The 115,343-nt window shown below is 54.9% G+C and carries 102 protein-coding genes (1 of these 102 running past the window's edge); 42 read left to right on the forward strand and 60 right to left on the reverse strand.

Annotated features, from left to right (window positions below; all coding sequences use genetic code 11):
- Positions 1-419 precede the first annotated feature (419 nt).
- Entirely contained in the window at positions 420-986 is a 567-nt protein-coding gene (gene gmhB, locus F153LOC_RS09770) for a D-glycero-beta-D-manno-heptose 1,7-bisphosphate 7-phosphatase (protein ID WP_102104641.1), read from the reverse strand.
- A gap of 188 nt (positions 987-1,174) precedes the next feature.
- Here gmhB and metN point away from each other — a divergent pair, with 188 nt between their 5' ends.
- The 6 genes from metN to proS all read left to right on the forward strand — a co-directional run bounded on the left by metN (position 1,175) and on the right by proS (position 6,754).
- Positions 1,175-2,206 carry a methionine ABC transporter ATP-binding protein MetN gene (gene metN / locus F153LOC_RS09775; RefSeq protein WP_102104640.1) on the forward strand — a complete coding sequence of 344 codons (1,032 nt, stop codon included), beginning with the start codon at positions 1,175-1,177 and terminating at the stop codon, positions 2,204-2,206.
- Positions 2,199-2,852, forward strand: a complete 654-nt coding sequence (locus F153LOC_RS09780) for a methionine ABC transporter permease MetI (RefSeq protein ID WP_003856130.1) — start codon at positions 2,199-2,201, stop codon at positions 2,850-2,852. The genes metN and F153LOC_RS09780 overlap by 8 nt, the downstream gene beginning before the upstream one ends.
- A gap of 38 nt (positions 2,853-2,890) precedes the next feature.
- Positions 2,891-3,706, forward strand: coding sequence for a methionine ABC transporter substrate-binding lipoprotein MetQ (metQ, locus tag F153LOC_RS09785; protein WP_100777535.1), 816 nt, complete (start codon positions 2,891-2,893; stop codon positions 3,704-3,706).
- A 107-nt stretch (positions 3,707-3,813) separates the two neighbouring features.
- Positions 3,814-4,218 (forward strand): Rcs stress response system protein RcsF, encoded by a 405-nt coding sequence (gene rcsF, locus F153LOC_RS09790; protein WP_100777536.1) that lies wholly within the window; start codon positions 3,814-3,816, stop codon positions 4,216-4,218.
- Entirely contained in the window at positions 4,215-4,922 is a 708-nt protein-coding gene (gene tsaA / locus F153LOC_RS09795) for a tRNA (N6-threonylcarbamoyladenosine(37)-N6)-methyltransferase TrmO (RefSeq protein WP_102104639.1), read from the forward strand. The genes rcsF and tsaA overlap by 4 nt, the downstream gene beginning before the upstream one ends.
- Positions 4,923-5,035: 113 nt before the next feature.
- The gene (gene proS, locus F153LOC_RS09800) at positions 5,036-6,754 is read left to right on the forward strand and encodes a proline--tRNA ligase (protein ID WP_102104638.1); all 1,719 of its coding nucleotides are present in this window, start codon (positions 5,036-5,038) and stop codon (positions 6,752-6,754) included.
- Positions 6,755-6,805: 51 nt separating this feature from the next.
- Here the strand turns inward: proS and nlpE are convergent, their stop codons facing one another.
- The 3 genes from nlpE to F153LOC_RS09815 are packed head-to-tail and all read right to left on the reverse strand — an operon-like array spanning position 6,806 to position 8,503.
- Complete coding sequence (gene nlpE, locus F153LOC_RS09805; protein WP_100777539.1) at positions 6,806-7,504, reverse strand: envelope stress response activation lipoprotein NlpE; 699 nt, start codon at positions 7,502-7,504, stop codon at positions 6,806-6,808.
- A gap of 34 nt (positions 7,505-7,538) precedes the next feature.
- The gene (arfB, locus tag F153LOC_RS09810) at positions 7,539-7,961 is read right to left on the reverse strand and encodes an alternative ribosome rescue aminoacyl-tRNA hydrolase ArfB (RefSeq protein WP_100777540.1); all 423 of its coding nucleotides are present in this window, start codon (positions 7,959-7,961) and stop codon (positions 7,539-7,541) included.
- Entirely contained in the window at positions 7,958-8,503 is a 546-nt protein-coding gene (locus F153LOC_RS09815) for a YaeQ family protein (protein WP_100777541.1), read from the reverse strand. The genes arfB and F153LOC_RS09815 overlap by 4 nt, the downstream gene beginning before the upstream one ends.
- Positions 8,504-8,701: 198 nt before the next feature.
- Between F153LOC_RS09815 and F153LOC_RS09820 the strand changes: the two genes are divergently transcribed.
- Both F153LOC_RS09820 and rof read left to right on the forward strand, forming a co-directional pair.
- Entirely contained in the window at positions 8,702-8,902 is a 201-nt protein-coding gene (locus tag F153LOC_RS09820) for a YaeP family protein (RefSeq protein ID WP_095280858.1), read from the forward strand.
- Entirely contained in the window at positions 8,889-9,149 is a 261-nt protein-coding gene (gene rof / locus F153LOC_RS09825) for a Rho-binding antiterminator (protein WP_100777542.1), read from the forward strand. The genes F153LOC_RS09820 and rof overlap by 14 nt, the downstream gene beginning before the upstream one ends.
- A gap of 28 nt (positions 9,150-9,177) precedes the next feature.
- Here the strand turns inward: rof and tilS are convergent, their stop codons facing one another.
- The 20 genes from tilS to rpsB form a co-directional block, all read right to left on the reverse strand.
- Entirely contained in the window at positions 9,178-10,464 is a 1,287-nt protein-coding gene (gene tilS, locus F153LOC_RS09830; RefSeq protein WP_102104637.1) for a tRNA lysidine(34) synthetase TilS, read from the reverse strand.
- A 62-nt stretch (positions 10,465-10,526) separates the two neighbouring features.
- The gene (locus tag F153LOC_RS09835; RefSeq protein ID WP_100777544.1) at positions 10,527-10,916 is read right to left on the reverse strand and encodes a VOC family protein; all 390 of its coding nucleotides are present in this window, start codon (positions 10,914-10,916) and stop codon (positions 10,527-10,529) included.
- A gap of 58 nt (positions 10,917-10,974) precedes the next feature.
- Positions 10,975-13,113 (reverse strand): lysine decarboxylase LdcC, encoded by a 2,139-nt coding sequence (locus tag F153LOC_RS09840; protein WP_102104636.1) that lies wholly within the window; start codon positions 13,111-13,113, stop codon positions 10,975-10,977.
- A 102-nt stretch (positions 13,114-13,215) separates the two neighbouring features.
- The gene (gene accA, locus F153LOC_RS09845; protein WP_100777546.1) at positions 13,216-14,175 is read right to left on the reverse strand and encodes an acetyl-CoA carboxylase carboxyl transferase subunit alpha; all 960 of its coding nucleotides are present in this window, start codon (positions 14,173-14,175) and stop codon (positions 13,216-13,218) included.
- 12 nt (positions 14,176-14,187) lie between these two features.
- A complete protein-coding gene (dnaE, locus tag F153LOC_RS09850; RefSeq protein ID WP_102104635.1) occupies positions 14,188-17,670 on the reverse strand; it encodes a DNA polymerase III subunit alpha in 3,483 nt (1,160 codons plus the stop codon).
- A gap of 38 nt (positions 17,671-17,708) precedes the next feature.
- On the reverse strand, positions 17,709-18,305 hold the full coding sequence (gene rnhB / locus F153LOC_RS09855; protein WP_102104634.1) for a ribonuclease HII: 597 nt from the start codon (positions 18,303-18,305) through the stop codon (positions 17,709-17,711).
- Positions 18,302-19,450, reverse strand: coding sequence for a lipid-A-disaccharide synthase (gene lpxB / locus F153LOC_RS09860; RefSeq protein ID WP_102104633.1), 1,149 nt, complete (start codon positions 19,448-19,450; stop codon positions 18,302-18,304). The genes rnhB and lpxB overlap by 4 nt, the downstream gene beginning before the upstream one ends.
- A complete protein-coding gene (gene lpxA / locus F153LOC_RS09865) occupies positions 19,450-20,238 on the reverse strand; it encodes an acyl-ACP--UDP-N-acetylglucosamine O-acyltransferase (protein ID WP_100777550.1) in 789 nt (262 codons plus the stop codon). Before lpxA ends, lpxB begins: the two co-directional genes overlap by 1 nt.
- Before the next feature lie 3 nt (positions 20,239-20,241).
- The gene (fabZ, locus tag F153LOC_RS09870) at positions 20,242-20,697 is read right to left on the reverse strand and encodes a 3-hydroxyacyl-ACP dehydratase FabZ (protein WP_007373234.1); all 456 of its coding nucleotides are present in this window, start codon (positions 20,695-20,697) and stop codon (positions 20,242-20,244) included.
- Between the two features lie 104 nt (positions 20,698-20,801).
- Positions 20,802-21,827: a UDP-3-O-(3-hydroxymyristoyl)glucosamine N-acyltransferase gene (gene lpxD / locus F153LOC_RS09875; RefSeq protein ID WP_100777551.1), complete on the reverse strand. Its 1,026-nt coding sequence runs from the start codon at positions 21,825-21,827 to the stop codon at positions 20,802-20,804.
- Positions 21,828-21,830: 3 nt separating this feature from the next.
- Complete coding sequence (gene skp, locus F153LOC_RS09880) at positions 21,831-22,325, reverse strand: molecular chaperone Skp (protein WP_100777552.1); 495 nt, start codon at positions 22,323-22,325, stop codon at positions 21,831-21,833.
- A gap of 122 nt (positions 22,326-22,447) precedes the next feature.
- Positions 22,448-24,865 (reverse strand): outer membrane protein assembly factor BamA, encoded by a 2,418-nt coding sequence (gene bamA / locus F153LOC_RS09885; protein ID WP_102104632.1) that lies wholly within the window; start codon positions 24,863-24,865, stop codon positions 22,448-22,450.
- Between the two features lie 31 nt (positions 24,866-24,896).
- On the reverse strand, positions 24,897-26,249 hold the full coding sequence (rseP, locus tag F153LOC_RS09890; RefSeq protein WP_102104631.1) for a sigma E protease regulator RseP: 1,353 nt from the start codon (positions 26,247-26,249) through the stop codon (positions 24,897-24,899).
- Between the two features lie 11 nt (positions 26,250-26,260).
- Positions 26,261-27,118: a phosphatidate cytidylyltransferase gene (gene cdsA, locus F153LOC_RS09895; RefSeq protein WP_100777555.1), complete on the reverse strand. Its 858-nt coding sequence runs from the start codon at positions 27,116-27,118 to the stop codon at positions 26,261-26,263.
- 12 nt (positions 27,119-27,130) lie between these two features.
- The gene (ispU, locus tag F153LOC_RS09900; RefSeq protein ID WP_100777556.1) at positions 27,131-27,889 is read right to left on the reverse strand and encodes a (2E,6E)-farnesyl-diphosphate-specific ditrans,polycis-undecaprenyl-diphosphate synthase; all 759 of its coding nucleotides are present in this window, start codon (positions 27,887-27,889) and stop codon (positions 27,131-27,133) included.
- A gap of 181 nt (positions 27,890-28,070) precedes the next feature.
- A complete protein-coding gene (ispC, locus tag F153LOC_RS09905) occupies positions 28,071-29,273 on the reverse strand; it encodes a 1-deoxy-D-xylulose-5-phosphate reductoisomerase (RefSeq protein ID WP_102104630.1) in 1,203 nt (400 codons plus the stop codon).
- Between the two features lie 98 nt (positions 29,274-29,371).
- Complete coding sequence (frr, locus tag F153LOC_RS09910) at positions 29,372-29,929, reverse strand: ribosome recycling factor (RefSeq protein WP_095280841.1); 558 nt, start codon at positions 29,927-29,929, stop codon at positions 29,372-29,374.
- Between the two features lie 170 nt (positions 29,930-30,099).
- Positions 30,100-30,825 carry a UMP kinase gene (gene pyrH / locus F153LOC_RS09915; protein WP_100777558.1) on the reverse strand — a complete coding sequence of 242 codons (726 nt, stop codon included), beginning with the start codon at positions 30,823-30,825 and terminating at the stop codon, positions 30,100-30,102.
- Between the two features lie 149 nt (positions 30,826-30,974).
- Positions 30,975-31,826, reverse strand: coding sequence for a translation elongation factor Ts (tsf, locus tag F153LOC_RS09920; RefSeq protein ID WP_100777559.1), 852 nt, complete (start codon positions 31,824-31,826; stop codon positions 30,975-30,977).
- 121 nt (positions 31,827-31,947) lie between these two features.
- Complete coding sequence (gene rpsB, locus F153LOC_RS09925) at positions 31,948-32,673, reverse strand: 30S ribosomal protein S2 (protein ID WP_100777560.1); 726 nt, start codon at positions 32,671-32,673, stop codon at positions 31,948-31,950.
- A gap of 322 nt (positions 32,674-32,995) precedes the next feature.
- Between rpsB and map the strand changes: the two genes are divergently transcribed.
- From map to F153LOC_RS09945, 4 genes are all read left to right on the forward strand, one after another.
- Complete coding sequence (map, locus tag F153LOC_RS09930; RefSeq protein ID WP_102104629.1) at positions 32,996-33,790, forward strand: type I methionyl aminopeptidase; 795 nt, start codon at positions 32,996-32,998, stop codon at positions 33,788-33,790.
- Between the two features lie 64 nt (positions 33,791-33,854).
- Positions 33,855-36,530, forward strand: coding sequence for a bifunctional uridylyltransferase/uridylyl-removing protein GlnD (gene glnD / locus F153LOC_RS09935; protein ID WP_102104628.1), 2,676 nt, complete (start codon positions 33,855-33,857; stop codon positions 36,528-36,530).
- Between the two features lie 34 nt (positions 36,531-36,564).
- Complete coding sequence (gene dapD / locus F153LOC_RS09940; RefSeq protein WP_008501915.1) at positions 36,565-37,389, forward strand: 2,3,4,5-tetrahydropyridine-2,6-dicarboxylate N-succinyltransferase; 825 nt, start codon at positions 36,565-36,567, stop codon at positions 37,387-37,389.
- Positions 37,390-37,499: 110 nt separating this feature from the next.
- The gene (locus F153LOC_RS09945; protein ID WP_023480393.1) at positions 37,500-37,889 is read left to right on the forward strand and encodes a DUF3461 family protein; all 390 of its coding nucleotides are present in this window, start codon (positions 37,500-37,502) and stop codon (positions 37,887-37,889) included.
- An 84-nt stretch (positions 37,890-37,973) separates the two neighbouring features.
- On the opposite strand, the gene cdaR is transcribed toward F153LOC_RS09945, so the two are convergent.
- The 3 genes from cdaR to dgt form a co-directional block, all read right to left on the reverse strand.
- On the reverse strand, positions 37,974-39,131 hold the full coding sequence (gene cdaR, locus F153LOC_RS09950) for a DNA-binding transcriptional regulator CdaR (protein WP_100777564.1): 1,158 nt from the start codon (positions 39,129-39,131) through the stop codon (positions 37,974-37,976).
- A gap of 154 nt (positions 39,132-39,285) precedes the next feature.
- Positions 39,286-40,734: a serine endoprotease DegP gene (degP, locus tag F153LOC_RS09955; protein WP_100777565.1), complete on the reverse strand. Its 1,449-nt coding sequence runs from the start codon at positions 40,732-40,734 to the stop codon at positions 39,286-39,288.
- Positions 40,735-40,864: 130 nt separating this feature from the next.
- Positions 40,865-42,379, reverse strand: a complete 1,515-nt coding sequence (dgt, locus tag F153LOC_RS09960; protein ID WP_102104627.1) for a dGTPase — start codon at positions 42,377-42,379, stop codon at positions 40,865-40,867.
- An 82-nt stretch (positions 42,380-42,461) separates the two neighbouring features.
- Between dgt and mtnN the strand changes: the two genes are divergently transcribed.
- From mtnN to F153LOC_RS09975, 3 genes are read left to right on the forward strand one after another with little or no spacing between them, the layout of a single operon-like run.
- A complete protein-coding gene (gene mtnN / locus F153LOC_RS09965; RefSeq protein ID WP_100777567.1) occupies positions 42,462-43,160 on the forward strand; it encodes a 5'-methylthioadenosine/S-adenosylhomocysteine nucleosidase in 699 nt (232 codons plus the stop codon).
- Complete coding sequence (btuF, locus tag F153LOC_RS09970) at positions 43,153-43,950, forward strand: vitamin B12 ABC transporter substrate-binding protein BtuF (RefSeq protein WP_102104626.1); 798 nt, start codon at positions 43,153-43,155, stop codon at positions 43,948-43,950. Before mtnN ends, btuF begins: the two co-directional genes overlap by 8 nt.
- A gap of 29 nt (positions 43,951-43,979) precedes the next feature.
- Entirely contained in the window at positions 43,980-44,603 is a 624-nt protein-coding gene (locus tag F153LOC_RS09975; RefSeq protein ID WP_100777569.1) for a TRIC cation channel family protein, read from the forward strand.
- Between the two features lie 74 nt (positions 44,604-44,677).
- Here F153LOC_RS09975 and erpA read toward each other — a convergent pair whose 3' ends face one another.
- A complete protein-coding gene (gene erpA / locus F153LOC_RS09980) occupies positions 44,678-45,022 on the reverse strand; it encodes an iron-sulfur cluster insertion protein ErpA (protein ID WP_100777570.1) in 345 nt (114 codons plus the stop codon).
- 85 nt (positions 45,023-45,107) lie between these two features.
- The gene (gene clcA, locus F153LOC_RS09985; RefSeq protein WP_102104625.1) at positions 45,108-46,508 is read right to left on the reverse strand and encodes a H(+)/Cl(-) exchange transporter ClcA; all 1,401 of its coding nucleotides are present in this window, start codon (positions 46,506-46,508) and stop codon (positions 45,108-45,110) included.
- 178 nt (positions 46,509-46,686) lie between these two features.
- On the opposite strand from clcA, the gene hemL reads away from it, so the two are divergent.
- Entirely contained in the window at positions 46,687-47,967 is a 1,281-nt protein-coding gene (hemL, locus tag F153LOC_RS09990) for a glutamate-1-semialdehyde 2,1-aminomutase (protein ID WP_100777572.1), read from the forward strand.
- Between the two features lie 56 nt (positions 47,968-48,023).
- Here hemL and fhuB read toward each other — a convergent pair whose 3' ends face one another.
- From fhuB to hrpB, 6 genes are all read right to left on the reverse strand, one after another.
- Positions 48,024-50,006 carry a Fe(3+)-hydroxamate ABC transporter permease FhuB gene (fhuB, locus tag F153LOC_RS09995; protein WP_102104624.1) on the reverse strand — a complete coding sequence of 661 codons (1,983 nt, stop codon included), beginning with the start codon at positions 50,004-50,006 and terminating at the stop codon, positions 48,024-48,026.
- Complete coding sequence (gene fhuD / locus F153LOC_RS10000) at positions 50,003-50,893, reverse strand: Fe(3+)-hydroxamate ABC transporter substrate-binding protein FhuD (protein ID WP_100777574.1); 891 nt, start codon at positions 50,891-50,893, stop codon at positions 50,003-50,005. Before fhuD ends, fhuB begins: the two co-directional genes overlap by 4 nt.
- Positions 50,893-51,690 carry a Fe3+-hydroxamate ABC transporter ATP-binding protein FhuC gene (gene fhuC / locus F153LOC_RS10005; RefSeq protein WP_102104623.1) on the reverse strand — a complete coding sequence of 266 codons (798 nt, stop codon included), beginning with the start codon at positions 51,688-51,690 and terminating at the stop codon, positions 50,893-50,895. The genes fhuD and fhuC overlap by 1 nt, the downstream gene beginning before the upstream one ends.
- A gap of 47 nt (positions 51,691-51,737) precedes the next feature.
- The gene (fhuA, locus tag F153LOC_RS10010) at positions 51,738-53,984 is read right to left on the reverse strand and encodes a ferrichrome porin FhuA (protein WP_102104622.1); all 2,247 of its coding nucleotides are present in this window, start codon (positions 53,982-53,984) and stop codon (positions 51,738-51,740) included.
- Between the two features lie 238 nt (positions 53,985-54,222).
- Positions 54,223-56,748, reverse strand: coding sequence for a bifunctional glycosyl transferase/transpeptidase (gene mrcB / locus F153LOC_RS10015; RefSeq protein ID WP_102104621.1), 2,526 nt, complete (start codon positions 56,746-56,748; stop codon positions 54,223-54,225).
- A gap of 83 nt (positions 56,749-56,831) precedes the next feature.
- Positions 56,832-59,261 carry an ATP-dependent helicase HrpB gene (hrpB, locus tag F153LOC_RS10020; protein WP_102104620.1) on the reverse strand — a complete coding sequence of 810 codons (2,430 nt, stop codon included), beginning with the start codon at positions 59,259-59,261 and terminating at the stop codon, positions 56,832-56,834.
- A gap of 72 nt (positions 59,262-59,333) precedes the next feature.
- Here hrpB and thpR point away from each other — a divergent pair, with 72 nt between their 5' ends.
- The 9 genes from thpR to panD all read left to right on the forward strand — a co-directional run bounded on the left by thpR (position 59,334) and on the right by panD (position 66,498).
- Positions 59,334-59,864, forward strand: a complete 531-nt coding sequence (gene thpR / locus F153LOC_RS10025; protein ID WP_102104619.1) for an RNA 2',3'-cyclic phosphodiesterase — start codon at positions 59,334-59,336, stop codon at positions 59,862-59,864.
- A gap of 13 nt (positions 59,865-59,877) precedes the next feature.
- Positions 59,878-60,582 carry a DNA/RNA nuclease SfsA gene (gene sfsA / locus F153LOC_RS10030; protein WP_100777580.1) on the forward strand — a complete coding sequence of 235 codons (705 nt, stop codon included), beginning with the start codon at positions 59,878-59,880 and terminating at the stop codon, positions 60,580-60,582.
- Positions 60,583-60,756: 174 nt separating this feature from the next.
- Positions 60,757-61,212: an RNA polymerase-binding protein DksA gene (gene dksA, locus F153LOC_RS10035; protein WP_001155232.1), complete on the forward strand. Its 456-nt coding sequence runs from the start codon at positions 60,757-60,759 to the stop codon at positions 61,210-61,212.
- A gap of 71 nt (positions 61,213-61,283) precedes the next feature.
- Positions 61,284-62,174 (forward strand): tRNA glutamyl-Q(34) synthetase GluQRS, encoded by an 891-nt coding sequence (gene gluQRS, locus F153LOC_RS10040; RefSeq protein WP_102104647.1) that lies wholly within the window; start codon positions 61,284-61,286, stop codon positions 62,172-62,174.
- A 175-nt stretch (positions 62,175-62,349) separates the two neighbouring features.
- Positions 62,350-63,750, forward strand: a complete 1,401-nt coding sequence (gene pcnB, locus F153LOC_RS10045; protein WP_100777582.1) for a polynucleotide adenylyltransferase PcnB — start codon at positions 62,350-62,352, stop codon at positions 63,748-63,750.
- Positions 63,747-64,226, forward strand: coding sequence for a 2-amino-4-hydroxy-6-hydroxymethyldihydropteridine diphosphokinase (gene folK, locus F153LOC_RS10050; protein ID WP_102104618.1), 480 nt, complete (start codon positions 63,747-63,749; stop codon positions 64,224-64,226). Before pcnB ends, folK begins: the two co-directional genes overlap by 4 nt.
- 122 nt (positions 64,227-64,348) lie before the next feature.
- Positions 64,349-65,140: a 3-methyl-2-oxobutanoate hydroxymethyltransferase gene (gene panB, locus F153LOC_RS10055; protein WP_102104617.1), complete on the forward strand. Its 792-nt coding sequence runs from the start codon at positions 64,349-64,351 to the stop codon at positions 65,138-65,140.
- Between the two features lie 11 nt (positions 65,141-65,151).
- Positions 65,152-66,006, forward strand: a complete 855-nt coding sequence (gene panC / locus F153LOC_RS10060; RefSeq protein WP_100777585.1) for a pantoate--beta-alanine ligase — start codon at positions 65,152-65,154, stop codon at positions 66,004-66,006.
- 111 nt (positions 66,007-66,117) lie between these two features.
- Positions 66,118-66,498 carry an aspartate 1-decarboxylase gene (panD, locus tag F153LOC_RS10065; protein ID WP_095284178.1) on the forward strand — a complete coding sequence of 127 codons (381 nt, stop codon included), beginning with the start codon at positions 66,118-66,120 and terminating at the stop codon, positions 66,496-66,498.
- 2 nt (positions 66,499-66,500) lie between these two features.
- Here panD and F153LOC_RS10070 read toward each other — a convergent pair whose 3' ends face one another.
- From F153LOC_RS10070 to F153LOC_RS10085, 4 genes are all read right to left on the reverse strand, one after another.
- Positions 66,501-67,748, reverse strand: a complete 1,248-nt coding sequence (locus F153LOC_RS10070; protein ID WP_100777586.1) for a polysaccharide deacetylase family protein — start codon at positions 67,746-67,748, stop codon at positions 66,501-66,503.
- 63 nt (positions 67,749-67,811) lie between these two features.
- Complete coding sequence (locus F153LOC_RS10075) at positions 67,812-68,252, reverse strand: PTS sugar transporter subunit IIA (protein WP_102104616.1); 441 nt, start codon at positions 68,250-68,252, stop codon at positions 67,812-67,814.
- A gap of 107 nt (positions 68,253-68,359) precedes the next feature.
- Positions 68,360-69,130: an ABC transporter permease gene (locus F153LOC_RS10080; RefSeq protein WP_100777588.1), complete on the reverse strand. Its 771-nt coding sequence runs from the start codon at positions 69,128-69,130 to the stop codon at positions 68,360-68,362.
- A complete protein-coding gene (locus F153LOC_RS10085) occupies positions 69,127-70,053 on the reverse strand; it encodes an ABC transporter ATP-binding protein (protein WP_100777589.1) in 927 nt (308 codons plus the stop codon). Before F153LOC_RS10085 ends, F153LOC_RS10080 begins: the two co-directional genes overlap by 4 nt.
- A gap of 107 nt (positions 70,054-70,160) precedes the next feature.
- On the opposite strand from F153LOC_RS10085, the gene can reads away from it, so the two are divergent.
- The gene (gene can / locus F153LOC_RS10090) at positions 70,161-70,823 is read left to right on the forward strand and encodes a carbonate dehydratase (protein WP_095280808.1); all 663 of its coding nucleotides are present in this window, start codon (positions 70,161-70,163) and stop codon (positions 70,821-70,823) included.
- Positions 70,824-70,929: 106 nt separating this feature from the next.
- Here can and hpt read toward each other — a convergent pair whose 3' ends face one another.
- On the reverse strand, positions 70,930-71,466 hold the full coding sequence (gene hpt, locus F153LOC_RS10095) for a hypoxanthine phosphoribosyltransferase (protein ID WP_100777590.1): 537 nt from the start codon (positions 71,464-71,466) through the stop codon (positions 70,930-70,932).
- A gap of 204 nt (positions 71,467-71,670) precedes the next feature.
- On the opposite strand from hpt, the gene F153LOC_RS10100 reads away from it, so the two are divergent.
- Positions 71,671-74,061 (forward strand): glucose/quinate/shikimate family membrane-bound PQQ-dependent dehydrogenase, encoded by a 2,391-nt coding sequence (locus tag F153LOC_RS10100; protein ID WP_102104615.1) that lies wholly within the window; start codon positions 71,671-71,673, stop codon positions 74,059-74,061.
- Between the two features lie 85 nt (positions 74,062-74,146).
- On the opposite strand, the gene cueO is transcribed toward F153LOC_RS10100, so the two are convergent.
- A complete protein-coding gene (gene cueO / locus F153LOC_RS10105; protein WP_102104614.1) occupies positions 74,147-75,718 on the reverse strand; it encodes a multicopper oxidase CueO in 1,572 nt (523 codons plus the stop codon).
- Between the two features lie 145 nt (positions 75,719-75,863).
- Here cueO and F153LOC_RS10110 point away from each other — a divergent pair, with 145 nt between their 5' ends.
- The 3 genes from F153LOC_RS10110 to speD all read left to right on the forward strand — a co-directional run bounded on the left by F153LOC_RS10110 (position 75,864) and on the right by speD (position 77,994).
- Entirely contained in the window at positions 75,864-76,211 is a 348-nt protein-coding gene (locus F153LOC_RS10110; protein WP_100780766.1) for a YacC family pilotin-like protein, read from the forward strand.
- Positions 76,212-76,328: 117 nt separating this feature from the next.
- Positions 76,329-77,198: a polyamine aminopropyltransferase gene (speE, locus tag F153LOC_RS10115; protein WP_102104613.1), complete on the forward strand. Its 870-nt coding sequence runs from the start codon at positions 76,329-76,331 to the stop codon at positions 77,196-77,198.
- 1 nt (position 77,199) lies between these two features.
- Positions 77,200-77,994 (forward strand): adenosylmethionine decarboxylase, encoded by a 795-nt coding sequence (speD, locus tag F153LOC_RS10120; RefSeq protein WP_100777594.1) that lies wholly within the window; start codon positions 77,200-77,202, stop codon positions 77,992-77,994.
- Positions 77,995-78,025: 31 nt separating this feature from the next.
- Here speD and yacL read toward each other — a convergent pair whose 3' ends face one another.
- Together yacL and acnB are read right to left on the reverse strand one after the other, a co-directional pair.
- On the reverse strand, positions 78,026-78,388 hold the full coding sequence (gene yacL / locus F153LOC_RS10125) for a protein YacL (protein ID WP_100777595.1): 363 nt from the start codon (positions 78,386-78,388) through the stop codon (positions 78,026-78,028).
- Positions 78,389-78,547: 159 nt separating this feature from the next.
- Positions 78,548-81,145, reverse strand: a complete 2,598-nt coding sequence (gene acnB, locus F153LOC_RS10130) for a bifunctional aconitate hydratase 2/2-methylisocitrate dehydratase (protein WP_100777596.1) — start codon at positions 81,143-81,145, stop codon at positions 78,548-78,550.
- Between the two features lie 438 nt (positions 81,146-81,583).
- Here acnB and F153LOC_RS10140 point away from each other — a divergent pair, with 438 nt between their 5' ends.
- On the forward strand, positions 81,584-83,149 hold the full coding sequence (locus tag F153LOC_RS10140; protein WP_102104612.1) for a DUF3300 domain-containing protein: 1,566 nt from the start codon (positions 81,584-81,586) through the stop codon (positions 83,147-83,149).
- Positions 83,150-83,159: 10 nt separating this feature from the next.
- Positions 83,160-83,954, forward strand: a complete 795-nt coding sequence (locus F153LOC_RS10145) for a DUF2950 family protein (protein ID WP_102104611.1) — start codon at positions 83,160-83,162, stop codon at positions 83,952-83,954.
- Positions 83,955-83,999: 45 nt separating this feature from the next.
- Here the strand turns inward: F153LOC_RS10145 and lpdA are convergent, their stop codons facing one another.
- The 4 genes from lpdA to pdhR form a co-directional block, all read right to left on the reverse strand.
- On the reverse strand, positions 84,000-85,424 hold the full coding sequence (gene lpdA / locus F153LOC_RS10150) for a dihydrolipoyl dehydrogenase (RefSeq protein ID WP_100777599.1): 1,425 nt from the start codon (positions 85,422-85,424) through the stop codon (positions 84,000-84,002).
- Between the two features lie 199 nt (positions 85,425-85,623).
- The gene (gene aceF / locus F153LOC_RS10155) at positions 85,624-87,510 is read right to left on the reverse strand and encodes a pyruvate dehydrogenase complex dihydrolipoyllysine-residue acetyltransferase (protein ID WP_102104610.1); all 1,887 of its coding nucleotides are present in this window, start codon (positions 87,508-87,510) and stop codon (positions 85,624-85,626) included.
- 14 nt (positions 87,511-87,524) lie between these two features.
- Complete coding sequence (aceE, locus tag F153LOC_RS10160) at positions 87,525-90,188, reverse strand: pyruvate dehydrogenase (acetyl-transferring), homodimeric type (RefSeq protein WP_100777601.1); 2,664 nt, start codon at positions 90,186-90,188, stop codon at positions 87,525-87,527.
- 124 nt (positions 90,189-90,312) lie between these two features.
- Positions 90,313-91,077, reverse strand: coding sequence for a pyruvate dehydrogenase complex transcriptional repressor PdhR (gene pdhR / locus F153LOC_RS10165; protein WP_100777602.1), 765 nt, complete (start codon positions 91,075-91,077; stop codon positions 90,313-90,315).
- Between the two features lie 537 nt (positions 91,078-91,614).
- Here pdhR and aroP point away from each other — a divergent pair.
- From aroP to F153LOC_RS10180, 3 genes are all read left to right on the forward strand, one after another.
- Positions 91,615-92,985, forward strand: coding sequence for an aromatic amino acid transporter AroP (gene aroP / locus F153LOC_RS10170; RefSeq protein ID WP_102104609.1), 1,371 nt, complete (start codon positions 91,615-91,617; stop codon positions 92,983-92,985).
- Positions 92,986-93,145: 160 nt separating this feature from the next.
- Complete coding sequence (locus F153LOC_RS10175) at positions 93,146-94,543, forward strand: glycoside-pentoside-hexuronide (GPH):cation symporter (RefSeq protein ID WP_100777604.1); 1,398 nt, start codon at positions 93,146-93,148, stop codon at positions 94,541-94,543.
- A 10-nt stretch (positions 94,544-94,553) separates the two neighbouring features.
- Positions 94,554-95,504, forward strand: a complete 951-nt coding sequence (locus tag F153LOC_RS10180) for a family 43 glycosylhydrolase (protein ID WP_102104608.1) — start codon at positions 94,554-94,556, stop codon at positions 95,502-95,504.
- Between the two features lie 18 nt (positions 95,505-95,522).
- On the opposite strand, the gene ampE is transcribed toward F153LOC_RS10180, so the two are convergent.
- Both ampE and ampD read right to left on the reverse strand, forming a co-directional pair.
- Positions 95,523-96,377 (reverse strand): beta-lactamase regulator AmpE, encoded by an 855-nt coding sequence (ampE, locus tag F153LOC_RS10185; RefSeq protein ID WP_100777606.1) that lies wholly within the window; start codon positions 96,375-96,377, stop codon positions 95,523-95,525.
- Complete coding sequence (gene ampD / locus F153LOC_RS10190) at positions 96,374-96,937, reverse strand: 1,6-anhydro-N-acetylmuramyl-L-alanine amidase AmpD (protein WP_102104607.1); 564 nt, start codon at positions 96,935-96,937, stop codon at positions 96,374-96,376. The genes ampE and ampD overlap by 4 nt, the downstream gene beginning before the upstream one ends.
- 87 nt (positions 96,938-97,024) lie before the next feature.
- Here ampD and nadC point away from each other — a divergent pair, with 87 nt between their 5' ends.
- The 4 genes from nadC (at position 97,025) to hofC (ending at position 101,134) form a co-directional block, all read left to right on the forward strand.
- On the forward strand, positions 97,025-97,918 hold the full coding sequence (gene nadC / locus F153LOC_RS10195) for a carboxylating nicotinate-nucleotide diphosphorylase (RefSeq protein WP_100777608.1): 894 nt from the start codon (positions 97,025-97,027) through the stop codon (positions 97,916-97,918).
- A 193-nt stretch (positions 97,919-98,111) separates the two neighbouring features.
- Positions 98,112-98,549, forward strand: a complete 438-nt coding sequence (gene ppdD / locus F153LOC_RS10200) for a prepilin peptidase-dependent pilin (RefSeq protein ID WP_102104606.1) — start codon at positions 98,112-98,114, stop codon at positions 98,547-98,549.
- 13 nt (positions 98,550-98,562) lie between these two features.
- Positions 98,563-99,948 carry a type II secretion system protein GspE gene (gene gspE / locus F153LOC_RS10205; RefSeq protein ID WP_102104605.1) on the forward strand — a complete coding sequence of 462 codons (1,386 nt, stop codon included), beginning with the start codon at positions 98,563-98,565 and terminating at the stop codon, positions 99,946-99,948.
- Complete coding sequence (gene hofC, locus F153LOC_RS10210; protein WP_102104604.1) at positions 99,938-101,134, forward strand: protein transport protein HofC; 1,197 nt, start codon at positions 99,938-99,940, stop codon at positions 101,132-101,134. The genes gspE and hofC overlap by 11 nt, the downstream gene beginning before the upstream one ends.
- 35 nt (positions 101,135-101,169) lie before the next feature.
- Here the strand turns inward: hofC and F153LOC_RS10215 are convergent, their stop codons facing one another.
- Complete coding sequence (locus tag F153LOC_RS10215; protein WP_102104603.1) at positions 101,170-102,213, reverse strand: GMP reductase; 1,044 nt, start codon at positions 102,211-102,213, stop codon at positions 101,170-101,172.
- A gap of 228 nt (positions 102,214-102,441) precedes the next feature.
- On the opposite strand from F153LOC_RS10215, the gene coaE reads away from it, so the two are divergent.
- The 3 genes from coaE to yacG are packed head-to-tail and all read left to right on the forward strand — an operon-like array spanning position 102,442 to position 104,009.
- On the forward strand, positions 102,442-103,062 hold the full coding sequence (coaE, locus tag F153LOC_RS10220) for a dephospho-CoA kinase (protein WP_102104602.1): 621 nt from the start codon (positions 102,442-102,444) through the stop codon (positions 103,060-103,062).
- Positions 103,062-103,805, forward strand: a complete 744-nt coding sequence (zapD, locus tag F153LOC_RS10225; RefSeq protein WP_102104601.1) for a cell division protein ZapD — start codon at positions 103,062-103,064, stop codon at positions 103,803-103,805. Before coaE ends, zapD begins: the two co-directional genes overlap by 1 nt.
- A gap of 9 nt (positions 103,806-103,814) precedes the next feature.
- Entirely contained in the window at positions 103,815-104,009 is a 195-nt protein-coding gene (yacG, locus tag F153LOC_RS10230) for a DNA gyrase inhibitor YacG (protein WP_100777615.1), read from the forward strand.
- Between the two features lie 32 nt (positions 104,010-104,041).
- Here yacG and mutT read toward each other — a convergent pair whose 3' ends face one another.
- From mutT to murG, 10 genes are all read right to left on the reverse strand, one after another.
- The gene (gene mutT / locus F153LOC_RS10235) at positions 104,042-104,443 is read right to left on the reverse strand and encodes an 8-oxo-dGTP diphosphatase MutT (protein WP_102104600.1); all 402 of its coding nucleotides are present in this window, start codon (positions 104,441-104,443) and stop codon (positions 104,042-104,044) included.
- 59 nt (positions 104,444-104,502) lie between these two features.
- The gene (gene secA, locus F153LOC_RS10240) at positions 104,503-107,208 is read right to left on the reverse strand and encodes a preprotein translocase subunit SecA (protein WP_102104599.1); all 2,706 of its coding nucleotides are present in this window, start codon (positions 107,206-107,208) and stop codon (positions 104,503-104,505) included.
- A gap of 60 nt (positions 107,209-107,268) precedes the next feature.
- Positions 107,269-107,772, reverse strand: a complete 504-nt coding sequence (gene secM / locus F153LOC_RS10245) for a secA translation cis-regulator SecM (protein ID WP_100777618.1) — start codon at positions 107,770-107,772, stop codon at positions 107,269-107,271.
- A 275-nt stretch (positions 107,773-108,047) separates the two neighbouring features.
- Positions 108,048-108,965 carry a UDP-3-O-acyl-N-acetylglucosamine deacetylase gene (gene lpxC / locus F153LOC_RS10250; protein ID WP_100777619.1) on the reverse strand — a complete coding sequence of 306 codons (918 nt, stop codon included), beginning with the start codon at positions 108,963-108,965 and terminating at the stop codon, positions 108,048-108,050.
- Between the two features lie 101 nt (positions 108,966-109,066).
- Positions 109,067-110,218: a cell division protein FtsZ gene (gene ftsZ, locus F153LOC_RS10255; protein WP_006173842.1), complete on the reverse strand. Its 1,152-nt coding sequence runs from the start codon at positions 110,216-110,218 to the stop codon at positions 109,067-109,069.
- 111 nt (positions 110,219-110,329) lie between these two features.
- Positions 110,330-111,586, reverse strand: a complete 1,257-nt coding sequence (gene ftsA / locus F153LOC_RS10260) for a cell division protein FtsA (protein WP_095280777.1) — start codon at positions 111,584-111,586, stop codon at positions 110,330-110,332.
- Positions 111,583-112,425, reverse strand: a complete 843-nt coding sequence (ftsQ, locus tag F153LOC_RS10265) for a cell division protein FtsQ (RefSeq protein WP_102104598.1) — start codon at positions 112,423-112,425, stop codon at positions 111,583-111,585. Before ftsQ ends, ftsA begins: the two co-directional genes overlap by 4 nt.
- A 1-nt stretch (position 112,426) precedes the next feature.
- Complete coding sequence (locus F153LOC_RS10270) at positions 112,427-113,347, reverse strand: D-alanine--D-alanine ligase (protein WP_100777621.1); 921 nt, start codon at positions 113,345-113,347, stop codon at positions 112,427-112,429.
- Positions 113,340-114,815, reverse strand: a complete 1,476-nt coding sequence (gene murC, locus F153LOC_RS10275; protein ID WP_102104597.1) for a UDP-N-acetylmuramate--L-alanine ligase — start codon at positions 114,813-114,815, stop codon at positions 113,340-113,342. Before murC ends, F153LOC_RS10270 begins: the two co-directional genes overlap by 8 nt.
- Positions 114,816-114,873: 58 nt before the next feature.
- On the reverse strand, positions 114,874-115,343 hold the 3' end of the coding sequence (gene murG, locus F153LOC_RS10280; protein ID WP_102104596.1) for an undecaprenyldiphospho-muramoylpentapeptide beta-N-acetylglucosaminyltransferase. Its footprint extends 595 nt past the window's final position; only the last 470 of its 1,065 coding nucleotides appear in the window; its start codon lies beyond the right edge, outside the window; its stop codon occupies positions 114,874-114,876.

Below are 115,343 nucleotides of genomic sequence, written 5' to 3' on the forward strand. Positions count from 1 at the left end.
GGCCTGCCGCCAGCGTTCAATCTGAGCCATGATCAAACTCTTCAATTTAAGTTTGATGCTCGTGAATTAAACTTCGTAATGAATTACGTATGTTCACTCAGAGACTTTGGTATTCATTTAGCGTCTTGCGACGTTTAGAATCCATGTCACTTTGAGTGCCCACACAGATTGTCTGATAAATTGTTAAAGAGCAGTGCAACGCGGCTTTCGCTCACCGTTGCGAGGTGGCGTATATTACGCTTTCCTCTTTCAGAGTCAACCCTGAAATTCAGGATTTTTTCTCTTCAACCGAACCGGCTGTTTGTGTGAAGTGATTCACATCTGCCGTGTCGATGGAGGCGCATTATAGGGAGCTTCCGAGGAATGACAAGCGGAAAAATACATTTTTATTTCAACCGCTCATTTTTTCAACGCGACGCCTATTTTTGCTGCATTTTGAGCGCTTTTGGCAGCTCAGCAAGGCTATTCAGTACCAGATCTGCCGCGCTTTCAGCTTCTGGGGTAACCGGCTTACCGGTGCGAACTAATACTTTAGTGCCCACGCCTGCTGCCGTTGCCGCCTGCATATCTTCCAGTTTGTCGCCCACCATATAAGAAGAGGCCATATCAATGTGCAGGAATTCCTGCGCAGAGATAAACATCCCAGGATGAGGTTTACGGCAATCACATGTCTGGCGGTATTCTTCGACGGTCCCTTGCGGGTGATGCGGACAATAATAGATACCGTCCAGCTCGACATCCCTATCGGCCAGTGACCAGTCCATCCACTCGGTCAGCGTTTCGAATTGCGCTTCGGTAAATTTACCCCGGGCGATCCCCGACTGATTGGTCACCACCACCAGCGCATAACCCATCGCTTTAAGTTCGCGCATGGCGTCAATAACGCCGTCGATGAATTCGAACTCATCAATCTCATGCACATAACCGTGATCGACATTAATGGTGCCGTCACGATCGAGAAAAATTGCGGGTACTGATTTTGCCACGGGTTTGCTCCTGAAAAAGGCATGTGCCGCTATTATCTCATGTTTCACCGCGCAAGAAAGTGCTCATCGCGCACTGTTGGATTGATTTAGACGTCTGGATGCCTTAACATCCATTTTGTTTACGGTTGAACCCCGTATCTGGCAGAACAAAATGCCACGGCTAACTTACATACGATAAAAATAATCTAATGATTAAACTTTCCAATATCACCAAAGTGTTCCAGCAAGGAACCCGAACCATTCAGGCGCTGAACAATGTCAGCCTGCATGTTCCGGCTGGACAGATTTATGGCGTCATTGGCGCATCGGGTGCCGGTAAAAGTACGCTCATCCGTTGCGTTAACCTGCTCGAGCGTCCGACCGAAGGTAGCGTCCAGGTTGGCGGCCAGGAGCTCACCAAACTTTCCGAAAAAGAATTAACTCAGGCCCGTCGACAGATAGGCATGATCTTCCAGCACTTTAACCTGCTGGCATCACGCACTGTTTTTGGTAACGTCGCGCTTCCGCTGGAGCTGGACAACACGCCAAAAGAAGAAGTGAAACTCCGGGTAACCGAGCTGCTGGAGTTGGTTGGCCTGTCTGATAAGCATGACAGCTACCCGGCTAATCTTTCCGGTGGCCAGAAACAGCGCGTGGCGATTGCCCGTGCGCTGGCAAGCAACCCTAAAGTGCTGCTCTGCGATGAAGCCACCAGCGCACTGGATCCGGCAACCACCCGCTCTATTCTGGAATTATTGAAAGACATTAACCGTCGCCTCGGGCTGACCATCCTTCTTATTACTCATGAGATGGATGTCGTTAAGCGCATCTGCGACTGCGTTGCGGTAATCAGCAACGGTGAACTGATCGAGCAGGACACCGTCAGCGAAGTGTTCTCGCATCCGAAAACGCCCCTTGCCCAGCAGTTCATTCAGTCCACTCTACACCTGGATATTCCGGAAGATTATCTGGCGCGTTTAAAAGTGGAATCGGCTCCTGACAGCGTTCCAATGCTGCGCATGGAATTCACCGGTCAGTCCGTTGATGCCCCTCTGCTTTCCGAAACAGCACGTCGCTTTAATGTGAATAACAACATTATTAGCGCTCAGATGGATTACGCCGGTGGCGTGAAGTTCGGCATCATGCTGACGGAAATGCACGGAACACAAGAAGAGACGCAAGCCGCAATTGCCTGGCTGCAGGAACACCATGTAAAAGTAGAGGTACTGGGTTATGTCTGAGCCGATGATGTGGCTGCTGGTTCGCGGCGTTTGGGAAACGCTGGCAATGACCTTCGTATCAGGATTCTTTGGTTTTGTGATTGGCCTGCCGGTTGGCGTGCTGCTGTACGTCACGCGTCCAGGGCAAATTATCGAAAACGCAAAGCTTTACCGCACGCTCTCTGCGCTGGTAAACATCTTCCGTTCGATTCCTTTTATTATCCTGCTGGTGTGGATGATTCCTTTTACTCGTGTCATCGTGGGAACATCGATTGGTCTGCAGGCCGCTATTGTGCCGCTGACCGTGGGCGCCGCGCCGTTTATCGCGCGTATGGTTGAAAATGCCCTGCTGGAAATTCCAACCGGTCTGATCGAAGCCTCTCGTGCCATGGGCGCGACGCCAATGCAGATCGTACGCAAAGTGCTGTTACCCGAAGCGCTGCCAGGTCTGGTGAATGCGGCAACGATTACCCTTATCACGCTGGTCGGGTATTCCGCCATGGGCGGTGCTGTCGGGGCGGGCGGTCTGGGTCAGATCGGCTATCAATATGGTTATATTGGTTATAACGCTACCGTAATGAACACCGTTCTGGTATTGCTGGTTGTGCTGGTTTATCTCATTCAATTCTCTGGCGATCGCATCGTCCGGGCTGTTACTCACAAATAACGTTACACAACGCAAACTCGACGAATTAAGGATATAACATGACGTTTAAATTGAAGACCTTTGCTGCGGTAGGCGCACTGATCGGCTCCCTGGCTCTGGTGGGTTGCGGTCAGGATGAAAAAGATCCAAACCATATCAAAGTGGGCGTCATTGTTGGCGCTGAGCAGCAGGTTGCAGAAGTTGCGCAGAAAGTCGCAAAAGAGAAGTATGGCCTGGACGTTGAGCTGGTAACCTTTAACGACTACGTTCTGCCGAACGAAGCGCTGAGCAAAGGCGACATCGACGCTAACGCCTTCCAGCACAAACCATACCTGGATCAGCAGATTAAAGATCGTGGCTACAAACTGGTTGCCGTAGCGAACACCTTCGTTTACCCAATTGCTGGCTACTCTAAAAAAATCAAATCTCTGGAAGAACTGCAGCCAGGTTCTCAGGTCGCGATTCCTAACGACCCAACCAACCTGGGCCGTTCCCTGCTGCTGCTGCAGAAAGTGGGTCTGATCAAACTGAAAGATGGCGTGGGCTTGCTGCCAACCGTGCTGGATGTGACTGAAAACCCGAAAAACCTGAAGTTGGTTGAGCTGGAAGCACCACAGCTGCCACGCTCTCTGGACGATGCGCAGATTGCGCTGGCCGTGATCAACACCACTTACGCCAGCCAGATTGGCCTGACGCCGGCAAAAGACGGCATCTTTGTTGAAGACAAAGACTCCCCGTACGTTAACCTGATCGTGAGCCGCGAAGATAACAAAGACGCGGAAAACGTGAAAAAATTCGTTCAGGCATACCAGTCTGAAGAAGTTTACCAGGAAGCCAACAAAGTGTTTAACGGCGGCGCTGTTAAAGGCTGGTAATCTGACCTTTCTGTAATATCATTCAAGACGGGCGAAAGCCCGTCTTGTCATTTATGCAGGCAACTGATTCAATAACTGACGATTTGATTATTCATTGAGGAAATATTATGCGTGCTTTACCGATCTGTCTTTTAGCACTCATGCTGAGCGGCTGTTCAATGCTAAGCAGATCTCCTGTTGAACCTGTTAAAAGCACTGCAACCCCACCGAAGGTGGAGCCAGCAAAACCAAAACCGCCGCGTCCTGCGCCGGTAAGAATCTACACTAAAGCTGAAGATCTGATTGGCAAGCCATTCCGCGATCTGGGTGAAGTCACCGGCGAATCCTGCCAGGCCAGCAATCAGGACTCTCCGCCAAACATCCCAACGGCGCGTAAACGCCTGCAGATTAATGCCGCCAAAATGAAAGCCAACGCCGTCTTGCTGCACAGCTGTGAAGTTACCAGCGGTACGCCAGGCTGCTATCGTCAGGCTGTGTGTATGGGCAACGCCCTTAACGTCACGGCTAAATGAGTGCATTTCAGTTTGAGCAGATAGGTGTTATCCGCTCGCCTTATAAAGAGAAGTTTGCCGTGCCACGCCAGCCTGGTCTGGTCAAAAGCTGCGGCGGCGAACTTCACTTAATTGCCCCTTTTAACCAGGCCGATGCGGTGCGTGGCCTGGAGGCATTCAGCCATCTGTGGGTGCTGTTTATCTTTCATCAAACGATGGACGGTGGCTGGCGCCCGACGGTACGCCCTCCCCGACTGGGCGGGAATGCCAGAATGGGGGTGTTTGCCACGCGTTCGACCTTCCGCCCAAATCCTGTAGGCATGTCGCTCGTTGAGCTACAAGGCATTCGCTGCCAGAAGGATCAGGTGATTCTGCAGTTAGGCAGTCTGGATCTGGTCGACGGCACGCCCGTGGTGGATATCAAACCCTATCTGCCCTTTGCCGAAGCGCTGCCCGACGCTCGCGCGAGCTATGCCCAGCAGGCCCCATCGGCAGATATGCCCGTTGGATTCACGGCAGAGGTCTGCGCACAGCTCCTGAATCTGGAAAAGCGTTACCCTCGCCTGAAAGATTTTATTGTCGACGTTCTGGCGCAAGATCCGCGACCCGCCTACAGAAAAGAGGAAGAGGCAGGCAAAACATACGCCGTCCTGTTGCTCGATTTTAACGTACGCTGGCGCGTCACCGAGGCAGGTTTTGAAGTCTTTGCGCTGGAAGAGCGCTAATTTTATTTTTCCTCTCTTTTGGCATCTTTGCCACACTGGTAAACTAAACCACTTTTTTTGTGTCAGTCTGACGTTTCAGCCTGGTCCAATCGTCGAAATGGAACCGTAACAACATGCGTACTAGCCAATATCTGCTCTCCACACTGAAGGAGACACCTGCCGACGCTGAAGTCATCAGCCACCAGCTGATGCTGCGCGCCGGGATGATCCGCAAGCTGGCCTCCGGGTTGTACACCTGGTTGCCGACCGGCCTGCGCGTCCTGAAAAAAGTCGAAAACATCGTGCGTGAAGAGATGAACAACGCCGGTGCTATCGAGGTGTCCATGCCTGTGGTTCAGCCCGCTGACCTGTGGATGGAAAGTGGTCGCTGGGAGCAGTACGGCCCGGAACTGCTGCGCTTTGTTGATCGCGGCGAGCGTCCGTTTGTGCTCGGCCCAACGCATGAAGAAGTGATCACTGACCTGATCCGTAACGAGCTGAACTCGTACAAACAGCTGCCGCTGAACTTCTTCCAGATCCAGACCAAGTTCCGTGACGAAGTTCGCCCGCGTTTCGGCGTGATGCGTTCCCGCGAATTCCTGATGAAAGATGCCTACTCTTTCCATACCTCACAGGAATCCCTGCAGGAAACTTACGACGTGATGTACGGTGCCTACAGCAAAATCTTCTCCCGTATGGGTCTGGATTTCCGCGCTGTACAGGCTGATACCGGTTCAATCGGCGGTAGCGCCTCCCACGAATTCCAGGTGCTGGCTCAGAGCGGCGAAGATGATGTGATCTTCTCCGATGCCTCTGACTACGCGGCGAACATCGAATTTGCCGAAGCGCTGGCACCTGCCACTCCGCGCGCAGCGGCGACCGAAGAGATGAAACTGGTCGACACGCCAAACGCGAAAACCATCGCCGAGCTGGTTGAGCAGTTCAATTTGCCGATTGAGAAAACGGTGAAAACGCTGCTGGTGAAATCCGTTGAAGGTAGCGCGTATCCGCTGGTTGCCCTGCTGGTTCGTGGCGATCACGAGCTGAACGAAGTGAAAGCCGAAAAACTGCCGCAGGTCGCAAGCCCGCTAACATTTGCTACCGAAGCGGAAATCCGCGCGGTGATTAATGCAGGTCCAGGTTCACTGGGTCCGGTTAATCTGCCGGTTCCAGTCGTTATCGACCGTACCGTTGCCGCCATGAGCGATTTCTCTGCTGGCGCGAACATCGACGGTAAGCACTACTTTGGCATCAACTGGGATCGCGACACCGCGACGCCAGAAGTGGCGGATATCCGTAACGTGGTTGCCGGCGATCCAAGCCCGGACGGCCAGGGTCATCTTCAGATCAAACGCGGTATCGAAGTGGGCCATATCTTCCAGCTGGGGACCAAGTACTCCCAGGCGCTGAATGCAGCCGTTCAGGGTGAAGACGGTCGCAACCAGACCCTGACCATGGGTTGCTACGGTATCGGTGTGACACGCGTTGTGGCTGCTGCCATTGAGCAGAACCACGACGAGCGCGGGATAGTCTGGCCAGACAATATCGCGCCGTTCCAGGTCGCGATTTTGCCAATGAACATGCACAAGTCTTACCGTGTTCAGGAACTGGCTGAGAAACTGTACAGCGAACTGCGCGCGCAGGGCATCGAAGTGCTGATGGACGACCGTAAAGAGCGTCCGGGCGTGATGTTTGCGGATATGGAACTGATCGGTATCCCACACACAGTCGTCATCGGCGACCGTAACCTCGACAGCGACGAGATTGAATACAAATACCGACGCAGCGGCGAGAAGCAGATGATCAAGACTGGCGACATTCTTGATTACCTGGTGAAAGCCATCAAAGGTTAAGACATAAAAAACCCCGCCTCGGCGGGGTTTTCTTTTACGTATGATTCAGTTCTACTTGCTGTCGCAGTCTTTACCCGCCACAAACTTTGCATTCTTATCCGTTACCAGCGTTTTGACCATCTCACCGCTGTCCGGGTTCGGCTCCAGCGTGAAGTGACCGTCCACCGTCAACAGTACCGGCTTGCTGTCATTCCCGCGCGCCACGGCATAATCACGTTCCAGCTGGGCATTATTCGCGACACTCACTTTTTTGCCTGTTACACAGTCGGTGAAGACCGCTGCATCCGCCATGTAGAAATACATGCCGCGCATTGCCATTGGGGTGGACGGCAGCGCCGCTTTAACTGGCGCAAGGGTGTAATTAAACTGGGACTCGATTGGATTCCCTTCTCGATCCAGCATCTCCATGCCTTCGCCTTTGGCACGGAAATAAGTTTTCTCGCCTTCAGCATCCGTCAGCACCAGCTTCTCAGCCGTGCGTGCCCATTTGCCATAAGACGCAAAGGAAGAGGGCTCTTTCGCGCCCTGATAGCGCTGGTTCATGACCCATGAACCGTCCTTTTCCAGGAACAGAGTCGTTTCAATACCTTCACAGTCTGCGCACGGCAGAACGCCGCGCCAGCTCTGCTGCATCGGCTTCAACTCTTCCGAATGCGTCGGTTGCAGAGTCTGCATCTCGGCGCGGTTGTTACACCCTATTAATGCAAACAGTGTGGACGCGGCCAACACTGACAATATCGCTTTATTCACGATGAATTCCTTATAACAATGTAATCCTGGTACTTTATTCCTGGGGCCGACGTACTTTTCCACGCAGTGATTTTACGGTGGATTTCTGCGCTTTTGATGACAATCGGCGCTCTTTCGACGCCCGCGTCGGTCGTGTGGCCCGGCGGCTTTTCTGCACCGCCGTAAGCTCCTGTATGACCGCCACCAGCCGGGAAAGTGCGGCTTCGCGATTCAAATCCTGGCTGCGGTACTCTTGCGCCTTAATAATGATGACGCCATCGCTGGTAATCAGATGATGGCTAGCGGCCAGCAGGGCTTCTTTATAGGACTCTGGCAGGCTGGAGGCCCGAATGTCAAAGCGCAGATGAATCGCCGTTGAGGCTTTATTTACATGCTGGCCGCCCGCCCCCTGAGCCCGGATCGCGGTAATTTCCAGCTCATTATCAGGAATGGTAACGGTTCGGGACACCACAATCATGACGGGGATTGCCACGCAGTCAGATGAATTTCCAGATTATTCTGAGCATCAGACAGCCAGATTGCCCCATCCTGAATCGTCGCCTGCAGTGCCATCGTACGGGTGGCAAACGCGGTCAGTTGTGCCAGCTGTTCGTCATCCAGATACCACACCGAAAGGTGCGAATACTGCGCGCATTTACGCTGGTTTTGCTGCCACCAGATCTCCGCAGCACGCTGATTATAGGCGAAAATCGCGACTTCAGCCGCCTGAGTGCAGGCCTTTTTGATACGACGCTCGTCCGGCAGACCCAGTTCGATCCACAAATCGATACCCATATGATCGTTACGCAGCCAGGCTTCCGGCTCTTCTTCAGCGCTCAAACCACGCGTAAATTGCAGGCGTTCATTGGCGTACTTAATCCACGCCAGCAGGCGCAGCATCATGCGCTCCTGCGTTTCGGACGGGTGACGGGCCAGCGTTAACGACGCATCGAGAAACTGGTTGCGGTCAAGGTCAGCTACGTTGACTACCGCTTTATAAATTGTCGCTTTCAGCGCCATGAGAGAACTCCATTCGAATCAGGTGCCCATTGTAGCGAAATTCCGGCCAAAAGGCTGTTACGCAGCGGCGAATCTCAGCAATATCAAGGCGCTGATATTGCTTGAATGAGTATGGTATAGTCACCTTGCTAAACCGAGTTTATCTTCGTAGGCTTAAGTGTATCTCACAGTAACGTCAGTGCGCTGGCAGGAGGGGATGTGGAAAATTATTGTGAGTTAATTCGCAAAAGGTATGCGGAAATTGCCAGCGGAGATCTGGGGTATATCCCGGATGCGTTGGGCTGTGTATTGAAAGTGCTGAATGAAGTGGCGTCGGACGCCAGCCTTTCAGAATCGGTCAGGGAAAAAGCGGCGTATGCTGCTGCGAATTTACTGGTGAGCGATTATGTCAATGAATGATACCTATCAACCCATCAACTGTGATGACTACGATAACCTCGAGCTTGCCTGCCAGAATCACCTGATTCTGGCGCTGGCCTTAAAAGACGGCGAGGAGCTGAAAGCAAAAGCGAGTGACCTTGTATCACGTAAGAACGTTGAATATCTGGTCGTCGAAGACGCAGGTGCAACACGTGAACTTCGTCTCGATAAAATTGCCAGCTTTAGTCATCCGGATATCGGCACCGTCGTGGTGAGCGAATCCTAATTCCTTTTAACGGGCAGCTCACTGCCCGTTACGCTTTCCGCTCGAAACTCACACCCTGTTCCGCCCAGCCTTCCTGCGTGATAAACACGCCCGCCGCCGCAATCAAGTTTTCGCCATAAAAAAGCAGAGGCGTGGAATCACGTAGCCAGGGCGGGATATGGCACTCCTGCCAGATTTTTTTCAGCTTGCGCCCGCCGTTGCGACCCACAATGTGTAAATTCCCGCTGGCCTTAAAGCGGATCGTCACCTTTTCACCCGCTTCCGGCAGCCGTACATTCCCGGCACCTTCAAGACAAACCTGGCCCGCGCCCTGCGGCAGTTCCAGTGGCTCACGGATATTACTCCACGGAAGGATTTCATCGGCCAGGGACGGCTGATGCTTGATCCACCAAAGCTGCTCTTTGTAGCGTCTCAGTTCAAAATCGTTAAAGCGTAAGCACGGATTGGCATCTTCGCGCGCCTGCACGACCTCTTCCCAGATGCGGGTAAGCATGTCGCGCGAGGGCATCTGGGCATTATGACCGGCCAGCCAGCGTCGCAGCAGCGCTCTACGGCGCACCGCGCTCATCGCCTGCAGCGGCGCAATGCGCAGCGCTCGCTCTTGCGACATCAGGCTCTCCAGCTCTTCGCTGAGGAGTTCATCCAGCAAGCTCTCCTGCTCTGCGCATAATTTCGCACTCCTTGCCGTCGCCTCGGCAAAATGCGGCCAACGCTGAGAAAGTTCGGGCAAAATGCGCAGGCGCATGAAATTCCGGTCGTAGGCGTCATCCTGATTGCTTTCATCTTCAATCCAACGAAGATTATGTTCCTGCGCCCAGCGCTCCAGTGAAGCGCGGGTTTCCCCCAGCAATGGGCGTAATAAGTGCGTACCGGCAAATTCACTGCACTCAGCCATCGCGGATAATCCTGCCGGGCCGCTGCCACGTTTGAGCGCTAATAAGAAGGTTTCACACTGATCGTCGAGATGCTGCGCCGTGACAATCGCTTCGCCGGGCAGAAGTGATTTCTCAAAGGCAGCATAGCGCGCTTTCCGTGCCTGAGCTTCAGTCCCGAGACCTTCCTCCAACAGCGTCACGCGTTCAATCAAAAGCGGGATATTCCAGGCCAGGCAAAGCGACGCGCAGTGAGCGACCCACTCATCGGCAAAGGGACTCAGCCCGTGATGAATATGAATCGCGCGAATTTGCACGTCCGCTTCCTGTTCGCGCCATAGCATCAGCCGGTGCAGCAGGACGGTTGAATCCAGGCCACCGCTAAAGCCCACCAGCAGCTGGCGGTAAGGAGAAACTGACTGGGCAATCGCAGGTTGGGTCATAGCGGAATTCACAGAGAGACAATGCCCGGAAAATTACCGAGCATTGTCATGGATGGCAAGCATTACTGCTGATAAAGCTCCAGCGGCAAACCGTCCGGATCGTTGAAGAACGTAAAGCGCTTGTCGGTAAAGGGATCGATGCGAATGGCTTCGCACTTCACGCCATGCGCGTCGAGATGCTGCACCGCCTGCTCAATATCCCCTACGCTGAAGGCCAGATGGCGAAGCCCACAGGCTTCAGGGCGCGACGGGCGTGCTGGCGGGAAAGGAAAAGAGAACAGCTCAATCACATATTGCCCGTTCAACGCCAGGTCACCTTTCCACGAATCACGCTCGGCGCGATACGCTTCGCTCATCAGCGTGAACCCGAGAATGTCGCAATAAAATGCCTTACTTTTGGCATAGTCAGTCGCAATGATCGCAATATGGTGAACCTGTTTTAAACCCAGCATAGCCTCTCCTTTTTATGAGGAGTAAACGTTACAACCGAGCCCCCTGGCACGCAAGGGCTCAGCTATTTTTTAAGACTCGCACCCAGTAGCCGCCGTTTTCATCGCGTTTCGCCCCGTGAATGTCGGTCTCAAAACCGGGATAGTGTCGCCCCACCGAGCACAGCATCAGCAGGAAATCGAGCACAGCCCGGCTTTGTTCGGTAATCATCTCCCCCGGCATCAACAGCGGAACGCCTGGCGGATAAGGCAGGATCATATTCGCCGATATGCGCCCCACCAGATTTTCCAGCTCGATAGTTTCCACTTCCCCTTTCACCTGACGTTGCCAGGCTTTGTGCGGCGTCAGTTTCATTTCAGGTAAAACGTCAAACGCCTGCAGCATCAACCGGGGCAGATCGTGCTGGCGGATCAGCTTGTGGATCCCCTGAGCCAGATCCTGGATCCGCATATTGCGGTAGAAATCTGGATCCTCGGCATACAGATCCGGCAGCATATTTTTTACCCGCAGATTGAGATCGTAGGCACGTTTGAACTCCATCAGTCCCCGTAATAGCCCCATTGCGCGGGTTTTATCGATGCCAATACTGAACAAAAATAGCAGATTGTACGGCCCGGTTTTCTCCACCACTACGCCGCGCTCATCGAGGAATTTCGCCACCAGCGCAGCGGGAATGCCGTCATCGCTCATCGTCCCCTGCTCATCCATTCCCGGCGTCAGAATGGTGACTTTTACCGGATCGAGGAACATATGATCCGCATCAGCATCGCGGAATCCATGCCAGCTCTCACCTGGCGCGACGGACCAGCACTCCGCTTCATCAATCTCGTCCGGCTGCCAGATATCAAAGAACCAGCCCTCGGCTTCGTCTTTGAGTCGCTGGACCTCTTTGCGGAAATGGAGCGCTCGCTCTACCGAACGATTGATCAAGCGTTTGCCCGGATTCCCCCGCAGCATCGCGGCTGCCGTTTCAATCGAGGCCACCAGCGGATAGCTCGGCGATGTGGTAGTGTGCATCATAAAGGCTTCGTTGAAGGTCTCTTCGTCGTATTCGCCCTTAATATGGATCAACGATGCCTGCGAGAACGCCGCCAGCATTTTGTGCGTCGACTGGGTTTCGAAGAACACTTTGCCCGGCACCCGCTCACCGCTCATTCCGCTTTTGCCCGCATAGATCGGGTGGAAATTCGTGTAAGGAACCCAGGCGGAATCAAAGTGGATCGAGGGGACATCCAGCGTCTGTTTGATCCAGTTAGTGTTGTATAGCAGCCCGTCGTAGGTCGAGTTGGTGATCACGGCGTGAATGGGCCAGCTCGCCCCCTCAACAGATGCGACTTTTTGTTCTATGGCGGCGTGGGAAAACTCCCTGCGTGGAATGCCCCCCAGGATGCCTAACGCATTTCGCGTCGGCGACAGCCAGAGCGGGACGACATCGCTCATCATCAGCAGATGGGCCAGCGATTTGTGGCAGTTGCGATCAATCAGCAGCGTACTTCCGGCCGGTGCGGCGTACATCCCGACAATCTTATTGGAAGTCGACGTGCCGTTCGTCACCATATAACTCTGCTCGGCGCCGAAGGTGCGGGCAATATACTCTTCCGCCTCCAGATGCGGGCCGGTGTGATCCAGCAGCGATCCCAGCTCTGTGACCGAAATCGAGACATCCGCTTTCAACGTGTTGCCGCCAAAGAAATCGTAGAACAGGCAGCCCACCGGGCTTTTCTGATACGCCGTACCCGCCATATGGCCCGGCGTGCAGAAGGTGTATTTGCCCTCTTTTACGTAATTGAACAGCGCGCGGGTAAAAGGAGGCGTGATGTTATCGAGATACTCGTGCGTGTATTGCTCGATGCGCGTCGCAATATCGTCGGCAGCGCCGAGGGCATACTCAAAAAACCACAGCGCCATGCGCATATCGTGAGCGCTAACGTCCATCGTCGAATGAGTATTGATAAAGGCGTAGAGCGGCAGATATTCATTCAGTTGATTGATATCGCTGCACAGCTCCAGATCGTACTCATCCCAGTCGAAAACGACGCCACAGATGCGCGGATTGTGTTCGATAACCTTCAGCAGATCGGCGCTGTTGTTCGGCCAGATAAGCTGAAATCCGCGGGACTGCAGTGATTTCTCCAGCTCCTTGATGGGCTCGTCTTTATAAAAGACGCCATGTGGACCCATGATGGCAATGATGTTCATGGTCTACCTCCTTGAAAAACATTAGATAAGCATAGCCGAGGTAAACGGCAGGTATAAAAAAAGCCGCAACAGTGTGCGGCTTTTAAGATTTATGTGTGCAACTTACGCGTAACCGTAGCTCATCAGGCGCTGATAGCGACGGTTGAGCAGGTCTTCTTTGCTCAGCACATCGAGATCGGCCAGGTCAGCCAGCAGCTGCGCCTTAAGGGAAGCGGCCATCACCTCCGGCTTACGGTGCGCACCACCCAGTGGTTCTGGGATCACGGTATCGATCAGTTTCAGCTCTTTCAGGCGTGGTGCGATGATACCCATTGCTTCCGCTGCCAGCGGCGCTTTGTCTGCACTCTTCCACAGAATGGAGGCACAGCCTTCAGGGGAGATAACGGAATAGGTGCTGTACTGCAGCATATTCACTTTATCGCCCACGCCGATAGCCAGTGCGCCACCGGAGCCGCCTTCACCGATCACGGTACAAATCACCGGAACGGACAGACGCGACATTTCACGCAGGTTACGTGCGATAGCTTCAGACTGACCGCGCTCTTCTGCACCAACACCTGGGTATGCACCTGGGGTGTCGATAAAGGTCACGATAGGCATGTTAAAGCGCTCTGCCATTTCCATCAGGCGCAGGGCCTTACGGTAGCCTTCCGGCGCTGGCATCCCAAAGTTACGACGGATTTTCTCTTTGGTTTCACGTCCTTTCTGATGACCAATGATCATCACCGGGCGACCATCCAGACGAGCGATACCGCCAACAATGGCTTTGTCGTCAGCATAAGCGCGATCGCCTGCCAGTTCGTCAAATTCATCAAACGCCAGGCGGACATAATCCAGGGTGTACGGGCGCTGTGGATGACGAGCCAGCTGGGCAATCTGCCATGCGCCGAGATCGGCAAAGATTTTGCGCGTCAGTTCTACGCTTTTTTCACGCAGACGATGCACTTCTTCGTCGATGTTAATATCCAGTTTTTCATCCTGACGGCTTACCGCTGTCAAAGAATCGATTTTCGCTTCCAGCTCTGCAATCGGCTGTTCGAAATCAAGGAAATTCAGACTCATAGTATTCCTGTATTAGTCAAACTCCAGTTCCACCTGCTCCGAACCAATGAGGCCACGGAGATCGTTAAGTAAACGATCGCTCGGAGAGACACGCCACGTTGCACCAAAGCGCAACCGCGCGCGTGCATCCGCCCTCTGATAGTAGAGATGTACTGGAATGGTCCCCGATCGATGGGGTTCCAGAGACTGACGGAGTCGGTTTAAAAGCTGGTCATCAATTTGCCTGTCCGTCAGCGAGATAGCAAGCCCGCGAGCATATTTTTCCCGGGCTTCGTCAATATCCATCACTTCACGGGCCATCATTTTAAGCCCGCCGCTGAAGTCATCAAAGCTGACCTGTCCGCTGACGATAAGTATGCGGTCGTTTTCCAGCAAATGCTGGTATTTTTCCAGCGCTTCGGTGAATAACATCACCTCCAGCCGCCCGGAACGGTCATCCAGCGTACAGATGCCGATGCGATTACCGCGCTTGGTGACCATAACCCGCGCAGCAATGACGAGCCCCGCCGCCGTGGTCATTTTACCACGTTCTGTCGGATGCATGTCTTTTAGCCTGTAGCCTCCGACATAGCGCTCAATTTCTTTCAGATACTGGTTAATCGGGTGCCCCGTCAGGTACAACCCTAACGTCTCACGCTCCCCTTCCAGCACCGTATGTTCCGGCCACGGCTGGCAGTTGGCATATGATTGCTCAATTTGCTCAGGCTCTTCTGCCAGCACGCCAAACATATCCGCCTGACCGATCGCTTCCGCTTTTGCGTGCTGATCGGCGGCTTTCAACGCATCGCCGAGGGAATTCATCAGCGCTGCGCGATGCGGCCCGAGGCGGTCAAACGCCCCGGACATAATCAGTTTTTCCAGCACCCGGCGGTTCAACTTTTTGGTATCGGTACGGGCACAGAGATCGAAAAGCTCGCGGAAGTAACCGCCATTATTACGCGCTTCGATAATGGCTTCGATTGGGCCTTCGCCTACGCCTTTGATGGCGCCAATCCCGTAGACAATTTCGCCGTCGTCGTTGACGTGGAAATGGTACATCCCGGCGTTAATATCCGGAGGCAGGATTTTCAGCCCCATGCGCCAGCATTCATCGACCAGGCCGACCACTTTCTCGGTGTTATCCATATCGGCGGTCATGACGGCCGCCATAAATTCTGCCGGGTAGTGCGCTTTCAGCCACAGGGTTTGATACGAAACCAGCGCATAAGCAGCAGAGTGCGATTTGTTAAATCCGTAACCGGCGAATTTCTCTACCAGGTCGAAGATTTTTATCGCCAGCTCACCGTCAACGCCACGGCTTTTCGCCCCCTCTTCAAAGGTGCCGCGCTGCTTGGCCATCTCTTCCGGCTTTTTCTTACCCATTGCACGACGCAGCATATCCGCGCCGCCAAGGGTGTAGCCGGAAAGCTCCTGAGCAATCTGCATCACCTGTTCCTGGTACAGGATAATGCCGTAGGTTGGCTCAAGAACGGGTTTCAGACACTCGTGCTGCCACTGGACGTCAGGGTAAGAGATCTCTTCGCGACCATGCTTACGGTCGATAAAGTTATCTACCATCCCTGACTGCAACGGCCCCGGACGGAACAGGGCCACCAGTGCGATCATATCTTCGAAGCAGTCAGGCTGAAGACGTTTAATCAGATCTTTCATGCCGCGCGATTCAAGCTGGAATACCGCTGTGGTTTCCGAGCGCTGCAGCATGTCGAAGCTTTTCTTGTCATCGAGCGGGATGGCGGCGATATCAATCGGCTCCAGACCCTGTTTGGCCCGGCGCGGGTTGATCATCTTCAGCGCCCAGTCGATGATAGTGAGCGTTCGCAAACCAAGGAAGTCGAACTTCACCAGGCCCGCGTACTCTACGTCGTTCTTATCAAACTGGGTGACCGGATGTTGCCCTGATTCATCGCAATACAGCGGGGCAAAATCAGTGATTTTAGTCGGCGCGATGACCACGCCACCGGCGTGTTTACCGGCGTTACGCGTGACACCTTCCAGCTTGCGCGCCATGTCGATCAGCGCTTTTACCTCTTCGTCAGCTTCGTAGATTTCCGGCAGCTGAGGTTCCGCTTCAAAGGCTTTCGCCAGCGTCATACCTGGATCAGGTGGCACCAGTTTGGAGATGCGATCGACAAAACCGTATGGATGGCCGAGCACGCGGCCCACGTCGCGGATAACCGCTTTCGCCGCCATCGTACCGAAGGTAATAATCTGCGATACCGCGTCACGACCGTACATGTCCGCAACGTGTTCAATCACCTGGTCGCGTTTCTCCATGCAGAAGTCAACGTCGAAGTCAGGCATCGAAACACGTTCCGGGTTAAGGAAACGTTCAAACAGCAGGTCGAATTCCAGCGGATCGAGGTCGGTGATTTTGAGCGCGTAGGCAACAAGTGAACCCGCACCGGAACCACGCCCAGGGCCTACCGGCACGCCGTTATCCTTCGACCACTGGATAAACTCCATAACGATCAGGAAGTAGCCGGGGAACCCCATCTGGTTAATCACCTGGAGTTCAATATCCAGGCGCTCATCGTAGGCCGGGCGTTTTTCGGCGCGTTCGGCCGGATCCGGGAACAGGAATTCGAGACGCTCTTCCAGACCCTCTTTCGATTTCACCACGAGGAAATCTTCGGTGGTCATATCACCGGTCGGGAATTGCGGCAGGAAGTATTCGCCTAAACGAACAGTGACGTTACAACGGCGGGCAATTTCGACGCTGTTTTCCAGCGCTTCCGGAATGTCGGCAAACAGCTCACACATTTCGTCTTCGTTGCGCATGTACTGCTGCGACGAATAGTTACGCGGACGCTTGGGGTCGTCGAGAGTAAAACCATCGTGGATGGCCACGCGGATCTCGTGCGCATCAAAGTCGTCAGGCTCAAGGAAACGCACGTCGTTGGTCGCGACGACGGGCAGACCGCGTTCTTCCGCAAGGGCCACCGCCGCATGCAGATAGCTCTCTTCATCAGGACGACCGGTGCGGATCAGCTCAAGATAGAAACGATCCGCGAAGTGTTCTTCATAAAATGCAACGCACTGATCCACCAACGCGCTGTTGCCGCGCAGCAGGCTTTTGCCCACATCGCCCAGGCGACCACCGGAGATCAGCAGTAAGCCTTCGTTCAGCTCTGCCAGCCACTCGCGATCGATCCACGGACCCGCCGCGCCGTAGCCGCGCTGGTAGGCGCGGGAAATCAGCAGCGTCAGGTTCTGGTAGCCGGAGTTATTCATGGCTAACACGGAAATCTGCGTCAGCTCATCGCCGATCAGATCGCACTGGACGTGAAAATCCGCGCCGACAATCGGCTTCAGGCCGGAGCCGTGCGCCGTTCCGTAGAACTTCACCAGACCGCATAAGTTGGTGAAATCGGTGATCGCCAGCGCAGGCATGCCAAGAGAGGCCGCCTTTTTTACCAGCGGCCCGGTCTTCGCCAGCCCATCAATCATGGAGTAGTCGCTATGCACCCGCAGGTGTACGAAACGTGGTTCAGCCATCTTCAGATTCCGCGTTACTTAATTACTTGCGTATTGATTCAGGACACCAGTCCCAGTGCGCGTTTCACCGGACCAAAACTGCGCCGATGATGTTCAGTTGCGCCGTGTTCAGCCAGTCTTTCCAGATGGAAAGCGGTTGGATATCCCTTGTGCTGGGCAAAGCCATACTGGGGAAAGGTGAGGTCCAGCGCGGCCATTTCGGCATCGCGCGTGACTTTGGCAATGATAGACGCTGCGCTGATTTCAGCCACACGGCTATCGCCCTTCACCACCGCCATCGACGGCATAGGCAGCGCAGGACAGCGGTTTCCGTCGATCAGCACATATTCAGGGACAATATTCAGCCCGGCAACGGCACGCTGCATTGCCAGCATCGTGGCATGCAAAATGTTCAGCGTATCGATCTCTTCTGGCTCGGCGCGGCCTAAGCTCCACGCCAGCGCTTTTTCTTTGATCTCATCGAACAGCGCCAGGCGGCGTTTTTCAGACAGCTTTTTTGAGTCGTTCAGCCCGACAATCGGGCGAGCCGGATCGAGGATCACGGCAGCGGTTACTACCGCACCCACCAGCGGACCGCGTCCGACTTCGTCCACACCCGCAACCAGGTGCGTGTGAGGGTAAACAAATTCCATCATTTTGCTAACTCCAGCACCGCATCAGCCGCCTGCTCATCGGCATTACAGCGGATCTGCTGATGCAACTCCCGGAAAGTGTCATGCATCTGGTGGCTGGTTTTGCCGTCTGCCAGCAAGGGCAGCAGCGCATCAGCTAATGCCTGAGGCTGACACTCATCCTGCAGTAACTCTTTCACCAGCTCGCGCCCGGCAAGCAGGTTAGGTAATGAGACATAATCCGTCTTCACCAGACGTTTCGCCAGCCAGAAGGTGAACGGCTTCATGCGATAACCCACTACCATCGGACATTTCGCGAGCATGCATTCCAGCGCCGCAGTTCCCGAGGCCAGCAGCGCAGCGTCGCTGGCGAACATCGCCTCGCGGCCTTTGCCATCCAGAAGGTGGATGTGCAGATCAGGGGCCACTTCGGCTTTGATACGCTCGAACTGCTCGCGGCGTTTGGCATTTACCAGCGGCACAACGACTTCAAGATCGGGGTAAGTCTGGCGAAGGATTTGCGCCGTTTTCAGGAAATCGGCGCTGAGCATTTCCACTTCAGCACCGCGGCTCCCTGGCAACAGGGCCAGACAGTGGGCGTCGTGCGGAATGCCAAGAATATCGCGCGCCGCATTTTTATCCGGATCCAGCGGCATGGCGTCTGCCATGGTATGGCCGATAAAGCGGCAAGGAACATTGAATCTATCGTAAAACGCTTTTTCGAAAGGCAGAAAAGCAAGCACCAGATCGGTCGATCTGCCTATTTTGAAAACACGTTTCTGTCGCCACGCCCAGACGGACGGACTGACGTAATGGATCGTTTTGATACCCTGCTTTTTCAGGTTCCCTTCGAGGGTAATATTGAAATCAGGGGCATCGATCCCGACGAACACATCGGGTTTGAGATCGGTAAAACGACGGGTGAGATCGGCGCGGATGTGCAGCAGGCGGCGCAAACGGCCTAGCACTTCAACAATGCCCATTACCGCCAACTCTTCCATTTCGTACCAGGCTTCACAGCCTTCGGCCTGCATCAGCGGGCCTGCCACGCCGACAAAGCGGGCATTAGGTACGCGAGCCTTGAGTACGCGGATAAGACCTGCACCAAGAATATCGCCGGAGGTTTCTCCGGCGACCAGGGCTATCGTTAATGGACGATTGTCGACCATTAACGGATCAGACCGCGAGTTGAGCGTTCAAAGAACTCGGTGAACGCTTTCACTTCAGGGTGCTGTTCTGCCAGCTCTGCAACTTCTGGCTTGGCCTCTTCCAGCGTTTTGCCGCTACGGTACAACAGTTTGTACGCGTTGCGGATCGCAGTAATCGCTTCGCGGCTAAAGCCACGACGCTTGAGACCTTCAATGTTGACGCCAAACGGCGTCGCATGGTTGCCCTGCGCAATCACATACGGTGGGACATCCTGCGCCACACCGGAGCAACCGCCGACCATCACGTGTGCACCAATGATGCAGAATTGATGGACTGCGGTCATGCCGCCAATGATTGCGAAATCGTCAACCGATACGTGTCCTGCCAGCGTTGCGTTGTTGGCGAGGATACAGCGGCTGCCCACAGTACAGTCGTGCGCGATATGCGCGTTGACCATAAAGAGGTTGTCGCTGCCCACCTTCGTCAATCCACCACCCTGTACTGTGCCACGATGAATGGTGACGCTTTCGCGAATGCGGTTGCGATCGCCGATTTCCACACGGGTCGGTTCGCCAGCATATTTCAGATCCTGGTTCACTTCGCCAATGGAGGCAAACTGATAGATCTCATTATCGCGGCCAATGGTCGTATGACCATTCACCACCACGTGAGATTTCAGTACGGTACCCTCGCCAATAACGACATGGGGTCCGACAATACAAAAAGGACCAATGTGGGCGTTAGCACCAATTACGGCGCCCTCTTCCACAATGGCGGTTGGATGAATAAAGGCGGATTTATCAATCACGTATCAGGCCTCCCGGCTACGCGCACACATCATGGTCGCTTCGCAAACAACTTTGCCGTCAACCAGCGCAACGCCTTTGAAGCGCGTCAGGCCACGGCGCGTTTTTTCAAAAGTCACTTCCATGATCATCTGATCACCAGGCACGACTGGGCGCTTAAAGCGCGCTTCATCAATACCCGCGAAGTAATACAGTTCACCTGGCTCCAGTTTACCGACGCTTTTAAACGCCAGAATACCGGTAGCCTGTGCCATCGCTTCCAGGATCAACACACCCGGGAAGATAGGTTTACCAGGGAAATGCCCCTGGAAGAATGGCTCATTTACAGAGACATTTTTCACTGCGCGCAGAAAACGACCTTCTTCAAAATCCAGCACACGATCTACCAGCAAAAACGGGTAGCGGTGCGGCAGAAGCTCTAAAATCTCTTCAATATGCAGAGTATGAGTGTCGGTAGTCAAAATACTCTTCCTGTCAAAATTTACTGAATAGCAATAATAACACGGCCTGCCGGTTTATAAGAAAGCCGACAGGCCGGGAAATTTAGCGTTATAGGGATGAACGTTTAGTCTTGTTGATCGATTTTGCGCTCAATCGCTTTGAGACGCTTGCTCATATCATCAATGTTCATCACCAGAGCTGCGGTTTTACGCCACACTTTGTTCGGTTGCAGCGGAATGCCGGAGGAGTAGACACCAGGCTCAGTGATAGGACGCATCACCATACCCATGCCTGTCACCGTGACCTTGTCGCATATTTCCATATGCCCGTTGATCACGCTGGCACCACCGATCATGCAGTAACGGCCAATTTTCAGACTGCCTGCCATGATCACGCCACCTGCAACAGCTGTATTGTCGCCAATCACAACGTTATGCGCAATCTGACATTGGTTATCAATGATAACACCATTACCAATGATGGTGTCGTCGAGGGCACCGCGGTCAATCGTTGTGCATGCGCCGATCTCAACGCGATCGCCGATAATTACCCGGCCGAGCTGAGGGATCTTAATCCAGTTACCACGATCGTTGGCATAACCAAACCCGTCCGAACCGATCACGGTACTGGACTGGATCAGGCAATTTTCGCCGATTTCGATCTCATGATAGACGGTCACATTGGCCCACAAACGGGAGCCTGCACCAATTTTAGTCTGTTTACCCACGAAACAACCCGCGCCAATGACCACGTTATCACCGAGAACAACATCGGATTCGATAACGGCATTCGGGCCAATTGCAACGTTATTACCCAGCTTCGCCGTCGGATCAATGACTGCACTGGCAGCAATGTTCTGCGCCGGCTGCGGCGTGGTATCAAGAATTTGAGCCATACGCGCGTAAGTCAGGTAGGGATTTTTTACTACCAGTGCGCTTGTCGTGGCAAACGGAAGGTCGTCCTGCGTCAGAACGACAGCAGACGCCTGGCATTGAGCCAGGTGCTCACGGTACTTCGGGCTTACCATGAACGTTATTGTGCCTGCTTTAGCAGATTGCATGGACGCAACAGCGGTGATGACGATATCGCCATCACCGTGTAATTCTGCATCCAACTGCTGAGCGAGATCAGCCAGTCGAATTGAAGGCATTACTTATTTAACCTGTTTCAGTACATCAGCAGTGATGTCTTTCACATCGCTACTGTTGAAAGCAACGGCATTCGCATCAACAACCAGATCGATGTTCTGATCGGCTGCAACAGCTTTCACAGCAGACTGAATACGAGTTACCAGTTTGCCACGCTCTTCGTTAGAACGACGCTGACGATCCTGCTCGAAAGCCTGTGCTTTCTGAGAGAAAGTCTGACGCTGTGCCATTACGTCTTTTTCCAGCTTGCTACGGTCGCTCGCTTTCATGGTAGAACCATCACGCTGCAGACGCTGCATTTTGGACTGAAGATCGTTTTCCATACCTTGCAGTTCACCAGCACGGCCTTTGAATTCGTTTTCCAGAGTCGCAGAAACACCCGTTTTCTGGGCTACCTGCTGGAAAAGATTACCCATGTTGACGATTGCAATTTTGTCCGCTGCCTGAGCAGAAGTCACCATTGCCAAACCCAGACCTGCAGCTAATAACCACTTTTTCACAATAAACTCCTTACCATCCCATTGGTACCCGAAGGTACCGTTCTTTGCGTGGCAAGGCGATCGTCTATGCGATCGCCGGTTGTCAGCGCTACACTGCCAACGCATTCCATTGCAACGGATAATTACCAGGTTTTACCAATGTTAAACTGGAACTGTTCCGCTTTGTCTCCATCGTATTTCTTAAACGGCTGGGCGTAGGAGAAGACCAACGGCCCCAACGGTGACATCCATTGTAATGCGATACCTGCAGACATGCGAATGTTGCTCGGATCGCTGTAATCCGGCACACCTTCTGCTTTCATCTGAGCAGTGTTATCCCAGTTGGTATCCCACACGGTACCCGCATCCCAGAAGAACGAGGTACGCACAGAGTTCGCATACTTATCGCTGATGAACGGCGTAGGCGTAATGATCTCCAGGCTGGCGACGCCCATGGCGTTACCGCCCACCGCGTCATCAGAGCTACAGACTTCTGACGAAGACTTCTTATCACAGTTATCAGAGTCGTTACCGCCGTAGTACACCGCTTTCGGACCAATGTTATTGGACTGGAAGCCACGTACTGTGCTGGAACCACCGGCATAGAAGTTCTCATAGAATGGCAGCTCTTTGCCACCTAAGCCATCACCGTAACCCCAACGTGTACGACCCAGCACAACCCACTTGTGATCCTCATCAATTGGGAAGTAAGACGCCGTGTCCAGCGTAACTTTGTAGAACTCGTTATCAGAACCCGGAACGGTCACTTTACCGTTCAGGTTGACGCGAGAACCCGCTGTCGGGAAGAAACCACGGTCAAGGCGGTTATACGTCCAACCGTAGTTGAAGGTGAAGTCATCTGCAGCGAAACCGTTGTTGTCGCTGGAGGTGCTCGCCGACTGACCGATAGAGTCCAGATAACGCCACATAGCCACCTGCGGTTGCATATTGGACAGGTCGTTATGCACGTAACCTAAACCAGCACGCAGGGTGTTGTATTCGTTAATCGGGAAGCCAAGCGTGCCATCCACACCGTAACTTTTGTTGGTGTACGAGGACAGGTCCGCATCGTCTGCTTTAAAGTCGTTATAGAAAATACGACCGCCCAGGCTCACACCGTCAACGGTGAAGTATGGGTTAGTGACAGAGAACTCGGAATAGGTCTGGTAGTCGTTCTTGGTACCGTTGATGCCAACGGAATAGCCCGTACCTAACCAGTTATCCTGCTGAACGCCGACCTGGAAGCTCACGCCACTTTCGGTGCCGTAACCCACACCGAAGTTAAAGCTACCGGTGTTACGCTCTTTCACCTTGTAAACCACGTCTACCTGATCCGGGCTGCCTGATACGCGCTGTGTATCGGTATCGACCGTTTCGAAGTAACCCAGACGGTTCAGACGCTCTTTACCCTGGTCAACGAGGTCGCTGCCCAACCATGCGCCTTCCATCTGGCGCATTTCGCGACGCAGTACGGAATCTTTGGAGGTATCGTTACCTTCAAAGCGAATTTTACGCACATAGAAACGGTTACCCGCATCCACGTTAACGTGGAGCTTAACGGTTTTATCCGTGTCGTTGATTTCTGGCTGAGTCTGTACGCGCGGGTAGGCATAACCATAACGGCCGAGCAGCTTTTTAATGCCGTCTTCCATTTTGGTCACTTTCGCGCCGCTATACAGTTCACCCGGTGCAAGCTTGGTCAGACTCTCGATCTCAGCGGAATGACCCGCCAGGTTTCCGCTTACTTCAACACCGGAAAGCTTGTACTGATCGCCTTCAGTGATGTTAACCGTAATGTAGATACCTTTCTTGTCCGGAGTCAGACTGACCTGAGTAGAGTCAATGTTGAAACGGGCATAACCGCGGTCCAGATAGTAGCTACGCAGGGTTTCGAGATCGCCCGCCAGCTTCTGTTTCTGGTATTTACGATCGCCGACTACGTTCCACCACGGCACTTCATCGCGCAGCTGGAAGGTAGAGATCAGCTCGTCCGTACTGAACGCGTGGTTGCCCACGATGTTGATCTGCTGGATCTTCGCAGAAACGCCTTCCTGGAAGACGAGTTTCAGATCGACGCGGTTACGCGGCAGCGGAGTGACAACGGCTTTGACGCTCGCGCTGTACTTACCGACGCTGTAGTAGAAATCTTCCAGTCCTTTTTCGATGTCGGACAGGGTGGTGCGGTCCAGAGATTCACCCACACGAACACCAGATGCTTCAAGGTTTTGCTTGAGCATATCGTCTTTCACCGATTTGTTACCGGAGAAAGTGATACTGGCAATCGTCGGGCGTTCTTTCACCTGAACCAGCAGCGTATCACCATCGCGCAAGACGCGAACGTCCTCAAAGTTGCCAGTGGCAAACAGTGCACGAATGGTGTTACTGATATCTTCATCATTAACCGTGTCGCCCTGGCGAACTGGCATACTGAGGAGGGCCGCACCGACGGCGACACGCTGAAGACCTTCGAAATGAATATCCTTCACTACGAAACCTTCAGCACCGTATACGGTTGCGCTGCTAAACAGCAGCGACGCTATGAGCAACTTTTTCATCGCCATCGTTATTATGCATTCTTCCTAACTATCTCTCTTACAACCGAGAGAAATCATTGAAAAGCGCAAGCCCCATTAACAGCACTAGCAGTATCGAGCCAATGCGATAACTAAAGTCTTGAACTCGCTCGGATACCGGTCCACCTTTTAGCTTTTCGATCGCTAAAAACAGCAGATGCCCCCCGTCTAATACGGGAAGCGGGAACAGGTTGATTATCCCGAGGTTCACGCTAATGAGCGCGAGAAACATGAGATAGTAAATCACCCCGAATTCCGCTGACATCCCAGCCCCTTGAGCGATAGAAATCGGCCCACTGAGGTTGTTCAGTTTTACGTCACCGGTAATCAATTTCCCCAACATGTTGACCGTCAGCTTCATCAGTTGCCATGTTTTATCCGTGGCTTCAAGGATGGCGCTGAACGGCCCATACTGGCGTATTGTCTTGTACTCATCTGGCAGCGGAATCACTTTGGGCACTACGCCCGCAAATCCTTCTGCCTTACCACCACCCGGCTTGGTGTCCGGGATTAGCGTCAAGGAGAGCGGACTCCCCTGTCGTTCGATCTCAACTGCCAGCGGTGTGCCAGGATTATCGCGCACCAGAATAACAAACGTCATCCATTGTGTTAACGGTTGACCATCGACTTTAACGATCCTGTCGCCCGCTTGCAAACCTGCTTTACTCGCCGCCGAATCAGCCTGCACTTCAGCTAACACCGGTTCGATCTGCGCACCGCGTGGGCGAATGCCCAATGCCGCAACTGGATCTTCCTTATCTGGCTCAAACGCCCAGTGACGCAAATCGAGGACTTTGTCCTGACGCTGACTGGCACCAAAGGGTGAAACAGTGATGGTGGTCTGATCATCGCCGATTTTAGAAACCAATTGCAGCCTGACAGCTTCCCAATCAGGGGTTTCGATACCATCGATCGCTTTAAGTTCCATGCCCGGTGCAATTTGCGCCGTCGCGGCGATGGAGTTGGCGGTTATTTCACCAACAACCGGACGAACACCAGGGACACCGATGATAAACACCAGCCAATAGGCGAAAATGGCGAAGATGAAGTTCGCTACCGGACCGGCAGCAATGATGGCGGCGCGCTGGCCGACGGTTTTGTTGTTGAAGGCGTAGTGTCGCATCTCAGGCGCAACAGGCTCTACACGCTCATCCAGCATTTTTACGTAGCCGCCGAGCGGGATCAGCGCGATGACAAACTCAGTACCATGGCGATCTGTGCGACGCCAAAGCGCTTTACCGAAGCCAATCGAAAAACGCTCGACCCGCACACCGCAACGCCGCGCAACCCAGAAATGGCCAAATTCGTGCACAGTGATGAGTACACCAAGTGCAACAATGAACGCCGCCAGATTCCATAGGATGCTCAGCATAAAACCTTCCGTTAAATCGTGCCAAATACCAGCAACAACAGGCATGCGAAGACCGGTACCGCAGCCGTCAGGCTATCAATGCGATCCAGTATTCCACCATGTCCTGGGATAAGGTGACCGCTGTCTTTGATCCCTGCTTCACGCTTGAACATGCTCTCGGTTAAATCCCCAAGAACGGACGCCAGCGCGGCAAAAATAGAACAAATCAGCAGCGTGCTCGGCGCGACGTCAAGATTCGCCCACACGCCATATCCCCAGGAGATAATCGCCGCCGTAAACAGACCGCCGATGAACCCCTGCCAGGTTTTGCCAGGCGACACTTTCGGCGCCAGTTTATGTTTGCCAAAGAGTTTACCAAACATATAGGCCCCAGAGTCAGCACCCCAGACGAGAATCATCACATAGAGCAGCCACAGTGAGCCGCTGTAATGGTTGTCGTCGTAGTGCCACACACGCAGCACAAGCATACCCCAGAAAAAAGGAACAATTGTGAGCAGGCCGAAAATCAGGCGCAGCGTTTTAGAGTTGCGCCAGAATGTTGCAGAGCCGGGATAAAAAAGCACCAGCAGCAATGCGACAACCCACCAGCCCAGCGAGGCCCACAGGGAACCCTCAATCAATGGCTGATGGATATTGTGATGGTACTCAGGCAACAACAACAGCATCAGCGCCAGTAACAGGCCACAGAGTACAGCCAGCCATACCCGCTGAGTGCGCGAAGTAAAGCCGCTAAGCTGCCCCCATTCCCACGCGGCGAGCATACACACCACCAGCGTGACAATGGCAAATCCCACCGGCGGCAGTAAAAACAGCGCCGCGATAACGATGGGTATTAATACAAAAGCGGAAATCAGGCGATACTTCAGCAAAAGCTACCCCCATCAGACTTTTTCGGCGCCTGGCTCAGTGCCGCCGAAGCGACGCTCACGATTGGCAAAGGCATTCAGCGCACCTTCAAAGTCTTGTTCATCAAAATCGGGCCAAAGAACATCCGTAAAGTAAAGTTCGGCATAGGCAATTTGCCAAAGCAAAAAGTTACTGATTCGATGTTCTCCCCCTGTCCTAATAACCAAATCCACAGGTGCCAGTTCGTTCATGCAGATTTGCTGACCCAGCGCCTCTTCATCAATTTGGTCGGGTCTTAACAGCCCTTCCTGAACTTGCTCAGCCAGATGCCGAACACCCTGGATAATGTCCCAACGTCCGCCGTAATTCGCCGCGATATTGAGCGTCAGACCGGTATTGTTTTCGGTCACCGCTTCCGCTTTACGAATGCGCTCCTGCAGACGTGAGTTGAAACGACTGGTATCACCGATAATGCGCAAGCGGACGTTGTGGCGGTGCAGGCTTTTTACTTCGCTGTCGAGCGCCCACACAAACAATTCCATCAACGCAGTCACTTCCTGCGGCGGTCGATTCCAGTTTTCACTGCTGAAAGCATAGAGCGTTAACGCATCAATGCCGTTATTGGCGGCAAAAGATACGGCGCGGCGAACAGATTTCGCCCCAGCTTTATGCCCAAAGGCTCGTATCTTCCCTTGTCTTTTCGCCCAGCGGCCATTGCCATCCATGATGATTGCTACATGGCGACAGCCATGAGCTGGCAAGTTTTCGCTTATTGGTTGATTCGCAGACAACATAACGCGTTTTTAGTCCCTGAAAGGATTTAACGGTACTCAGGAATACTGAAGCCTTTCCACAAAAAAGCCGTGTAAACCACGGCTTACCTGACCACTCTACGTCAAATACCAGCGATCAGGTGGCGCAGACTATATCACCGAAGCCCAACGCTAACAAATAGCACGACGACTCGTGGGTGGATTATCGCCCGCTTGCGAGATGCGTCACTTGTTCGCGTGCAACGACGCGCGCTTGCGCATCGACTGCCAGCACTTCTTCCACGCTCTGCGGTTCACGCAAATCCATTGCTTCAAGCACCGAAAGATTGAGTGCCGCGATATCCGTAAAGCGGATGTGCTGATTCAGAAATGCCTCAACGGTCACTTCATTGGCGGCATTGAGCGCGGTAGTCGCTGCTTGTCCCTGATCGAAGGCGTTCATCGCCAGTTTCAGACAAGGGTAGCGATCGTAGTCAGGCTCGCTGAAAGTCAGTGAGCTGATTTTGCAAAAGTCGAGCGGTTTTACCCCTGAGACTACACGGTTCGGCCACGCCATCGAATGGGCGATAGGCGTGCGCATGTCCGGTTCGCCCAGTTGCGCCAGCACGCTACCGTCCTGATAGCGCACCATCGAGTGAATCACCGACTGCGGGTGGATCAGCACTTCCATCTGTTTCGCCGATGCATTAAACAACCAGCGAGCTTCAATGTATTCCAGACCTTTGTTCATCATAGTGGCGGAATCGACGGAGATTTTTCGTCCCATCGACCAGTTCGGATGCCGACAGGCCTGATCGGGCGTCATTGCGGCCAGTTCAGACAGCGGCGTTTCACGGAATGGGCCACCAGACCCGGTAAGCAAAATTGACACCACGCCATTCTGCTCAAGTGAAGCGTACCCCAGGTTTTCCTGAAAAGGTTGCGGTAAACTCTGAAAAATCGCGTTATGTTCGCTATCTACCGGTAAAAGTCGCGCACCTCGCGCTTTCACGGCTTCCATAAACAGGCGGCCGCAGGTCACCAGCGACTCTTTATTTGCCAGCAGTACCGTCTTACCGGCATCAATAGCAGCAAGCGTTGGCAGTAAACCCGCTGCCCCCACGATGGCCGCCATGACCTGGTCCACGTCACTTAGCGCAGCCATTTCGCATGCGGCCTGCTGACCACTTAAAACCGCGGTGCGACTGCCATTCTCTGTCAGTAACGTTTTGACCTGGCGAGCACTTTCCTCGTCATCCATCACCGCATAGCGGGGAGTAAACTCCAGACACTGTTCAACCATGCGCTGCACGTTCTTACCGGCCACGAGGGCGATTACCGTGTACTGGTCAGGGTTGTGACGAACAACGTCGAGAGTGCTGCAACCGATAGAGCCGGTCGAGCCGAGAAGAGTTAAATGCTTCATGAGATGCCCGGAAGAAAAGTTAGACCATATAAAAGCAAAACGCCGCCAGCAAAGTCACAGGACTTTCTGAACGGCGTTTTATCAGATGACGTCAGAAATCAGAACTGCATCAGTTCCGCTTCTTTATCTGCCAGCGCCGCGTCAACTTTCTTGATCGCAGCGTCAGTCATTTTCTGCACGTCGTCCTGAGAACGACGATCGTCATCTTCGCTGATTTCTTTCTCTTTCAGCAGTGCTTTCACTTTATCGTTCGCATCACGACGCACGTTACGCACGGCAACGCGAGCGCCTTCAGCTTCGCCACGCACGACTTTGATCAGCTCTTTACGACGCTCTTCTGTCAGTGGAGGCAGCGGAACGCGGATATCAGTGCCCGCAGAGCTTGGGTTCAGACCCAGATCGGAAGCCATGATGGCTTTTTCAACAGCCGGGCCCAATGAACGATCGAAAACGTTGATTTTCAGGGTGCGGGTGTCTTCAACCGTTACGCTCGCCAGCTGACGCAGCGGAGTTGGGGTACCGTAGTATTCCACTACAATGCCATCCAGCAGGCTTGGGGAAGCACGACCAGTACGCACTTTGCTGATTTGGTTTTTGAACGCTTCTACGCATTTTTCCATGCGTGTTTCAGCATCTTTTCTGATGTCGTTAATCACGTTACGAATCCTTGAACACTAGTCTCAGGCAGACTATCCGCCAGCACAGCCGCTATAGGTGTGCTAAGTATAGTCGCGTTTAATTCATGACAACGCCAAAGGCGCGTCCAGGTAACAAACCCACTACAAAAGTAATGCGGAATCTTACCTGTATTTGTCGTCAACGGAAATTATTCCGTGATCAAAGTGCCTTCTTTTTCGCCCATCACTACGCGACGCAGTGCACCGGGCTTATTCATGTTGAAAACACGAATCGGTAATTTGTGGTCGCGAGCCAGCGTGAAGGCGGCAAGATCCATCACTTTCAGCTCTTTATCCAGCACTTCGTTGTAGCTCAGCTGATCATACATGGTCGCAGTCGGATCGGTTGCTGGATCGGCAGTAAACACGCCGTCGACTTTGGTGGCTTTCAGCACCACGTCTGCTTCGATCTCGATCCCGCGCAGGCACGCTGCGGAGTCGGTCGTAAAGAACGGGTTACCGGTACCGGCGGAGAGGATCACGACGCGGTTATTGCGCAGCAGGCTGATCGCCTCTGCCCAGCTGTAGTTATCACATACGCCATTCAACGGAATAGCGGACATCAGGCGGGCGTTCACATAGGCACGGTGAAGCGCATCACGCATAGCCAGGCCATTCATCACGGTTGCCAGCATACCCATGTGGTCGCCCACAACGCGGTTCATACCCGCTTTCGCCAGACCAGCGCCACGGAAGAGGTTGCCACCGCCAATAACTACGCCAACCTGGATACCCAGTTCAACCAGTTCTTTGATTTCCTGTGCCATGCGGTCAAGAATGCTTGCGTCAATACCGAAGCCTTCCGTTCCCTGCAGTGCTTCGCCACTCAGCTTAAGCAGAATGCGTTTGTACACGGGTTTTGCATTGGTAGCCATGTTTCTTTCCTGAGACTGTCAACGATTAAGATGGGGGTTAATTCTGGCGACATAGTATGCCGCTTATCAGTACAGAAACCAGAGGGCTCTGTCTGATTTACACATGAGGGGCAAAAAGAAGCCGCCCTCAGGCGGCTCCTTCGCAATCATTAAGACTGCTTGGACATTGCAGCAACTTCTGCTGCGAAGTCAGTTTCAACTTTCTCGATGCCTTCGCCCACTTCGAAGCGGATGAAGCCAGTTACGTCAGCGTTGTGCTCTTTCAGCAGCTGAGCAACAGATTTGCTTGGATCCATAACGAAAGGCTGGCCAGTCAGAGAAACTTCGCCGGTGAATTTCTTCATGCGGCCTTCAACCATTTTCTCTGCGATTTCTTTAGGCTTGCCAGACTGCATGGCGATGTCCAGCTGAACCTGGTACTCTTTTTCTACTACTTCAGCAGACACGTCTTCTGGTTTCACGAATTCTGGCTTGCTTGCAGCGATGTGCATAGCCAGCTGTTTAACCAGCTCTTCGTCAGCGCCTTTAGCCGCAACCAGAACACCGATACGTGCGCCGTGCTGGTATGAACCCAGAACGTCGCCTTCCAGTGCTGCAACACGACGGATGTTGATGTTCTCACCGATTTTAGCAACCAGAGCAACACGTTCTTCTTCGAACTGTGCTTTCAGAACGTCAACGTCAGTGATTTTGCCAGCAACCGCTGCGTCCAGTACTTTGTTTGCGAAAGCCTGGAAACCGCCGTCTTTAGCGACGAAGTCAGTCTGGCAGTTAACTTCCAGAATGATGCCGTAGGTGCCGTCGATCTTAGTGATGATCACGCCGTCAGCTGCAACGTTACCTGCTTTTTTCGCCGCTTTGATTGCGCCGGATTTACGCATGTTTTCGATTGCCAGCTCGATGTCGCCGTTCGCTTCAGTCAGCGCTTTTTTGCAATCCATCATGCCTGCGCCAGTACGCTCGCGCAGCTCTTTTACCAGGGATGCGGTAATTTCAGCCATTCTTTAATCCTCGGGAGAGATGTCCTGCCCGGTTTAAGAAACCAGACAGGCTTAAAAGTGAAAAAGGGGCCAGATAGAGGCCCCTATTTATACACGGTACTAAATAAGGGACAGAACCTTATTATTCAGCTTCTACGAAGCTTTCTTCCGCCTGGGAAGCCAGATCCTGGGAACGGCCTTCACGAACGGTAGCAGCAACAGCGCTCAGGTACAGGCTAACAGCACGGATTGCATCGTCGTTACCCGGGATAACGAAGTCAACGCCGTCCGGATCGGAGTTGGTATCAACGATAGAGAATACCGGGATACCCAGGTTGTTAGCTTCTTTGATTGCGATGTGCTCGTGATCAGCGTCGATAACGAACAGAGCGTCTGGCAGACCGCCCATGTCTTTGATGCCGCCCAGGCTGTTTTCCAGCTTGTCCAGCTCACGAGTACGCATCAGCGCTTCTTTTTTGGTCAGCTTATCGAAAGTACCGTCCTGAGACTGGGTTTCCAGATCTTTCAGGCGCTTGATGGACTGACGAACAGTTTTCCAGTTGGTCAGCATGCCGCCCAACCAGCGATGGTTCACGAAGAACTGATCGCAGCTGTTTGCAGCTTCTTTCACAGCTTCGCTTGCAGCGCGCTTAGTACCAACGAACAGAATCTTACCTTTACGGGAAGAGATCTTGTTCAGCTCAGCCAGGGCTTCGTTGAACATTGGTACAGTTTTCTCAAGGTTGATGATGTGAACTTTGTTACGCGCGCCGAAGATGAAAGGCTTCATTTTCGGGTTCCAGTAACGGGTCTGGTGACCGAAGTGAACACCAGCCTTGAGCATGTCGCGCATGGAAACAGTTGCCATGTTTAAAACCTCTATTTAAAAGTTGGGGTTATGCCTCCACGTATCCCATATTACCGACCCCGAAGGGCACCCCGGAATATGTGCCGATACGTGTGTGTTATTTACACAATGTGAGAGTTGTCGCCTCTGGTCCATCTTGTGTATTACAAATGGATCGGAAGTCCGGCGCGCTTTATACCACAAAACGCCACCATAAACCAATAATTGTTGGCGGTGTGTGCTGTTAATGATTCTCAATTTGGCAGGCAACGCTCCAGACTGGTACCATTGACAACACTTAGACTAGTATTGTCGAAAAAATCGACACCGATGGACAGATTACATGGCTATCTCTATTAAGACCCCTGAAGAAATTGAAAAGATGCGCGTCGCCGGTCGTCTGGCTGCTGAAGTGCTGGAAATGATCGAACCGTACATCAAACCGGGCGTCAGCACCGGCGAGCTGGATCGCATCTGTAACGACTATATCGTCAACGAGCAGCACGCGGTCTCCGCCTGCCTCGGCTATCACGGTTTCCCGAAATCCGTCTGCATCTCTATTAATGAAGTGGTGTGTCACGGTATTCCGGATGACGAGAAGCTTCTGAAGGATGGCGACATCGTCAACATCGACGTGACCGTCATCAAAGACGAGTATCACGGCGACACCTCCAAAATGTTTATCGTTGGCAAACCGACCATCCTCGGCGAGCGCCTGTGCCGCATCACCCAGGAGAGCCTCTACCTGGCACTGAAAATGGTTAAGCCAGGCATCCGCCTGCGTACCATTGGTGCCGCGATCCAGAAATTCGTGGAAGCGGAAGGTTTCTCCGTCGTGCGCGAATACTGTGGTCACGGCATTGGCCGCGTGTTCCACGAAGAGCCGCAGGTTCTGCATTACGATGCGGATGACGGCGGTGTGGTGCTGCAAAAAGGCATGACCTTCACTATCGAACCGATGGTGAACTCCGGCGACTACCGCATCCGTACCATGAAAGATGGCTGGACGGTAAAAACCAAAGACAGAAGCTTGTCTGCGCAGTACGAGCATACTATTGTGGTAACAGACAACGGCTGCGAAATTATGACGTTGCGAAAGGATGACACCATCCCGGCGATACTCTCGCACAACGAATGATAAGAAGCCGGCAAATGCCGGCTTTTTTAATGGCTATAGCTTTTACTTATGGGTGGCGCACGAGATGAGTAACCTTTTACCCGAACAGTATCCGAACACGGCACTCCCCACCCTGCCCGACCAGCCGGACAACCCTGGAGTCTGGCCACAGCGCGAGCTCACGGTGGCGGATATAAAAGCGCATATCGACGTTTTTCAGCGCTGGCTGGGTAAAGCCTTTGACGAGGGTATTTCGGCGGAAGAGCTCATCGAAGCGCGCACCGAATTTATCGATCAGCTGCTGCAACGCCTGTGGATTGAGTACGGCTTTGGTCAGATAAGCGATGTCGCGCTGGTCGCCGTGGGCGGCTACGGGCGCGGTGAACTGCACCCGCTTTCCGATATCGACCTGCTGGTGCTGAGCCGCAAAAAACTGCCCGACGAACAGGCGCAAAAAATTGGCGAACTCCTGACGCTTCTGTGGGACGTGAAGCTGGAAGTTGGCCACAGCGTCCGCACGCTCGAAGAGTGCCTGCTGGAAGGGTTATCGGATCTCACGGTCGCCACCAACCTGATTGAAACGCGCCTGCTGATCGGCGACGTCGCCCTGTTCCTTGAGCTGCAAAAACATATCTTCAGCGACGGTTTCTGGCCGTCGGAGCGCTTCTTCGCCGCGAAAGTAGAAGAGCAAAACGTACGCCACCAGCGCTATCACGGCACCAGCTATAACCTCGAGCCGGACATCAAAAGCAGCCCCGGCGGCCTGCGCGACATTCACACCCTGCAGTGGGTCGCCCGTCGCCATTTTGGCGCGACGTCTATGGATGAGATGGTCGGTTTTGGCTTTTTAACCGAAGCCGAACGCAACGAGCTCAACGAATGCCTGCATCTGCTGTGGCGCATCCGTTTTGCCCTGCATCTGGAAGTGACCCGCTACGATAACCGCCTCTTGTTCGACCGCCAGCTCAGCGTCGCCCAGCGCCTGAACTACAGCGGCGAAGGCAACGAGCCGGTTGAACAGATGATGAAGGATTTCTTCCGCGTCACCCGCCGCGTCTCTGAGCTTAACCAGATGCTATTGCAGCTCTTTGATGAAGCCATCCTGGCGCTGACCACCGATGAAAAACCGCGTGCGATTGATGACGAATTCCAGCTGCGCGGCACCCTCATCGATCTGCGCGATGAAACGTTGTTTATTCGCGAGCCGGAAGCGATCCTGCGGATGTTCTACACCATGGTGCGCAACAGCACGATCACCGGGATCTACTCCACCACGTTGCGTCATCTGCGCCATGCACGCCGCCATTTGACGCAGCCTCTGTGCTATATCCCGGAAGCGCGTTCACTCTTTCTTAGCATGTTACGCCACCCCGGTGCTGTCAGCCGTGGCCTGCTGCCGATGCACCGCCATAGCGTGCTCTGGGCCTACATGCCTCAGTGGTCGCACATTGTCGGCCAGATGCAGTTTGACCTGTTCCACGCCTACACGGTAGACGAACACACCATTCGCGTGATGCTGAAACTGGAAAGTTTCGCTAAAGAAGAGACACGGTCGAAGCACCCGCTGTGCGTTGAGCTTTGGCCGCGCCTCAGCCACCCGGAACTGATTCTGATTGCCGCCCTGTTCCACGATATCGCCAAAGGGCGCGGCGGCGACCACTCGGTGCTCGGTGCCCAGGACGTGCTGAAATTTGCTGAACTACACGGCCTGAATTCACGCGAAACCCAGCTGGTCGCCTGGCTGGTACGCCATCATCTGCTGATGTCCGTCACCGCGCAGCGCCGCGATATTCAGGACCCGGAAGTGATCAAACAGTTCGCCGAAATCGTCCAAACTGAAAATCGCCTGCGTTTTCTGGTCTGCCTGACGGTCGCGGATATCTGCGCCACCAACGAAACCCTGTGGAACAGCTGGAAGCAGAGCCTGTTGCGCGAGCTCTATTTCGCGACCGAAAAACAGCTGCGTCGCGGGATGCAAAATACGCCGGATATGCGTGAACGCGTGCGTCACCACCAGCTTCAGGCGCTGGCGCTGCTGCGAATGGACAACATTGATGAGGAAGCGCTGCATCAGATCTGGTCGCGCTGCCGGGCCAACTACTTTGTCCGCCACAGCCCAAATCAGCTCGCCTGGCACGCGCGGCATCTGCTGAAGCACGATCTGAAAAAACCGCTGATCCTGCTAAGCCCACAGGCAACGCGCGGCGGGACCGAAATCTTTATCTGGAGCCCGGATCGGGCCTATCTGTTTGCCGCCGTCTGCGCAGAACTCGACCGGCGCAATCTGAGCGTTCACGACGCGCAAATTTTCACCACCCGCGACGGCATGGCAATGGACACCTTTATCGTGCTGGAGCCGGACGGCAGCCCGCTATCATCCGACAGGCACGAAGGCATTCGCTTCGGTCTGGAACAGGCGATTACCCAGCACAGCTGGCAGCCGCCGCAGCCGCGTCGCCAGCCGGCGAAATTGCGCCATTTTACCGTCGATACGGAGGTCAATTTCCTGCCAACTCATACGGACCGGAAATCGTTCCTCGAACTGATCGCCCTTGACCAGCCGGGCCTGCTGGCGCGCGTTGGCCAGGTTTTTGCGGATCTGGGAATTTCGCTGCATGGCGCCAGAATTACAACCATTGGCGAGCGAGTAGAAGATTTATTCATAATCGCCACCGCCGACCGACGTGCCCTTAATAATGAGCTGCAACTTGAGGTACAACAACGGTTGACAGCAGCCCTCAATCCAAACGATAAAGGGTGACGTGTTTTTTAGTGAAATGGAAAGAGTAAAAACAATGCAGCAGTTACAGAACGTTATTGAGTCCGCCTTTGAGCGTCGCGCCGAAATTACCCCGGCAAATGTGGATACCGTCACCCGCGAAGCGGTGAATCAGGTGATTTCTCTGCTTGATTCCGGCGCGCTGCGTGTCGCGGAAAAAATTGACGGCCAATGGGTAACTCATCAGTGGCTGAAGAAAGCCGTGCTGCTCTCTTTCCGTATTAACGATAACCAGGTTATCGACGGAGCAGAAAGCCGCTACTTCGATAAAGTGCCGATGAAGTTCGCTGATTACGACGAAGCGCGTTTCCAGAAAGAAGGTTTCCGCGTGGTTCCGCCTGCGGCCGTTCGCCAGGGCGCGTTTATCGCGCGCAACACCGTACTGATGCCGTCCTACGTGAACATTGGTGCTTACGTTGACGAAGGCACCATGGTGGATACCTGGGCAACCGTCGGTTCTTGCGCGCAGATTGGTAAAAACGTTCACCTGTCCGGTGGCGTCGGCATCGGTGGCGTTCTTGAGCCACTGCAGGCCAACCCAACCATCATTGAAGACAACTGCTTCATCGGCGCGCGCTCCGAAGTGGTTGAAGGCGTGATCGTAGAAGAAGGCTCAGTGATCTCAATGGGCGTCTACATCGGTCAGAGCACCCGCATTTACGATCGTGAAACGGGTGAAGTGCATTACGGTCGCGTTCCGGCCGGTTCGGTTGTCGTTTCCGGTAACCTGCCGTCTAAAGATGGCAAATACAGCCTGTACTGTGCGGTTATCGTGAAAAAAGTCGATGCGAAAACGCGGGGCAAAGTCGGTATCAACGAACTGCTGCGTACCATCGATTAATCGGGTATAACAAAAAGCGGGGCCACCCCGCTTTTTTTACATCTGATGGTGGCGAAGATAGACTTTTTCGTTAATTATTCATAGGTTATGTTGAGCTCAAGGGTACCGCTATGTACGATAATCTGAAAAGTCTGGGCATTACCAATCCTGATGAAATTGATCGTTACAGCCTCCGCCAGGAAGCGAACAACGATATTCTGAAAATCTATTTTCACAAGGACAGAGGAGAGTTTTTCGCGAAGAGCGTGAAGTTCAAATACCCGCGTCAACGTAAAACCGTCGTCGCTGATGGCGTCGGCCAGGGGTATAAAGAGGTTCAGGAAATCAGCCCGAATCTCCGCTATGTCATTGATGAACTCGATCAGATCTGCCAGCGCGATCGCACCGAAGTCGATCTTAAACGTAAGATCCTTGACGATCTGCGTCATCTTGAAAGCGTTGTGACCAACAAGATCAGTGAAATTGAATCGGATCTTGAGAAGTTAACGCGCGGGAAATAAATGCAAAACGGCAACTCCCGGTTGCCGTTTTTTGTTTTTCACTCTTCCTTAAAAGAGGGCGGAGTTAAGGCTTCAGGCCGTACATCACCGCTGCTCATCCAGCTGCAACGCCACATACAGCAGCAACCTGTCATCGAAATTCCCCAGATCCAGCCCGGTCAGTTCTGATATACGGTTCAACCGGTATTCCAGCGTATTGCGGTGAATAAACAGCGCCTTCGAGGTCGCCAGCGGCTGAACGTTATGACGAAACCAGGCCTGCAGCGTACGGCGCAGTAGCCCGTTATTATCCATCGCCTTCAGGCGCACCAGCGGTCGCGCCAGCTCATTGGCCTGCCAGCCGCCGCGTAAACTGTCGAGCAGCACCGGCAACATTAAATCCTGATAGAAATAGCCCCGGCTTTCGGGCATCCGCTGTTTCCCCACCATCATGGTGGTGCGCGCCGTTCGCCATGAACGCGCGATGCTGCCCGGCCCAGTGAAATAATTGCCGAGCGCGACGCGAAAACGCAGCTGCCCGTTCTCTTTCATGCGTGAGATAAGTTGCTCAACCCGACGCCGATGGTCTTCCGCATCCCAGCGGCCAAACGGGTTCAGCGCCGGTTTCAGCACCACCATTTCCGTCAGCGACACGATTGCTACCAGGTTATTCCGCTCCGGTGTCGCCAGCGCGTTTTGCAGCTGCTGCAGCTCCGCCATTGCGCTATCCACACCAAGCTGACCGCTGTCTACCTCAATCACCGCCACCACGCGCGGTTGGTTGAGATCGATACCCAGACGCTGCGCCCACTCCGTGAGCGCCGGCGTGTGCTCTTCGGCCTGAATCAGGTTCATCACCAGCTCTTCGCGCAGACGGCTGTCCTGAGCCAGGAGGTGCATCAGGCGCGATTGCTCCAGCATCATCTCGGCAGTCATGCACACCAGTTCACCGTATTTTCGCAGTGATTCTGGCTCGCCGGTCAGGCCAATGACGCCCACGATCTCCCCTTCCAGGCGCAGCGGCAGGTTTATCCCCTGACGCACGCCGTGCAGGTGTCGCGCCACCGCATCGTCGATATCCACCACCCGCCCCTGGGAAAGCACCAGAAGCGCACCTTCGTGCAATTCCCCAATGCGCTCGCGATCGCCGCTGCCGATAATTCGTCCACGGGCATCCATTACGTTGATATTGGTATCGATGATGCGCATGGTTCGCGCCACGATTTCCTGCGCCATTTTGGTATCAAGATGCCAGCCAGCCATGTAACCCTCCTGTGAGCTGAGCTCAAGCATAGGGGAGTTCAAAGGGTGTCGCATTGTGCGGATGCACAAAGTCAGGGGGAGAAGTATGGACTTGTGGAAAGGGTCACAGAAACGAAGAAAGCCCCTGCCTGATAGCAGGCAGGGGCTGAGGGAATTACTGCATCAACAGGTACAGCGTAGTGTCACCACGCTGAATATTCAGCGCCAGCACCGTTGGTTTGCTGTCGAGAATTTTCCGCAGTTCCGCGATGTTTTTCACCGGCTGCTGGTTTGCGCCGATAATCACATCGCCTTTTTTCAGGCCAATACGCGCCGCCGGAGTGTTAGCTTTGACATTGCTCACCACCACACCTTTATCCGCGCCTTTGTTGCTCATATCCGCACCTTCAATACCGCTGAAGATAGTGCTGGAGTCGACCTGATTCTGGCTGCTCTGCTGCAGTTCCAGACTCACGTTCACCGGTTTGCCATCGCGCAGGAGACCCAGGTTCACTTTGCTGCCGACCGGCATAGAGCCGACTTCAGCACGCAGCGCCGCGAAGCTGCTGATTGGCTTGCCGTTCAAGGTGGTGATCACATCACCGGCCTTGATACCGGCCTTCGCCGCAGAAGAGCTCGGCATGACCTGGCTGACGAATGCGCCGCGCTGAGCGTCAACTTTCATTGCTTTCGCCAGCTCGGAGTTCAGCTCTGTACCCAGAATACCCAGCTCGCCGCGTTTCACCTGGCCAAACTCAACCATCTGACTGGTCAGGTTTTTCACCATGTTGCTTGGGATCGCAAAGCCGATACCGATGTTGCCGCCGTCCGGTGCCAGGATCGCGGTGTTAATCCCGATCAGCTCACCGTTCAGGTTCACCAGCGCACCGCCGGAGTTACCACGGTTAATCGCCGCATCGGTCTGAATGAAGTTTTCGTAGTTTTCCGCATTCAGGCCGCTACGACCCAGCGCAGAAACGATACCGGAGGTCACGGTTTCACCCAGACCAAACGGGTTACCAATTGCCACGGTGTAATCACCGACGCGCAGAGCATCGGAGTCAGCGAGTTTAATCGCCGTCAGGTTTTTCGGATCTTGAATCTGGATCAGAGCGATGTCAGAGCGGGGATCTTTACCCACCACTTTGGCATCAAATTTACGGCCATCGCTCAGCTGCACTTTGATGGTGCTGGCGTTGTCCACCACGTGGTTGTTGGTCACAACATAGCCTTTCGCGGCATCAATAATGACACCTGAGCCGAGCGCCATGAATTTCTGCTGCTGACCGCCGCCGTTACCCGCACCTGGGCCATCATCGCCCGCGCCGCCACCCTGACAGAATGGCGAACTCTGGAACGGGGAACCGTCCTGGCAGAACGGTGAGTTGTCACCGAAGAACTGCTGGAAGTTGCGCGGCATGCGCGGTGTATTAACGGTTGTGCTCCCCTCAACGTTAATACTCACCACCGATGGCATCACTTTTTCGAGCATCGGGGCAAGGCTTGGCATCTGCTGCGCCGTGGCGGCCGAAGAGGCGGTCTCGGCTGCGGTGGCAGTCAGAGGGGATAACGCTAAACCTAAACTCAGAGCCAGTGCACTCATTGCTAATGTGGTTTTTTTCATGTTCTCAATCTCGATTTACAGATAACGCAAAATTGCTGTGTACATCAGATTCGTTTTATAGCCCGAAGTTCCGGGATTAAGTTTTTGGAAAAAGTAAAAATTTATTGTTCGTCTTTACAAAACTCATTCATTATTCCACTGCCATCAGGCGCCGGTATTCATCCCATGCATACAAATCGGTCATGCCGCTGATATAGTCCTGAATAAGACGGCAGCGATAATAATATTCCAGCACCGGCCACTGTATGGTATCGCGTTCAATTTTACTCACCGCTTCGACGTAGGCAAGACGATGGCGTGTCGAGAGTTTATGCAGCAGCCGCGTTTCTATCGGCAGACGCTTAATACGATCTTTTTCCACCAGCTCGGTAAAATCGTCGACGGATAATTGCAGCAGCGGTCGATAAATTTCCAGCAGGCCACTGATCACCCGGTAACCCTGCAATTCCAGCTGTTCGACGTCGGGATGGCTGAATACATGCCGCATCGCAACGTTCTTATACAACTCAAGCAGTTGGCTGAAACCACTGTCATCTTCCAGCAGCGCGTGATTAAACTCGCCGTTAAAAATCGCCGGCAAATTATCGATAAAACGTGATGCCGCGTAGGGCACCAGTTTATTTAATGTATTGACGCGCAAATACATGAAGAACTGATCTTCGGTGCTGCGACTCAATGAATTAGAACGCGATTTATCCCACGCGTTTTCGACCACCTGAGAAAACAGAGAGCCTTTCTCATGAGGGCCCCAGGTCTCGTAAAGATGCTGGTAAAGCTCTTCAACGCTGAATATTCTTTTCTCAACCGCGTCTTCCAGATCGGCCACGCAATAGGAGATATCGTCCGCGGCTTCCATAATCCAGGTCAATGGAAAGCGGCCATGCGGGGTCAGTGAAAGTTCTTTACGCAGCCTTTCAATATAGCGTTCTTCGGATAAATAATAGCCGGGCTTTTTCATTAAATAGCTGTGCGTCGCGGGCGGTTCACCCATCCACCACGCCGGGCGGGTGTATTTCAGAATGCAGCCGACCTGCGCCCACGTCAGGTTCATGCGCATCAGGGAGTGCACCAGCCGAATCCCCTGCGCATTGCCTTCGAACTGGCAAAGATCCTGCCGCACCTTGCGACGCAATTCGTTTAAGGTCTCTTCGCCTTCGCGCAGACGAAGCGCCCTAACGATACAACGGTCATCGCTCAGCGGCTGGCTTGCCGCATCGGAGGGGAACAGCTTCTGTTTGAACCAGTCGTTTATCGCCGCCTCGCCAAAATGACCAAACGGCGGGTTGCCAATGTCATGCATCAGACAGGCCATCTCCACGATGCTCTCGAACGGCCCGGTCAGTTCATCCAGACCGTAGGTTTCGAGCAAACGCTGCTCTTTCAGGCGACTTAAAATCTCTTTGGCGATGTAACGCCCGACCTGCTGTACTTCCATGGAATGGGTGAGGCGCGTGCGAACCGCGGCATTGCGCTCCAGCGGGAACACCTGGGTTTTTTGTTGCAGGCGGCGGATCGCCGGGGAGTTCACAATGCGCCCGCGATCGCTTTCGAAGATACGCAGGATCTCGTGCTCGCTCTTTTCTCCCTGCGGAGAACGGAAACGACGATGCCAGTTAATTTTGTTGCGAAAATCGATTGGTGCCATGAGCTCCCCCGCCTGAGAATGCGTTTCCCCTGATGCGCATGATAGACTATGCATCTTAACAAGGCACATCGCGAGTAAATCTATGAAAATCGGCATTATTGGTGCAATGGAAGAAGAAGTTACGCTGCTGCGTGACAAAATTGAGAACTGTCAGACGCTCTCTCTGGGTGGATGTGAAATCTACACCGGCCAGTTGAACGGCACTGACGTCGCTCTGCTGAAATCAGGCATCGGTAAAGTGGCGGCAGCACTGGGCGCGACCCTGCTGCTTGAGCGCTGCAAACCGGACGTAATCATCAACACCGGTTCTGCGGGCGGTCTGGCTCCTACGCTGAAAGTGGGCGATATCGTGGTCTCCGATGAAGCGCGCTATCACGATGCCGATGTCACGGCATTCGGTTACGAATATGGCCAGCTGCCTGGCTGCCCGGCAGGCTTTAAAGCCGACGATAAGCTGATTGCTGCCGCAGAAAGCTGCATCGCCGAGCTGAACCTGAACGCCGTGCGCGGTCTGATTGTCAGCGGTGATGCGTTCATCAACGGCTCTGTCGGTCTGGCGAAAATCCGCCACAACTTCCCTCAGGCGATTGCCGTAGAGATGGAAGCGACCGCTATTGCACATGTGTGCCACAACTTCAGCGTGCCGTTTGTGGTGGTTCGCGCCATCTCCGACGTGGCCGATCAGCAATCCCACCTGAGCTTCGACGAGTTCCTGGCAGTTGCCGCCAAACAGTCCACCATCATGGTCGAAACCCTGGTGCAGAAACTGGCGCGTGGCTAAGTATGCAAGGGCGCTGGTCGCCCTCTTCTTACTTGTACCGGCGTGGCTTGTGGCCGCGCCGCGTGTTATCACCCTCTCCCCCGCCAATACGGAACTGGCTTTTGCCGCCGGGATCACCCCCGTGGGTGTGAGCAGCTTTTCTGACTATCCCCCGGAAGCGAAAAAGATCGAAGAGGTCTCGACCTGGCAGGGGATGAATCTCGAGCGCATCGTGGCGCTAAAGCCGGACCTGGTGCTTGCCTGGCGCGGCGGGAATGCCGAACGTCAGGTCAACCAGCTCTCATCGCTCGGCATAAAAGTGCTGTGGGTCGATGCCATCAGCATTGAGCAAGTGGCGCAAGCGTTACGTGATTTAGCCCCCTGGAGCCCGACACCTGAAAAAGCGCTGCAGGCCGCACAGCAAATGCTGAACGACTACGCTGCACTGAAGAAAAAATACGACACGCCGGTGAAAAAGCGCGTCTTCCTGCAGTTTGGCAGCCAGCCGCTGTTTACCACCGGAAAAGGATCTATTCAGAATCAGGTTCTGGAAGTGTGTGGCGGTGAAAATATCTTTGCAGCAAGCCGCGTTCCCTGGCCTCAGGTCAGCCGCGAACAGGTACTGGCGCGTCAGCCACAGGCCATTGTGGTGATAGGGAATGCGAGTGAGATTCCGAAAATTGAAAATTTCTGGCAAAGCCAGCTAAAAATTCCCGTTATTGCCCTACACAGTGACTGGTTTGAACGGGCAAGCCCGCGTATTATCCTCGCCGCAAAACAACTCTGCTCTGCCCTGGCGCAGAGCCATTAATTAGGCCCTCATCCTCTGAGGATTGAAAAATGCTCGTTTATTGGCTGGATATCCTTGGCACAGCCGTTTTTGCTATCTCCGGCGTTCTGCTTGCGGGCAAATTACGCATGGACCCCTTTGGCGTATTAGTGCTCGGCGTGGTGACGGCCGTCGGTGGGGGGACGATCCGCGATATGGCGCTCGATCATGGCCCGGTGTTTTGGGTCAAAGATCCCACCGACCTGGTGGTCGCGATGGTGACGTGCCTGCTGACCATCGTGCTGGTGCGCCAGCCACGCCGGTTACCAAAATGGATCTTGCCGGTGCTCGATGCCGTGGGCCTGGCGGTGTTTGTCGGGATTGGCGTCAACAAAGCCTTTATGGCAGGTACCGGTCCGCTGGTGGCAATCTGCATGGGCGTATTGACCGGCGTCGGCGGCGGGATTATCCGTGATATTCTGGCGCGCGAAATCCCAATGATTCTGCGCACCGAAATCTACGCCACCGCCTGTATTATCGGCGGAATTGTCCACGCAACCGCGTTCTACACCTTTGGCGTAGAGCTGGAAACCGCAGCGATGATCGGCATGGTGGTGACGCTGGTGATTCGTCTGGCGGCGATTCGCTGGCACCTTAAGCTGCCGACGTTTGCACTGGATGAAAACGGAAGGTAAAAGCAAAACGGCAACCCAAGGTTGCCGTTTTTGGTGTTCGTACCCTCTCCTGGTCGGAAAAGGCCGCATCACAGTTAAATACTGAACGAAGATCCACACCCACAGGTGCTTTTCGCGTTCGGGTTAGTCACCACAAAGCGCGAACCTTCCAGGCCTTCGGTGTAATCCACCGCGCCACCGACCAGATATTGCAGGCTCATCGGGTCAACGACCAGCGCGACACCCTGCTTCTCAATGGTCATGTCACCGTCGTTGATCTGATCGTCGAAAGTAAAACCATACTGGAAGCCGCTGCAACCACCGCCGGTAATATAAACACGCAGTTTCAGCTCCGGATTATTTTCATCCGCAATCAGGCTTTTCACTTTAATGGCTGCTGCTTCGGTAAACTGCAACGGCAGCGCTACGTCATCACTCATTTTTTGCTCCCATGAATACTGCTACTGAATCGGATTAAAAAACATCCAATTCTTTTTTTCATTATCTAATACCCTGGTAATTCATTCAAGTATTCTGCTTCTCAGCCAGTACCGCTTCTTGCTTCGCCAGGGTACGCGCAAGAATGGTGGAGTATAACGGCTTTCCGCCCAGGAATTGGGCTAATAGTGTCGCGCCGAGACAGGTAATGATCATTGGCAAAATGAGCTGATAATTGTCGGTCATCTCCAGAACCAGCACGATAGCGGTCAGCGGCGCGCGCAACGACGCCGCCAGCAGCGCCCCCATTCCGGCAACGGCAAAGGTCCCGGCCTGCAACTCATACCCCGGAAATCCCGCTGCGGCGGCTATTCCAAAAGCGGTGCCGAGCAACATTCCCAGCGCCAGCATCGGCGCAAAAATTCCGCCCGGGGCGCCCGAGGAAAAACAGAGCAGCGTCGTCACCACGCGGGAGATAAACAGAAATAGCAGCATTCCCAGGCTAAAATTGCCAGCCACGGCGATGGGAATCAGGTTGAATCCGCCGCCTGCTGCACCCGGTTCGATCACGCCCAGCACACCGCACATCCCGCCGAGCAGACCGCCGATCAACACCCATTTCGTGATATTACCGCCGTGAATGCGCTGGAACATATCCTGTGTTTTGAGTATCAGGAAATTAAACAGCGGCCCCAGCACGCCAAAAATCATCCCCAGAATCAGATACAGCCACAGCGTGTTCACCGGCGCATTGGTGAGCTTACCCACCTCAATGACTGCGGATTCGCCGTTGAAAATGCGAAACACAATGCTCGACATGATCACGCCAGTGAAGACCGCCTTGATCGAGATAAGGTTGTAGCGAAACTGCGGGCGCATCTCTTCGATAATAAACAGTATCCCGGCCAGCGGTGCGTTGAAGGCCGCCGAAAGCCCCGCCGCGGCCCCGGTCGCCAGCAGCGTATGGCGTGCTTCGCCGCTGCGCATGCGGAAAACATCCGCCACCATCCTCCCAATATTCCCACCAAGCTGCACCGTTGGCCCTTCACGGCCTAACACCATGCCTGCCCCGAGCGTTCCCATCCCACCGATGAATTTCACCGGAATCACGCGCCACCAGCGCACCGGACGCAGCTCTTCCAGCGCGCCTTCGATTTCGGGAATACCGGAACCGCCCGCCTCCGGGGCAAATTTGCGTACCAGGAAATAGCCCAGCATTGCCAAAAGCGCCGACAAGCCAAAAGCCATCGACCACAGCAGCCACGGGTTATCGGCCACACCGCCCAGCGTGCCGATGCGCCAGTTTTGTACGCCATTGACGGCTTTCTCAAACGCCACGCCCACAAGCCCGGCGAGCGTTCCGACTACCGCGGCCATCACCAAGATCACCAGCGGCGTTTTGTCGCGATTCAATAAGCGTCGAACGCTGACCCGACGGCGCTGGCGGGCAAATTGCTGTTCTTCAAAAGAGGAGTTTTGTGCTGTCATCACGGCTTCTTTTATTGGTCATACAATTAACGCAGGGATTTTAATGCCCCTGACGCTGCCCGTCGCCTGAAAAATCCTAAACAATTGTTCAGGATCATTGGGGCAAAAATTTTATAACCTTCGGCGAATCCCTTAGAATAGCTGGCTAAACCCTTTTCTACGAACCAGGAACGACGCTATGAGTAAGTCTGAAAACCTCTACAGTGCAGCACGCGAGCTAATCCCAGGCGGGGTCAACTCTCCTGTTCGCGCCTTTACCGGCGTCGGCGGAACGCCGCTGTTTATTGAACGTGCGGACGGCGCGTATCTGTACGATGTGGACGGCAAAGCCTATATCGATTATGTCGGCTCCTGGGGTCCGATGGTGCTGGGTCACAACCACCCGACTATCCGCAATGCGGTGATTGAAGCGGCGCAGCGCGGCCTGAGCTTCGGTGCACCTACCGAGATGGAAGTCAAAATGGCGGAGCTGGTGACCGAACTGGTCCCGACCATGGACATGGTGCGCATGGTGAACTCCGGTACGGAAGCCACCATGAGCGCTATCCGCCTGGCGCGCGGCTTTACCGGTCGCGACAAAATCATCAAATTCGAAGGCTGCTATCACGGTCACGCCGACTGTCTGCTGGTAAAAGCCGGTTCCGGCGCGCTAACCCTTGGCCAGCCGAACTCTCCGGGCGTACCGGCAGATTTTGCCAAACACACCCTGACCTGCACCTATAACGATCTGGAGACGGTTCGCGCCGCCTTCGAACAGTATCCGCAGGAGATCGCCTGCATCATCGTGGAACCTGTCGCGGGTAACATGAACTGTATCCCTCCGCAGCCAGAATTCCTGCCGGGCCTGCGCGCGCTGTGCGACGAATTCGGCGCGCTGCTGATCATCGACGAAGTAATGACCGGCTTCCGCGTGGCGCTGGCGGGTGCTCAGTCTTACTACGACGTGGTACCAGACCTGACCTGTCTGGGCAAAATCATCGGCGGCGGTATGCCGGTGGGCGCCTTTGGCGGCCGCAAAGAGGTGATGGAAGCGCTGGCCCCGACGGGCCCGGTTTATCAGGCGGGTACCCTGTCCGGTAACCCGATTGCGATGGCGGCAGGTTTTGCCTGCCTGACCGAAGTGGCGCAGCCGGGTATTCACGAAACCCTGACCGATTTGACCACCCAACTGGCTAACGGGCTGCTGGAAGCCGCAGAAGAAACGGGCATTCCACTGGTGGTGAACCACGTGGGCGGCATGTTCGGGATCTTCTTCACCGATGCGAAAACCGTGACCTGCTATCAGGACGTGGTGAAGTGCGACGTTGAGCGCTTTAAGCGTTTCTTCCATCTGATGCTGGAAGAGGGTGTGTATCTGGCACCGTCAGCGTTTGAAGCGGGCTTTATGTCCGTGGCGCACAGCGAAGAAGATATCAATAACACCATCGACGCAGCGCGTAAGGTGTTTGCGAAGCTTTAATCGCCACGCGACAAACAAAGTAAATGAACAACGGCAGCCTCTCGGCTGCCGTTTTTTTATCGGCTCTGCTTTCTCAGCAAATAAATAAAGTAAGGCGCACCAATAAACGTCGACAGCAGCCCGGCCGGGATCTGATACGGGAACAGCACCATCCTGCCCAGCCAGTCGGCGATGACCAGTATCATCCCGCCCACCAGCGCGGAGATCACGATATGCGGCATCGTGCGGCGAAACCCCATCATCCGCGCGATGTGCGGCGCCATCAGACCAACAAAACTCAGTGGGCCGATGGTCATGGTCGCGACGGCAGTCAGGCAGGCCGCCAGCAGCAGCAAGCCGACGCGCGATGGCGTCAGTGCAATCCCGACCGCGCGTGCCGTTTCACCGCCCAGCGGCAGAATCGTCATCCAGCGGCGGCACAACGGCGTGATTGCCAGCAGCAAAATCATCGCAATCCCGGAATGCACCACCTGTGCCCCCGTCGCGCCGTAAGTCGAACCAGAGATCCAGGTCAGGATCTGCGCCATGCGCGGATCGCCGCTGGCCTGCAGCATCATCAACAACATGGTAAATGCGGTGCTAAGCGCCATACCGGCAAGCAGCATCCGGTGCGGTGAAAAGCCCCCGCGCCCGGCGGCGATCATAATGATCATCAGCGTCGCGGCGGCACCGATACTGCCCGCAGGCATCAGCCAGCCAAACGCATCGCCCGGTACAAAGAACAGCATCATCACCACGCCAAACGCCGCGCCGGAGCTGATGCCCAGCACTTCCGGGCTGGCCATCGGGTTACCCGTCAGACGCTGGATAATGCACCCGGCGACCGCCAGCATCACGCCTGCGATCAGCGCCGAGAAAATACGCGGCCAGCGCCATTGCAGCAGTTCATCCAGCATCGGGCCTGTCGCCCAGTGCCAGCCGCTGGCATCGCGCCCCAGTGAGAGGGCAATCCACGCGACAATCAGCAACACGATCAGCCCGGTCAGCACAAACCACTGAATGTGCTGACGCTCGGCATAGACTTTATCCCCGGCGTCCATCGCGGGCGCGCTCATGCTGCGCAGACGCGGCAGCAGCCACAGCAACAGCGGCGCGCCAATCAATGCGGTGACGGAACCGGTGGAGACTTCCATCCACACGCGGGCGAGCCAGAGAATAATTTGATCCGACAGCCAGAGGATCAGCGCTCCAATCAGCGGCGCCAGCATCAGTCGCGACAGCAGGCGGCGCGCACCGAGCATTTTTGCCAGTAACGGTGCAAACAGCCCGATGAAGCCGATAATCCCGACCGCATTTACCAGCAGTGCGCTGAGCACAATCGCCAGCGTCAGCGCGGCGAGACGTGCCAGAGAAAGCGCCAGCCCGAGATTGCGCGCCACGCCATCATCCAGCCCCATCAGCGTCAGCGGACGCAGCAGCAGCAGGGTCAGCACTACGCCGCCGATCAGCTGTGGCCACAGGCGTTGCACGATACTCCAGTCGGTCTGGGTCAGCGTCCCGGTGCTCCACAGGAACATGCTTTGCAGCTCGTCGTGATGGAACAGCACCAGCAGCTGGTTGATGGCCCCGCAGTAGAGGCTCACCACCAGCCCGGCCAGAATCAGCGTTACCGGAGAAAGACGTTTTCCCCACGCCACACCGAAGACCAGCGCACCGACCACACAGGCCCCCGCCAGCGCAGCGAACTGGCTGGTGAGTGCGCCGGGCAGCGCCCAGAGCGTGGTAATCGTGATACCTAGCTGTGCGCCAGTCGCGACGCCAAGCGTCGTCGGTTCCGCCAGCGGGTTACGCAGCACCTGCTGGAACAGAACACCGACCAGCCCCAGCCCTGCGCCCACCAGCAATGAAATCGCCAGGCGTGGCAACAGGCTGTAGTGGAACAGCATCTGCTGGATGTTATCGATATCCGGTACGGAGAAGGCCTGGCCCCACTGCGCGCGCGGCAGCGCAATCGACAGATTTGACCAGGTTAAAAACAGTGCGACGACGAAAACGACGGTTAACAGCAGCGTCGGGAAAAGTGCGATCCGCGATCTCATGCTTTGCCTCCCAATGCGCCATCAAGCACGCGGGCAAAGTGCATCGCCGACAGCGTCGCTCCGTAGAACCACACCGCAGGCACACGCTGGAAACGCTGCTCGCGCACGAACGGCATCGCCTGCCACAGCGGCGTCGCCATCAGGGTTTGCATCTCACGGTCATTGCCATGATCGAAACAGAGCACATCCACATCGCGGAACTGCGCCAGACGATCGATGCCGACAGTGGTACTGCCCCAGAAGGTCATCTCCCCTTCCCAGGCATTCGTAATAGCGAAGCGATCGAGCACTTCCTGGAACAGGCAGTTTTTGCCAAACACCAGCACATGACGCGCATCCAGCAGCGTGACCATCAGCAACGGACGGTTGCCGCGCGCGGCAAAGCGGGGTTTGAGCGAATCGATAAAACCGTCGAAATGGTCGAGGTGCTGTTTTGCCGCCGCCTCGCGGTCCAGAAGCTGGGCCATTTCATTAATCGAATGACGCGCCATGGTCAGCGGTTTTTTACCGTCGCTGAAGGTGAACCCCCGGCCCGGTGCAATGCGCGCCAGCGTCTCCGGCGAAGGGCCGTAGCCCGCAGACCAGACCAAAAACGAGGGTTTCATCTGCGTAAGCAGTTCGAGATTCGGCTCGGTGCGCAGGCCGATATCGATGGTTGACGCGGGGATCTTCGGCTCGTTGACCCACATGTTGTAGTTAGGAATATCCGCCACGCCGTACGGCGCGATACCCAGCGCCAGCATCAGCTCAACCGGTAGCCACTCCAGCGCCACGATGCGATGCGGATCAATAGAAGCCGCACGCGCGGTATTCATTTTTAACAGCAGTGGCGAAAGCGCCAGCGCCGTCAGTAACCGACGGCGACTTATCAAAGTTGGATCCAGCATCAATACACAAAGCTCACCGGTGCAGCCCCTGCCGGGTGAGGCAGGATACCCATTGGAATTCCGTAGATCAGTTCCAGCGTTTCGCCGCGCATCAGCTCAGACGGCGTACCTTGCGCAATCATCTCGCCCCCGCGCAGGGCCACCAGATAATCGCAGTAGCGCGCGGCCATATTGATATCGTGCAGAACGGCGATCACCGTCAGCCCTTTCTGCTGGCTGAGGCGATGAATCAGCGCCAGCACATCCACCTGATGGGCGATGTCCAGCGCCGAGGTTGGTTCGTCCAGCAGCAGGCAGTTACTGTCTTGAGCCACCAGCATCGCGATCCACGCGCGCTGACGCTCGCCGCCGGAGAGGCTATCCACCAGACGGTGCGCCAGCGGTTTTAACCCCACCAGCGCGATCGCCTCTTCCACTTTCTCTCTGTCAGCCACACCAAAACGCCCGAGCGCGCCGTGCCACGGATAACGTCCAATCGCCACCAGTTCGCGCACGGTCATCCCTTCAGCCTGCGGCAGTTGCTGCGGCAGATAGGCGACTTTGCGGGCAAAGGCTTTGCTTTTCCAGCTCTCAAGCGGTTGCCCGTCGAGCAGGATCTCCCCTTCGGACGGCGGCTGATGGCGACCCAGCATTTTGAGCAAGGTGGATTTACCCGAACCGTTGTGACCGATAAGGCCCGTGACTTTGCCGACAGGGAATGTCAAAGAGAGCGGATGCAGCAGCGTACGTCCAGGGACGCGAAAGGAGGTGTTATTAAGCGCAAACGTGGTATCGGAGTGCGGTCTAATTTCCTGCATAGTGGCCAACTTGTTAAAGGGCACGGCGAACCGTGCCCGAAGAGAGATTAGAAGCGGAAGGTCGCCGTGGCGACAACCTGGCGTTCAGCACCCCAGAAGCAGCCGTAGGTGTTGAAGCAGCTTGCGACGTATTCACGATCCAACAGGTTGTTGACGTGAACCGCCACGTTGGAACCGGCCATACCGAAGCGCGCCAGATCGTAACGGACCAGGGCATCGACAACGGTGTAACTGCCCACTTTGAAGGAGTTCGCCGGGTCGCCATAGCTGGAGCCGGTCAGACGGCCGCCGGTCCCCAGGGTCAGACCAGACAGTGCGCCATCAAAGAAGGTGTAGTCACCCCACAGGGAAGCCATGTGTTTTGGCACCTGCGCAGGCGTGTTGCCTTTGTAGTTGGTGTCGGTGGTGTATTCCGCATCCGTGTAGGTGTAAGACCCTACGACGTTAACACTCGCAGACAGCGCCGCTTTAGCTTCAATTTCCACGCCGCGTGAACGAATTTCGCCACCCTCAACGGAGAAGAATGAGCCTGCCGGGTCAGCCATCAGGTTGTTGGTTTTGGTCAGCTGGTAGACCGCACCGGTCAACACGATAGGACGATCGCTCGGCACATATTTCACGCCCGCTTCGTACTGCTTACCTTTAGACGGCGAGAACAGTTTACCCTGCGCATCGGTCTGAGACGCCGGTTCGAAGGATTCGCTGTAGCTGAAGTACGGGGTTACGCCGTTATCAAACAGGTAGTTAACGCCACCACGCCAGGTGAACTGGGTATCGTCACGTTTGGAGGTGGTATTGGCTACTCGGTTGTAAGATTCCTGATCGGCCCAGTCGTAACGACCGCCCAGAGTCACCAGCACTTTATCCCACTGCGCCTGGTCCTGAACGTACAGGCCCGTTTGTTTCTGACGGTTCAGGATCTGATACGGACCGGACGTAGCCGGATCTTTCGAATTGAAATCGAAATCGGTGTACACCGGATTGTAGAGATCCAGCAACGGCACGGAGTCGTCGTAGCCGAACCAGGAGTTGATGTCGTTACGCATGCGCATAAAGTCAACGCCGGTCAGCAGGGTGTGGTCAACGGCACCGGTCGCAAATTTGCTCTGCAACTGGGTATCCACGGTGAAGTTTTGCAGCTTCTCATCATCAACCACGTATTTACGCGCCAGATAATGACCTTTGTCCGCCGGCGCTAAGGCCGCACACTGTTTGCTGCCCGCATTCGACGGATCGGTACAGACACCGTAACCGTAGACGCTGTTTTGCGAGGTTTTATTCTCAGCAAAGCGCAGGTTCTGACGCACGGTAAAGGTGTCGTTGAATTCGTGGTCGAAGCTGTACCCAACCATTTTCTGGTTACGGGAGTAGGTATTGTTCTTCGCACCTTCGTTGAAGTCGGTCGGCAGACGGCTGCCGTTTGGCAGTGGCTCAACCGTACCCTCTTTTGGCAACCAGCCGTAGTAGCCCGTTTCTGGCTCATTCTGGAAGTAAGAGAGGAAGGTGAAGTTAGTTTTGTCATCCGGACGCCAGGAGAACGACGGCGCGATAGCATAACGCTGCTCTTCCGCACGCTCCTGCTGGGCGTTATTGGAACGCGCTACGCCGGTCAGACGGTAGGAGTAGACGCCGTCATCATCGATTGCATCGCTGAAGTCAAACCCGGTCTGGAACAGGCTGTCGGTGCCGACTTTGAACTGGATCTCTTTCAGCGGCTCCGTCATTGGGCGCTTGCTCACCATGTTCAGCAAACCGCCTGGGCTGCTTTTTCCGTACAGCACGGAAACCGGACCGCGCATGATTTCAGCGCGCTCCAGCATATAAGGGTCAATCACCGCGTCGTTGTAGAAGTTGCCCTGCATCTTCATACCGTCGAGGTAGTTGTTCTGGCTCTGACCATCGGCTGCAAAACCGCGAATGACCAGATAGTCATAGGTGTTTGATGCGCCACGCGTGCCAACTGCAACGCCTGGGGTGTAGCTCAACGCCTCTTTCACCGAGCGTGGCTGATGCAGCGCCATCTCTTCGGCGGTCACCACAGAAATAGACTGCGGGACTTTTTGAATAGGAGTATCGGTTTTGGTGCCGGTTGCGGACTGACGCGCCGCGATGGTTGCCGCCGGTCCCCATGCACTTTCTTGTGCCGCTGGGGCCGCCGTCACCGTAATGGTGTCTTCTTTTTTGGGGGTGTCAGCCGCATGTGCAAAAGCAGACATGCCGCCTACCGCTGTGGCTACAACGACCGCGATTTTACGCAGCGAAGGACTCTTTGGCTGAGCAGTTTTGAGCGCCATTGGTATATCTCTGATGAAAGAGTGAATGATAACGTAAACGAGAATTATTATTATGACCGCAGAATAATATGCGAAACGCTGGCGGCATAGCAAGCGATATGCGGCCCTACAAGAATTGAGGGTTTAAGAAATAACCAGAGGGAAAATGAGGAGTTAAAGCAGGATTAAATAAGGGTTAGGAATATGTTCTTTATGCGTGAATAAACTCCCTCTCCCGCAGGAGAGGGAATTCTCAGACTTAGTTACTGCCAAACATATCTTTGATCCAGCCTGCGACGCCGTCGCTGTCTTTCTTCTCATTCTGCGGCTGCTGCTGTTGTTGCTGCTGCGGCTGCTGTTGAGGCTGAGACTGCTCAAACGGATTGCCCGTCGGCTGTTCTGGCTGGCTTTGCTGGCACAGCGATTCCGGTTTGTCCGTCCAGACCGGCAGGGAACGCATCCCGCCGCCGCAGACGAAGTTACCCGACTCATCCACGCCCATATCGACGATATCTTCCGGCGGCGTCAGGTTCAGCGGTACCGGCGACTGGTTGGTCAGGTAACGCTGGTAGATGGACATCGCACCGCTCGCACCGTACAGACGGGTCGGCTGGTTGTTATCGCGTCCAACCCAGGTGATCACCACTTCACGGCCATCAATCCCGGCAAACCAGGTATCGACGTTGTTATTTGTGGTCCCGGTTTTACCCGCCAGATGCAGGCCCGGATATTTCGCGCCCAGCTGGCGACCCGTACCGCGCTGCACCACTTGCTGCATGGTCCACAGGGTCATATAAGCAGCCTGCGCGGGAACTACGCGTTCTGCCTGCGGGAAGCTCTGATAAAGCACCGTACCGTCTTCAGCAATCACCGAGCGCACCGCAGAGAGCTGCGCACGGTTACCGCCGCTGGCGATGGTCTGGAAGGCCTGCGCCACTTCGATAGGCGTCAGGTTCAGCGCCCCCAGAATCATCGCTGGCACCGGGTGCAGCTGATCTTTTGGCACACCCAGTTTCTGCCAGGTGTCGGTGATCGCCGGCAGACCCAGCGCCATACCGAGGTTAACCGTCGGGACGTTCATCGAGCGCGTCAGAGCATCCACCAGCATCACCTGGCCGCTGAACTGTTTATCGTCGTTCTGCGGAGACCATACCTGGCCATTCGGCTGACGCAGCGCAATCGGCGCATCGGCAATCCAGGTATTGAGTCGATACTGATTCGGCTGGCTCAGAGCAGTCAGATAGGTCGCCGGTTTTGCCAGAGAACCAATCGAACGACGCGCCTGCATCGCACGGTTGTAGCCCGCAAACTGCGGCTCTGCCCCGCCCACCATCGCGCGCACTTCACCGCTATAACGATCGACGACGACCATTGCGGTTTCCAGATCGCTCAGCTTGCGCTGCTTTTTCAGCACCGGAATGCCGTCAACGGCAGCTTTCTCAGCAGCGTCCTGCGCCACGGAGTCAAAGGTGGTAAAGATCTTCACGCCGGAGAGATCTTTCACTTTGTCGCCGAGTTTGGTCTGCAGCTCCTGACGCACCATCTGCATAAAGGCAGGCTGTGGCGAGATCACGCCACCGCGCGGCTGCACACCCAGCGGACGCGCGCTCAGCATGTCATACAGCTCCTGATCGATCACCTGCTGCTGTTGCAGCAAGCGCAGAACCAGGTTACGACGCTCCAGCGCCAGCTTCGGGTTGCGCCACGGGTTATAGATTGACGCGCCTTTCACCATCCCCACCAGCAGTGCCTGCTGGTCGAGGCTCAGCTCTTCCACCGGACGGCCAAAGTAGTAGAGGCTCGCCAGCGGGAAACCGCGAATTTCGTTATCGCCGCTCTGACCGAGATACACCTCGTTCATGTACAGCTCAAGAATACGATCTTTGCTGTAGCGGGCGTCCATCAGCACGGCCATGTACGCTTCGTTGGCTTTACGCCAGTAAGAGCGTTCGCTGGAGAGGAACAGGTTTTTCACCAGCTGCTGGGTCAGGGTACTCGCCCCCTGCACCGTACGACCGGCCGTCAGGTTCGCCAGCACCGCACGCCCGATGGAGTACAGGCTCACGCCGTCGTGCTCGTAGAAGTGGCGGTCTTCGGTGGCCAGCAGGGTATCAACCAGCAGATCCGGGAAGCCATTACGCGCGACAAACAGGCGCTGCTCGCCGTTTGGCGAGGAGAGCATGGTGATCAGGCGCGGGTCGAGACGGAAGAAACCGAACTGACGGTTGCTGTCCAGGTTCTCGATGGTTTCAAGATGGTCGCCGTCAAAGGTCAGACGCGCGCGCACCTGCCCCTCTTTGCTGTCCGGGAAATCGAACGGACGACGAATCATCTCGATGCTGCTCGCCTGCACGGTAAACTCGCCAGGGCGGGTCATTTTCGACACCTGACGGTACTGCGTGGCTTCCAGCAGTTTGACCATTTCGTTCTTGCTGATGGACATGTCCGGCTCAAGGTTCACCATGCGACCGTACACCGCCGCAGGCAACTGCCAGACTTTACCGTCGATACGGCTGCGGATCTTCTGATCCAGGTACACACCGTAAATCGCCATCAGAACAACAAATACAATAAACAGCTTCAGCAGCAGCCAGAACCAGCCGCGTCTGCCACGAGGCTTCCGCCCTTTGCCTTTTCCTTTACGCGGCATGGGTTCATCCTCATCATCGTCTTCATAGTCATCGTCATAATCCTCATCTCTGAGGCGACGACGGCTGATTTTTTCCTTCGCCGGACGCGCAGGTTTACCCTTACGTCCTATTGGCTCGCGGTCATTCCCCGCCATTCTTTCTCTCCGCAACATTCCAGGCGCAATGGCCCGATTCTCTTTTCTTCCACCCAACGGTGAAAGAAGAAATCTCTCAAAATCTATGAATACTTCTTCGTCCGCCGCGTCGGCGCGGTATTCGCCGGATCGTCCGGCCAGACGTGTTTCGGATAACGCCCTTTCATCTCTTTCTGCACGTCGCGATAGCTACCGGCCCAAAAAGCACCGAGATCGCGCGTGATTTGCAATGGACGATGGGCGGGCGACAGCAGCTCCAGCACCAGTGGAACCCGCCCGTCGGCTATCGATGGCGTGGTGGCTTCACCAAACATCTCCTGCATCCGTACCGCCAGTGCCGGAGGATTATCCTCATGATAACGAATGGCGATCCGGCTTCCGGTCGGCACAGTGTAATGCGAGGGGAGCGAACTCACCAGTCGTTGACGTAATGACCAGTCGAGTAAATTCTCAAGCGCGGCCTTCACATCCAGTGATTTAAGCGCTTTCAGGGAGTGCACACCGCCCATTTCTGGCAGTAACCAGGTTTCCAGGGAGGCCAGCAGCGCATCGTCGTCCACCTCGGGCCACGGGTACTCTGGCAGCCAGCGCGCGGCGCAATGTAAGCGCAGGCGATACTGTTCCGCTTCCGGCGTCCAGTTCAGCACAGTTAGTCCTTTATCGCGAATTCCGTTGAGCATCGCCTGATGCAGCTCGTCTTCCGACGGTTTCGCCAGCGGTTTAACGCTGATGGTCAGTTTGCCGATCTGGCTGCGGCGAAACGCTTTCAGGGTGCCCTGCGCGTCGTCCCACTCGATGGTGTCCGACTGCTGCAACAGCTGCGGGCAGGCGCGTGTGAGCGCGTCGATATCCACCGCTATCGCCTGTAAAATTCGCGCGTCCGGGGACGAACTGCCCTGCAACAGCAGCGGCGCTATCAGCCATTCGTGGCGAGTGAGCGCGTCCTCGCTGTCAAGCATCGCGCCCATGCCGTTCGCCAGCTGGTAGCGGCCATCGATGCCCCTCCTGCGTGCGATGCGATCCGGGAAAGCCTGCGCCAGCAGGCCGGGGATCAGATCGCTGTCCAGCACTCCGCCACGGCGGTTCAGGCGCTGACAAAGCCGCTGGGCGCGCTGCTGCCAGTTGGGCTGATTGCGCGAAAAGGCCGAGGCCAAATCGCTGCTCCCGCCGCGCGGAGGTTCTTCCAGAATCGCCGCCAGCTTCGCGGCAGTGGCGATTTCATCCTCCTCTTTTGCCGCCACCAGCATCGCCGCCAGACGCGGTTCGTTGCCAAGGGTCGCCATTTTCTGGCCGCGAGGTGTCAGGCGTTCATTCTCTAATGCACCAAGCTGAGTAAGCAGCCTGCGCGCCGCCGCCAGATTCACCGCAGGCGGCTGATCGAGCCAGGTCAGTTGACTCGGTTCCGGGCAGCCCCATTGCAACAGCTCCAGCAGCAGGCCGGAGAGATCGCTTTGCAGAATTTCCGGCGTGCTCTGCGTCGCCGCACGTTCCGCCTGCTCGGCGCTGGTCAGGTGCAGACAAATCCCCGGCTCCAGGCGTCCGGCGCGGCCAGCGCGCTGCGTCATGGATGCCTGGCTGATGCGCTGCGTGAGCAGGCGGGTCAGGCCGGTGCGCGGATCGAAGCTTGCCACCCTCTCCTGCGCCGTATCGACCACCAGACGAATGCCCTCGATCGTTAAACTGGTTTCGGCAATGTTGGTCGCCAGCACCACTTTGCGCTGCCCGGCAGGTGCCGGAAGGATCGCTTTACGCTGTTCGTTCAGCGACAGTGCGCCATATAGCGGGCAGAGCAGCACATCGCTGCCAACGCGTGACGCCAGTTTCTCCTGCACGCGCTGAATTTCGCCGACGCCTGGTAAAAAGAGCAGCAGCGAGCCAGATTCGTGGCGCAACAGCTCCGCGGTAGCGATAGCGACCGCCTCATCAAAGCGCAGGTTCGCCGACAGCGACTGGTAGCGGCGATCGACTGGAAATGCCCGCCCTTCGGAGGCGATCACCGGTGCATCGGGAAGGATCTGTTGCAGACGTGGGTTGTCGAGCGTCGCCGACATCAGCAGCAGCCTGAGATCGTCGCGCAGCCCGTGCTGAACATCGAGCAGCAGCGCCAGCGCCAGATCGGCCTGCAGGCTGCGTTCGTGGAATTCATCGAGGATCACCAGCCCCACGCCGCTCAGTTCCGGATCGTTTTGCAGCATCCGGGTGAGAATGCCCTCCGTCACCACTTCGAGGCGCGTCGCGGGGCCGATGCAGGTTTCGGCGCGCATGCGGTAGCCGATCGTTTCGCCCGGCTTTTCATTCAGCAGTTCGGCGAGGCGTTGTGCCACGTTGCGGGCCGCCAGTCGGCGCGGCTCCAGCAGAAGAATTTTTCCGGGAATATTCCCCTCTTTGAGGATCTGCAGCGGCAACCAGGTCGATTTACCGGCGCCCGTGGGTGCATTCAGCAGGATCTGAGGGGCATGTTGTAACGCGGCAAGTAGCTCGGGAAGTACGGCGGCGACCGGCAATGAGGACACGAACAGCTCCAGAGGGTTAACATTAGACGGCGGACATTGTAGCATCGGCGCATATCATTACCGAGCCCTCCTATGCCTGATTCAAAACGACTGTTTTTCGCCATTGAGCCACCGGCCACTGTTCAGCGGCAAATCGTCCGCTGGCGCGCGGCGAATTTTCCGGCTGAAGCGGGCCGCCCGGTTGCGGCCGCCAATTTACATCTGACGCTGGCGTTTCTCGGCGAGGTCAGCGCAGAAAAGCAGCAAGCGCTGTCGGCGATGGCCGGGCGGATCCGCCAGCCGGGTTTTACCCTCAATCTGGACGACGCCGGGCAGTGGCTGCGCTCTCGCGTCGTGTGGCTCGGGACGCGTCAGCCGCCGCGCGGATTGTTGCAGCTGGCGAATCTGCTGCGCGCCCAGGCCGCTCGCAGTGGCTGCTATCAAAGTCCGCAGCCCTTTCACCCGCACCTCACCCTGCTGCGTAATACCGCGCATGCGGTTGCCATTCCCGCCCCAGGCTTTAGCTGGGCCTTTCCGGTGACCGAATTTGTCCTCTACGAATCCGTATTCCATCAGGGACGCACCCGCTACACGCCGCTGACGCGCTGGACGTTAAGCGAATAATCAAGGACTCACGATGAAGTTTAGCCCTGCCTTACAGCAAGCCACCCTGATTCAGCGCTACAAGCGCTTTCTGGCCGACGTGATCACCCCCGAGGGCGAGCATCTCACGTTGCACTGCCCGAACACCGGTGCGATGACGGGCTGCGCCACGCCGGGCGATACGGTCTGGTACTCCACCTCTGCCAATCTTAAGCGTAAATATGCGCACACCTGGGAAATCACCGAGACCCAGCAAGGGGCCTTTATCTGCGTGAATACCCAGCGCGCCAACCCGCTGGTGAAAGAGGCCATCGACGCCGGGCTGATTCCAGAGCTTATGGGCTACAGCACGCTGAAAGGCGAAGTGAAATATGGCGAGGAAGGCAGCAGAATTGACTTCATGCTACAGGCGGATGACCGCCCTGAGTGCTATATTGAAGTCAAATCAGTGACGTTAGCAGACAGGGATAATGGCTACTTTCCGGATGCGGTGACGCTACGCGGCCAAAAGCATCTGCGAGAGCTAATGAGTGTTGCGGCGGCGGGCAAGCGCGCCGTATTGCTGTTTGCCGTGTTGCATTCAGCGATTGAACGATTCTCACCTGCCCGCCACATTGACCCAAAGTACGCACAATTGTTGAATGAGGCACAAAAGCAGGGGGTAGAAGTTTTCGCTTATAAAGCGGAACTTTCTGCCGATAATATGACTCTGAAGTCGACGCTCCCCGTTGTGTTATAAGGGGTTAGAAGATGACGATTTGGTGTTCTGGCCGCGTGCGCAAATACGCTTTTCCTCACAGGCTTGTCAAGTGTTACGTTTAGATAATTGCCTTACGGAAAAGCATCTGCTATTTATAGCGACCTGATTTTTCCCCCACACGGGGATCGATAGTGCGTGTTAAGGAGAAGCAACATGCAAGAAGGGCAAAACCGTAAAACATCGTCCCTGAGTATTCTCGCCATCGCTGGGGTGGAGCCGTACCAAGAGAAACCGGGCGAAGAGTATATGAACGAAGCCCAGCTGTCTCACTTCAAGCGTATTCTTGAAGCATGGCGTAATCAACTTAGGGATGAAGTAGATCGCACTGTTACCCATATGCAAGACGAAGCAGCAAACTTCCCGGACCCGGTAGACCGTGCCGCTCAGGAAGAAGAGTTCAGCCTCGAACTGCGTAACCGTGACCGCGAACGCAAACTCATCAAAAAGATTGAGAAAACGCTGAAGAAGGTCGAGGACGAAGATTTCGGATACTGCGAGTCCTGCGGTGTGGAAATTGGCATTCGTCGCCTGGAAGCGCGTCCGACTGCCGATCTGTGCATCGACTGCAAAACGCTGGCTGAAATCCGCGAAAAACAGATGGCAGGTTAATTCCTGTTCTGTCGTAACGATCATAAAGGCGGGAGTCACTCCCGCCTTGTGACTTTTTGTCTGCTGTGACTATGCCTCAATCCGACTATATCGGGCGCTTTGCGCCATCTCCCTCTGGTGAGCTGCACTTTGGTTCGCTCATCGCCGCTCTCGGCAGCTACCTGCAAGCGCGTTCTCAGCACGGCCTCTGGCGCGTGCGTATCGAAGATATTGATCCCCCTCGTGAAGTTCCCGGTGCAGCAGAAACCATCCTGCGTCAGCTGGAACATTACGGTTTGAACTGGGACGGAGAGGTATTGTGGCAGTCAAACCGCCACGAGGCTTACCGCGAACAGCTGGCGTGGCTGTATGAGCAAGGGCTGTCTTATTACTGCACCTGCACCCGTGCGCGTATTCAGCAGGCAGGCGGCGTCTATGACGGCCATTGCCGAACCCTGAATAACGGGCCAGAGAATGCGGCGGTGCGTCTGCTTCAGCATCATCCTGTCACCCGCTTTAAGGATTTACTGCTCGGCGAAATTACCGCCGATGAGCGTCTGGCGCGTGAAGATTTTATTATTCATCGTCGCGATGGCTTATTTGCATATAATCTTGCTGTGGTGGTGGACGATCATTTTCAGGGCGTGACAGAAATTGTGCGCGGCGCAGATTTGATTGAACCGACGGTGCGACAAATTTCGCTCTACCATCAGTTAGGCTGGAAGGTTCCGGACTATATTCATTTGCCGCTGGCGCTGAATGAACACGGGAATAAACTTTCTAAGCAGAATCACGCGCCCGCGCTGCCTGACGGGGATCCGCGCCCCGTTTTGATCGACGCATTACGATTTCTAAACCAAAATGTGAACAATGAATGGCAGGATTTATCCGTTGATGAATTGCTGAAAAAAGCCGTCGAGGGCTGGTCGCTCTCTGCCGTGCCAAAAATCCAGCATTCTCAAATGCGTCTCGCTGAGCTATGATTAGCCGCTTTTTACACGAAGCATCTCCGCTGTATCAAGGCGGCAACTGAGTGAATCACCGCGAGTTTACGCTTGTAAACGGCCCGTGAGAGCGAAGGCAGCCAACGCAGAGGCAGCATAAAAGATGACGTGTAATTTTTTGTCCAATATATGAAACACACTACCGAGGTGTACTATTTTTACTCGAGTCGCTAATTTTTGCCGTAAGGTGCTAAGCCGCGATGAGAGCGTAGCGAATGACGCTATTGCTCAATCCCATATGTCGGTTATTCCGCGTGAGCAGCACACTATTTCCCGCAAAGATATCAGTGAAAATGCCCTCAAGGTGCTCTATCGTCTGAATAAAGCAGGCTACGAGGCCTATCTCGTGGGCGGCGGGGTTCGCGATTTACTGCTTGGCAAAAAACCAAAAGATTTTGATGTGACGACCAGCGCCACGCCGGAACAGGTGCGTAAATTATTCCGCAACTGTCGTCTGGTAGGCCGTCGTTTCCGTCTTGCACACGTGATGTTTGGTCCGGAAATTATCGAAGTGGCAACCTTCCGTGGCCATCACGAAGCCGGCGCACCAACAGATCGCACGACCTCTCAGCGTGGCCAGAACGGCATGCTGCTGCGTGACAACATCTTTGGTTCCATTGAAGAAGATGCCCAGCGTCGCGATTTCACCATCAACAGCCTTTACTACAGCGTGGCCGATTTCACGGTGCGTGATTTCGTGGGCGGCGTACAGGACCTGAAAGAGGGCGTGATTCGCCTGATTGGCAATCCTGAAACTCGCTACCGCGAAGATCCGGTGCGCATGCTGCGCGCCGTGCGCTTTGCTGCCAAGCTGAATATGCAGATAAGCCCAGAGACCGCTGAGCCGATTCCGCGTCTGGCGACGCTTATCAACGACGTGCCACCGGCGCGTCTGTTCGAAGAAGCGCTGAAAATGCTGCAAGCCGGTTACGGGTATGAAACCTATAAGCTGCTGCGCGAAAACAGCCTCTTCCAGCCGCTGTTCCCGACCATCGTGCGCTACTTCACCGAAAGCGGTGACAGCCCGATGGAGCGCATTATCGCTCAGGTGCTGAAAAACACTGACACCCGCATTCATAACGATATGCGTGTGAACCCGGCGTTCCTGTTCGCGGCAATGTTCTGGTATCCGCTGCTCGAAACTGCGCAGAAAATTGCTCAGGAAAGCGGCCTGGCCTATTACGATGCTTTCGCGCTCGCCGCCAACGACGTGCTGGATGAAGCCTGCCGTACGCTGGCAATTCCTAAGCGCATCACCACGCTGGTTCGCGATATCTGGCAGCTGCAATTGCGCATGTCTCGCCGTCAGGGCAAGCGCGCGTGGAAGCTGATGGAGCATCCGAAATTCCGCGCGGCTTACGATCTGCTGGCGCTGCGCGCTGAGATCGAGAACAACAAAGAGCTGCAAAGTCTGGCCCAGTGGTGGGGCGAATTCCAGGTTTCCGCTCCGCCGGAACAGAAAGGGATGCTCACCAATCTGGATGAAGAGCCAGAACCGCGTCGCCGTCATCGTCGCCCACGCAAGCGCGCACCGCGCCGCGAAGGCAGTGCATGACCCTCGCGTATATCGCCATCGGCAGCAATCTGGCCTCTCCTCTGGAGCAGGTTAATGCTGCCGTTCAGGCGTTAAGCGAGATCCCGCAGAGCCGCCTCGTGCAGGTTTCTGCGTTTTACCGCACGCCGCCGCTCGGACCGCAGGATCAGCCTGATTACCTGAACGCCGCCGTGGTGCTTGAAACATCCCTCGATGCCGAAACCTTGCTGGATAACACCCAGCGTATTGAGCTTCAGCAGGGCCGTCAGCGTAAAGCAGAACGCTGGGGACCACGCACGCTGGATCTCGATATCATGCTGTTCGGTGATGAAGTCATTAATACGGACCGCCTGACGGTGCCGCATTACGACATGAAAAATCGCGGTTTTATGCTCTGGCCGCTGTGGGAAGTCGCCCCTGAATTAACCTTCCCCAACGGCGAATCGCTGCAGGCAATTTTGCAGCAGCTCAACGCCGAAAAACCCGCCCTCTGGTAATCCCGTTATTTTGCTGATAACCCCTAAAATAATTGGTGTTAATCGGTTGCCTAAAATCATTGTTCCCCCGAATGTTACTGTTAGAATGCGCAAAGATTCGTTTTGGGCTATCAGGAAACATTATGAAACCAACCACCATCGCCTTATTGCAGAAATGCAAACAGGAAAAAAAACGCTTCGCCACGATCACCGCCTATGACTACAGCTTTGCGAAGCTGTTTGCCGACGAAGGCATTAAGGTCATGCTGGTCGGCGACTCGTTAGGGATGACGGTACAAGGACATGATTCCACCCTGCCAGTGACGGTAGAAGATATTGCTTACCATACCCGCGCCGTTCGTCGCGGTGCGCCGGAGTGCCTGCTGCTTTCCGACCTGCCTTTCATGGCCTATGCCACGCCAGAACAAGCCTTCGAAAATGCCGCCGCCGTGATGCGCGCAGGCGCCAATATGGTGAAAATCGAAGGCGGAGCCTGGCTGGTCGACACCGTGAAAAAACTGACCGAGCGCGCGGTGCCGGTTTGCGGCCATCTCGGTTTAACGCCGCAGTCGGTGAATATTTTCGGCGGATATAAAGTTCAGGGGCGCGGCGAAGCAGGTCAAACGCTGCTGGACGACGCGCTGGCGCTGGAAGCCGCCGGTGCGCAGCTGATGGTGCTGGAGTGTGTGCCCGTTGAACTGGCCAAACGCGTCACCGAAGCGCTCTCAATCCCCGTGATTGGCATTGGCGCAGGCAACGTGACCGACGGGCAAATCCTGGTGATGCACGACGCTTTCGGCATCACCGGCGGCCACATCCCTAAATTTGCGAAGAATTTCCTAAGCACCGCGGGCGACATGCGCGCTGCGGTCAGGCAGTATATTGCCGACGTCGAATCCGGTGTTTACCCGGCTGAAGAACACAGTTTCCATTAAGGAGTCTCATTGTGCTAATCATTGAAACCTTGCCACTGCTGCGTCAGCACATTCGCCGCCTGCGTCAGGAGGGTAAACGTATCGCCCTGGTCCCGACCATGGGCAATCTGCATGATGGCCACATGAAACTGGTCGACGAAGCGAAAGCCCGCGCCGATGTCGTCGTGGTGACGATTTTCGTTAACCCGATGCAGTTCGATCGTGCCGACGATCTGGCGCGCTATCCGCGCACGCTGCAGGAAGATTGTGAAAAGCTCAAAAAACACCATGTGGATTTCGTCTTCTCACCCACGCCTGACGATATTTATCCGCAGGGTACCGAAGGGGCGACCTTCGTCGATGTGCCGGGCATTTCAACCATGCTCGAAGGGGCCAGCCGTCCGGGGCATTTCCGCGGCGTTTCGACCATCGTCAGCAAGCTCTTCAACCTGGTACAGCCGGATATCGCCTGCTTTGGCGAGAAGGATTTCCAGCAGCTGGCCCTGATCCGCAAAATGGTCGCAGACATGGGCTACGACATCGAGATCGTCGGCGTGCCGATTGTGCGCGCCAAAGACGGTCTGGCGCTTAGCTCACGCAACGGGTATCTGACCGCTGACCAGCGCAAAATCGCGCCGGCGCTGAGCAAAGTCATGAACGCGATGGCGGAGAAGCTGGAAGCTAACGAACTGACGGCGGAAGAGATTATCGCTATCGCGGAACAGGAGCTGAACGAAAAAGGGCTGCGTGCCGACGACGTTCAAATCCGCGATGCGGACACGCTGCTGGCGCTTTCAGACACCAGCAAACGCGCGGTGATTCTGGTGGCCGCATGGCTCGGTCAGGCGCGTCTCATCGACAACAAAGTGGTTGAGCTGACGCAGTAGACAGCGACTAAAAATCGGGCAATACTGCGCTAATATTTGCCTGGGGAATGTTTCCCCCCACCCTGCCCTCTCCAGCCGGAGAGGGACTGCATGAAGAGTAAAGGTAACGTTATGATTCGCACAATGCTGCAAGGTAAGCTTCACCGCGTCAAAGTGACGCAGGCAGACCTGCATTACGAAGGTTCCTGCGCGATTGACCAGGATTTCCTTGAGGCGGCGGGTATTCTCGAATACGAAGCCATTGATATTTACAACGTAACCAACGGCAAACGCTTCTCTACCTATGCGATTGCCGGTGAGCGCGGCTCAAAAATCATCTCCGTCAACGGCGCGGCGGCACACTGTGCTGACGTGGGTGATATCCTGATTATCGCCACCTACGTCACCATGCCGGACGAACAGGCGCGCAGCTGGCAGCCTAAAGTGGCCTATTTTGACGGCGATAACGAGATGAAACGTACCGCGAAAGCCGTACCGGTTCAGGTTGCCTGATGTTACCCCTGCGGCTGATTGCTGATCAGCCGCGACATTGTCTCCAGCGAATCCGTTCTTAAGATATACAGGCGTTTCAGTAAGAACGGATTATCTCCCGGTTTCACCTTCCCTTTTACCGTCGTCACCGCCAGATGAAAACCGGCGTCGTTCGCCGCTTTCACCGCTTTGTCATCGTAACCGCCGAACGGATACGAGAGATAGAGCACGCGCGGGTTGAACTGTGCCAGCGAGCGCCGCGAGCGTTCAAAATCAAACAGAATGACGTGGTAGCTGCGGCTCAGCAAAATAGGATGTTTATTGCCATCGACGCGGTGCAGGAAGTGGGTGTGCGACTGGATATCAAACACATCCTGAATCTCTTTCAGCTCCGACACGCTCATAAACTGCAGTGATTTCGGGTCCCACTTCTGCGGATGGCCTTTAATTCGCGACGAGATGATAAACGCCGTCGCCTTAAAGCCATACTGCTTCAGAATCGGCCACGCGTAGCGGTTGACCGACTTCAGACCATCGTCAAAGGTAATCACCACCGCGCGGGCCGGCAGGTTCATTTTATTGCGCACGTAGCCCTCCAGCTGATACAGCGTCAACGTGGTGTAGCCCTGATCGCGCAGCCAGGTCATCTGGTTGTTAAAGGCGCGCACGCTGGTGGTCGTGGAGGTGTGGCGGAAGCGGGTGTTCTCTTCGTCGCGCAAAATATGGTGATAAGTGATCACCGGAATGCCGCTGTCTTCCTGTGCATCCAGGCTGCTGATCCACGCCAGACGGTTGCCCATGCGGATTTGAAACCAGGTCTGGTTGAGTCTGTCTTTCAGCTTGCTGAGAATGGGATAGCGCAGGTTTGAACTCAGCGTACCAAACGGAGCGCTGCCGCTGTTGGGTGCGTTATACACCGGGGTGTCTTTCCAGGTGATCAGATTCTGGTTACTGAGCGGTTTATTGAGATCGCCCAGACTGTCCTGAACGCGCTGTTTCCCCTGCACCTTTTCCAGATGGCCTTTGTCGATAAACCCGGTGCCAAAGCCGAAGCGAAATTCGTAGTAGTCTGCCGCCGTAGGAACGACTGCAAGAATCTGCCCCGCGCGCACATTGCCGACGTTAACAACCTCGTTGCCCACCTGCGCCCAGATCGCCGCATCTTCAGTGGTTTGCATATATTGAGCGGGTAAGCCCTGTTGGCTTAATAAACTGGCAGAGACGCCACCGGAGACCAGCAGCAACAGAAGGGAAAAAACGCGTATAAACATGGGATTATTATCGACACTAAAAATCAGTCGCCATTGTAGCAAAAGCGACATCAATACCAATGTTTAATTCTTATACAGGTCGTGGAGCAGGACAAAAGGCGGGTTTTTCTGCTGCTGATGCCAGAGGCTACTGACGCCGGGGATCTCCTGCCCGACCAGCGTATCGCGGAACTCCGCGCTGCTCAGCGTTTCGCGCAACGGGTACATCATCTCCAGCAACGCGTAATTAATCCCGGAAATCACTTCACAGTTTTCATGCTTGTGACTCAACAACGCGGCGGCGCGATAGGGCGCGGCGCCCGATTTGTCGGTCATAAAAATGACGCCTTCACCGGTATCCGTCTCATGCAGCGCATCGCACATCATACGGCTTAGCATGTTGGTGCTCAGCCCGCGCCAGTAGTTCACCGCCCGGCACTGAGGCAGCGGACCCAATTTTTTTTCCAGGCGATCGAGCATTGCCTGGGCATCGTCATCATGACAGGTAATCACCCAACCCAACATAGCGTCTCTCCTTTAGGGGAAAGTAGTTTAGCGGAGTGAAGATTAATTTATGGTGATAACTATCAAAGAAAATGCCCCGGCAGACAGAGTGCTGCCGGGGATGCGGATTAGCTGCGCAATCCGCGTCCGCGCTGGATCAGATACCAGCACAGAATATAGAAAGCGATGATGAAGACGGCGAGGACGATGACGGTGGTAAACAGCGGCACGTCAGTAATGCCGAGGAAGCCAAAGCGGAAGCCGCTGATCATGTAGACAATCGGGTTCAGGTGCGACAGCGCCTGCCAGAACGGTGGCAGCAGCGTCAGCGAGTAGAACACCCCACCGAGATAGGTCAGCGGCGTCAGGACAAAGGTCGGGATCAGGCTGATGTCATCGAAAGTGGTCGCAAACACCGCGTTCAACAGGCCAGCCAGCGAGAACAGGATCGCGGTCATCAGCAGGGTCAGCGCCACGAACATCCATGAATGTACCTGGAACGGGACAAAGAACAGCGAGATTGCCGTCACCAGAATCCCTACCGCCAGCCCGCGCGCCACGCCGCCGCCCACATAACCGGCGATGATGACGTGCGTTGGCACCGGGGCCACCAGCAGCTCTTCAATGTTGCGCTGGAACTTCGCGCTGAAAAACGACGACGCTACGTTGGCATAGGCGTTGGTGATCACCGCCATCATGATCAGGCCCGGCACGATAAACTGCATATAGGTAAAGCCATGCATTTCACCAATACGGGAGCCAATCAGATTCCCGAAGATGATGAAATAGAGCGTCATGGTGATCACCGGCGGCACCAGAGTTTGCACCCAAATGCGCATAAAGCGGTTAATCTCTTTGGCCCAGATACTTTTTAGCGCCACCCAGTAAAGATGCATCATGCCTGCTCTCCTTGTTTATCCTGGACCAGCGAGACAAACAGTTCTTCCAGTCGGTTAGCTTTGTTACGCATACTCAATACCTGAATGCCCTGCGCGCTCAGCTGCGCAAAGACGCTGTTAATGCCCTGCTCGCGCAGGACTTCCACTTCCAGCGTCGACGTGTCTACCAGACGATACTGATAGCCCTCCAGCTTCGGCAGCGGGCTTTTGGCCGCCAGATCGAGGATAAAGGTTTCGGACTTCAGCTTGGACAGCAGGTTCTTCATCGAGGTGTTTTCCACCAGCTCGCCGCGCTGAATGATGCCGATATTGCGGCACAGCATTTCAGCTTCTTCGAGGTAGTGGGTGGTCAGAATGATGGTGGTGCCTTTGTCGTTCAAATCCTTCAGGAAACCCCACATCGAGCGGCGCAGTTCGATATCCACGCCCGCCGTTGGCTCATCAAGGATCAGCAGTTTTGGTTCGTGCATCAGGGCGCGGGCGATCATCAGACGGCGCTTCATCCCGCCGGAGAGCATGCGCGCACGTTCGCCGCGTTTTTCCCACAGGTCGAGCTGTTTGAGGTACTTTTCGCTGCGCTCGATGGCGTCCTGACGTTCTACGCCGTAGTAACCCGCCTGATTCACCACAATTTGCTGCACGGTTTCAAACGGGTTGAAGTTAAATTCCTGCGGCACCAGCCCCAGCTGACGTTTGGCGTTGACCACATCTTTTTCGAGATCATAGCCAAACACCGCGACGCTGCCCGAAGACTTGTTCACCAGCGAGCTGATGATGCCGATGGTCGTGGATTTCCCCGCGCCATTCGGCCCCAGCAGGGCGTAGAAATCCCCCGCTTCGACCTGCAAATCAATTCCGCGCAGCGCCTGAACGCCGCCCGGATAGACTTTTTTAAGCTGCTTAAGCTCAAGTGCGATAGTCATGAATTAAACTTACCTATAGTTCTGACACACGTTGTGTGGTTTCAATAAAAGTCGAGTTACCCTATATTAGCGCAACGCTATTACTCGGTTACAGGTCGTTAACCTCTATGAATGACATAGATACACTCATCAGCAACAATGCACTATGGTCAAAAATGCTGGTAGAAGAGGACCCGGGATTTTTTGAGAAGCTGGCGAAGGCGCAGAATCCACGTTTTTTATGGATTGGATGCTCTGACAGCCGCGTCCCGGCGGAACGCCTGACAGGCCTTGATTCGGGTGAGCTGTTCGTTCACCGTAACGTCGCAAACCTGGTCATTCACACCGATCTCAATTGTCTTTCCGTCGTGCAGTACGCGGTTGATGTGCTGGAAGTTGAGCACATTATTATCTGCGGCCATTACGGCTGCGGTGGTGTGCAGGCGGCGGTCGAAAACCCGGAGTTGGGGCTGATCGACAACTGGCTGCTGCATATTCGCGATATCTGGTTCAAACATAGCTCACTGCTGGGCGAAATGCCGCAGGAGCGTCGCCTCGACACCCTGTGCGAGCTTAATGTGATGGAGCAGGTCTATAACCTTGGCCATTCCACCATCATGCAGTCAGCATGGAAGCGCGGGCAGAAAGTCTCCGTTCACGGCTGGGCGTACGGTATCCATGATGGATTGCTGCGCAATCTGGAAGTGACCGCCACCAACCGCGAAACCCTTGAGCAGCGCTATCGTTCCGGGATTGCCAACCTGAAGCTCAAGCACGTTAACCACAAATAACCTGCAAAAAAGCCGGGCGGCGGCTTCGCCTTACCCGGCCTTAAGATGTGCCGTTCACGCTTTCCAGGCCCGGTCAGCACAGCGCTTCCGGGCTAGACCGCTGAGATTACTCGTCCAGCAGTACCACTTTCCCGACATACGGCAGATGGCGATAACGCTGTGCGTAATCGATGCCGTAACCCACCACGAACTCATCCGGAATCGAGAAACCAACAAATTCAACCGGGACGTCAACTTCACGGCGAGTCGGTTTATCCAGCAGGGTGCAGATCGCCAGGGATTTCGGGCCGCGCAGGCTCAGGATCTCGCGCACTTTAGAGAGCGTGTTACCGGAGTCGATAATATCCTCTACGATTAACACATCCTTGCCGCGAATATCTTCATCCAGATCTTTCAGGATTTTCACGTCACGGGTGGTCGACATACCGCTGCCGTAGCTGGACGCGGTCATGAAATCCACTTCATGGGACACCTGAACTTCACGGCACAGGTCTGCCATGAACATGAATGAGCCGCGCAGCAGACCCACCAGCACCATATCGCTGCCGCTGTCCTGATAACGTTCGGTGATTTGACGACCCAGTTCGGCGATACGCGCTTTGATCTCCGCTTCCGGGATCATCACTTCAACACTATGTTTCATATTACTAACCGTATGATTTAAAACCAATCTATCACTGCGGATGCAGATACGTCCGTCAATGATTCACAAGTACGGCAGTATACCAGCAAATGGATTCGCCTGGCGCATGAGTTACAAAAAGCTCATTTTGTGATTCCGATCACACTTGTTAATACCTATAATTAATTGCTATCAAATAATTAACAAACTACAGAGTACTTTTCTATGGCTGAAATAAAATCTCAACAGCCGCGTCTACTGGTAACGTTAACAGCCGCTTTTGCCGCATTCTGCGCGCTGTATCTGTTAATCGGTGGCGTATGGCTGGTCGCGCTTGGCGGCTCCTGGTACTACCCGATTGCGGGCCTGGTCATGATTGCTGTGACCGTCCTGCTTTTGCGGCGTAAACGTTCCGCGCTGTGGCTTTACGCAGCACTTCTGCTCGCAACGATGGTCTGGGGTGTCTGGGAGGTCGGCTTCGATTTCTGGGCGCTCACGCCGCGTAGCGACATTCTCGTCTTCTTTGGTATCTGGCTGATCTTGCCCTTCGTCTGGCGTCGCCTGCTGGTGCCGTCCAGCGGTGCGGTTGCGGCACTGGTCGTGGCGCTGCTCATCACCGGTGGCATTCTGACCTGGGCCGGATTTAACGATCCGCAGGAAGTGAAAGGTACCCTGAGTGCCGATTCCACGCCTGCCGCCGCCATTTCTCAGGTGGCTGACGGCGACTGGCCAGCGTATGGGCGCAATCAGGAAGGACAACGTTACTCGCCGCTGAAGCAAATCAACGCCGATAACGTGAAAAACCTGAAAGAAGCCTGGACGTTCCGTACCGGCGATCTGAAGCAGCCGAACGATCCGGGTGAGCTGACCAACGAAGTCACCCCGATCAAAGTGGGCGACATGCTGTACCTGTGTACCGCTCACCAGCGTCTGTTCGCGCTGGATGCGTCGACGGGTAAGGAAAAATGGCACTTTGATCCGCAGCTGAACACCAACACCTCCTTCCAGCACGTGACCTGTCGTGGCGTCTCTTACCACGAAGCGCGCGCGGACAACGCCAGCCCGGACGTGGTGGCTGACTGTCCTCGCCGTATCATGCTGCCGGTGAACGATGGCCGTCTGTTTGCGATCAACGCCGAAACCGGCAAGCTGTGCGAAACCTTTGCCAACAAAGGTATCCTCAACCTGCAGACCAATATGCCGGATACCACGCCGGGCCTGTATGAGCCGACGTCACCGCCGATCATCACCGATAAAACCATCGTCATTGCCGGTTCTGTCACGGATAACTTCTCTACCCGTGAAACCTCGGGTGTGATTCGTGGTTTCGACGTGAACACCGGCAAACTGCTGTGGGCCTTCGATCCGGGCGCGAAAGATCCTAACGCCATCCCGTCGGATGAACACACCTTTACCTTTAACTCACCGAACTCCTGGGCACCGGCAGCGTATGACGCGAAGCTGGATCTGGTCTATCTGCCGATGGGCGTGACCACGCCGGATATCTGGGGCGGGAACCGCACGCCAGAGCAGGAGCGTTACGCGAGTGCCATCGTGGCGCTGAACGCAACGACCGGGAAACTGGCCTGGAGCTATCAAACCGTTCACCACGACCTGTGGGATATGGATATGCCGTCCCAGCCAACGCTGGCCGACATTACCGTCAACGGAAAAACTGTTCCGGTCATCTACGCGCCAGCGAAAACCGGCAACATCTTCGTGCTCGACCGTTCTAACGGCAAACTGGTGGTTCCTGCTCCGGAAAAACCGGTGCCGCAGGGCGCAGCGAAAGGCGACTACGTTTCGAAAACGCAGCCGTTCTCTGACCTGAGCTTCCGTCCGAAGAAAGATCTAACCGGTGCGGACATGTGGGGCGCCACGATGTTCGATCAGCTGGTGTGCCGCGTGATGTTCCATCAGCTGCGCTATGAAGGCATCTTCACCCCGCCGTCTGAGCAGGGCACGCTGGTCTTCCCGGGTAACCTGGGGATGTTCGAATGGGGCGGTATCTCGGTCGATCCAAACCGTCAGGTGGCGATTGCCAACCCGATGGCACTGCCGTTTGTCTCGAAGCTGATCCCGCGCGGTCCTGGTAACCCGATGGAGCAGCCGAAAGACGCGAAAGGCAGCGGTACCGAAGCCGGTATTCAGCCGCAGTACGGCGTGCCGTATGGCGTTACGCTGAACCCGTTCCTCTCTCCGTTTGGCCTGCCGTGTAAACAGCCTGCCTGGGGTTACATCTCCGCGCTGGATCTGAAAACGAACCAGGTAGTATGGAAAAAACGTATTGGTACGCCACAGGACAGCATGCCGTTCCCGATGCCGGTTCCTGTTCCGTTCAATATGGGTATGCCGATGCTCGGCGGCCCGATCTCTACTGCCGGTAACGTTCTGTTCATTGCGGCAACCGCAGATAACTACCTGCGTGCGTACAACATGACTAACGGTGAGAAACTGTGGCAAGGCCGTCTGCCGGCCGGTGGACAGGCCACACCGATGACCTACGAAGCGAATGGCAAGCAGTACGTTGTCATCTCCGCGGGCGGTCACGGGTCATTTGGCACGAAGATGGGCGACTATATTGTCGCGTATGCGTTGCCGGATGATGTGAAGTAGATGTGAGTGAAATGCAAAACGGCAACCTTCGGGTTGCCGTTTTTAGAACTCTGGCCGGGTAAGGCGAAAACGCCGCCCGGCTTTTTTACACCGTAAACCCTAGCATCATCCCCGTATCTTCATGTTCGAGCAGATGGCAGTGGGCCATATAGGCAAACTCCTTCGGCGCGTCATGCTCAAACTTCACCAGCACTTCGCTGACTCCGCCCTCCACCCGCACCGTATCTTTCCAGCCCGTTCGATGTGCCGCCGGCGCTTTGCCGTTCTCGGAGATAATGCGGAACTGCGTGCCGTGAATGTGGAACGGATGCAGCATCATGTCGCCCTCGCCTGAAATCACCCAGCGTTCGTACTGGCCCTTACTGGCCGCAAACATCGGGGTGTTCATATCAAAGGCCTGGCCGTTGATACGGTTGGCGTTATGGAAATCAAACCCTTTCCCGCCGCCGTGATTCATATGGCCCATGTTGCCCATCTTGCCGTGGTCCATATTCATATGCCCCATCGACTGACCGTGGTGCATGCCCGCCATCGCCTGATCGCCATGTTTGTTCATCAATGCCTGCATGCCCATCATGTCGAGCATGGGGTCCATCGACAGCTGGAGTTTGCGCTGGGTTAATCCGTCGAGGGACGGCAGCGCAGGCATGGCCGCCAGCGTATCCGGCAGCGTGCCGGAGGCCGTCACCCGCAGCGGCTGTATGCGCAGCACCGGATGCGGCTTATCGAACGGCGCAACGGCCATCCCCATCTGACTCACCGGAAGCGTAATGAGGTCAAACGGTTTCCCGTCGCTGATATCCACCAGCACTTCAAAACGCTCGCCCATCAGCATCGGCAGTTCGCTGACTTTCACCGGCTCAGCCAGCAGCCCGCCGTCGCTCGCCACCACGTACATTGGACGCTGGTCGCTGGTGGCAAAGTTGAGGGAGCGCGCGTTACAGCCGTTGAGCAAGCGCAGGCGCAACCAGCCTCGCGGCGCTGAATGCTGCGGATAAATCGCCCCGTTGGTCAGGAGCGTATCGCCAAACCAGCCTACGGCGGCGCTCATCACGTCGAGCTGATAGTCGATCTGCCCCTCAGCGGTAAATTTCTTGTCCTGTACGATCACCGGCACATCGTCGATGCCCCACTGTTTTGGCAGACGCAGCATCCGGCTTTCGTCGTCTTCAATGAGCACCAGCCCCGCCAGCCCCATCGCCACCTGATGCCCGGTTTTGCCGTGCTGATGGGGATGGAACCAGCAGGTCGCTGCGTGCTGGTCCGGGGTAAAGGTCACGGTGCGCTCACCGCCCGCTTTGATCACCCCCTGCGGGCCACCGTCGACCTCGCCGGGAACCTCCAGGCCATGCCAGTGCAACGTCGTCTCTTCCGCAAGGGTATTATGAATATTCACCGTCACCGGTTTGCCCCGGGAAAGCTGAAGCGCCGGACCGAGCAAATTACCGTTATATCCCCATGTGGTGGCCTGATGCGCGCCAAAGGTCGATTTTCCCGACTGAACGATTAACTGGATGCGACTGCGGGCGTCGGCAGTCAGTAAATCAGGGATGGGCAGGGTGGGTCTGTCGGCGGCGAATGCGGCGCGGCTCCATAAAGGTAACGCGCTGGCAGCCCCCAGTACGGCTGAATATTTCAAAAAATCACGACGTTGCATGTTCATTCCTTTTTTCCGTGCAGGTGATATTTTGAGCTTAAACCCTCCCCTTGGGAGAAGGTCAAGTAAAGCGGCAATAATAAAGGTCGTCGCGCTGGTATCAAGTATGCTAACGTTTAATTTCCGTGACGCAGTGGTAAAAGCAATGAAGACGTTTTTCAGGACAATTTTGTTCGCCAGCCTGGTGGCGATGAGTGCGAACAGTTATGCGCTGAGTGAAAACGAAGCGGAAGATATGGCCGATCTGACGGCAGTTTTTGTTTTCCTGAAAAACGATTGTGGATACCAGAATTTACCTAACGGGCAGATTCGTCGCGCACTGGTTTTTTTTGCCCAGCAAAATCAATGGGATCTCAGCAACTACGATAGCTTTGACATGAAGGCGCTCGGTGAAGACAGTTACCGCGATTTAAGCGGCATTGGCATTCCTGTCGCGAAAAAATGCAAAGCGCTGGCCCGCGATTCGCTGAGCCTGCTCGCCTACGTGAAGTAACCCTTCCCGACGCCCCTTTGTTGCAATGATGGCCGTGCATGCGCGGTCGTTGTTGGCTATGATGTTGCGCCCATTTTGCGTGGGTGTAATGGATGTTAACAAAGGAGGTATCAGCCTGTGACCGATAACACCTTGTGGCATGAAACGCTGCATGACCAGTTTGGTCAGTACTTTGCCGTTGATAACGTGCTTTATCATGAGAAGACCGATCATCAGGATCTGATCATTTTCGAGAACGCTGCCTTCGGGCGCGTCATGGCGCTGGACGGCGTGGTGCAAACCACCGAGCGCGATGAGTTCATCTATCACGAAATGATGACCCATGTGCCGCTGCTGGCGCACGGGCACGCGAAACACGTGCTGATTATCGGCGGCGGCGACGGTGCAATGCTGCGCGAAGTCTCCCGCCATAAAACCGTCGAAAGTATTACGATGGTCGAGATCGACGCCGGCGTGGTCTCTTTCTGTCGCCAGTACCTGCCAAATCACAATGCTGGTAGCTACGACGATCCGCGTTTTACGCTGGTGATCGACGACGGCGTTAATTTTGTTAATCAGACCCGCCAGACCTTCGATGTGATCATCTCCGACTGCACCGATCCCATCGGGCCGGGCGCGACGCTCTTCACCTCGTCCTTCTACGAAGGCTGCAAACGCTGCCTGAACCCTGGCGGGATTTTCGTGGCGCAAAACGGCGTCTGTTTCCTGCAGCAGGACGAAGCCCTCGACAGCCATCGCAAGCTGAGCACCTATTTTGGTGACGTCAGCTTCTATCAGGCGGCGATCCCCACCTACTACGGCGGCATCATGACCTTTGCCTGGGCGACGGATAACGGGGCGCTACGCCATCTGTCGACCGAGATAATCCAGGCACGCTTCCATCAGGCAGGCCTGAAATGCCGCTACTATAATCCGGCAGTCCACACGGCGGCCTTTGCCCTGCCACAATATCTGCAAGACGCGCTGTCCTCTAAGGGGGTGAACTAAATTGAAAAAGCTGAAACTGCATGGCTTTAACAACCTGACCAAAAGCCTGAGTTTTTGTATTTACGATATCTGCTACGTGAAAACAGCGGAGGAGCGCGATGGTTATATCGCCTATATCGATGAACTCTACAATGCCAACCGCCTGACCGAGATCCTGTCAGAAACCTGCTCCATCATCGGGGCCAATATTCTGAACATTGCGCGTCAGGACTATGAACCGCAGGGTGCCAGCGTCACGATCCTCGTGAGCGAAGAGCCGATCGACCCGCAGCTTATCGATCCCACCGAGCACCCTGGCCCACTGCCCGAGGCGGTGGTCGCCCATCTCGATAAGAGCCATATCTGCGTGCACACCTATCCCGAAAGCCACCCGGAAGGCGGGCTGTGTACCTTCCGCGCTGACATCGAGGTCTCCACCTGTGGGGTGATTTCACCGCTGAATGCGCTGAACTATCTCATCCATCAACTGGAATCCGATATTGTCACCGTGGACTATCGCGTGCGCGGTTTCACCCGTGATATCAACGGCATGAAGCATTTTATCGATCATGAGATCAATTCGATTCAGAACTTTATGTCCGAGGACATGAAGGCGCTGTATGACATGATGGATGTGAACGTCTACCAGGAAAACATCTTCCACACCAAGATGTTACTGAAAGAATTCGACCTGAAGCATTACATGTTCCACACCAGGCCAGAAGATTTAAGCGAAGAGGAGCGGAAGGAAATTACCGATCTGCTCTGGAAAGAGATGCGCGAAATCTACTACGGCCGCAATATTCCGGCCGTGTAAAGCGCGCGGGGAGCAAGGACGCTCCGCTGATTTACTTCTGTTTCATGAAATCACGGTACGCCGCTACCACCTGCAAAAAGTCCTCCACGCCGCACAGCGACAGGCTCTCTTCGTCGTAGTAGCTCATCCCCTCTTCCATCTCATCGCCTGAAAACTCAAGCTGATTGGCGCGCACCATGACCTCTTCCCCGTCCATCCAGAGGGTGTATTCATGCCCGACGCGCTGCCAGGATCGCTCGCTGCCTTTTACGGTTTGCGCAGCGTCTTCGACTTCGTCGAGCAGGGCGAGATTTTCTTTCACTTCTTCGTTGAACCAATGCCCGACCACCTCGTGGCCCATCGACATACGCACTTTCACCACTCCGGTGATATCGCGCAGAAATTCGTAATCCATGGTGTTTTCCTCTGCAGAGCCATTGGCGTAATTATCGCAGATAGAGAGGAGATAAAAAGCGGGACGGGTGTCAGGAGTGGAAAATAAAAAACCCCGCGGGCAAAACGCGGGGTTTTATTGTCTTGCAGGCCGGGCAGCGCGGTGCCGCCCGGCAACATCTTACACGGCGGTCTGGAAGATCACGCCGTCGGCTTTCTCGGTGTACTGAGAGAGCTTGTCGAAGTTCAGATAGCGATAGGTATCCACCGCCGTCTTATCAACCTGAGCAACGAAGGTCTGGTACTCTTCCGGTGTCGGCAGTTTGCCGATCAGCGCCGCAACAGCCGCCAGCTCCGCAGAGGCCAGATAGACGTTCGCACCGGTCCCTAAACGGTTCGGGAAGTTACGGGTCGAGGTAGAGACTACCGTTGCACCGTCAGCCACACGCGCCTGGTTACCCATACACAGGGAACAGCCAGGGATTTCGATACGCGCGCCGCTCTTACCAAAGACGCTGTAGTAGCCCTCTTCCGTCAGCTGTGCCGCATCCATTCGCGTTGGCGGAGCGACCCACAGACGCGTTGGCAGCTGGCCTTTGTGGGTATCCAGCAGCTTACCGGCAGCACGGAAGTGACCGATGTTGGTCATGCAAGAGCCGATGAACACTTCGTCGATCTTATCGCCCTGCACGTCAGACAGCAGACGCGCATCGTCAGGATCGTTTGGTGCGCACAGGATTGGCTCTTTGATATCCGCCAGATCGATGTCGATAACCGCCGCGTATTCCGCGTCAGCATCGGCTTCGAGCAGCTGCGGATCGGCCAGCCATTTTTCCATACCCTGAACGCGACGCTCAAGTGTGCGACGATCGCCGTAACCTTCTGCGATCATCCACTTCAGCAGCACGATGTTAGAGCTGAGATACTCAACGATCGGCTCTTTGTTCAGCTTGATGGTACAGCCTGCCGCAGAACGCTCGGCAGAGGCATCCGTCAGCTCAAACGCCTGCTCAACTTTCAGATCCGGCAGACCTTCGATCTCCAGAATGCGGCCTGAGAAGATGTTTTTCTTCCCTTTCTTCTCAACGGTCAGCAGGCCCTGTTTGATCGCGTACAGCGGGATCGCATGCACCAGATCGCGCAGGGTAATGCCCGGCTGCATTTTGCCTTTGAAGCGCACCAGAACGGATTCCGGCATGTCCAGCGGCATCACGCCTGTTGCGGCAGCAAACGCCACCAGGCCAGAGCCTGCCGGGAAGGAGATGCCGATCGGGAAGCGGGTGTGGGAGTCACCACCGGTACCCACGGTATCCGGCAGCAGCATGCGGTTCAGCCAGGAGTGGATAACACCATCGCCAGGGCGCAGCGATACGCCGCCACGGTTCATGATGAAGTCTGGCAGCGTGTGGTGTGTGGTCACGTCTACCGGCTTCGGATAGGCAGCCGTGTGGCAGAAGGACTGCATCACCAGGTCGGACGAGAAGCCCAGACACGCCAGGTCTTTCAGTTCATCACGGGTCATAGGACCGGTGGTGTCCTGAGAACCGACGGAGGTCATTTTAGGTTCGCAGTACGCGCCCGGACGAACACCCGTCACGCCGCACGCGCGGCCAACCATTTTCTGAGCCAGGGAGTAGCCGCGAGTGCTCTCCGCCACGTCTTTCGCCTGACGGAACACATCGCTGTGCGGCAGGCCCAGCGCTTCACGCGCTTTGGTGGTCAGGCCACGACCGATGATCAGCGGAATACGGCCACCGGCGCGGACTTCGTCGATCAGCACGTCGGTTTTCAGTTCGAAGCTAGCCAGCAGTTCGCCGGTTTCATGGTTGCGGACTTCGCCTTTGAACGGATAAACGTCAATCACGTCACCCATGTTCAGGTCGCTCACATCCACTTCGATCGGCAGTGCGCCCGCATCTTCCATGGTGTTAAAGAAGATAGGTGCAATTTTGCCGCCGAGACACAGACCACCGCCGCGCTTGTTCGGGACATGAGGGATGTCATCGCCCATGAACCACAGCACAGAGTTGGTTGCGGATTTACGCGAAGAACCGGTACCGACCACGTCACCGACATACGCCAGCGGGAAGCCTTTCTTATTTAATTCTTCGATCTGTTTGATCGGACCGACAACGCCCGGCTGATCGGGGTTAATGCCTTCGCGGGCGTTTTTCAGCATCGCCAGGGCGTGCAGTGGGATATCCGGGCGGGACCAGGCATCCGGGGCCGGAGACAGGTCATCGGTGTTGGTTTCGCCGGTCACTTTGAAGACCGTAACGGTAATTTTTTCAGCAAGCTGAGGACGGTTCAGGAACCATTCGGCATCAGCCCAGGATTGCATCACCTGTTTCGCATAGACGTTGCCCGCTTTCGCCTTCTCTTCCACATCGTAGAAGTTATCAAACATCAGCAGCGTCTGTGCCAGCGCTTTTGCGGCAATCGGTGCCAGCGCGTCGCTGTCCAGTGCATCAATTAACGGATGGATGTTGTAGCCGCCCTGCATGGTGCCGAGCAGTTCAATCGCTTTTTCAGGAGTAACCAGTGGGGAGGTTGCTTCGCCTTTGGCAACGGCAGCAAGGAATCCGGCTTTCACATACGCGGCTTCATCGACGCCTGGCGGAACACGGTTGATCAACAGATCTAACAGGAATTCTTCTTCGCCCGCAGGCGGATTCTTCAGCAGCTCGACGAGGCCGGCCATCTGGGTTGCATCTAAGGGTTTCGGTACAATTCCCTCGGCGGCACGTTCTGCTACGTGCTTACGGTATTCTTCTAGCACGACGGTTCTCCTCGCTCTCATTGTCATATGCGGTCGGCGTTCTCTTCACGCTCCTGTGAGACAGCAGTTTGTAGGGTAAATGCCCGATACCGCGTCGGGCAGCATAGCAGGATTTCTGCACAGTGTTAATCCGTTTACAAAAAAGCAACATTAAATAGTTTGCTGAATCGTTAAGGATGGTATAGCGCGCGGAGAGCGGGATTTTTCGGCCACAAAAAACCGCCTTTCAGCGGTTTACTGCTGGCCGCTCGCAAGAGCGGCCTTCTGAATATCTCACGCCTTTTTCCCCATCGGATATAATTTGTGTAATAAATGCTCACACTCTTTATCCGGATACAGCGGGCCGTTTCCCAACATTAATCAAAACCACAAAATACGGGTGAATATACTCGCGGCAACAAGAACGCCCATCGACACTGCTTACGCTGGAGTCACACTATGAAGTTGCCCTTTAAGCCACATCTGCTTGTCCTGCTGTGCAGTGCCGGGCTGTTAGCCGCATCCGGCGTCATGTATGTGAAAAGTCGAGCGCCCGAGACGGTTTCAACACCTCCGCCCGCTGTGGCGCCCACCGCACCTCAGCCTGTTTCCCCGACACCCGCCCCGGTGGTCACCCCGACCTATACCGCCGCGCAAATCGATCAGTGGACCGCGCCCATCGCGCTCTACCCTGACGCACTGCTCTCACAGATCCTGATGGCCTCAACCTACCCGGCAAACGTGATTCAGGCCGCGCAGTGGTCGAAAGATAACCCTAAAATGCAGGGTGATGCCGCCATTCAGGCGGTGAGCAATCAGCCGTGGGACCCCAGCGTCAAATCTCTGGTGGCCTTCCCTCAGCTGATGTCTCTGATGGGGGAAAATCCGCCATGGATACAGAATCTCGGCGATGCGTTTCTGGCTCAGCCAAAAGATGTAATGGACTCCGTCCAGCGTCTGCGGCTCCTGGCCCAGCAGACGGGCGCGCTGCAGTCCACGCCACAGCAAACGGTCACCAGCGTGAAGAAAGCGGCACCGGCTGCCAGCACAGCGTCCGGCTCAACGTCAACGACCGCTGCCACGACGACCAGTCCAACGGTGATCAAAATCGAGTCCGCCGATCCGCAGGTGGTTTACGTTCCGACCTACAATCCCAACACGGTTTACGGCACCTGGCCCAGCGCCAGCTATCCGCCGGTTTATCTGCCCCCTTCCCCTGGCGAGCAGTTTACCAATAGCCTGGTGAAAGGCCTTGGGTTTAGCCTTGGGGTCGCCACGACTTACGCGATTTTCAGCAATATCGACTGGGACGATGACGACGATTATCACCATCATGATCACGATGACTACGATCACCACAACGGCGGCTATAACCGCAATGGTGATAACAACATCAATATCAATGTGGATAATTTCAACAAAATCAGCGGACAGCGCCTGACGGATAACAACCGCACCTGGCAGCATAATCCGGCCTACCGTGAAGGCGTTCCGTATCCGAATAATCAGCTGAACAACCGCTTCCACTCGACGAAAAGCGCGACGAGTCTGAGTGCCACTCAGCACCAACCGATCAATCGCGACAGCCAGCGTCAGGCGGCGATGGCGCAAGTTCAGCAATCAACCGGGAAAACCCTTTCACAAACCCAGCGCCCGGCAACCAAAGACGTGCAGCGTCAGGCGGCGAACAATCAGCTGAAACAGATCTCCCAGCGTAATAACTATCGCGGGTACGACACCACTAAACCAAACACCGCCCAGCGATCGAATAACAAAGCGCAGCGCGAGAATCATCAGAAACTGTCACAGCGGCAGGATCGACCGGCCTCACAGCCAACCCGCCAGCGAAATACGCAACCGCGAGCCAATGCGTTAAGCGGCAACGATAGCCGCTCAGCCAACTGGCAGGCGCAGCAACAGCGCGGGGCGCAAAGCCGTCAGTTCACCGCGCAGCACCAGAATCGTCAGCAGCCACGGCAAATGCCGGCAGGCCGCAGCGAACACCGTGAATTCCGTCACCGCTAAGGGAATCGAAATGAAAACGAAATTACTCAGTGGGATGATGTTGTTCATGGTCTCAACCTTCGCCCTCGCACAGCAGAATTTTGCCACGCCGGACGAGGCGACCAGCGCGCTGGCAAAAGCCATCAGTGGGCAAAACGAAGCCGAGATGAAAAATCTGCTCGGCGATGACTGGCGTGATTTTCTGCCGCCGGAGGGCGTCGATCCGGAGGCGGTCGACCGTTTTCTGCGCGACTGGAAAGTCAGCCACCACACGGTGATCAACGGCGATGTGGCGCACCTCAACGTGGGCGACAGCGACTGGCAATTGCCCATCCCGGCGGTGAAACGCGCCGCTGGCTGGCAGTTTGATATGCAAAAAGCCGCAGAGGAGATCCTGACACGGGAGATCGGTCGCAACGAGCTGGCCGCTATTGAAGCGCTCCACGCCTATGTGGATGCACAGAAGAGTTTCTTCGCACTCAACCATCGCTATGCGGAAAAAGTGATCAGCACTGAAGGGAAAAAAGACGGTTTATACTGGCCAGCCGCGCCGGGTGAAGCGCCCAGCCCACTGGGGCCAGCATTCAGCCCGCAGGTGCCGGGGACCGGTTATCACGGCTATCACTTCCGCATTCTGCCGGATAAAGACAACGGCTTTGCGATGATCGCCTGGCCCGTCAGCTACGGGCAGACTGGCGTGATGAGTTTTGTAGTGAACGGTGATGATCAGGTGTATCAGACAAACCTGGGAAATGAATCGCAGAAGAAAGCGAAAGCGATAACGGCTTATCATCCGGACAAAGAGTGGCAGCCCGTTGCGCCGTAAATAAAAAAAGCCGCTCAGTTGAGCGGCTTTTTACGGTTCGAGAGATTACTTCTTCTTGGCTTTCGCGTTTGGCAGGTCGGTGATGCTACCTTCAAACACTTCTGCAGCCAGGCCCACGGACTCGTGCAGAGTCGGGTGCGCGTGGATGGTCAGCGCGATGTCTTCAGCGTCACAACCCATTTCGATAGCCAGACCGATCTCACCCAGCAGCTCGCCGCCGTTGGTACCGACAATCGCACCACCGATCACACGGTGAGTCTCTTTGTCGAAGATCAGTTTGGTCACGCCATCAGCGCAATCGGAAGCGATCGCACGGCCAGAAGCTGCCCACGGGAAGGTGGCGGTTTCGTAGCTGATGCCTTTCTCTTTCGCTTCTTTCTCGGTCAGACCAACCCAGGCAACTTCCGGCTCGGTGTACGCGATTGATGGAATGACTTTCGGGTCGAAGTAGTGTTTCATGCCCGCGATAACTTCAGCGGCAACGTGACCTTCGTGAACACCTTTGTGCGCCAGCATTGGCTGACCGACGATATCGCCGATAGCAAAGATGTGCGGCACGTTGGTACGCAGCTGTTTGTCCACACGGATAAAGCCACGGTCGTCCACTTCAACGCCAGCAGCGCCTGCATCGAGGTTTTTACCGTTTGGCACACGGCCAATCGCTACCAGCACGGCGTCGTAACGCTGCGCTTCAGCAGGGGCTTTTTTGCCTTCCATGGAAACGTAAATACCGTCTTCTTTTGCTTCAACGGCAGTCACTTTGGTTTCCAGCATCAGGTTGAATTTCTTGCTGATGCGTTTGGTGAAGACTTTAACGATATCTTTATCGGCAGCCGGGATAACCTGGTCGAACATCTCAACCACGTCAATCTCTGAACCCAGCGCATGGTATACGGTACCCATTTCCAGACCGATGATACCGCCACCCATAACCAGCAGGCGTTTTGGTACGGTTTTCAGTTCCAGTGCGTCGGTGGAATCCCACACGCGAGGATCTTCATGCGGAATGAACGGGAGTTCGATCGGACGGGAGCCCGCCGCGATGATCGCGTTGTCGAAGTTGATCACGGTTTTGCCGTTCTCGCCTTCCACTTCCAGGGTGTTAGCCCCGGTGAATTTACCCAGACCGTTGACCACTTTCACTTTACGGCCTTTGGCCATACCCGCCAGACCGCCGGTCAGCTGAGTGATCACTTTCTCTTTCCAGGTACGAATCTTGTCGATATCGGTTTTCGGCTCGCCAAAGACGATACCGTGGTCAGCCAGTGCTTTGGCTTCTTCGATAACTTTTGCAACGTGCAGCAGTGCTTTAGAAGGGATACAGCCGACGTTCAGACAAACACCGCCGAGGGTGTTGTAACGTTCTACGATAACGGTTTCCAGACCTAAATCAGCGCAACGGAAGGCAGCAGAGTAACCTGCCGGGCCTGCCCCAAGTACCACGACCTGAGTTTTGATTTCAGTACTCATCATGACCTCTTATTGATTTCCGGCGGTCCAGGTACTTGTCGCCCTTCATCCACCGGGACGTTCTATCCGCCCGTATTTTACAAAATTGTTAACAATTTTGAAACAACAAACGGCTCATGAATTCTTGTCTTTACCAATAACCTCACAATTTTCATGAGATTACAAGACAAAAAGCCGGCCGACTGGCCGGCTTTTGCGATTACATCACCAGGCGGCGAATATCGCTCAGGGTGTTATTGATGATGGTAATGAAGCGCGCACCATCAGCACCGTCGATCACGCGGTGGTCGAAGGAGAGAGAGATTGGCATCATCAGACGCGGCACAAACTCTTTACCATTCCACACCGGTTCCATCGCGGACTTGGACACACCGAGGATCGCCACTTCCGGCGCGTTAACAATCGGCGCGAAGTGGGTAGTACCCAGGCCGCCGATGCTGGAGATAGTGAAGCAACCGCCCTGCATTTCGCCGGCAGTCAGCTTACCATCACGCGCTTTCTTGGAGATCACCGTCAGTTCACGGGACAGCTCAGTGATGCTCTTCTTGTTCACGTCTTTGAAGACCGGAACAACCAGACCATTTGGCGTATCTACCGCAACACCGATGTTGATGTATTTCTTCAGCGTCAGACGCTGTGCATCTTCAGACAGGGAGCTGTTGAAACGTGGCATCTGCTCAAGAGCTGCCGCAACAGCTTTCATGATGAAGACCACTGGGGTGAATTTCACGTCCAGTTTACGTTTCTCGGCTTCGGCGTTCTGCTGTTTACGGAACGCTTCCAGATCGGTGATATCGGTTTTGTCGAAGTGAGTAACGTGCGGGATCATCACCCAGTTACGGCTCAGGTTAGCACCAGAGATTTTCTGGATACGGCCCAGTTCCACTTCTTCGATTTCGCCAAACTTGCTGAAGTCCACTTTCGGCCATGGCAGCATGCCCGGAATACCGCCACCGGCAGCAGCTGGTGCTGCTTCAGCGCGTTTCACAGCATCTTTCACGTAAGTCTGAACGTCTTCGCGCAGGATACGACCTTTACGGCCCGTCCCTTTCACTTTCGCCAGATTCACGCCGAATTCGCGCGCCAGGCGACGAATCAGCGGAGTCGCGTGAACGTACGCGTCGTTCTCAGCAAACTCAGATTTGCCTTCTGCTTTCGCGGCCGGTGCAGCGGCTTTCGCAGCAGGCGCCGGAGCGGCAGCTGCAGGTGCTGGCGCAGCAGCCGGAGCCGCAGCAGGCGCAGCGCCTTCCACTTCGAAGACCATGATCAGAGAGCCGGTAGACACTTTGTCGCCGGTGCTGATTTTGATTTCTTTAACGGTACCTGCGAACGGAGCCGGGACTTCCATAGAGGCTTTGTCGCCCTCTACGGTGATCAGTGACTGCTCAGCGGCAACTTTGTCGCCCACTTTCACCATCACTTCAGTCACTTCAACTTCGTCACCGCCGATATCCGGAACGTTAACGTCTTTCGCGCCAGACGCTGCTGGTGCAGCAGCAGCCGCCGGAGCAGCCGCCTGTGCTGGAGCCGCAGCCGGTGCAGCGCCCGCCACTTCGAAGACCATAATCAGGGAGCCGGTAGACACTTTGTCGCCGGTGTTGATTTTGATCTCTTTCACCACGCCCGCGAACGGAGCCGGGACTTCCATAGAGGCTTTGTCGCCTTCTACGGTGATCAGGGATTGTTCAGCAGCAACGGTGTCGCCTACTTTCACCATGATCTCAGTCACTTCAACTTCGTCACCGCCGATGTCAGGCACGTTAACGTCTTTTGCAGCCGCAGCCGCTGGTGCAGCCGCCGGAGCCGCTGCTTCTTTCTTCTCTTCCTGCGCAGGTGCAGCAGCTGCTGCACCGTCGGCGGAATCGAAAATCATGATCAGTTTGCCAGTCTCGGTTTTATCGCCAACAGAGACTTTGATCTCTTTAACGATGCCAGCCTGAGGAGACGGGACTTCCATAGAGGCTTTATCGCCTTCTACGGTGATCAGCGACTGTTCAGCTTCAACTTTGTCGCCTACTTTGACCAGGATCTCGGTGATTTCAACTTCATCAGCCCCGATGTCCGGTACATTGATTTCGATAGCCATTATTCTTTTACCTCTTACGCCAGACGCGGGTTAACTTTATCTGCATCGATGTTGAATTTGGTGATTGCTTCCGCAACCACTTTCTTATCGATTTCGCCACGTTTAGCCAGTTCGCCCAGCGCTGCAACGACCACGTAAGAAGAGTCAACTTCGAAGTGGTGACGCAGGTTTTCGCGGCTGTCAGAGCGACCGAAGCCGTCGGTACCCAGTACGCGGTAATCATCAGCCGGTACATAAGTACGAACCTGCTCGGCGAACAGTTTCATATAGTCAGTAGATGCGACTGCCGGAGCGTCGTTCATCACCTGAGCGATGTACGGTACGCGTGGCGTTTCCATTGGGTGCAGCATGTTCCAGCGCTCACAGTCCTGGCCATCACGTGCCAGTTCAGTGAAGGATGTTACGCTGTACACGTCAGAGCCAACGCCGTAGTCGTTCGCCAGGATCTGCGCTGCTTCACGTACGTGACGCAGGATAGAACCGGAGCCCAGCAGCTGAACTTTACCTTTGCTACCCGCGATGGTTTCGAGTTTGTAGATACCTTTACGGATACCTTCCTCGGCACCTGCTGGCATAGCCGGCATGTGGTAGTTTTCGTTCAGAGTGGTGATGTAGTAGTAAATGTTCTCTTGCGCTTCACCGTACATACGCACCAGACCGTCATGCATGATGACTGCCACTTCGTACGCGTAAGACGGGTCATAAGAGATACAGTTCGGAATAGTCAGAGACTGAATGTGGCTGTGACCATCTTCGTGCTGCAAACCTTCACCGTTCAGAGTCGTACGACCGGAAGTACCACCGACCAGGAAGCCGCGAGCCTGTTGGTCGCCAGCCTGCCAGCACAGGTCACCGATACGCTGGAAACCGAACATGGAGTAGTAGATGTAGAACGGAATCATCGGCAGGTTGTTGGTGCTGTAAGAGGTCGCAGCAGCCAGCCAGGATGCGCCTGCGCCCAGCTCGTTGATCCCTTCCTGCAGAATCTGGCCTTTCTCGTCTTCTTTGTAGTATGCAACCTGCTCACGGTCCTGCGGGGTGTACTGCTGGCCGTTCGGGCTGTAAATACCGATCTGACGGAACAGACCTTCCATACCGAAGGTACGCGCTTCATCGGCGATGATTGGAACCAGGCGATCTTTGATCGACTTGTTCTTCAGCATCACGTTCAGGGCACGAACGAATGCGATAGTGGTAGAGATCTCTTTGTTCTGCTCTTCCAGCAGCTGGGAGAAGTCTTCCAGAACCGGCAGTTCCAGTTTCTCAGTGAAGTTCACCTGACGGGACGGCAGGTAGCCGTTCAGTTTCTGACGCTGTGCGTGCAGGTAGGTGTGTTCTTCAGAACCTTCCGGGAAGGTGATGTAAGAGAGGTTTTCAACCTGCTCGTCGGTGACAGGAACGTTGAAGCGGTCGCGGATATAACGCACGCCGTCCATGTTCATTTTCTTCACCTGGTGCGCAATGTTTTTACCTTCGGCGGTGTCACCCATGCCATAACCTTTGATGGTATGAGCCAGGATAACTGTTGCTTTGCCTTTGGTTTCTTGCGCGTTTTTCAGTGCTGCGTAGACTTTCTTCGGATCGTGGCCGCCACGGTTCAGAGCCCAGATCTGATCGTCAGACCAGTCTGCAACCAGCGCTGCGGTTTCAGGGTATTTACCGAAGAAGTGCTCACGAACGTAGGCACCGTTTTTGGATTTGAAGGTCTGATAGTCGCCGTCAACGGTTTCGTTCATCAGCTGAATCAGTTTACCGCTGGTATCTTTACGCAGCAGCTCATCCCAACGACCGCCCCACATCACTTTAACGACGTTCCAGCCAGCACCGCTGAAGATGCCTTCCAGTTCGTTGATGATCTTGCCGTTACCGGTTACCGGACCATCCAGACGCTGCAGGTTACAGTTGATGATGAAGCACAGGTTGTCCAGTTTCTCACGGGTAGCGATGGTGATCGCACCTTTAGATTCTGGCTCATCCATCTCGCCGTCGCCCAGGAAGGCGTAAACGGTCTGCTGAGAGGTATCTTTCAGGCCACGGTGTTCCAGATATTTCAGGAATTTAGCCTGGTAAATCGCACCGATTGGACCCAGACCCATAGAAACGGTCGGGAACTGCCAGAACTCAGGCATCAGTTTAGGGTGCGGGTAAGAAGACAGACCTTTACCGTGAACTTCCTGACGGAAGTTGTTCATCTGCTCTTCAGTCAGACGACCTTCCAGGAACGCACGTGCGTAAACGCCCGGAGAGATGTGGCCCTGGAAGTAAACCAGGTCGCCGCCGTCTTTCTCGGTGCGTGCGCGGAAGAAGTGGTTAAAGCACACTTCATAAACGGTCGCAGAAGACTGGAAGGAAGCCATGTGGCCGCCCAGCTCCAGGTCTTTCTTGGATGCGCGCAGAACGGTCATGATCGCGTTCCAGCGAATTGCAGAACGGATACGACGTTCCAGATCCAGATTGCCCGGGTATTCCGGTTCGTCTTCGACGGCAATCGTGTTTACGTAGTTGCTAGCCCCTGCACCTGAAGCTACTTTCACGCCACCTTTACGGGCTTCTGAAAGCAGCTGATCAATCAGATACTGAGCGCGCTCAACACCTTCTTCACGGATGACCGATTCGATCGCCTGTAGCCAGTCGCGAGTTTCGATCGGATCCACGTCATTTTGGAGACGTTCTGACATGGGGGTATTCCTTATCTATCTAATACGTTGATTTGTCTGGAACCTGTCCCATTGTGCTCTCAGCAAAGAACACAATAAGACAGGTTCTGCGTTTAGTTGCCGCGCTCTAAAAAAACTCTGGCGCTTAATCCTTTCGTTGCTGTATGCGGCGGAGTGAACGTTCTCTACGACTCTGTTCACGGCTGCGGTCCAGCAAGATTTCCTCAATGAAAGCCAGGTGACGGTGCGACGCTTCACGCGCCTGCTCCGGTTCCCCGGCCATTATCGCCTCGAATACACGGGTGCGATGATTGCTGACCAGCGGGAGCATCTCCCGGCGGGCGTACAACAATTCAAAATTTTGTCGAACATTCTGGGCCAGCATCGGCTCCATACAGCGAAGCAGGTGGAGAAGCACGACATTGTGCGCAGCTTCGGTGACGGCAATTTGATACTGGACGACGGCATTGGACTCGGCGTCGAGATCGCCTGACTGCTGTGCCCGTTCAATGGCCTGATGCAGTTCGCGAATACGCACGCGATCTTCATCATTGCTGCGCAGGGCCGCGTAATAAGCAGCGATACCTTCAAGCGCGTGACGGGTTTCAAGCAGGTCAAACTGGGATTCTGGGTGGTCAGACAAAAGCTCGACCAGCGGATCGCTGAAGCTCTGCCACAGGCTATTTTGCACAAACGTTCCACCGCCCTGACGACGAAGCAGCAAGCCCTTCGCTTCGAGACGTTGAATCGCCTCACGCAGAGAGGGACGGGAAACGTCGAACTGTTTTGCCAGCTCGCGTTCAGGCGGGAGTTTTTCACCGGGGCGCAGAGTCCCTTCGAGGATTAAAAACTCCAGCTGCTGCTCTATCACATCCGATAGTTTTGGTTGGCGAATTTTGCTGTAGGCCATATTCCCTGTCTTACGCCTTTTTGCCCGGAGTAAATTGGTCTTACCAATTTCATGTTCGTATCGCTAAAGTAACAAAGTATTCACCTTCTGTCCATATTGGTTTTGATTGAAATCAGTAAACCCTGCACATTTTAACAACCTTACAGAAATAACGTTTCAGAAATGTAACTTTGCACAAATGAACTGGTTACCACTAAAAAGGTAGTTTTAACCTTATTGAAACGAGGGAATTTGCAATCTGAAGCGATTCAACAAGGTAAATAATGAAAATTCGCCCACTTATGGAGCATTTTTATTCTATAGATGGGGTGAAGGAGCGACGCGCAGGCATTTACAAATGCTCTCTTTTTATTCAAGCGATCGACATCCCTTCATAAAGCAGGTGCATTCGCTGTCGCTTACCACTATTCTTGCGTCAACGGAAGCCATCTCCGCTTTTTTCGGTCAACTTCACCGTAAAGAAATAAATACAGAAAATGGACTTTCATAATTACACACGCCCGAGCGTGAACATAACAACCACACACGAGGTTTCAAATGGAAGCTCAACAGCATGGCGATCAGCTAAAGCGCGGCCTTAAAAACCGCCATATACAGCTCATCGCGTTGGGTGGCGCTATCGGTACCGGCCTGTTTCTGGGCAGCGCATCCGTCATTCAGTCGGCAGGTCCGGGGATTATTCTGGGCTATGCCATCGCGGGCTTTATCGCCTTCCTTATTATGCGCCAGCTCGGTGAAATGGTGGTTGAAGAGCCGGTAGCCGGCTCCTTCAGCCACTTTGCCTATAAGTACTGGGGCGGCTTTGCCGGTTTCGCGTCGGGCTGGAACTACTGGGTCCTGTACGTTCTGGTTGCCATGGCTGAGCTGACTGCCGTCGGGAAATACATCCAGTTCTGGTATCCGGAGATCCCAACCTGGGTATCGGCAGCGGCTTTCTTTGTGATCATCAACGCCATCAACCTGACTAACGTCAAAGTGTTTGGTGAGATGGAGTTCTGGTTCGCGATTATCAAAGTGATCGCGGTTGTGGCGATGATCATCTTCGGCGGCTGGCTGCTGTTCAGCGGCAACGGTGGCCCGCAGGCGACCGTGCGCAACCTGTGGGAGCAAGGCGGGTTCTTGCCTCATGGCATGACCGGGCTGGTGATGATGATGGCGATCATTATGTTCTCGTTTGGTGGGCTTGAGCTGGTGGGGATTACCGCCGCAGAAGCCGATAACCCTGAGCAGAGCATCCCGAAAGCCACCAACCAGGTTATCTACCGTATTCTGATCTTCTATGTGGGTTCACTGGCGGTTCTGCTCTCCCTGCTGCCGTGGACGCGCGTCACCGCTGACACCAGCCCGTTCGTCCTGATCTTCCATGAACTGGGCGATACCTTCGTGGCAAACGCGCTGAACATCGTGGTGCTGACCGCGGCGCTGTCCGTCTATAACAGCTGCGTCTACTGCAACAGCCGTATGCTGTTCGGCCTGGCACAGCAGGGTAACGCTCCGAAAGCCCTGCTGAACGTCGATAAACGCGGCGTGCCGGTGAACTCCATTATGGTGTCCGCAGTGGTGACCGCCCTGTGCGTGCTAATTAACTATCTGGCACCGGAATCCGCATTCGGTCTGCTGATGGCGCTGGTCGTGTCCGCACTCGTAATCAACTGGGCGATGATTAGCCTGGCGCACATCAAGTTCCGCCGCGCGAAACAGCAGCAAGGCGTGAAAACGCGCTTCCCTGCCCTGTTCTATCCGCTGGGCAACTGGGTGTGCCTGATCTTTATGGCGGCGGTGCTGGTGATTATGCTGATGACCCCAGGCATGGCGATCTCCGTGTATCTCATTCCTGTCTGGATTGTGATCCTCGGCGTGGGCTATCTGTTTAAACAGAAAAATGCCAAAACCGTAAAAGCGCATTAATCTCTTCTCGCTCTGTGCCGAATGCGGCACAGAGCGTGTTACCTGCCTCACAAATTCTCACCAACAGCCAAATCATCCATATCACCGCCCTGATACTGCAACGCAAATATTCATTTGCCAGCGAATAATTCTCTCCATACCGAAACCCGGAGAGCTGTCGATGGATAACAATAAACTGTCTGTAAAAGAAAAGATCGGCTATGGCATGGGCGACGCGGGATGTAACATCATCTTCGGCGCCATTATGTTGTTTGTTAACTACTTTTATACGGATATCTTTGGGCTCGCCCCCGCTCTGGTAGGGGTGCTATTGCTGTCAGTGAGGGTGATTGACGCCATCACTGACCCTATCATGGGAGCCATTGCCGACCGTACCCGCAGTAAATATGGGCGATTTCGTCCATGGCTATTGTGGATTGCCTTCCCGTATGCCCTGTTCAGTATTCTGATGTTTACCACCCCAGAGTGGACGTACAACAGCAAAGTTATCTATGCGTTTGTCACCTATTTCCTGCTGTCACTCACCTACACCGCGATCAATATCCCTTACTGCTCGCTGGGCGGGGTGATCACTAACGACCCGAAAGAACGCGTGGCCTGCCAGTCGTATCGCTTTGTCATGGTAGGGATTGCGACGCTGCTGCTCTCCTTAACCCTGCTGCCGATGGTGGAGTATTTTGGCGGTGACAACAAAGCCAAAGGCTATCAAATGGCGATGACCGTGCTGGCGCTGATTGGCACCTGCATGTTCCTGTTTAGTTTCTCAACCGTACGGGAACGTATTCGCCCGGCGGTGCAGACGAATGACGAACTGAAAAACGATCTCAAGGATGTGTGGAAGAACGATCAGTGGGTGCGCATTCTGCTGCTGACTATCTGTAACGTCTGCCCTGGCTTTATTCGCATGGCAGCGACCATGTACTACGTCACCTGGGTAATGGGGCAAAGCACTCATTTCGCCACGCTGTTTATCAGTCTCGGCGTGGTGGGCATGATGCTCGGTAGCATCCTCGCCAAACCCCTGACAGACCGCTGGTGTAAGCTGAAAGTCTTCTTCTGGACCAACATCGCCCTGGCCATTTTCTCCAGCGCGTTCTATTTCTTCGATCCGAAAGCCACCACTACCATCGTGGTGCTCTACTTCCTGCTCAACGTGTTGCATCAGATCCCTTCCCCGCTGCACTGGTCGCTGATGGCCGACGTGGACGACTACGGCGAGTGGAAAACCGGTAAACGCATCACCGGGATCAGCTTCTCCGGCAACATTTTCTTCCTCAAGCTGGGGCTGGCGATTGCTGGTGCGATGGTCGGATTCCTGCTCTCCTGGTACGGTTACGACGCGGGTGCCAAAGCGCAAAGCGCCGATGCCATCAACGGGATCGTCCTGCTGTTCACCCTGATTCCGGGCGTCGGTTATCTGATCACCGCGGGTGTGGTTCGTCTGCTGAAAGTCGATCGTGAACTGATGAAGCAGATTCAGGAAGATCTGGAGAAACGCCGCATAAACTATCGCGAGCTGAATGATTACCAGGAACTCAAAGCCGCTGAAACCAAATAAGGAAAGCCCAATGCGTCACTGGCCCAATCCCTTTATCGAACAACGTGCCGACCCGTTTATTTTGCATCACGAGGGGCAATACTACTTTATCGCTTCCGTGCCAGAGTACGACAGGCTGGCGATTCGCCGCGCCGACTCGCTGGAAGCGTTACGCCACGCACCCGAAGTGGTGGTCTGGCGTAAGCCGGAGAGCGGCCCGATGAGCGAGCTTATCTGGGCACCGGAGCTGCATCACATCGACGGCAAATGGTACATCTACTTTGCCGCCGCGCACACGAAAGCGCTCGATCAGCTCAATATGTTCCAGCACCGGATGTACGCGCTGGAATGTGCCGATAGCGATCCACTGAACGGGAAATGGGTTGAAAAAGGGCAGATCGCGACGCCGTTCGATACCTTTGCCCTCGATGCCACGACCTTTGTTCATCAGGGCAAACGCTGGTATCTGTGGGCGCAAAAAGCGCCGGATATCTCAGGGAACTCCAATCTCTATCTCTGCGAGATGGAAAACCCGTGGACTCTGACGGGTGAGCCCGTCCTGCTCAGCAAACCCGAGTATGACTGGGAGTGCCGCGGATTCTGGGTCAACGAAGGCCCGGCGGTGCTGGAGCACGGAGACAGGCTTTTTATTAGCTACTCTGCCAGCGCGACGGATGAGAATTACTGCATGGGGCTGCTGTGGATTGATAAAAGCGCTGACCTGCGTAACCCCGCCAACTGGCATAAAGCGCCGCGCCCGGTGTTTACCACAAGCTATGAAAATCGTCAGTACGGGCCTGGGCATAACAGCTTTACGCAAACGCCGGACGGTGAGGACGTGCTGGTGTATCACGCGCGCAACTACACCGAAATCGAGGGCGATCCGCTGTACGATCCGAACCGTCACACCCGTCTGAAGCTTGTCCACTGGAACGAAAACGGGATGCCAGAGTTTGGCATCCCGCCTGCGGATACTGAGTGAGACGTGCGGTGCGCTGGCTTACACCAGCGTACCGTAAATCGTCAGAAGCGCCACCAGCACCACAATCACAAATGAGGTTTTCTTCGCCATCGACACCGCCGCTTTCGGGGTTTCGACTTTGTCCGTGTGCGGTTCACGCGCCAGGGAGAATTGCGCCAGACGCGTCAGCACCTGATACTGAGAGGTGTGTCGATCGGCCAGTGACGCAAACCAGGCCGGAAGCGCCTTCTCACCGTGACCAATAAGCGCATATACCACGCCGACCAGGCGAACCGGCAGCCAGTCCAGTACATGTAAAATCGCATCGATTCCTGACAGCAGACGCTCATGCGGCGTCAAATAGCGGGCAAGCCAGGTTTGCCAGGCGCGCAGGAACGCATATCCCATCAGGAATACCGGTCCCCACGGGCCACCGACCACAAACCAGAACAGCGGCGCGAGATAATAGCGGAAGTTAATCCACAGCAGCGCATTTTGCAGCTCGCGCAGGTAATCGCGCTCGTTGCAGTCCGGCGGCACACCGTGGATGAGCGTCAATTCGCTTGCCATCGCGCCACGTGCGTGGCTGTCGTCTCGCGATGCGGCTTTCAGATAGGCGTGATAGTGCAACCGCACCTTTCCGGCACCGATGCACAGCACGCCGAGCAGGATCCACACCACCAGCAGCGGCACGTTGAAAAAGAGGCCGTGCAGCGCACGCAGCAGCAGATACACCACGCACATTACCACTGCGGTCATCAGCAGGGTGCGCAGCATCGAGAAATGTTTAATCCGGCGGAACAGCACTTCCATCCGGTGATCCAAATGCCAGTGTTCGCCCAGTTTGAACAACCGTTCAGCGATCATCACCAGCAGCATGGTAAACAACGTCATGTCATCTCCTTATCTGACGAAGCGGTAAGCATGGCGCGAAACCGGGACCAGTCAAACGCCGGGCCAGGATCGGTTTTTCTCACTGGCGCAATATCGCTATGCCCGGTGATGTTATCAGCAATTCTTGGGTACAACGCGGTGAGTTCACGCGTCACCGCCACCAGCGCCCGATACTGCGCATCCGTGTAAGGCGTTGTGTCCGTCCCTTCCAGCTCAATACCAATCGAAAAATCGTTGCAGCGTTCACGCCCCTGGTACACCGACACACCTGCATGCCATGCGCGTTTATCGAAAGGAACATACTGGACGATTTCACCGTCGCGGCGAATCAGACAATGAGCAGAAACGCGCAGGCGCGCAATCTCAGCAAAAAAAGGATGGGCATCGGGATCGATTGTTCCGGTGAATAATGCATCGATCCACGGACCACCAAATTCACCCGGCGGCAGGCTAATATTGTGGACTACCAGCAGTGAGGGCGTTTCATCCTCCGGGCGGCAATCGTGGTGCGGCGACGGTACGTGCCGCGCATCAACCAGCCATCCATCTTGTAACTGCATGCTGGCTCTCCTTATATATGGTGCAGATTCTCGGTTCAGAGTAGCATGTTTCAATCTTATGATTCGTTACCAATTTGGAGTTTTATCATGCCGCCTCGCCGTTATAACCCCGACCACCGACGTGACGCGCTTCTGGAACGTATTAACCTCGATATCCCGGCAAGCGTCGCCCATGCGCTGCGCGAAGATCTGGGCGGTGAGGTCAATGCGGACAACGATATTACCGCACAATTATTGCCAAAAGAGACGCGCTCCCACGCGGTGATCATCACCCGCGAAGACGGCGTGTTCTGCGGCAAACGCTGGGTTGAGGAGGTCTTTACCCAGCTCGCCGGCGATGACGTTCAGATAACCTGGCATGTTCAGGATGGCGACAGCATTAGCGCCAATCAGCCCCTTTTTGAACTCGACGGCCCTTCCCGCGTGCTGTTAACGGGGGAGCGTACCGCACTGAACTTCGTCCAGACATTATCCGGCGTCGCGAGCGCCGTTCGTCGCTACGTCGACCTGCTGGAAGGCACCAAAACCCAACTGTTGGATACCCGTAAAACGCTGCCCGGCCTGCGTACGGCACTGAAATACGCGGTGCTGTGCGGTGGTGGAGCGAACCATCGTTTGGGGTTATCCGATGCCTTCCTGATTAAAGAGAACCACATTATTGCGTCTGGCTCTGTGCGCCAGGCGGTCGAAAAAGCGTTCTGGCTGCACCCGGATGTACCTGTCGAGGTTGAAGTCGAAAACCTCGAAGAGCTGGATGCCGCGCTGAAAGCCGGAGCCGATATCATCATGCTCGATAACTTTGAGACGGAACAGATGCGTGAAGCGGTCAAACGCACCAACGGCCAGGCGCAGCTTGAAGTGTCGGGCAACGTGACGCATGAAACCCTGCGTGAGTTCGCTGAAACCGGCGTGGATTTCATCTCCGTCGGTGCGCTCACCAAGCATGTGCAGGCCCTTGACCTCTCGATGCGTTTCAAATAATACGCGACGCTTCCCCCTCTCATGCCAGTGAGGGGGAAGAAAATTCCGTGATTACGACCCTTCTCGCAAAACTCTGATGCTCTCCTGCAACCGCGTCAAATTTCTCTGAATCCCCTTTCACAATTCTCTTTTTGCTCCTCGTGTTTGCTTTTTGCCGCTGCCACAGTTGCGCCACGAAACTCAAGGAGCAGATATGAACAGACAACATGGATTTACCCTCATTGAACTGATGGTGGTGATTGGCATCATCGCTATTCTGAGCGCCATCGGCGTGCCGGCGTACCAAAACTATCTGCGCAAAGCCGCACTGACCGACATGCTGCAAACCTTTGTCCCCTACCGCACGGCGATTGAGCTTTGCGCGCTCGATCATGGCGGTGTCGAGACCTGCGATGGCGGAACCAACGGTATTCCCTCGCCCACGACAACCCGCTATGTCTCTGCCATGAGCATTGCCAAAGGCGCAGTGGCACTCACGGGCCAGGAGAGTCTGAACGGACTTGAAGTGGTTTTAGCCCCACTCTGGAGCGATGGCGACGGCATTACCGGCTGGACGCGTGATTGCAACATTGCAAACGACAGCACCCTTCAACAAGCGTGTGAAGACGTTTTCCGCTTCGACAGCAAATAACAGGGGGCGGAACATGAATTCAGAACAACTGAGACTGCTTTGTCAGCGACATCGTGCGCTACTACTAACTAGCAACGACGAGATGGTTAGCATTGCCGTGGTGGACACGCCGGCATCCCAAATGATGGAAGCCCTGCGCTTCGCGACGCAAAAGCGAATCGATATTGAATGCTGGACCAAAGAGCGGATGGAGAAGTACCAGCAGTCGTCATCGCCGTCAAACTTGCCGGTTGTGACTCCCATTGCCAGTTCTGCTGTCGATATTCTTAACCGCACGCTGCTGCAGGCGCTCAGTCAGCGCGCCTCGGATATTCACATTGAGCCTGCCGAAGAGGCCTGGCAAATCCGCTTACGTATTGATGGCGTGCTTTATCCACAGCCTCCGCTGGCGGCTGCGCTGGCAACCACCCTGATTGCCCGTTTAAAGGTGCTGGGCGATCTGGATATCGCCGAGCGCCGCCTGCCGCAGGATGGGCAGTTTACCGTTGAACTGGCGGGCGCCTCGGTCTCTTTTCGCATCGCGACCCTCCCCTGCCGGGGTGGTGAAAAAATCGTGCTACGCTTGCTGCATCAGGTGCAGCAGGCTCTGGAGCTTGACGCATTAGGTATGACAGACGCCCAGCGCAGGCTTTTTGCCGAGGCGCTCAACCAGCCGCAGGGGTTACTGTTGGTCACCGGTCCGACCGGCAGCGGGAAAACTGTCACGCTCTATAGCGCTCTTCAGGCCCGAAACGCGGAGGATGTGAATATTTGCAGCGTTGAAGATCCGATTGAGATCCCCCTGGCCGGGCTGAACCAGACGCAAATCAACCCGCGTGCGGGCCTGACGTTTCAAACTGTGTTGCGAGCACTATTGCGCCAGGATCCGGACATCATCATGGTGGGTGAGATCCGCGACGGTGAAACGGCAGAAATCGCCATCAAAGCCGCGCAGACGGGCCATTTAGTGCTCTCCACGCTGCACACAAATTCCACGACAGAGACCCTGATCCGTCTTCAGCAGATGGGGGTTGCCCGCTGGATGGTCTCTTCTGCTCTGACGCTGGTCATTGCACAAAGGCTGGTACGCCGCCTCTGCCCCCATTGTCGAAAAGAGAGCTACCAGGAGGCGAGACTACCCAAAACAGTCTGGCCACGCAAGCTACCGTACTGGCAGCCGGTGGGATGTGACCGTTGCTATCACGGATTTTATGGCCGCGTCGCTCTGTTTGAAGTGCTGCCAGTGAACAATGATATTCGCCAGGCTATCGCCAGTGGTGCATCAATTGAAGAGATCGAAAAAACAGCCCGACGAACGGGTATGACCACGCTATTTGAACACGGGTGCCTGGCCGTAGAGCGTGGGCACACCACGCTCGAAGAGCTACTTCGCGTACTGGGGATGCCTGATGGCTGCTAAATATCTCTGGCGCTGGCGCGCGCTCACGGTTGAGGGGGAGCTGCAACAGGGCACACTTTGGGCTGCCGATCGCGAGTCGGCCTGGGGTCAACTGTCGCAAAAGGCGCTCTGTCCGCTGGCCTTGAAGCGCAATCTTCTGCAGCAAAAATGGCAGACACAGCACTGTTATCAGATATTCCGACAGCTTGCTGCCCTGCTTCAGGCTGGACTGACGCTCGCCTGGAGCCTGCAAATGTTGGCCGAGCAGCATCCCGTTAAGCAGTGGCAGGCGCTACTGGCCAGTCTGGCAGACGATCTCAGCGCGGGCTGTGCATTCTCCGACGCCTTAAAGAAATGGCCGGAGGTGTTTTCTCCGCTCTATGTTTCGATGATGAAAACCGGTGAACTCACCGGAAAACTGGAAGAGTGCTGTCGCGAGTTAGCACAGCAACAGCATTCACAGCAGCAACTTAGTGCGAAAGTAAAAAAGGCCCTGCGATACCCCACGATCATTTTGGCCCTCGCCGTTGTCGTGGTGATGGCAATGGTCACGCTGGTATTGCCCGAGTTTGCTGCTATCTATAAGACGTTTAATACGCCCTTACCGCTGCTCACAAAGCTGGTTATCGGGTTTGCTGACTTTGTTGGTCAGCATCTCACCGCGCTGATATGCCTCGGGCTGTGCCCGGTGCTCGTCATGCGTTTCCTAAGGCGGCATGAAGGCTGGCAGCGTTTTCATCAGAGATTTGGGTTGCGTGTGCCCATTATGGGCTCGCTGATTCGTGGGCAAAAGCTGAGCCAAATATTTACCGTGTTATCGCTGACACAGCAGGCAGGCATCGCTTTTTTACAAGGACTGGAAAGCGCCCAGGAGTCGGTCGAGGGGGTGTTCTGGCAAGAGGTGCTGCGGGATGTCAGGGAGCGTGTGGTGCAGGGGGCACCTATCTGGTCGTCGTTGAGTGGCGCAGGAATTTTCACCCCATTATGCATCCAGCTGGTGCGAACGGGTGAGGTCTCTGGAGCCCTGGATATGATGCTGACCAATCTGGCGCGTCATCATAACGAGCAGACGTTTCAGCACGCGGATAATCTGGCGTCGCTGTTAGAACCGCTGCTATTGATTGTGACGGGAGTGATAATCGGAACGTTGGTGGTGGCGATGTATCTGCCCATTTTCCATCTGGGGGACGCCATGAGTGCGGGATAGCGCTGGCACGCAGGTGCGCACCAGCGACAAAGCGATTACAGGCTATTGAAAACGCGGTTTTCTTGTTCCTGAACGCGGATAAAGGTAGTGCGTTTGGTCAGCTCTTTCAGGCGTGATGCGCCGACATACGTGCATGCAGAACGCAGCCCACCCAGAACGTCGCGAGCGGTATTTTCGACCGGGCCGCGCAGAGCCAGTTTCACGGTTTTACCTTCTGCTGCACGGTACTGTGCAACGCCGCCAACGTGGCGGTTCATGGCCGATTCAGAGCTCATACCGTAGAACAGCATGAATTTCTCGCCGTTTTCTTCAACCACAGCGCCACCGCTCTCTTCGTGCCCTGCCAGCATACCGCCCAGCATCACGAAATCAGCGCCGCCGCCAAAGGCTTTCGCCACATCGCCAGGGGTGGTGCAGCCACCGTCGCTGATGATCTGACCGCCCAGACCGTGGGCCGCATCGGCACACTCAATCACAGCGGACAGCTGTGGATAGCCAACACCTGTTTTAACACGCGTGGTGCAAACAGAGCCTGGACCGATACCGACTTTCACGATATCTGCACCAGACAGAATCAGCTCTTCGCACATCTCGCCAGTCACAACGTTACCCGCAATGATGGTTTTGGTCGGCCAGGCTGCACGCGCTTTGCTGACGAACTGAACAAAATGCTCGGAATAGCCATTCGCAACGTCGATGCAGACAAAATTAAACTCGGGATTTGCGATCAGGATTTGTTTGGTTTTTTCGAAATCCGCATCGGAGGTACCGGTAGATACCATGATGTGTTTCTTCACATCATCAGACGCTGAAGCGGCAAAAGCGCTCCACTCTTCAATGCTGTAATGCTTATGCACCGCAGTCAGAATATCGAAAGTCGCCAGCGCGGTAGCCATAGCAAAGGTACCGACGGTATCCATATTAGCGGCAATAACAGGCACGCCAGACCAGGTCTGACCGGAATGCTTAAAGGTGAATTGACGTTCGAGTTCAACGTCCGAGCGGCTTTTCAGCGTAGAGCGTTTAGGGCGGATGAGAACGTCTTTGAAACCTAACTTCAGATCTTCTTCGATACGCATGTGCGGATTCCTGGGGTTAGAGGCAAATATGTTAAAAGCACAACTCCAGTGACGTTATCATACGCACTAATACGTGCTCCGCAAGACTGCGAATTTCTCTTTTTTTACGCTACAATCCTATAAATTTACCTGGTCAAAAGCAGGTAAACAGAATTAACCATTCGCTACTGTAAGTTCAATTTCTAAGCAGCTGATTTTAAAAATGAATAATTCCCAGGATCTGATTTAATGGGGTACGTCGTAGCGTTAACGGGCGGTATTGGCAGTGGCAAAAGCACCGTGGCCGATGCTTTTTCACGTCGGGGTATCGCGATTATCGATGCGGATATTATTGCCCGTCAGGTGGTAGAGCCTCATACACCCGGCCTCAATGCGATTGCCGGGCATTTCGGACATCACATCATCAATGCCGATGGCACATTGAACAGACGCCTGCTGCGTGAACGTATCTTTGCGCAGCCCGCTGAGAAAACCTGGCTCAATGCCCTCCTGCACCCCATGATTCACCAGGAAACTCAGCGCCAGATCGCTGCGTCCACATCACCTTATGTGCTATGGGTTGTTCCTTTGCTTGTTGAAAATCAGCTGCAGCACAAAGCCGATCGTGTTCTGGTCGTCGATGTATCGCCTGAGACACAACTTCAGCGAACGATGCTGCGCGATAATGTCTCACGTCAGCACGCTGAGCAAATTCTTGCTGCGCAGGCAACGCGTGAAGCGCGCCTTGCCGTCGCAGATGATGTTATTGATAATGATGGGGCACCCGACACAATTGAATCGGATGTTGCCCGCCTGCACGCCCAGTATCTGATCTACGCGGCGCAGGCCGTAGCACAGGAAAAACCATAATGAATACGCACATCCTTTTTGAGCACCCACTCAATGAAAAAATGCGCACCTGGTTGCGCATAGAATTTCTCATTCAGCAGATGTCGCACCATCGTCCTATCGCCGGTCACGCTACGGCGCTGCATTTTTTTCGCAATGTCGGCGATCTGCTGGATGTCATTGAGCGCGGTGACGTTCGTACCGAATTACTGAAAGAACTTGAGCGCCAGCAGCGTAAACTGCAGGCCTGGACTGAAGTCCCCGGTGTCGATCAGAGCCGCATTGACTCCCTGCGTCTTCAGCTGAAACAAAGCAGTAGCATTCTGATGGCTGCGCCTCGCGTGGGGCAGTTTCTGCGCGAAGACCGCCTGATTGCCCTGGTGCGCCAGCGTCTGAGCATTCCGGGTGGGTGTTGCAGTTTCGACCTGCCAACGTTGCACATGTGGCTGCATATGCAGCAACAACAACGCGATGCGCAGGTGACGAGCTGGATGGAAAGCCTGGAGCCGATGAATCAGGCGTTGACGCTGATCCTCGATCTCGTGCGCCACTCATCGCCGTTTCGCAAGCAGACCAGCCTTAACGGTTTTTACCAGGACAACGGTGACGATGCCGATTTGCTGCGTCTGAACATTGCGCTCGGCGAGCAGCTTTATCCGCAGATTTCCGGGCATAAAAGCCGCTTTGCGATTCGCTTTATGCCGCTGGACAGTGAAAATGGCACCGTGCCAGAACGTCTCGATTTCGAACTGGCTTGTTGCTAAGGAGTATTGATGTCTGAAATTATTACCGTCAGTTGCCCGACATGTGGGAAAGCCGTGATTTGGGGCGAAATCAGCCCGTTTCGCCCGTTCTGCTGCAAACGCTGCCAGTTAATCGATCTGGGTGAATGGGCTGCGGAAGAGAAACGCATCCCGAGCGCGGGCGATCTGTCCGACAGCGACGACTGGAGCGAAGAACAGCAATAACCCGTTCTCCGCAGCGCCTGCTGACAATCTACTCAGCAGGCCTTCCATTCCTCAATCAGTTTTGCAATGACAGGCGCATTGGCTGGCGGGAATTTATCGGCGTCCAGCGCTTCTAATTCAACCCAGTTGCCAGGCTGTCCCTCTTTGCCCCAGGGTTCCCCCTCCCAGCTTTCCACCACCCAGAACCACAGCGTAATGTGGCGATCCGGGAACTGGTATTCGAGCTTATCGAACAACGTCGGGCCACTCGGGGTGATCCCCACCTCTTCCTGAAGTTCCCGAATCAGCGCCTGTTCCGGCGTTTCTCCTGATTCGATTTTACCGCCAGGAAACTCCCATTTATTCGCCATATGGGCATCAGCGGCGCGTTGAGTAATGAAGATCTGGTTTTGCGGGTTGCGAATAATCCCGACAGCGATTTGCAGTACTTTCATATTGTGACTTCCATAAAAAAGGCGCAGATGTCTGCGCCTTTTCAACTGGTGATACGTGTTTAGCTCAGACGGCCATGACACGCTTTGTATTTTTTACCGGAACCACATGGGCACGGATCGTTACGGCCCACTTTGCGATCGCCCGTCTGGGATGCAATCGCCGCTGCCGCTTCATCTTCGTCAGTCTGGTGACTCAGCTGCTGCATCTGTGCCAGACGCTCAGCCTCTTCACGACGCTGTTGCTCCATCGCTTCCACTTCTTCTGGCATACGTACCTGAACTTTGCTCAGGGTACTGATCACTTCGTATTTCAGTGACTCCAGCATAGAGGCGAACATGGCGAAGGATTCACGTTTGTACTCCTGCTTAGGATCTTTCTGCGCATAGCCGCGCAGGTGAATACCCTGACGCAGGTAATCCATCGCTGCCAGATGCTCTTTCCACAGAGAGTCCAGGGTCTGCAACATGACGCCTTTCTCGAAGTGACGCATCATCTCGGTGCCAACCACTTCTTCCTTCTGCTTGTAAACGGCAACCGCAGTTTCCAGAATACGTTCGCGCAGCGTCTCTTCGTGCAGCTCTGGCTCTTTGTCCAGCCACTCTTTGATCGGCAGTTCGAGATCGAAGTCGTTTTTCAGACGTTCCTGCAGGCCTTCAACATCCCACATCTCTTCCAGAGACTGCGGTGGAATGTGCGCATCGATAGTCACTTTAAAGACATCTTCGCGAATGCTGTTGATGGTTTCGCTCACGTCGGACACATCCAGCAGTTCGTTACGCTGGGTGTAGATAGCACGACGCTGATCGTTGGCAACATCATCATACTCAAGCAGCTGCTTACGAATATCGAAGTTGCGGCTCTCCACTTTACGCTGTGCGTTGGCAATCGCTTTGGTCACCCAAGGGTGCTCAATCGCTTCGCCCGGTTTCATCCCCAGTTTACGCATCATGCCAGACACACGGTCAGAGGCGAAGATACGCATCAGGGCATCTTCCATTGACAGGTAGAAGCGGGAAGAACCGGCATCACCCTGACGACCCGCACGGCCACGCAGCTGGTTATCGATACGACGAGATTCGTGACGCTCAGTACCGATAATGTGCAAACCACCGGAGGCCAGCACCGCATCGTGACGCACCTGCCAGTCAGCTTTGATCTGCGCAATTTGTTCTGGCGTTGGGTTTTCCAGCTCGGCCACTTCGGCCTGCCAGCTACCGCCCAGCATAATATCGGTACCACGACCCGCCATGTTTGTAGCGATGGTAACCGCAGCCGGATAACCCGCCTGCGCAACGATATCGGCCTCTTTGGCGTGGAATTTGGCGTTCAGCACGTTGTGCTTAATGCCCGCTTTATCCAGCTCGTGAGAGACCACTTCGGATTTTTCGATAGAGATAGTACCCACCAGCACCGGCTGACCTGCAGCGGTACGCTCGCGGATATCTTCGATGATCGCCTGAATTTTTTCCGCTTCGGTCATGTAGACCAGATCAGGCATATCTTTACGGATCATTGGGCGGTTCGTTGGAACGACAACGGTATCCAGTTTGTAGATAGAGCTAAATTCGAACGCTTCGGTATCCGCGGTACCGGTCATGCCCGCCAGTTTTTCATACAAACGGAAGTAGTTCTGGAAAGTGATAGAAGCCAGCGTCTGGTTTTCATTCTGAATATCGACGCCTTCTTTCGCTTCCACAGCCTGGTGCAGACCATCAGACCAGCGACGGCCCTGCATCGTACGGCCAGTGTGTTCATCAACGATGATCACTTCGCCGTCTTTCACGATGTAATCCACATCGCGGGTGAACAGGACGTGAGCGCGCAATGCCGCAGTAACGTGGTGCATCAGCATGATGTTGGTTGGGGAGTAAAGTGACTCGCCCTCTTCCATAATACCCTGCTCAACCAGCAGCTCTTCAATCTGGACCAGACCGCGTTCGGTCAGGTTCACCTGACGCGCTTTTTCATCCACAGAGAAGTGGCCTTCGCCCTGGAAGGTATCGGAATCTTCTTTCTCCTGACGAATCAGGTGCGGGATGATTTTGTCGACTTTACGGTACATCTCGGAGCTGTCTTCAGCCGGGCCGGAGATGATCAGCGGAGTACGGGCTTCATCGATGAGGATTGAGTCGACCTCATCCACCAGCGCGTAGTGCAGTTTACGCTGTACGCGCTCATCCGGGCTAAACGCCATGTTGTCGCGCAGGTAGTCAAAACCGTATTCGTTGTTGGTGCCGTAGGTGATGTCTGCGCCGTACGCTTCACGCTTCGCCGGAGCGGGCAGGCCGGACATGTTGATACCCACGGACATACCGAGGAATTCGAACAGTGGACGGTTATTTTCGGCGTCACGCTGTGCCAGGTAGTCGTTGACGGTCACGACGTGAACGCCTTTACCGGTCAATGCGTTCAGGTAGGCAGGCAGCGTTGCGGTCAGGGTTTTACCTTCACCGGTACGCATTTCTGCGATGCAGCGTTCGTTCAGAACCATACCGCCGAGCAGCTGTACGTCGAAGTGACGCATGCCAAACACGCGTTTACTCGCTTCGCGAACCACGGCGAAAGCTTCCGGGATCAGGCTTTCCAGGGTTGCGCCTTTTTCCAGACGCTCACGGAACTCGCCCGTTTTCGCTTTCAGTTCGTCATCGGAGAGTTTTTCCATCTCCGGTTCCATACCATTAATGACGGTGACCGCTTTGCGCATACGGCGCAGGGTACGATCGTTACGGCTACCGAAAACTTTGGTTAATAATTTGATTAGCATAATAAATTCTCACACGCCCCATCATGGGCAGATAAATTAAGGTATTGAAAAAAAGTTAATTTAGCTGAGGCGTTGTGGCCCGGCGCGGATGCCCTGCACCTGGCTAATCCAGGCGGACACCGAAAAGGCGGCGTGTGGGATAAAGGCGGTCTGAGCCATCTGACGAACGATGACCGGCGGTTTGCTCTCCTGCGTCAGCAGCGCATTGAGCGTATCCAACAGCGCAAGATGTTGCGCCTGAACCGGCAGCGACTCTTCCGCAGCAGGCACGGCTTGTGGCGCCATAGCAAACGAAAGATGACGGATGACGGTGCGAATAGCATGTTGATGCCAGTAATCGACCGTAAAGTTCGGACGGCGACTGGCTTCCAGCAGCGCGAGATGAGTGAAATTAACCCGCGTGGAGAGATCGTGTTTGGCGGTGGTTGTGTTCGCAGGCGTTGCCGCTTCTGCGGTATGGCTGAGTACAGGCAAGCCGAGGCTCGCCGCAACCATCCCTAATAAGAGATGCGGCCAGAAGTAACGTCTGCCAAATTGTCGCCAGCGCGTTAGTATTCCGCTCACCTAATCCACCATCGTGTGCAGGCCCGTTCAGGCATGCGTTCAGATATTATTTAGCGCACAGATATTATCACTAAAGCGATAATACATCAGCAGGAATGACAGATTGCCACGGGTAAAAACGGTCAAGAATGCAGCGAACGCGCGCACATTCTGTGCTTAGCGGGCAATAATCATGCGGGGAAGAAAATCAGACGTGCAAAAACAAAAACGACTGGTCTTCCTGGCCGGAGAGAGTACCAGGTCAACCAGTCGATTTTACGATACGGAATTAACCGTTACGCCAGAACCGTGCTCGGCGCTTTGAATGCCAGTGGCAGTTCAGCTTCATCTTCGAAGGTCACAAATTCCCAGGCTTCCTGTTTTGCGAGGACTGCCTGCAACAATTTGTTGTTCAGTGCATGGCCGGATTTAAACGCGGTAAATGCACCAATGATGTTGTGACCACACATGAAGAGGTCGCCGATTGCGTCCAGCATTTTGTGACGAACGAATTCATCTTCAAAACGCAGGCCGTCTTCGTTCAGTACGCGATAATCGTCAACAACGATGGCACAATCGAAGCTGCCGCCCAGGCACAGGCCACGGGACTGCAGATATTCGATATCACGCATGAAACCGAAAGTACGTGCACGGCTAATCTGACGCATAAACGCATCAGCAGAGAAGTTCATCGCATAGCGCTGGTTGCTGCCGTCAATCGCCGGATGGTTAAAGTCGATGGTAAAGTCCAACGAGAAACCATTAAACGGTTTGAATTCAGCCCACTTGTCGCCATCTTGCACGCGAACAGTCTCTTTAATGCGTACAAATTTCTTCGCGCAGTTCAGTTCATCAATGCCCGCATCAAGCAGCAGATAAACGAACGGAGCAGCACTGCCATCCATGATTGGGATTTCTGGCGCATCGACTTCAATAACGATGTTGTCGATACCCAGACCCGCCAGGGCGGCGTTCAGGTGCTCTACGGTAGAAATCCGCACGTCATGCTCGTTCACCAGGCAAGTACAGAGCATAGTATCACGCACAGATTTGGCATCGGCCGGAAAATCTACCGGTGGATTCAAGTCGGTGCGACGATAGATGACCCCGGTATTGGCCGGCGCAGGGCGCAGCGTCAGTGTGACTTTTTTGCCGGTATGTAAACCGACGCCAGTCGCCTGAACGATACGTTTAAGTGTCCTTTGTTTGATCATCGTATAATCTCGCCAAATTACTTATCCAACCGAGAGTGTATATCACTAACGGGTGGCCAGTTTAGCACAAAGAGCGAAAATCCCCAAATTCCAGCCAATTCTTAGTCAGCTTGCTTACGCAGGAACGCTGGGATATCCAGATAATCCGGTTCTTTCGCGGTTTGTGGCGTATTGTCGTTCACCACTTTCGCAGCCGGTTTTTGCTCCTGCGTCAGCGGCGCCATGCCGTGCTGCTGGTAGCGATCCATTACCGGTTGCTGGGTCTGTTTGTTGGTGACCAGGGTGATCTCTGGACGTTTGTCCATACCGATACCGGTGGCAACAACGGTCACACGCAGCTCATCGTTCATTTCCGGATCAAGGGAAGTACCGATAACCACGGTGGCGTTATCAGACGCGAACGCACGAATGGTGTTACCCACGGTTTCGAACTCATCCAGACGCAGATCGAAGCCAGCGGTAATGTTGACCAGAACGCCGCGCGCACCGGACAGATCGATGTCTTCCAACAGTGGAGAAGAGATCGCCATTTCAGCCGCTTCTTCCGCACGGTCTTCACCGCTTGCCACGCCAGAGCCCATCATCGCATAGCCCATTTCGGACATCACGGTGCGGACGTCGGCGAAGTCGACGTTCATCAGACCCGGACGAGTAATCAGCTCAGCGATACCCTGAACCGCGCCTTTCAGCACGTCGTTTGCTGCGCCAAAAGCGTCCAGCAGGGAGATACCGCGACCCAGCACTTTCAGCAGTTTGTCGTTCGGGATGGTAATCAGAGAGTCCACGTGTTTGGACAGCTCAGTGATACCCTGCTCCGCGAATGCCATACGCTTCTTGCCTTCAAAGTTGAAAGGCTTCGTCACGACAGCAACGGTCAGGATACCCAGATCTTTTGCCACTTCAGCAACGACCGGTGCAGCACCCGTACCGGTACCACCGCCCATGCCCGCTGCGATAAACACCATATCGGCGCCATCAAGTGCAGCACGCAGTGCTTCACGGTCTTCTTCAGCCGCGTTACGACCGACTTCTGGGTTAGCCCCAGCGCCCAGACCTTTAGTGATTCCACCACCGATCTGAATAGTCTGGCCTACAGCTGTCTTTCGCAGTGCCTGAGCATCGGTGTTAACTGCAAAGAATTCAACACCTTCGATGCGTTCGCGCACCATATGCTCGACAGCGTTGCCGCCGCCGCCACCGACGCCGATGACTTTAATCACCGCGTCGTTGGTTAATTCCATTGGTTCAAACATGGTTTCTCTCCGTTTTTACGCTTCATCACTCAAGCCTGCCTGGGCAAAAGAGTGCTTTTGCGTATGTGCCTGTCGCCTGAGACCGCTAATTCTCTCCGGTCTCTTTAAAAATTAAAATTCTTTTCTCAGCCAGGAATTGAGTCGTTTGACCCAGGAACCGACCGACGTACGTTTTTCCACTTCTGCTTCACCACTCAAATGGGACTCTTTCCCGTAGTGCAGCAGGCCCACGGCCGTTGAATAATACGGCTCCTGAGCGTAATCCGTTAACCCGGTAATATTCAGCGGCGCACCAATACGGACTTGCGTATGGAACACTCGCTGGGCACAGGCGGCAAGACCTTCAATTTGCGCTGCACCACCGGTTAATACAATCCCCGCCGCGAGATGGTGTTTCACACCCTGCTGACGAAGCTGTTCTTGTAACTGTAAAATCTCTTCGTTGACGAGGTTGAGCAGCTCGGTATAACGCGGCTCAATCACCTCTGCCAGCGTCTGACGCTGCAGACTGCGCGGTGGACGACCGCCCACGCTTGGCACTTCAACGCTCTCATCTTTGCCGACGATGGAGCCTAATGCACAACCATGGCGCACTTTAATCGCCTCTGCATCGCTCGGAGGCGTACCAAAGGCGTAAGCGATATCGCTGGTCACGACATTCCCCGCATAAGGGATGACTTTAGTGTGACGCAATGCACCGCCCGTATACACGGCCATATCCATTGTACCACCACCGATATCAACCACACAGACGCCCAATTCACGTTCGTCTTCAGTCAGAACCGAGTAGCTTGCTGCCAGTCCTGCAAAAATAAGTTGGTCAACTTTCAGGCCACAACGTTCAACGGCTTTAACGATGTTTTTCGCCATGTCGTTGTGACATGTGATCAAGTGCACTTTTGCCTGCATACGCACGCCGGAAAGACCGACCGGATTTTTGATACCTTCCTGGTAGTCGATCGCATATTCCTGCGGAATCACGTGCAGCACGCGGTGTTCATCGCGCACGCGCACGGATTTAGCCGTGTGCACTACGTTTTCAACGTCTTCCTGCGTCACTTCCTCTTCGGAAATCGGCACCATCCCGATTTCGTTCTGGCAGCTAATGTGCTTACCAGAGAGGGCCAGATAGACGGAGGAAATCTGGCAATCTGCCATTAATTCTGCCTGATCGATGGCGCGCTGTACGCATTTCACCACCGACTCGAGGTCGTTTACCCCACCTTTATCCATACCACGGGACGGGCAACTGCCCACACCAATGATATTGACCATACCGTCGGGCAGAACTTCCCCTACTAAAGCGGCAACCTTAGCGGTGCCAATCTCCAGTCCAACTACCAGTTTTCTGTCCGTCGCCTTGATCATTGTTGTTCTGCCTGTACCTGTGCCTGATTCTGTTGCTGATTAGATTCCTCAACCGGAGCCGGTACCCAACCGACTGCTGCGCCTGAGTCATAGCGCAAATCAACGTAGCTTATCCGTTTGCCGTCGGTCTGCGCCTGCTGCTGTAAAACGGGGTAAAGTTCTACAAAACGCGCCAAACGCTTCATCGTGTCGCCGCGACCAAGATTGAGCTTAATCCCATTCGTCAACGTCAGCTGCCAGGAGCGGCGAGCCGTCATTGACGCATCTTTTAACGCAAATCTGTCCTTAGCCAGCACCTGCCCCATCTCGCGAAAACCTTGTAGCACTTCGTTTTCACTGCCTTCCGGGCCAGACAACATCGGTAAACTTTGCTTGCTGACACGATCTGCAGGGACGCTGAACGAATTTCCGTCTACGTCGACCATATGCTGATCATTCCAACGCGCAATGGGCACATATTCAACCAGATGAATCTTCAATTCATCAGGCCATTGCTTTCTGACGCTCGCCTGTTTTATCCATGGCAGACGTTCAATCTGGCTCTGGATAATGTTGACGTCCTGGGTCATGAAAGTGCCAGGCGATCCCAGCGCAAGGATCGACTGACGGATATCATCGTTACGCGTGTAGTGACGCTCTCCGGTAACCACCAGTTTTGACAGCGGTAACCGTTGTGCATCTTCCATCCAGCCCAACACCATCCAGCCGCTGATAAACACGGTACACAGCACACCGAGCAGGAACAGGATCCCTGCAAGACGCGTTCCATTACTCCGTCCTGAAGAGGAATATTCTTCCTCTTCTTCGCGGTTGCGCGTGTTTAGTGCAGCCTGCGACATATCAGCCCGCCTGGTCCAGAATACGTACGACTAACTGCGAGAAGCTCATGCCCGCCTGACGCGCCGCCATCGGCACCAGGCTGTGGCTGGTCATACCCGGTGAGGTATTCGCTTCCAGCAGGTAAAATTCTCCGTCGCTGTCCTGCATCACATCGATGCGTCCCCAGCCACGGCAACCCAAAACAGTCCAGGCTTTAAGCACCAGGTCCTGTAAATCTGCTTCACGTTCTGCTTCAAGACCACTTGGGCAGAAATATTGCGTCTCATCAGAGAGATACTTCGCTTCATAATCATAGAAGGTTCCAGCGGGTTGGATACGAATTGACGGCAAAATTTCTTCGCCGAGCATCGCCACGGTAAATTCCGGACCGCTGAGCCATTTTTCAATCAGAACTTCTTCATCATGTTGAAAAGCCAGTGCTAACGCCTGAGTTAAATCACCAGCTTGCTCAACTTTGGACATACCGACGCTTGAGCCTTCACGGCTGGGTTTGACAATAACCGGCAAACCCAACTGCGCAATGCGCACATTGACGCTCTCATCAACGCCCGCTTCAAACTCGCGGCGCGTCAGCGCAACCCATGGCGCAACGGGTAAACCCGCGCCCTGCCACAGTAATTTACTGCGTAATTTGTCCATGGAAATGGCGGAGGCCATCACACCACTGCCGGTGTAAGGCAAACCGATTAAATCCAATAGCCCTTGCAGCGTACCGTCTTCACCGCCACGACCGTGTAACGCGATAAAGACTTTATGAAACCCCATCTCCTTGAGACGAGTGATGTCCGTCTCTTTAGGATCAACCGGGTGGGCGTTGACTCCCCCCTCACGCAGACCCGCCAGCACGGCGGCGCCGGAGTTCAGCGAGACGTCACGCTCAGCAGAGGTTCCGCCAAAGAGGACCGCAATCTTATCAGCCATTGCGTTCATCCTCTGAGGTTTGCGGCGTCAGTTTGATTTGCGCTAAGTTACGCGCGATTTTGCCGATATTTCCCGCGCCCTGAATCAGAATCAAATCGTTACCGGTCAGCACTGGCGCCAGAATTTCAGCCGCCTGAGCCGGATCGGAAACCAGAATCGGGTCTACCTTACCGCGTCCGCGTATCGTACGACACAAAGAACGGCTGTCCGCGCCCGGAATCGGAGTTTCACCCGCTGAATAAACATCCAGCATCAGCAGCGTATCCACCTGCGACAGCACGTTTGCGAAGTCGTCATAAAGATCGCGCGTACGTGTGTAACGGTGTGGCTGGAAAATCATCACCAAATTTTTGTCCGGCCAGCCCGCACGTGCTGCTTTAATGGTTGCATCCACTTCTGTCGGATGGTGACCATAGTCATCCACCAGCATCGCGGTACCTGCTTTGCCGTTTACCGGCTCCAGCGGGAATTCACCGAGGAAGTCAAAACGACGCCCTGTGCCCTGGAAACCTTCCAGCGCGTGTAAAATTGCCTCGTCCTCAATGCCCTCTTCAGTGGCGACAGCCACCGCAGCCGCAGCATTGAGTGCATTGTGGCGTCCCGGTGCATTCAGGGTAACGCGCAGCAATGGTTTATCCTGACGCGCCAGGGTGAAATGCCCCTGCGCACCGATTTGCGTGTAATCTTCCACCTGCACGTCCGCGTCTTCGCTGAAACCGTAAGTCGTAACCTGACGACCCACGCGCGGCAGCAATTCACGAATCACCGGATCGTCCACGCACATCACCGCACGACCATAAAACGGCAAATTGTGCAGGAAATTAATAAACGTCTGCTTTAAATTTTCGAAGTCGCCCTGGTAGGTATCCATATGATCGGCTTCGATGTTGGTGACAATCGCCACCATCGGCTGCAGATGCAGGAACGACGCATCGCTCTCATCCGCTTCAGCAATGAGATAACGGCTGTGGCCCAGACGCGCATGAACGCCCGCCGCTTTTACCAGACCACCGTTGACGAAGGTCGGATCAAGACCGGCTTCTGCATAAATACTGGAGACCATCGCCGTGGTCGTCGTTTTACCGTGGGTACCCGCAACGGCAATACCGTGACGAAAGCGCATCAGCTCAGCCAGCATCTCTGCGCGGCGAATCACCGGGATACGCGCTTCGTGCGCGGCAACAATCTCCGGGTTATCAGAGGAGATTGCGCTTGAGACCACAACAACACTCGCATCGAGTACGTTTTCAGGACGATGGTTGAAATAGATGGTCGCCCCAAGCGACGCCAACTGTTGCGTAACAGGGTTCGGCGCCAGATCGGAACCGCTGATCTGGTAACCTTCGTTCGCTAAAACTTCGGCAATACCACCCATACCTGCGCCGCCGATGCCAACGAAGTGGATGTGCCGGACGCGACGCATCTCGGGCACGATTGAACGCAGTTTCGCCAGTTGTTGTGTATTCATTCTCTAACCGCCATCGATACTTCTAAAAATTCGTGCAACGCAAAACGCGCTGCAAGGGTTAAGCCTTTGCTGCAAGGCTCACTTCATTTGCCACCCGCTCGGTCGCATCCGGAATGGCCGTCGCGCGTGCGCGTTCGGCCATCTCCAGCAGGGTCGCTCTGTTCCAGCCCGCGAGGGTGGTAGCGACGGCGTCTGCGGTAAACTGTGGCTGTTCAAAAATCTTTGCGGCACCCGCTTTCTTAAGCGGTAACGCATTCCAGTACTGCTGGCGATCTTTGTGCTGAAAAGGCACAAACACTGCTGGCAATCCTGCTGCGGCGATTTCACTCACCGTCAGTGCGCCGGAACGGCACACCACAACATCGGCCCAGGCATAGGCCGCTGCCATATCGTCAATAAATTCAGTAACTTTATGCTGAGACTGACCGGCTTCTGCATACGCCTGTTCGACCATTTGCTGCGCACCTTTTCCGCTCTGATGCCAGATCGTCACGCTATCGCCCAGTTTTGCCGCCACCTGTGGCAGGG

It is taken from the genome of Lelliottia sp. F153 (genome assembly GCF_002870005.1).
Taxonomy (GTDB): Bacteria; Pseudomonadota; Gammaproteobacteria; order Enterobacterales; family Enterobacteriaceae; genus Enterobacter; species Enterobacter nimipressuralis.

Bases quoted from the DNA above. Each gene is read 5' to 3' on its own strand.
- metN (WP_102104640.1), top strand. From the start codon at position 1,175: ATGATTAAACTTTCCAATATCACCAAAGTGTTCCAGCAAGGAACCCGA.
- F153LOC_RS09780 (WP_003856130.1), top strand. From the start codon at position 2,199: ATGTCTGAGCCGATGATGTGGCTGCTGGTTCGCGGCGTTTGGGAAACG.
- metQ (WP_100777535.1), top strand. From the start codon at position 2,891: ATGACGTTTAAATTGAAGACCTTTGCTGCGGTAGGCGCACTGATCGGC.
- rcsF (WP_100777536.1), top strand. From the start codon at position 3,814: ATGCGTGCTTTACCGATCTGTCTTTTAGCACTCATGCTGAGCGGCTGT.
- tsaA (WP_102104639.1), top strand. From the start codon at position 4,215: ATGAGTGCATTTCAGTTTGAGCAGATAGGTGTTATCCGCTCGCCTTAT.
- proS (WP_102104638.1), top strand. From the start codon at position 5,036: ATGCGTACTAGCCAATATCTGCTCTCCACACTGAAGGAGACACCTGCC.
- arfB (WP_100777540.1), bottom strand. From the start codon at position 7,961: ATGATTGTGGTGTCCCGAACCGTTACCATTCCTGATAATGAGCTGGAA.
- F153LOC_RS09815 (WP_100777541.1), bottom strand. From the start codon at position 8,503: ATGGCGCTGAAAGCGACAATTTATAAAGCGGTAGTCAACGTAGCTGAC.
- rof (WP_100777542.1), top strand. From the start codon at position 8,889: ATGTCAATGAATGATACCTATCAACCCATCAACTGTGATGACTACGAT.
- tilS (WP_102104637.1), bottom strand. From the start codon at position 10,464: ATGACCCAACCTGCGATTGCCCAGTCAGTTTCTCCTTACCGCCAGCTG.
- F153LOC_RS09835 (WP_100777544.1), bottom strand. From the start codon at position 10,916: ATGCTGGGTTTAAAACAGGTTCACCATATTGCGATCATTGCGACTGAC.
- F153LOC_RS09840 (WP_102104636.1), bottom strand. From the start codon at position 13,113: ATGAACATCATTGCCATCATGGGTCCACATGGCGTCTTTTATAAAGAC.
- accA (WP_100777546.1), bottom strand. From the start codon at position 14,175: ATGAGTCTGAATTTCCTTGATTTCGAACAGCCGATTGCAGAGCTGGAA.
- dnaE (WP_102104635.1), bottom strand. From the start codon at position 17,670: ATGGCTGAACCACGTTTCGTACACCTGCGGGTGCATAGCGACTACTCC.
- rnhB (WP_102104634.1), bottom strand. From the start codon at position 18,305: ATGATGGAATTTGTTTACCCTCACACGCACCTGGTTGCGGGTGTGGAC.
- lpxB (WP_102104633.1), bottom strand. From the start codon at position 19,450: ATGGTCGACAATCGTCCATTAACGATAGCCCTGGTCGCCGGAGAAACC.
- lpxD (WP_100777551.1), bottom strand. From the start codon at position 21,827: ATGCCTTCAATTCGACTGGCTGATCTCGCTCAGCAGTTGGATGCAGAA.
- bamA (WP_102104632.1), bottom strand. From the start codon at position 24,865: ATGGCGATGAAAAAGTTGCTCATAGCGTCGCTGCTGTTTAGCAGCGCA.
- rseP (WP_102104631.1), bottom strand. From the start codon at position 26,249: ATGCTGAGCATCCTATGGAATCTGGCGGCGTTCATTGTTGCACTTGGT.
- ispU (WP_100777556.1), bottom strand. From the start codon at position 27,889: ATGTTGTCTGCGAATCAACCAATAAGCGAAAACTTGCCAGCTCATGGC.
- ispC (WP_102104630.1), bottom strand. From the start codon at position 29,273: ATGAAGCATTTAACTCTTCTCGGCTCGACCGGCTCTATCGGTTGCAGC.
- pyrH (WP_100777558.1), bottom strand. From the start codon at position 30,825: ATGGCTACCAATGCAAAACCCGTGTACAAACGCATTCTGCTTAAGCTG.
- tsf (WP_100777559.1), bottom strand. From the start codon at position 31,826: ATGGCTGAAATTACCGCATCCCTGGTAAAAGAGCTGCGCGAGCGTACT.
- rpsB (WP_100777560.1), bottom strand. From the start codon at position 32,673: ATGGCAACTGTTTCCATGCGCGACATGCTCAAGGCTGGTGTTCACTTC.
- map (WP_102104629.1), top strand. From the start codon at position 32,996: ATGGCTATCTCTATTAAGACCCCTGAAGAAATTGAAAAGATGCGCGTC.
- glnD (WP_102104628.1), top strand. From the start codon at position 33,855: ATGAGTAACCTTTTACCCGAACAGTATCCGAACACGGCACTCCCCACC.
- dapD (WP_008501915.1), top strand. From the start codon at position 36,565: ATGCAGCAGTTACAGAACGTTATTGAGTCCGCCTTTGAGCGTCGCGCC.
- F153LOC_RS09945 (WP_023480393.1), top strand. From the start codon at position 37,500: ATGTACGATAATCTGAAAAGTCTGGGCATTACCAATCCTGATGAAATT.
- cdaR (WP_100777564.1), bottom strand. From the start codon at position 39,131: ATGGCTGGCTGGCATCTTGATACCAAAATGGCGCAGGAAATCGTGGCG.
- degP (WP_100777565.1), bottom strand. From the start codon at position 40,734: ATGAAAAAAACCACATTAGCAATGAGTGCACTGGCTCTGAGTTTAGGT.
- dgt (WP_102104627.1), bottom strand. From the start codon at position 42,379: ATGGCACCAATCGATTTTCGCAACAAAATTAACTGGCATCGTCGTTTC.
- mtnN (WP_100777567.1), top strand. From the start codon at position 42,462: ATGAAAATCGGCATTATTGGTGCAATGGAAGAAGAAGTTACGCTGCTG.
- F153LOC_RS09975 (WP_100777569.1), top strand. From the start codon at position 43,980: ATGCTCGTTTATTGGCTGGATATCCTTGGCACAGCCGTTTTTGCTATC.
- erpA (WP_100777570.1), bottom strand. From the start codon at position 45,022: ATGAGTGATGACGTAGCGCTGCCGTTGCAGTTTACCGAAGCAGCAGCC.
- clcA (WP_102104625.1), bottom strand. From the start codon at position 46,508: ATGACAGCACAAAACTCCTCTTTTGAAGAACAGCAATTTGCCCGCCAG.
- hemL (WP_100777572.1), top strand. From the start codon at position 46,687: ATGAGTAAGTCTGAAAACCTCTACAGTGCAGCACGCGAGCTAATCCCA.
- fhuB (WP_102104624.1), bottom strand. From the start codon at position 50,006: ATGAGATCGCGGATCGCACTTTTCCCGACGCTGCTGTTAACCGTCGTT.
- fhuD (WP_100777574.1), bottom strand. From the start codon at position 50,893: ATGCTGGATCCAACTTTGATAAGTCGCCGTCGGTTACTGACGGCGCTG.
- fhuC (WP_102104623.1), bottom strand. From the start codon at position 51,690: ATGCAGGAAATTAGACCGCACTCCGATACCACGTTTGCGCTTAATAAC.
- fhuA (WP_102104622.1), bottom strand. From the start codon at position 53,984: ATGGCGCTCAAAACTGCTCAGCCAAAGAGTCCTTCGCTGCGTAAAATC.
- mrcB (WP_102104621.1), bottom strand. From the start codon at position 56,748: ATGGCGGGGAATGACCGCGAGCCAATAGGACGTAAGGGTAAACCTGCG.
- thpR (WP_102104619.1), top strand. From the start codon at position 59,334: ATGCCTGATTCAAAACGACTGTTTTTCGCCATTGAGCCACCGGCCACT.
- sfsA (WP_100777580.1), top strand. From the start codon at position 59,878: ATGAAGTTTAGCCCTGCCTTACAGCAAGCCACCCTGATTCAGCGCTAC.
- dksA (WP_001155232.1), top strand. From the start codon at position 60,757: ATGCAAGAAGGGCAAAACCGTAAAACATCGTCCCTGAGTATTCTCGCC.
- gluQRS (WP_102104647.1), top strand. From the start codon at position 61,284: ATGCCTCAATCCGACTATATCGGGCGCTTTGCGCCATCTCCCTCTGGT.
- folK (WP_102104618.1), top strand. From the start codon at position 63,747: ATGACCCTCGCGTATATCGCCATCGGCAGCAATCTGGCCTCTCCTCTG.
- panB (WP_102104617.1), top strand. From the start codon at position 64,349: ATGAAACCAACCACCATCGCCTTATTGCAGAAATGCAAACAGGAAAAA.
- panD (WP_095284178.1), top strand. From the start codon at position 66,118: ATGATTCGCACAATGCTGCAAGGTAAGCTTCACCGCGTCAAAGTGACG.
- F153LOC_RS10070 (WP_100777586.1), bottom strand. From the start codon at position 67,748: ATGTTTATACGCGTTTTTTCCCTTCTGTTGCTGCTGGTCTCCGGTGGC.
- F153LOC_RS10075 (WP_102104616.1), bottom strand. From the start codon at position 68,252: ATGTTGGGTTGGGTGATTACCTGTCATGATGACGATGCCCAGGCAATG.
- F153LOC_RS10080 (WP_100777588.1), bottom strand. From the start codon at position 69,130: ATGATGCATCTTTACTGGGTGGCGCTAAAAAGTATCTGGGCCAAAGAG.
- F153LOC_RS10085 (WP_100777589.1), bottom strand. From the start codon at position 70,053: ATGACTATCGCACTTGAGCTTAAGCAGCTTAAAAAAGTCTATCCGGGC.
- can (WP_095280808.1), top strand. From the start codon at position 70,161: ATGAATGACATAGATACACTCATCAGCAACAATGCACTATGGTCAAAA.
- hpt (WP_100777590.1), bottom strand. From the start codon at position 71,466: ATGAAACATAGTGTTGAAGTGATGATCCCGGAAGCGGAGATCAAAGCG.
- F153LOC_RS10100 (WP_102104615.1), top strand. From the start codon at position 71,671: ATGGCTGAAATAAAATCTCAACAGCCGCGTCTACTGGTAACGTTAACA.
- cueO (WP_102104614.1), bottom strand. From the start codon at position 75,718: ATGCAACGTCGTGATTTTTTGAAATATTCAGCCGTACTGGGGGCTGCC.
- F153LOC_RS10110 (WP_100780766.1), top strand. From the start codon at position 75,864: ATGAAGACGTTTTTCAGGACAATTTTGTTCGCCAGCCTGGTGGCGATG.
- yacL (WP_100777595.1), bottom strand. From the start codon at position 78,388: ATGGATTACGAATTTCTGCGCGATATCACCGGAGTGGTGAAAGTGCGT.
- F153LOC_RS10140 (WP_102104612.1), top strand. From the start codon at position 81,584: ATGAAGTTGCCCTTTAAGCCACATCTGCTTGTCCTGCTGTGCAGTGCC.
- F153LOC_RS10145 (WP_102104611.1), top strand. From the start codon at position 83,160: ATGAAAACGAAATTACTCAGTGGGATGATGTTGTTCATGGTCTCAACC.
- lpdA (WP_100777599.1), bottom strand. From the start codon at position 85,424: ATGAGTACTGAAATCAAAACTCAGGTCGTGGTACTTGGGGCAGGCCCG.
- aceF (WP_102104610.1), bottom strand. From the start codon at position 87,510: ATGGCTATCGAAATCAATGTACCGGACATCGGGGCTGATGAAGTTGAA.
- aceE (WP_100777601.1), bottom strand. From the start codon at position 90,188: ATGTCAGAACGTCTCCAAAATGACGTGGATCCGATCGAAACTCGCGAC.
- pdhR (WP_100777602.1), bottom strand. From the start codon at position 91,077: ATGGCCTACAGCAAAATTCGCCAACCAAAACTATCGGATGTGATAGAG.
- aroP (WP_102104609.1), top strand. From the start codon at position 91,615: ATGGAAGCTCAACAGCATGGCGATCAGCTAAAGCGCGGCCTTAAAAAC.
- F153LOC_RS10175 (WP_100777604.1), top strand. From the start codon at position 93,146: ATGGATAACAATAAACTGTCTGTAAAAGAAAAGATCGGCTATGGCATG.
- F153LOC_RS10180 (WP_102104608.1), top strand. From the start codon at position 94,554: ATGCGTCACTGGCCCAATCCCTTTATCGAACAACGTGCCGACCCGTTT.
- ampE (WP_100777606.1), bottom strand. From the start codon at position 96,377: ATGACGTTGTTTACCATGCTGCTGGTGATGATCGCTGAACGGTTGTTC.
- ampD (WP_102104607.1), bottom strand. From the start codon at position 96,937: ATGCAGTTACAAGATGGATGGCTGGTTGATGCGCGGCACGTACCGTCG.
- nadC (WP_100777608.1), top strand. From the start codon at position 97,025: ATGCCGCCTCGCCGTTATAACCCCGACCACCGACGTGACGCGCTTCTG.
- ppdD (WP_102104606.1), top strand. From the start codon at position 98,112: ATGAACAGACAACATGGATTTACCCTCATTGAACTGATGGTGGTGATT.
- gspE (WP_102104605.1), top strand. From the start codon at position 98,563: ATGAATTCAGAACAACTGAGACTGCTTTGTCAGCGACATCGTGCGCTA.
- hofC (WP_102104604.1), top strand. From the start codon at position 99,938: ATGGCTGCTAAATATCTCTGGCGCTGGCGCGCGCTCACGGTTGAGGGG.
- F153LOC_RS10215 (WP_102104603.1), bottom strand. From the start codon at position 102,213: ATGCGTATCGAAGAAGATCTGAAGTTAGGTTTCAAAGACGTTCTCATC.
- coaE (WP_102104602.1), top strand. From the start codon at position 102,442: ATGGGGTACGTCGTAGCGTTAACGGGCGGTATTGGCAGTGGCAAAAGC.
- zapD (WP_102104601.1), top strand. From the start codon at position 103,062: ATGAATACGCACATCCTTTTTGAGCACCCACTCAATGAAAAAATGCGC.
- yacG (WP_100777615.1), top strand. From the start codon at position 103,815: ATGTCTGAAATTATTACCGTCAGTTGCCCGACATGTGGGAAAGCCGTG.
- mutT (WP_102104600.1), bottom strand. From the start codon at position 104,443: ATGAAAGTACTGCAAATCGCTGTCGGGATTATTCGCAACCCGCAAAAC.
- secA (WP_102104599.1), bottom strand. From the start codon at position 107,208: ATGCTAATCAAATTATTAACCAAAGTTTTCGGTAGCCGTAACGATCGT.
- lpxC (WP_100777619.1), bottom strand. From the start codon at position 108,965: ATGATCAAACAAAGGACACTTAAACGTATCGTTCAGGCGACTGGCGTC.
- ftsZ (WP_006173842.1), bottom strand. From the start codon at position 110,218: ATGTTTGAACCAATGGAATTAACCAACGACGCGGTGATTAAAGTCATC.
- ftsA (WP_095280777.1), bottom strand. From the start codon at position 111,586: ATGATCAAGGCGACGGACAGAAAACTGGTAGTTGGACTGGAGATTGGC.
- ftsQ (WP_102104598.1), bottom strand. From the start codon at position 112,425: ATGTCGCAGGCTGCACTAAACACGCGCAACCGCGAAGAAGAGGAAGAA.
- F153LOC_RS10270 (WP_100777621.1), bottom strand. From the start codon at position 113,347: ATGGCTGATAAGATTGCGGTCCTCTTTGGCGGAACCTCTGCTGAGCGT.
- murC (WP_102104597.1), bottom strand. From the start codon at position 114,815: ATGAATACACAACAACTGGCGAAACTGCGTTCAATCGTGCCCGAGATG.